The organism is Pseudomonas sp. FP1740 (assembly GCF_030687165.1).
Lineage (GTDB): Bacteria > Pseudomonadota > Gammaproteobacteria > Pseudomonadales > Pseudomonadaceae > Aquipseudomonas.
In genome coordinates this window covers 4,837,417-4,952,759 of the sequence record NZ_CP117461.1, presented here as the reverse complement: position 1 = coordinate 4,952,759, position 115,343 = coordinate 4,837,417, and the positions used below count along the sequence as shown (strand labels likewise).

Annotated in this window: 98 protein-coding genes and 3 pseudogenes (2 of these 101 only partly in view); 69 read left to right on the top strand and 32 right to left on the bottom strand. The window is 57.3% G+C overall.

Annotated features, from left to right (window positions below; genetic code table 11):
- From PSH69_RS22060 to PSH69_RS22015, 10 genes are all read left to right on the top strand, one after another.
- Positions 1 to 422, top strand: the 3' portion of a protein-coding gene (locus PSH69_RS22060; protein ID WP_007903904.1) for an electron transfer flavoprotein subunit beta/FixA family protein. The gene continues 328 nt to the left of window position 1, outside the view; 422 of the gene's 750 nt are visible here — the last part of the coding sequence; its start codon lies beyond the left edge, outside the window; the stop codon is at positions 420 to 422.
- Between the two features lie 2 nt (positions 423 to 424).
- Entirely contained in the window at positions 425 to 1,354 is a 930-nt protein-coding gene (locus tag PSH69_RS22055; protein ID WP_019582611.1) for an electron transfer flavoprotein subunit alpha/FixB family protein, read from the top strand.
- Between the two features lie 81 nt (positions 1,355 to 1,435).
- A complete protein-coding gene (locus PSH69_RS22050; protein ID WP_305409828.1) occupies positions 1,436 to 2,284 on the top strand; it encodes an ABC transporter substrate-binding protein in 849 nt (282 codons plus the stop codon).
- Positions 2,285 to 2,293: 9 nt separating this feature from the next.
- Positions 2,294 to 2,650 (top strand): DUF4398 domain-containing protein, encoded by a 357-nt coding sequence (locus PSH69_RS22045; protein WP_018929885.1) that lies wholly within the window; start codon positions 2,294 to 2,296, stop codon positions 2,648 to 2,650.
- Positions 2,647 to 3,459 carry an OmpA family protein gene (locus PSH69_RS22040; RefSeq protein WP_018929884.1) on the top strand — a complete coding sequence of 271 codons (813 nt, stop codon included), beginning with the start codon at positions 2,647 to 2,649 and terminating at the stop codon, positions 3,457 to 3,459. The genes PSH69_RS22045 and PSH69_RS22040 overlap by 4 nt, the downstream gene beginning before the upstream one ends.
- A gap of 203 nt (positions 3,460 to 3,662) precedes the next feature.
- Positions 3,663 to 5,102 carry a PLP-dependent aminotransferase family protein gene (locus tag PSH69_RS22035; protein ID WP_018929883.1) on the top strand — a complete coding sequence of 480 codons (1,440 nt, stop codon included), beginning with the start codon at positions 3,663 to 3,665 and terminating at the stop codon, positions 5,100 to 5,102.
- A gap of 86 nt (positions 5,103 to 5,188) precedes the next feature.
- Entirely contained in the window at positions 5,189 to 5,656 is a 468-nt protein-coding gene (locus PSH69_RS22030) for a translation initiation factor 2 (RefSeq protein WP_305409827.1), read from the top strand.
- 166 nt (positions 5,657 to 5,822) lie between these two features.
- The gene (locus PSH69_RS22025; RefSeq protein WP_305409826.1) at positions 5,823 to 6,077 is read left to right on the top strand and encodes a YkgJ family cysteine cluster protein; all 255 of its coding nucleotides are present in this window, start codon (positions 5,823 to 5,825) and stop codon (positions 6,075 to 6,077) included.
- 41 nt (positions 6,078 to 6,118) lie between these two features.
- Entirely contained in the window at positions 6,119 to 6,721 is a 603-nt protein-coding gene (locus PSH69_RS22020; RefSeq protein WP_305409825.1) for an START domain-containing protein, read from the top strand.
- A gap of 360 nt (positions 6,722 to 7,081) precedes the next feature.
- On the top strand, positions 7,082 to 9,175 hold the full coding sequence (locus tag PSH69_RS22015; protein WP_305409824.1) for an LTA synthase family protein: 2,094 nt from the start codon (positions 7,082 to 7,084) through the stop codon (positions 9,173 to 9,175).
- 60 nt (positions 9,176 to 9,235) lie between these two features.
- Here PSH69_RS22015 and PSH69_RS22010 read toward each other — a convergent pair whose 3' ends face one another.
- A complete protein-coding gene (locus PSH69_RS22010) occupies positions 9,236 to 9,394 on the bottom strand; it encodes a DUF3309 family protein (RefSeq protein WP_172901242.1) in 159 nt (52 codons plus the stop codon).
- 288 nt (positions 9,395 to 9,682) lie between these two features.
- On the opposite strand from PSH69_RS22010, the gene PSH69_RS22005 reads away from it, so the two are divergent.
- The 3 genes from PSH69_RS22005 (at position 9,683) to csrA (ending at position 11,235) form a co-directional block, all read left to right on the top strand.
- On the top strand, positions 9,683 to 10,498 hold the full coding sequence (locus PSH69_RS22005) for an SDR family oxidoreductase (protein ID WP_305409823.1): 816 nt from the start codon (positions 9,683 to 9,685) through the stop codon (positions 10,496 to 10,498).
- Between the two features lie 65 nt (positions 10,499 to 10,563).
- Positions 10,564 to 10,896 carry a YnfA family protein gene (locus PSH69_RS22000; RefSeq protein ID WP_019650473.1) on the top strand — a complete coding sequence of 111 codons (333 nt, stop codon included), beginning with the start codon at positions 10,564 to 10,566 and terminating at the stop codon, positions 10,894 to 10,896.
- Positions 10,897 to 11,049: 153 nt separating this feature from the next.
- Positions 11,050 to 11,235, top strand: a complete 186-nt coding sequence (csrA, locus tag PSH69_RS21995; protein ID WP_019650474.1) for a carbon storage regulator CsrA — start codon at positions 11,050 to 11,052, stop codon at positions 11,233 to 11,235.
- 1 nt (position 11,236) lies between these two features.
- Here the strand turns inward: csrA and PSH69_RS21990 are convergent, their stop codons facing one another.
- The 5 genes from PSH69_RS21990 to mnmC all read right to left on the bottom strand — a co-directional run bounded on the left by PSH69_RS21990 (position 11,237) and on the right by mnmC (position 18,502).
- Positions 11,237 to 11,464 (bottom strand): YheU family protein, encoded by a 228-nt coding sequence (locus tag PSH69_RS21990; RefSeq protein ID WP_003199186.1) that lies wholly within the window; start codon positions 11,462 to 11,464, stop codon positions 11,237 to 11,239.
- Between the two features lie 65 nt (positions 11,465 to 11,529).
- Entirely contained in the window at positions 11,530 to 12,720 is a 1,191-nt protein-coding gene (locus tag PSH69_RS21985; RefSeq protein ID WP_018929876.1) for an osmoprotectant NAGGN system M42 family peptidase, read from the bottom strand.
- A 152-nt stretch (positions 12,721 to 12,872) separates the two neighbouring features.
- Complete coding sequence (ngg, locus tag PSH69_RS21980) at positions 12,873 to 14,621, bottom strand: N-acetylglutaminylglutamine synthetase (protein ID WP_305409822.1); 1,749 nt, start codon at positions 14,619 to 14,621, stop codon at positions 12,873 to 12,875.
- Positions 14,622 to 14,624: 3 nt separating this feature from the next.
- Positions 14,625 to 16,397, bottom strand: a complete 1,773-nt coding sequence (locus PSH69_RS21975; protein WP_305409821.1) for an N-acetylglutaminylglutamine amidotransferase — start codon at positions 16,395 to 16,397, stop codon at positions 14,625 to 14,627.
- A 122-nt stretch (positions 16,398 to 16,519) separates the two neighbouring features.
- A complete protein-coding gene (gene mnmC / locus PSH69_RS21970; RefSeq protein WP_305409820.1) occupies positions 16,520 to 18,502 on the bottom strand; it encodes a bifunctional tRNA (5-methylaminomethyl-2-thiouridine)(34)-methyltransferase MnmD/FAD-dependent 5-carboxymethylaminomethyl-2-thiouridine(34) oxidoreductase MnmC in 1,983 nt (660 codons plus the stop codon).
- A 320-nt stretch (positions 18,503 to 18,822) separates the two neighbouring features.
- On the opposite strand from mnmC, the gene pap reads away from it, so the two are divergent.
- Together pap and PSH69_RS21960 are read left to right on the top strand one after the other, a co-directional pair.
- Positions 18,823 to 20,346: a polyphosphate:AMP phosphotransferase gene (pap, locus tag PSH69_RS21965; RefSeq protein ID WP_305409819.1), complete on the top strand. Its 1,524-nt coding sequence runs from the start codon at positions 18,823 to 18,825 to the stop codon at positions 20,344 to 20,346.
- Between the two features lie 105 nt (positions 20,347 to 20,451).
- Complete coding sequence (locus PSH69_RS21960; RefSeq protein ID WP_305409818.1) at positions 20,452 to 21,636, top strand: thiolase family protein; 1,185 nt, start codon at positions 20,452 to 20,454, stop codon at positions 21,634 to 21,636.
- 98 nt (positions 21,637 to 21,734) lie between these two features.
- On the opposite strand, the gene PSH69_RS21955 is transcribed toward PSH69_RS21960, so the two are convergent.
- Positions 21,735 to 21,938, bottom strand: coding sequence for a DUF6316 family protein (locus PSH69_RS21955; protein WP_018929870.1), 204 nt, complete (start codon positions 21,936 to 21,938; stop codon positions 21,735 to 21,737).
- Positions 21,939 to 22,139: 201 nt separating this feature from the next.
- Here PSH69_RS21955 and PSH69_RS21950 point away from each other — a divergent pair, with 201 nt between their 5' ends.
- Complete coding sequence (locus PSH69_RS21950) at positions 22,140 to 23,099, top strand: DMT family transporter (protein ID WP_305409817.1); 960 nt, start codon at positions 22,140 to 22,142, stop codon at positions 23,097 to 23,099.
- 37 nt (positions 23,100 to 23,136) lie between these two features.
- On the opposite strand, the gene PSH69_RS21945 is transcribed toward PSH69_RS21950, so the two are convergent.
- Positions 23,137 to 24,531, bottom strand: a complete 1,395-nt coding sequence (locus tag PSH69_RS21945) for a class II fumarate hydratase (RefSeq protein WP_018929868.1) — start codon at positions 24,529 to 24,531, stop codon at positions 23,137 to 23,139.
- Between the two features lie 192 nt (positions 24,532 to 24,723).
- On the opposite strand from PSH69_RS21945, the gene PSH69_RS21940 reads away from it, so the two are divergent.
- From PSH69_RS21940 to PSH69_RS21910, 7 genes are all read left to right on the top strand, one after another.
- On the top strand, positions 24,724 to 25,254 hold the full coding sequence (locus PSH69_RS21940; RefSeq protein WP_018929867.1) for a DUF2059 domain-containing protein: 531 nt from the start codon (positions 24,724 to 24,726) through the stop codon (positions 25,252 to 25,254).
- Between the two features lie 12 nt (positions 25,255 to 25,266).
- Positions 25,267 to 25,566 (top strand): BolA family transcriptional regulator, encoded by a 300-nt coding sequence (locus PSH69_RS21935; RefSeq protein ID WP_007939900.1) that lies wholly within the window; start codon positions 25,267 to 25,269, stop codon positions 25,564 to 25,566.
- Positions 25,567 to 25,668: 102 nt separating this feature from the next.
- Complete coding sequence (locus tag PSH69_RS21930) at positions 25,669 to 26,610, top strand: rhodanese-related sulfurtransferase (protein WP_018929865.1); 942 nt, start codon at positions 25,669 to 25,671, stop codon at positions 26,608 to 26,610.
- A gap of 36 nt (positions 26,611 to 26,646) precedes the next feature.
- Positions 26,647 to 27,249 carry a DsbA family protein gene (locus tag PSH69_RS21925; protein ID WP_177324964.1) on the top strand — a complete coding sequence of 201 codons (603 nt, stop codon included), beginning with the start codon at positions 26,647 to 26,649 and terminating at the stop codon, positions 27,247 to 27,249.
- Positions 27,242 to 29,068 carry an ABC transporter ATP-binding protein gene (locus tag PSH69_RS21920; protein WP_305409816.1) on the top strand — a complete coding sequence of 609 codons (1,827 nt, stop codon included), beginning with the start codon at positions 27,242 to 27,244 and terminating at the stop codon, positions 29,066 to 29,068. The genes PSH69_RS21925 and PSH69_RS21920 overlap by 8 nt, the downstream gene beginning before the upstream one ends.
- 179 nt (positions 29,069 to 29,247) lie before the next feature.
- Positions 29,248 to 31,707 (top strand): EAL domain-containing protein, encoded by a 2,460-nt coding sequence (locus tag PSH69_RS21915; protein WP_305409815.1) that lies wholly within the window; start codon positions 29,248 to 29,250, stop codon positions 31,705 to 31,707.
- Between the two features lie 77 nt (positions 31,708 to 31,784).
- A complete protein-coding gene (locus tag PSH69_RS21910) occupies positions 31,785 to 32,546 on the top strand; it encodes a TenA family transcriptional regulator (RefSeq protein WP_370695219.1) in 762 nt (253 codons plus the stop codon).
- 61 nt (positions 32,547 to 32,607) lie between these two features.
- Here the strand turns inward: PSH69_RS21910 and PSH69_RS21905 are convergent, their stop codons facing one another.
- From PSH69_RS21905 to PSH69_RS21885, 5 genes are all read right to left on the bottom strand, one after another.
- On the bottom strand, positions 32,608 to 33,534 hold the full coding sequence (locus tag PSH69_RS21905) for a GGDEF domain-containing protein (RefSeq protein WP_019582591.1): 927 nt from the start codon (positions 33,532 to 33,534) through the stop codon (positions 32,608 to 32,610).
- 374 nt (positions 33,535 to 33,908) lie between these two features.
- Positions 33,909 to 34,649: a YciK family oxidoreductase gene (locus PSH69_RS21900; protein WP_007939907.1), complete on the bottom strand. Its 741-nt coding sequence runs from the start codon at positions 34,647 to 34,649 to the stop codon at positions 33,909 to 33,911.
- A 207-nt stretch (positions 34,650 to 34,856) separates the two neighbouring features.
- Positions 34,857 to 35,528: an N-acetylmuramic acid 6-phosphate phosphatase MupP gene (mupP, locus tag PSH69_RS21895; protein WP_305409813.1), complete on the bottom strand. Its 672-nt coding sequence runs from the start codon at positions 35,526 to 35,528 to the stop codon at positions 34,857 to 34,859.
- A gap of 4 nt (positions 35,529 to 35,532) precedes the next feature.
- Positions 35,533 to 36,231 (bottom strand): bifunctional 2-polyprenyl-6-hydroxyphenol methylase/3-demethylubiquinol 3-O-methyltransferase UbiG, encoded by a 699-nt coding sequence (gene ubiG / locus PSH69_RS21890; RefSeq protein ID WP_018929858.1) that lies wholly within the window; start codon positions 36,229 to 36,231, stop codon positions 35,533 to 35,535.
- A gap of 71 nt (positions 36,232 to 36,302) precedes the next feature.
- Positions 36,303 to 37,637, bottom strand: a complete 1,335-nt coding sequence (locus tag PSH69_RS21885) for a TRZ/ATZ family hydrolase (protein ID WP_086944625.1) — start codon at positions 37,635 to 37,637, stop codon at positions 36,303 to 36,305.
- Positions 37,638 to 37,745: 108 nt separating this feature from the next.
- Between PSH69_RS21885 and mtnA the strand changes: the two genes are divergently transcribed.
- From mtnA to PSH69_RS21765, 24 genes are all read left to right on the top strand, one after another.
- The gene (mtnA, locus tag PSH69_RS21880) at positions 37,746 to 38,822 is read left to right on the top strand and encodes an S-methyl-5-thioribose-1-phosphate isomerase (protein ID WP_018929856.1); all 1,077 of its coding nucleotides are present in this window, start codon (positions 37,746 to 37,748) and stop codon (positions 38,820 to 38,822) included.
- Between the two features lie 427 nt (positions 38,823 to 39,249).
- Positions 39,250 to 41,919 carry a DNA gyrase subunit A gene (gyrA, locus tag PSH69_RS21875; RefSeq protein WP_305409812.1) on the top strand — a complete coding sequence of 890 codons (2,670 nt, stop codon included), beginning with the start codon at positions 39,250 to 39,252 and terminating at the stop codon, positions 41,917 to 41,919.
- A gap of 219 nt (positions 41,920 to 42,138) precedes the next feature.
- A complete protein-coding gene (serC, locus tag PSH69_RS21870) occupies positions 42,139 to 43,224 on the top strand; it encodes a 3-phosphoserine/phosphohydroxythreonine transaminase (protein WP_305409811.1) in 1,086 nt (361 codons plus the stop codon).
- Positions 43,224 to 44,318: a prephenate dehydratase gene (pheA, locus tag PSH69_RS21865; protein WP_007939916.1), complete on the top strand. Its 1,095-nt coding sequence runs from the start codon at positions 43,224 to 43,226 to the stop codon at positions 44,316 to 44,318. Before serC ends, pheA begins: the two co-directional genes overlap by 1 nt.
- A 12-nt stretch (positions 44,319 to 44,330) precedes the next feature.
- Positions 44,331 to 45,443, top strand: coding sequence for a histidinol-phosphate transaminase (gene hisC / locus PSH69_RS21860; RefSeq protein ID WP_230174513.1), 1,113 nt, complete (start codon positions 44,331 to 44,333; stop codon positions 45,441 to 45,443).
- Positions 45,444 to 45,471: 28 nt separating this feature from the next.
- On the top strand, positions 45,472 to 47,679 hold the full coding sequence (locus tag PSH69_RS21855) for a bifunctional prephenate dehydrogenase/3-phosphoshikimate 1-carboxyvinyltransferase (protein ID WP_305412859.1): 2,208 nt from the start codon (positions 45,472 to 45,474) through the stop codon (positions 47,677 to 47,679).
- Positions 47,676 to 48,365 (top strand): (d)CMP kinase, encoded by a 690-nt coding sequence (cmk, locus tag PSH69_RS21850; RefSeq protein WP_007939921.1) that lies wholly within the window; start codon positions 47,676 to 47,678, stop codon positions 48,363 to 48,365. Before PSH69_RS21855 ends, cmk begins: the two co-directional genes overlap by 4 nt.
- Before the next feature lie 119 nt (positions 48,366 to 48,484).
- Positions 48,485 to 50,176 (top strand): 30S ribosomal protein S1, encoded by a 1,692-nt coding sequence (gene rpsA, locus PSH69_RS21845; protein WP_018929851.1) that lies wholly within the window; start codon positions 48,485 to 48,487, stop codon positions 50,174 to 50,176.
- A 217-nt stretch (positions 50,177 to 50,393) separates the two neighbouring features.
- On the top strand, positions 50,394 to 50,672 hold the full coding sequence (locus PSH69_RS21840; protein ID WP_305409810.1) for a hypothetical protein: 279 nt from the start codon (positions 50,394 to 50,396) through the stop codon (positions 50,670 to 50,672).
- Between the two features lie 149 nt (positions 50,673 to 50,821).
- Positions 50,822 to 51,118 (top strand): integration host factor subunit beta, encoded by a 297-nt coding sequence (ihfB, locus tag PSH69_RS21835; RefSeq protein WP_003369729.1) that lies wholly within the window; start codon positions 50,822 to 50,824, stop codon positions 51,116 to 51,118.
- Between the two features lie 27 nt (positions 51,119 to 51,145).
- Positions 51,146 to 51,385: a LapA family protein gene (locus tag PSH69_RS21830; RefSeq protein WP_305409809.1), complete on the top strand. Its 240-nt coding sequence runs from the start codon at positions 51,146 to 51,148 to the stop codon at positions 51,383 to 51,385.
- Between the two features lie 227 nt (positions 51,386 to 51,612).
- Entirely contained in the window at positions 51,613 to 52,689 is a 1,077-nt protein-coding gene (rfbB, locus tag PSH69_RS21825) for a dTDP-glucose 4,6-dehydratase (RefSeq protein WP_305409808.1), read from the top strand.
- Positions 52,686 to 53,579, top strand: a complete 894-nt coding sequence (gene rfbD / locus PSH69_RS21820) for a dTDP-4-dehydrorhamnose reductase (protein ID WP_305409807.1) — start codon at positions 52,686 to 52,688, stop codon at positions 53,577 to 53,579. The genes rfbB and rfbD overlap by 4 nt, the downstream gene beginning before the upstream one ends.
- A complete protein-coding gene (gene rfbA, locus PSH69_RS21815) occupies positions 53,576 to 54,466 on the top strand; it encodes a glucose-1-phosphate thymidylyltransferase RfbA (protein WP_305409806.1) in 891 nt (296 codons plus the stop codon). Before rfbD ends, rfbA begins: the two co-directional genes overlap by 4 nt.
- Positions 54,467 to 54,519: 53 nt before the next feature.
- Complete coding sequence (locus PSH69_RS21810) at positions 54,520 to 55,443, top strand: glycosyltransferase (RefSeq protein ID WP_305409805.1); 924 nt, start codon at positions 54,520 to 54,522, stop codon at positions 55,441 to 55,443.
- On the top strand, positions 55,440 to 56,402 hold the full coding sequence (locus PSH69_RS21805) for an SDR family oxidoreductase (RefSeq protein WP_305409804.1): 963 nt from the start codon (positions 55,440 to 55,442) through the stop codon (positions 56,400 to 56,402). The genes PSH69_RS21810 and PSH69_RS21805 overlap by 4 nt, the downstream gene beginning before the upstream one ends.
- The gene (locus PSH69_RS21800; protein WP_305409803.1) at positions 56,399 to 57,412 is read left to right on the top strand and encodes a glycosyltransferase family 4 protein; all 1,014 of its coding nucleotides are present in this window, start codon (positions 56,399 to 56,401) and stop codon (positions 57,410 to 57,412) included. The genes PSH69_RS21805 and PSH69_RS21800 overlap by 4 nt, the downstream gene beginning before the upstream one ends.
- Before the next feature lie 318 nt (positions 57,413 to 57,730).
- Positions 57,731 to 58,558: an ABC transporter permease gene (locus tag PSH69_RS21795; protein WP_305409802.1), complete on the top strand. Its 828-nt coding sequence runs from the start codon at positions 57,731 to 57,733 to the stop codon at positions 58,556 to 58,558.
- Positions 58,548 to 59,990, top strand: a complete 1,443-nt coding sequence (locus PSH69_RS21790) for an ABC transporter ATP-binding protein (RefSeq protein WP_305409801.1) — start codon at positions 58,548 to 58,550, stop codon at positions 59,988 to 59,990. Before PSH69_RS21795 ends, PSH69_RS21790 begins: the two co-directional genes overlap by 11 nt.
- Before the next feature lie 2 nt (positions 59,991 to 59,992).
- Entirely contained in the window at positions 59,993 to 62,362 is a 2,370-nt protein-coding gene (locus PSH69_RS21785) for a methyltransferase domain-containing protein (RefSeq protein WP_305409800.1), read from the top strand.
- Positions 62,355 to 66,152, top strand: a complete 3,798-nt coding sequence (locus tag PSH69_RS21780) for a glycosyltransferase (protein ID WP_305409799.1) — start codon at positions 62,355 to 62,357, stop codon at positions 66,150 to 66,152. The genes PSH69_RS21785 and PSH69_RS21780 overlap by 8 nt, the downstream gene beginning before the upstream one ends.
- Positions 66,153 to 67,415, top strand: a complete 1,263-nt coding sequence (locus PSH69_RS21775; protein WP_305409798.1) for a glycosyltransferase — start codon at positions 66,153 to 66,155, stop codon at positions 67,413 to 67,415. It abuts the gene before it with no gap.
- A 74-nt stretch (positions 67,416 to 67,489) separates the two neighbouring features.
- Positions 67,490 to 68,539, top strand: coding sequence for a non-hydrolyzing UDP-N-acetylglucosamine 2-epimerase (wecB, locus tag PSH69_RS21770; protein ID WP_305409797.1), 1,050 nt, complete (start codon positions 67,490 to 67,492; stop codon positions 68,537 to 68,539).
- On the top strand, positions 68,539 to 69,645 hold the full coding sequence (locus PSH69_RS21765) for a glycosyl transferase (protein WP_305409796.1): 1,107 nt from the start codon (positions 68,539 to 68,541) through the stop codon (positions 69,643 to 69,645). The genes wecB and PSH69_RS21765 overlap by 1 nt, the downstream gene beginning before the upstream one ends.
- Before the next feature lie 230 nt (positions 69,646 to 69,875).
- On the opposite strand, the gene PSH69_RS21760 is transcribed toward PSH69_RS21765, so the two are convergent.
- From PSH69_RS21760 to PSH69_RS21730, 7 genes are read right to left on the bottom strand one after another with little or no spacing between them, the layout of a single operon-like run.
- A complete protein-coding gene (locus tag PSH69_RS21760) occupies positions 69,876 to 70,886 on the bottom strand; it encodes a class II aldolase/adducin family protein (RefSeq protein WP_305409795.1) in 1,011 nt (336 codons plus the stop codon).
- Positions 70,873 to 71,631 carry an HAD family hydrolase gene (locus tag PSH69_RS21755; protein ID WP_305409794.1) on the bottom strand — a complete coding sequence of 253 codons (759 nt, stop codon included), beginning with the start codon at positions 71,629 to 71,631 and terminating at the stop codon, positions 70,873 to 70,875. The genes PSH69_RS21760 and PSH69_RS21755 overlap by 14 nt, the downstream gene beginning before the upstream one ends.
- Entirely contained in the window at positions 71,631 to 73,682 is a 2,052-nt protein-coding gene (locus PSH69_RS21750; RefSeq protein WP_305409793.1) for a hypothetical protein, read from the bottom strand. The genes PSH69_RS21755 and PSH69_RS21750 overlap by 1 nt, the downstream gene beginning before the upstream one ends.
- Positions 73,673 to 74,284 (bottom strand): phosphatidylinositol-specific phospholipase C/glycerophosphodiester phosphodiesterase family protein, encoded by a 612-nt coding sequence (locus PSH69_RS21745; protein ID WP_305409792.1) that lies wholly within the window; start codon positions 74,282 to 74,284, stop codon positions 73,673 to 73,675. The genes PSH69_RS21750 and PSH69_RS21745 overlap by 10 nt, the downstream gene beginning before the upstream one ends.
- Positions 74,281 to 74,979: a glycosyltransferase family 2 protein gene (locus tag PSH69_RS21740; protein WP_305409791.1), complete on the bottom strand. Its 699-nt coding sequence runs from the start codon at positions 74,977 to 74,979 to the stop codon at positions 74,281 to 74,283. Before PSH69_RS21740 ends, PSH69_RS21745 begins: the two co-directional genes overlap by 4 nt.
- A complete protein-coding gene (locus PSH69_RS21735; protein ID WP_305409790.1) occupies positions 74,976 to 75,380 on the bottom strand; it encodes a GtrA family protein in 405 nt (134 codons plus the stop codon). Before PSH69_RS21735 ends, PSH69_RS21740 begins: the two co-directional genes overlap by 4 nt.
- Positions 75,377 to 77,050 carry a sugar phosphate nucleotidyltransferase gene (locus tag PSH69_RS21730; protein WP_305409789.1) on the bottom strand — a complete coding sequence of 558 codons (1,674 nt, stop codon included), beginning with the start codon at positions 77,048 to 77,050 and terminating at the stop codon, positions 75,377 to 75,379. The genes PSH69_RS21735 and PSH69_RS21730 overlap by 4 nt, the downstream gene beginning before the upstream one ends.
- Positions 77,051 to 77,896: 846 nt before the next feature.
- Here PSH69_RS21730 and PSH69_RS21725 point away from each other — a divergent pair.
- A complete protein-coding gene (locus tag PSH69_RS21725; protein ID WP_305409788.1) occupies positions 77,897 to 79,903 on the top strand; it encodes a tetratricopeptide repeat protein in 2,007 nt (668 codons plus the stop codon).
- A 340-nt stretch (positions 79,904 to 80,243) separates the two neighbouring features.
- Here PSH69_RS21725 and PSH69_RS21720 read toward each other — a convergent pair.
- Positions 80,244 to 80,961 (bottom strand): annotated as a pseudogene (locus PSH69_RS21720) (IS66 family transposase); the annotation flags it as partial.
- Between the two features lie 226 nt (positions 80,962 to 81,187).
- Here PSH69_RS21720 and PSH69_RS21715 point away from each other — a divergent pair.
- Complete coding sequence (locus PSH69_RS21715; RefSeq protein WP_305409787.1) at positions 81,188 to 82,309, top strand: acyltransferase; 1,122 nt, start codon at positions 81,188 to 81,190, stop codon at positions 82,307 to 82,309.
- Between the two features lie 348 nt (positions 82,310 to 82,657).
- Here the strand turns inward: PSH69_RS21715 and PSH69_RS30370 are convergent, their stop codons facing one another.
- A complete protein-coding gene (locus tag PSH69_RS30370; protein WP_370695270.1) occupies positions 82,658 to 83,674 on the bottom strand; it encodes an acyltransferase family protein in 1,017 nt (338 codons plus the stop codon).
- Positions 83,675 to 83,895: 221 nt separating this feature from the next.
- Here PSH69_RS30370 and PSH69_RS21710 point away from each other — a divergent pair.
- A pseudogene (locus PSH69_RS21710) lies at positions 83,896 to 84,318 on the top strand (cell wall hydrolase).
- Between the two features lie 146 nt (positions 84,319 to 84,464).
- Here PSH69_RS21710 and PSH69_RS21705 read toward each other — a convergent pair.
- A complete protein-coding gene (locus PSH69_RS21705; RefSeq protein WP_305412858.1) occupies positions 84,465 to 85,544 on the bottom strand; it encodes an acyltransferase family protein in 1,080 nt (359 codons plus the stop codon).
- Positions 85,545 to 86,127: 583 nt separating this feature from the next.
- Here PSH69_RS21705 and PSH69_RS21700 point away from each other — a divergent pair.
- The 6 genes from PSH69_RS21700 (at position 86,128) to PSH69_RS21675 (ending at position 92,465) form a co-directional block, all read left to right on the top strand.
- On the top strand, positions 86,128 to 88,122 hold the full coding sequence (locus tag PSH69_RS21700) for a nucleoside-diphosphate sugar epimerase/dehydratase (protein ID WP_305409786.1): 1,995 nt from the start codon (positions 86,128 to 86,130) through the stop codon (positions 88,120 to 88,122).
- 113 nt (positions 88,123 to 88,235) lie between these two features.
- Positions 88,236 to 88,571 carry a helix-hairpin-helix domain-containing protein gene (locus PSH69_RS21695; protein ID WP_305409785.1) on the top strand — a complete coding sequence of 112 codons (336 nt, stop codon included), beginning with the start codon at positions 88,236 to 88,238 and terminating at the stop codon, positions 88,569 to 88,571.
- 193 nt (positions 88,572 to 88,764) lie between these two features.
- Positions 88,765 to 89,559 carry an SDR family oxidoreductase gene (locus PSH69_RS21690; RefSeq protein WP_305409784.1) on the top strand — a complete coding sequence of 265 codons (795 nt, stop codon included), beginning with the start codon at positions 88,765 to 88,767 and terminating at the stop codon, positions 89,557 to 89,559.
- A 31-nt stretch (positions 89,560 to 89,590) separates the two neighbouring features.
- Entirely contained in the window at positions 89,591 to 90,865 is a 1,275-nt protein-coding gene (fabF, locus tag PSH69_RS21685) for a beta-ketoacyl-ACP synthase II (RefSeq protein ID WP_305409783.1), read from the top strand.
- Positions 90,866 to 90,943: 78 nt separating this feature from the next.
- Complete coding sequence (locus PSH69_RS21680) at positions 90,944 to 91,597, top strand: GntR family transcriptional regulator (protein WP_018929820.1); 654 nt, start codon at positions 90,944 to 90,946, stop codon at positions 91,595 to 91,597.
- A gap of 16 nt (positions 91,598 to 91,613) precedes the next feature.
- Positions 91,614 to 92,465 (top strand): DUF1989 domain-containing protein, encoded by an 852-nt coding sequence (locus tag PSH69_RS21675; RefSeq protein ID WP_064616696.1) that lies wholly within the window; start codon positions 91,614 to 91,616, stop codon positions 92,463 to 92,465.
- A gap of 45 nt (positions 92,466 to 92,510) precedes the next feature.
- Here the strand turns inward: PSH69_RS21675 and PSH69_RS21670 are convergent, their stop codons facing one another.
- Together PSH69_RS21670 and eat are read right to left on the bottom strand one after the other, a co-directional pair.
- Positions 92,511 to 92,678, bottom strand: coding sequence for a DUF2897 family protein (locus tag PSH69_RS21670; protein WP_008006000.1), 168 nt, complete (start codon positions 92,676 to 92,678; stop codon positions 92,511 to 92,513).
- A 128-nt stretch (positions 92,679 to 92,806) separates the two neighbouring features.
- Positions 92,807 to 93,972 (bottom strand): annotated as a pseudogene (gene eat / locus PSH69_RS21665) (ethanolamine permease); the annotation flags it as partial.
- A 302-nt stretch (positions 93,973 to 94,274) separates the two neighbouring features.
- Between eat and kdpF the strand changes: the two are divergent.
- The 6 genes from kdpF to PSH69_RS21635 all read left to right on the top strand — a co-directional run bounded on the left by kdpF (position 94,275) and on the right by PSH69_RS21635 (position 102,440).
- Positions 94,275 to 94,364: a K(+)-transporting ATPase subunit F gene (kdpF, locus tag PSH69_RS21660; protein WP_007899818.1), complete on the top strand. Its 90-nt coding sequence runs from the start codon at positions 94,275 to 94,277 to the stop codon at positions 94,362 to 94,364.
- A gap of 8 nt (positions 94,365 to 94,372) precedes the next feature.
- A complete protein-coding gene (gene kdpA / locus PSH69_RS21655) occupies positions 94,373 to 96,067 on the top strand; it encodes a potassium-transporting ATPase subunit KdpA (RefSeq protein ID WP_305409782.1) in 1,695 nt (564 codons plus the stop codon).
- A 23-nt stretch (positions 96,068 to 96,090) separates the two neighbouring features.
- Positions 96,091 to 98,148: a potassium-transporting ATPase subunit KdpB gene (gene kdpB / locus PSH69_RS21650; protein WP_305409781.1), complete on the top strand. Its 2,058-nt coding sequence runs from the start codon at positions 96,091 to 96,093 to the stop codon at positions 98,146 to 98,148.
- Positions 98,149 to 98,359: 211 nt separating this feature from the next.
- A complete protein-coding gene (gene kdpC, locus PSH69_RS21645; protein WP_305409780.1) occupies positions 98,360 to 98,905 on the top strand; it encodes a potassium-transporting ATPase subunit KdpC in 546 nt (181 codons plus the stop codon).
- Positions 98,906 to 99,044: 139 nt separating this feature from the next.
- A complete protein-coding gene (locus PSH69_RS21640) occupies positions 99,045 to 101,696 on the top strand; it encodes a sensor histidine kinase KdpD (RefSeq protein ID WP_305409779.1) in 2,652 nt (883 codons plus the stop codon).
- A 48-nt stretch (positions 101,697 to 101,744) separates the two neighbouring features.
- On the top strand, positions 101,745 to 102,440 hold the full coding sequence (locus tag PSH69_RS21635) for a response regulator (RefSeq protein WP_305409778.1): 696 nt from the start codon (positions 101,745 to 101,747) through the stop codon (positions 102,438 to 102,440).
- A gap of 138 nt (positions 102,441 to 102,578) precedes the next feature.
- Here the strand turns inward: PSH69_RS21635 and PSH69_RS21630 are convergent, their stop codons facing one another.
- The gene (locus tag PSH69_RS21630; protein ID WP_305409777.1) at positions 102,579 to 103,619 is read right to left on the bottom strand and encodes a patatin-like phospholipase family protein; all 1,041 of its coding nucleotides are present in this window, start codon (positions 103,617 to 103,619) and stop codon (positions 102,579 to 102,581) included.
- 219 nt (positions 103,620 to 103,838) lie between these two features.
- On the opposite strand from PSH69_RS21630, the gene PSH69_RS21625 reads away from it, so the two are divergent.
- The 3 genes from PSH69_RS21625 to PSH69_RS21615 all read left to right on the top strand — a co-directional run bounded on the left by PSH69_RS21625 (position 103,839) and on the right by PSH69_RS21615 (position 105,863).
- Complete coding sequence (locus tag PSH69_RS21625) at positions 103,839 to 104,117, top strand: hypothetical protein (RefSeq protein WP_305409776.1); 279 nt, start codon at positions 103,839 to 103,841, stop codon at positions 104,115 to 104,117.
- Between the two features lie 46 nt (positions 104,118 to 104,163).
- Positions 104,164 to 104,931, top strand: a complete 768-nt coding sequence (locus PSH69_RS21620) for a CHAD domain-containing protein (protein ID WP_305409775.1) — start codon at positions 104,164 to 104,166, stop codon at positions 104,929 to 104,931.
- 134 nt (positions 104,932 to 105,065) lie between these two features.
- On the top strand, positions 105,066 to 105,863 hold the full coding sequence (locus PSH69_RS21615; RefSeq protein ID WP_019582555.1) for an acyl-CoA thioesterase II: 798 nt from the start codon (positions 105,066 to 105,068) through the stop codon (positions 105,861 to 105,863).
- Here the strand turns inward: PSH69_RS21615 and PSH69_RS21610 are convergent, their stop codons facing one another.
- The 3 genes from PSH69_RS21610 to PSH69_RS21600 form a co-directional block, all read right to left on the bottom strand.
- Positions 105,864 to 106,232, bottom strand: a complete 369-nt coding sequence (locus tag PSH69_RS21610) for an Mpo1-like protein (protein WP_018929808.1) — start codon at positions 106,230 to 106,232, stop codon at positions 105,864 to 105,866.
- A gap of 132 nt (positions 106,233 to 106,364) precedes the next feature.
- Positions 106,365 to 107,846: a methyl-accepting chemotaxis protein gene (locus PSH69_RS21605; protein WP_305409773.1), complete on the bottom strand. Its 1,482-nt coding sequence runs from the start codon at positions 107,844 to 107,846 to the stop codon at positions 106,365 to 106,367.
- Between the two features lie 110 nt (positions 107,847 to 107,956).
- Complete coding sequence (locus tag PSH69_RS21600) at positions 107,957 to 108,766, bottom strand: TatD family hydrolase (RefSeq protein ID WP_018929806.1); 810 nt, start codon at positions 108,764 to 108,766, stop codon at positions 107,957 to 107,959.
- Between the two features lie 237 nt (positions 108,767 to 109,003).
- Here PSH69_RS21600 and PSH69_RS21595 point away from each other — a divergent pair, with 237 nt between their 5' ends.
- From PSH69_RS21595 to PSH69_RS21585, 3 genes are all read left to right on the top strand, one after another.
- On the top strand, positions 109,004 to 110,425 hold the full coding sequence (locus PSH69_RS21595) for a transglycosylase SLT domain-containing protein (protein WP_305409772.1): 1,422 nt from the start codon (positions 109,004 to 109,006) through the stop codon (positions 110,423 to 110,425).
- 103 nt (positions 110,426 to 110,528) lie between these two features.
- Complete coding sequence (locus PSH69_RS21590) at positions 110,529 to 110,963, top strand: DoxX family protein (RefSeq protein ID WP_019582550.1); 435 nt, start codon at positions 110,529 to 110,531, stop codon at positions 110,961 to 110,963.
- A 259-nt stretch (positions 110,964 to 111,222) separates the two neighbouring features.
- Positions 111,223 to 111,531 carry a hypothetical protein gene (locus PSH69_RS21585; RefSeq protein ID WP_007939981.1) on the top strand — a complete coding sequence of 103 codons (309 nt, stop codon included), beginning with the start codon at positions 111,223 to 111,225 and terminating at the stop codon, positions 111,529 to 111,531.
- A 33-nt stretch (positions 111,532 to 111,564) separates the two neighbouring features.
- Here PSH69_RS21585 and greB read toward each other — a convergent pair whose 3' ends face one another.
- The 3 genes from greB to PSH69_RS21570 are packed head-to-tail and all read right to left on the bottom strand — an operon-like array spanning position 111,565 to position 115,309.
- A complete protein-coding gene (greB, locus tag PSH69_RS21580; RefSeq protein WP_018929803.1) occupies positions 111,565 to 112,062 on the bottom strand; it encodes a transcription elongation factor GreB in 498 nt (165 codons plus the stop codon).
- A gap of 59 nt (positions 112,063 to 112,121) precedes the next feature.
- Positions 112,122 to 114,626 (bottom strand): ABC transporter permease, encoded by a 2,505-nt coding sequence (locus tag PSH69_RS21575; RefSeq protein ID WP_305409768.1) that lies wholly within the window; start codon positions 114,624 to 114,626, stop codon positions 112,122 to 112,124.
- Positions 114,626 to 115,309 (bottom strand): ABC transporter ATP-binding protein, encoded by a 684-nt coding sequence (locus tag PSH69_RS21570; protein ID WP_016770883.1) that lies wholly within the window; start codon positions 115,307 to 115,309, stop codon positions 114,626 to 114,628. Before PSH69_RS21570 ends, PSH69_RS21575 begins: the two co-directional genes overlap by 1 nt.
- 10 nt (positions 115,310 to 115,319) lie before the next feature.
- Between PSH69_RS21570 and PSH69_RS21565 the strand changes: the two genes are divergently transcribed.
- A protein-coding gene (locus PSH69_RS21565; protein ID WP_305409767.1) for an arylesterase crosses the window boundary here: on the top strand, positions 115,320 to 115,343 show its start. Its footprint extends 582 nt past the window's final position; only the first 24 of its 606 coding nucleotides appear in the window; it begins with the start codon at positions 115,320 to 115,322; the stop codon falls past the right edge of the window.

Below are 115,343 nucleotides of genomic sequence, written 5' to 3'. Positions count from 1 at the left end.
CACAACTGGTGATCCTCGGCAAACAAGCCATCGACAGCGACAACAACCAGACTGGCCAGATGCTCGCGGCATTGAGCGGCTACGGTCAGGGCACGTTCGCGTCGAAAGTCGAAGTGTCCGGCGATACAGTTGCCGTGACCCGCGAAATCGACGGCGGCGCGCAGACCGTTTCCCTGAAACTGCCGGCCATCGTCACCACCGACCTGCGTTTGAACGAGCCGCGCTACGCGTCCCTGCCAAACATCATGAAAGCCAAGAAGAAGCCTCTCGAAGTGCTGACTCCGGACGCTTTGGGCGTTTCCACCGCCTCCACCAACAAGACCCTGAAAGTCGAAGCGCCAGCTGCACGCAGCGCGGGTATCAAGGTCAAGTCGGTGGCTGAACTGGTCGAGAAACTGAAAAACGAAGCGAAGGTAATCTAATCATGACTATCTTGGTAATCGCCGAACACGACAACAAAGTGCTGGCCCCGGCCACGCTGAACACCGTTGCTGCTGCCGCCAAGATCGGTGGCGACATCCACGTTCTGGTTGCAGGCCAGGGCGCTGGCGCCGTGGTTGAAGCCGCTGCGAAAATCGCTGGCGTGAGCAAAGTCCTGAACGCTGACAATGCTGCTTACGCGCATCAGCTGCCGGAAAACGTTGCTCCACTGGTAGCCGAGTTGGGCAAGGGCTACAGCCACATCCTGGCTGCCGCCACTTCCAACGGCAAAAACATCCTGCCGCGCGTCGCCGCTCAGCTGGACGTTGACCAGATCTCCGAGATCATCTCGGTAGAAAGCGCCGACACCTTCAAGCGCCCGATCTACGCCGGTAACGCCATCGCTACTGTGCAATCGAATGCTGCAGTGAAAGTGATCACCGTGCGGGCTACCGGTTTCGACCCGGTGGCGGCCGAAGGTGGTTCGGCCGCCGTTGAAGCTGTTGCCGCTGTTCACAACGCCGGCACTTCCAGCTTCGTCAACGAAGAACTGGCCAAGTCCGACCGTCCGGAACTGACCGCTGCCAAGATCGTCGTTTCCGGCGGCCGTGGCATGCAGAACGGTGACAACTTCAAACACCTGTACGCCTTGGCCGACAAGCTGGGCGCTGCCGTCGGTGCTTCCCGCGCCGCGGTCGACGCAGGTTTCGTACCCAACGACATGCAGGTCGGTCAGACCGGCAAGATCGTTGCGCCACAGTTGTACATCGCCGTCGGTATCTCCGGCGCGATCCAGCACCTGGCCGGCATGAAAGACTCCAAAGTGATCGTGGCGATCAACAAGGACGAAGAAGCGCCGATCTTCCAGGTGGCCGATTATGGCCTGGTGGCGGACCTGTTCGAAGCCATCCCTGAGTTCGAGAAGCTGGTCTAATCCGGCGGCTTGACTTATAAAGAGCCCGGCCTTTTGGTCGGGCTTTTTTTTGTTCCGGATTTGAGTGGGGAGAGTGTTGCCATGGATCTGCGCCACTGGTTTGGCTGCTCTTTTTTGCCAGGATTGTGTTTAAGTCTGGCGCTGATACCGGGGCTGTCCATCGCTGCCGGAAAATGCGAGCGCTTGATCGTGACCGGCAGTCCCGACGCGCCGCCGTACCTGTGGCAAGACCCGCAAAACCCCAAGCATCTGATCGGCGCCAGTGCTGATTTGTTGCAGCAAGTGGCGGGGGAGTTGGGCATCAAGGTTGAGCTGCTTTATGCCGGCAAACGTTCCCAGGCCCTGGACGAAGTGCGCAGCGGGCGCATGGACATGCTGGCCGATGCGCCGTTGACGGTCACTGAGCTGGAAAATCTGGATTACATCCATCCACCGCTGCTGGAAAACGATTACCTGGTCTGGACCCGCAACGATTCACTACTGGTCTACAACGAGGCGCAGGACCTTCACGGTCATCCCGGCGCGTTGTCGGAAAAGGCTCGAGTGAGCCCTTCATTCGGAACTTTCGCCGAGCAGCAATTGACCCTCGTGCGCACACCCAATCTGACTCAGGCCTTTCAGAAATTGCTGCTGGGCGAGGTGGAGTTTGTCCTCGCCGGTCGCTACTCGGGCATGGCCATGGTGCAAACGCTGGGGATGGCCAATGACTTGATGGCCCACCCACAACCCATCGACAAACCCGGCCTGTACCTCGCGGTTTCCCATAACTCCGCCTGTAACGATCCTTGGTTACGCGGACAGCTGGCCAAAAAGATGACAGAATTGCCCGCGTCCGGACTGACGGAAGCTGCGTTGCTGCGCAATATCGAGCGTTGGAAAGCGCAAGGCTCACAATCGCAGCCACAACCTGTCAGTACCCCAAAACAGTAGGGATTTTTAGTGAGTATTCGACCTCTTTTCGCTGCCCTGGCCGTTCTGGCTCTGGCGGGTTGTGCAGCCGATCCGGCGCCGAATGAACAAATACGCCTGACCGAACAGGCCCTCGAACAAGCCAAGGCCGTGGGCGCTACCGCCGAGGAAGTGCCGGAGCTGAAACTGGCCCAGGACAAGTTCAACCGTGCCAAGGGCAACATGGCCGACCAGTCCTTCAAGAATGCGCGCATGCGGGCCGAGCAGGCCGAGCTGGACGCGCGCCTGGCCGAAGCCCGGGTCCTGACCCACAAAAGCGAGGAGCAGTTGAACGTGCTCAATACCCGCATCACCCGCCTGCGCAAGCAACTGGGAGATGCCCAATGAACCTGAAGACCAAAGCACTCGGCGGCTTGATCCTGGCCGGCTGCGCAAGCCTTTATGGCTGCGCCGGTCAACACAGCGAAGCTGCGTTGCAGCAGGCCGGTGCCGACTTCCAGAAGGTCAAGGAAGACTCCAACGTGTTGCGTATCGCGCCCAAGGACGTGATCCGTGCCGGCGAGTCCCTGGCCCGCGCCGATCGACTGTCCAGCTACTGGGGCAGCGGTTCGGACGTGGCGCATTACGCCTACCTGAGCCAGCGCTACAGCGAAATCGCCCGGGAGCACACCAATCAGGTGCTCAACGAAGAGCGCGCAGCGAAACTCGAACTCGAGCGTCAGCGCCTGCAATTGGCGCTGCGTGAGTCCAAATTGCTCAGCGTGCAGCAACAGGGCAAGTGGCTCGAAGAGCAGATCGTGGCGCTGGCGACCACCCAGACTGACCGTGGTCTGGTGATGACCCTGGGTGACGTGCTGTTCGATACCGGTGAGGCGGAGCTGAAGAGCTCGGCGAACCGGGTGGTGCTGAAGATCGTCCAGTTCCTGCAGCTCAACCCCAAGCGTGTGGTGCGGATCGAGGGCTACACCGACAGCACTGGCGGTAAACAGGAAAACCTCAAGCTGTCCCGCGACCGGGCGCAATCGGTAGCTGACGTATTGACGGACCTGGGCATCGACGACAAACGCATCCAGGTTGAAGGGTACGGCGATGAGTACCCGGTGGACGCCAACGCTTCCGAGCGCGGTCGTGCACAGAACCGTCGGGTGGAAATTGTGTTCTCCGACGAAAAAGGCCAGCTCGGCGCGGCTCGTTAAGGGCTGCGTCACTGGAAAAACCCGGCCTGCTCAGCAGCGCCGGGTTTTTTTGCGCCCCGTCAAATGCGTCGTAAAACAGTACAGTTTTTGCTGACACCGCACTGTATGGTCGACTATTGTATTAACTGTCCCAGTACACTTCTAAACTGTTCCGGTATTGTTTCACACAAGAATAAAATGCCCGTGAAATCGAGTGCTGCGTCATGACCAATCTCTTGCTCTATCAACGTATTGCTCAGCAACTGGCCGAAGACATCCGCCGCGGCGTCTATCAGCCGGGAGAGCGCGTGCCTTCAGTGCGCAAGATGAGCTCGCAGCTCAACGTCAGCCATGCGACGGTGTTGCAGGCCTACGCCAACCTTGAAGATCAAGGGCTGATCCGTGCCCGGCCGCAATCCGGTTACTACGTGCACCAGACACCCGCCCTGACGGCACCGACCCCGGACATCGCCCGGGTCGAGCGCCCAGGCCTGGTCACCCGCAGCAGCATCATTCAGCAAGTCCTGGTTGAATCCCGCCGTGAGGGGGTCTTCCCGTTGGGCGCGGCTGTACCGAGTGTCGATTATCTGCCGGTGCGGGCACTGCATCAGCAACTGGCCAAAGTCACCCGTTTCCATAGTCCGCGCGCGTTCAGCTATATGTTCAGCCCTGGTTTCGAGCCGTTGCGTCGGCAAGTGGCGATCCGCATGCGCGATGCCGGCGTGGTGGTTGATCCGTCGGAAGTGGTAATCACCCACGGCTGCGTCGATGCATTGCAGATGTCTTTGCGCGTACTGACCCGGCCGGGCGATCTGATCGCCGCCGAGTCGCCGACCTATTACGGTTTGCTGCAACTGGCCGACCTGCTGGGGCTGAAAGTCATCGAGATCCCCAGCGATCCGGCCACCGGCATGAGCCTCGAAGCGTTGCAATTGGCGGCCAACCAGTGGTCGATCAAGGCACTGGTGCTGACCACGCGCCTGAGCAATCCCTTGGGCGGCACCATGCCCGAAGAGCGGCAGAAACAACTGCTGCGCCTGGCCTCGGATTTCGATATTCAGATTGTCGAAGACGATATTTACGGCGAGCTGATGTTCGAGCAGGGCCGCACCAAATCGCTCAAGGCCTATGACCGGCTGGATCGGGTGATTTATTGCTCCAGCTTCTCCAAAACCCTGTCGCCCGGCGTGCGGATCGGCTGGATGATTGCCGGCAAGTACCAGCAGGAAATTCAGCGCTTGCAGACGTTCAGCACGCATTCGGCCTGCAGTGTCACGCAAATGGGCATTGCGGCCTATCTGGAGAACGGCGGGTACGACCGGCATTTGCGTTACATCCGTCAGGAGTACCGCAAGAACCTCAGCGCTTTCCAACTGGCAGTGCAGCAATACTTCCCGGAAGGCACACAGATGACCCGGCCTACCGGCGGTTTCATTCTGTGGGTCAGTCTGCCGGGGCGGGTCAATACGCAAGAGTTGCATGTGCGTGCGTTGCAGCAGGGCATCAGTATTGCGCCGGGGCTTATTTTCAGTAACACCGAGCAATTCAATCACTGCATTCGCCTGAACTGCGGCATCCCCTGGAATCGTGAGGCCGAGCGTGCATTGATGACACTGGGGCTGCTGGCGACGCAACTGTGTCAGGAGACAACGAGCGGTTTTTGACAAGCGGGCAGTGATGAACTGCCCGCTTGTCTTGTCGCCTCTAACAGGCGAGCATATAACCTTCTGCCGTTCGCGCCGTTGGGTCCATGAAGCCGATTTTTCCTTCTGCCTGGTTATTGATCTGCCTGTTGATGACTTGTCATGCGGAAGCTGTCATGGCGGCTTCCGTTCAGGAAAAACCGACAGCCAGCATAACCACTGATAAAACAGCGCCGGTCAAAAAAGCCACTCCGGTCAAAAAGAAGGCTGCACCGGTAAAAAAACGCTCCCCCATTGCTTCCAAGTCGAAACCGGCCAGTGAAGTGGTGAAAACCCAACTCCCTCCGGCCACTCTCGACTTGAGCTTGCCCAAGGACAAGGTCGAAGAATTGAAACCGGTCGGCACGGTTCCGTTGCCTCGACACGATGCGGTGTTGCCGCAAATGTTCGGTGGCAAAAGCAGTCCGTTTCAGCTGAACGGTCGCCTGATCAGCAACGAAATGCAGCTGCAACGGCGCAATGAAGAGCGCCGGGACGTTGAAGGCGCGGCGCTGGAATTCGAGTTCAAGCAGTAAATTTCCCCTGTTCGTGACCCGTGAAACAGACGCTTTGTCGGAGACTGGTCAGTCACGTTCGTTTGAGCGTAAAAACCCGGGCCCGGGTAATTTAAAACAACTGTTTTAGCCGTTACTCTGTGCCACGTCCCTTTAACACATTGCTCGTTGTGAGGAGCTTGTCGTCATGAGATGCCGTGAAGGCTGTGGCGCCTGTTGCATTGCCCCTTCCATCAGTTCGCCGATTCCCGGCATGCCCAATGGCAAAGCCGCCGGAGAACGATGCGTACAACTGTCTGCCGATAACCTGTGCAGCATTTTCGGCAAGCCGGAACGCCCCGCGGTGTGTTCGGCATTTGAGTCCGATGTCGAGGTTTGCGGAAGCAGCCGCGACGAAGCGATCAAATTGCTGGGCTGGTGGGAGCAAATGACGGCCGCGTGATGTGTTCAACGAACGGAACTTCAACAATAAGGAATAAGACTATGGGTTCGCTGCATCGTATCGCTGTGCTGTGTGGTTTGACGGTTTTGCTGGCCTCCACGGCCCAGGCCGAAGATTGGAAAACCGCCAAGGACGAAGACGGCATCAAGGTGTCCTTGAGTGAGGTAGCCGGATCCCAATACAAGGCTTACCGTGGTGTAACGATCATGAAGACCACCATGGCCAAACTGCGTGCCCTGCAGGAAGACGTTCCGGGAGCCTGCGCCTGGATTCACGAGTGCAAGGTCCAGAAGCTGCTCAAGCATGAAGGCAACCAGAGCTGGACCTACACTCAGTTCAATACACCGTGGCCGGTGACTTCTCGCGATTCGGTATTGCATGTCACCACCGTTGACGGCGCTGATGGCAGCCTGACCCGCGAGCTGGAAGGGCAGCCGAAGTACCTTCCGGAAGAAAAGGGTTTTGTACGGGTCGCCCAGATCAAGGGTTTCTGGAAGTTCGTGCCTAAAGGCGATCAAGTCGAAGTGACGTATCAGGTCCACACCGATCCAGGCGGCAGCGTGCCGTCGTGGTTGGCCAACAAGTTCGTGGTCGATGCGCCGTTCAATACTCTCAAAGCCCTGAAAGAGCGCGCCGAGAAGTAACCACGTGTCCAGTTGATACGGCCTGTTGAACAACGCCCCGATTTGATCGGGGCGTTTACGTTTTTTACCAAGGGCTGGCTTTATTTTGTTTCCGGATATGCGTTGAACAAAATTTTCACAAAGTCTCCAAGACAATTCGCTCTCGCCTCGACGAGTCAACCCCCGCAACTTTGCGCCACGCCCCTTGTCCCAGAGCGCTACAAGCGACAGTTGGGCTGCCGGACAGTAATCAATGGCAATGCCGCGGTTGATCGTGCAACATTTGCGCACCGCGCACGCCCCGGGGCCGAGGATGGCCAACAGAGGGCAAGGCGCCGCTGTATTTTTGTAACTTCAACTTCCAATGGGTCCTAAAACGACATGGCAAACCCGGACGCCCTGAATCAGCAGCGAGCTACTAGTCGCCTGCTGCAACCGACCGTCAAATCGCATCTGGCCTACACACTGTTGTGCGCCCTGATCATGATGGTCATGTTCAGCCTGCTGCGCGTCGCGCTGCTGGTCTACAACCGCTCGATGATCCTCGACACACCGGCTTCGACCTTCCTGGAAGCGTTCGCCAATGGCCTGCGCTTCGACTTGCGCCTGGTGGTTTACCTCAGCGTTCCGCTGCTGCTGGCCCTGTTCAGCGCCCGGGCCATGGCGGCCCGCGGGTTCTTCCGGCTCTGGTTGACCGTTGCCTCGAGTATCGCGCTGTTCCTCGGCCTGATGGAGATGGACTTTTACCGCGAGTTCCACCAGCGCCTCAACGGCCTGGTCTTCCAGTACGTGAAAGAAGACCCGAAAACCGTGATGAGCATGCTCTGGTACGGTTTTCCGGTAGTTCGCTACCTGTTGGCCTGGGGTGTGGGCACGTTGATTCTGACCCTCGCGTTCAAGGGCGCCGACCGCGCCACTCGTCCTCGCGGGCCGTTCAGCGGTGGCAGCATCGGCACGCGCCAGGTCGCTCCGTGGTATGCGCGCGGCGTGGTGTTCGTGGTCTGCCTGATGGTCTGTGTGGTCGCGGCGCGTGGCACCCTGCGCCAGGGCCCGCCGCTGCGTTGGGGTGACGTCTACACCACCGACTCGAACTTCGCCAACCAGTTGGGCCTCAACGGCACGCTGTCGCTGATCGCCGCGGCCAAGAGCCGGATGTCCGAAGATCGCGACAATATCTGGAAGGCAACGCTGCCACAGCCGCAAGCTCAGCAAATCGTACGTGACATGCTGGTGATGCCGGACGAAAAGCTGGTGGATGCCGATATCGCAGCGGTGCGTCGCGATTACATGCCGCCGGCCGACAAGACCCTGCCGATCAAGAACGTCGTCGTGATCCTGATGGAAAGCATGGCCGGTCACTCGGTGGGGGCCTTGGGCGCACCGGGCAACATCACGCCGTACCTCGATAAACTGTCGAAAGAAGGCCTGCTGTTCGATCGCTTCTTCTCCAACGGGACGCATACCCACCAGGGTATGTTCGCCACCATGGCCTGCTTCCCGAACCTGCCGGGTTTCGAATACCTGATGCAGACCCCGGAAGGCAGCCACAAGTTGTCCGGCCTGCCGCAGCTGCTCAGCGCACGTAATTACGGCGACGTGTATGTCTACAACGGCGATTTTGCCTGGGACAACCAGTCGGGTTTCTTCAGCAACCAGGGCATGACCAACTTCATTGGTCGTAACGACTTCGTGAACCCGGTGTTCTCCGACCCGACCTGGGGCGTGTCCGACCAGGACATGTTCGACCGTGGTCTGGTAGAGCTCAAGGCGCGGGAAAACGGCAAGCCGTTCTATGCGTTGCTGCAAACCCTGTCCAACCACACGCCATATGCTTTGCCAACACCATTGCCGGTTGAACGTGTAACCGATCGCGGCAGCCTGAACGAACATTTGACCGCCATGCGTTACGCGGACTGGGCACTGGGACAATTCTTTGAAAAGGCCCGCAAGGAGCCTTACTTCAAGGAAACCCTGTTTGTCATCGTTGGCGACCATGGTTTTGGCAACGAGCGTCAGATCACCGAAATGGACCTGGGCCGCTTCAACGTACCGATGTTGATGATTGCACCGGGCATCCAGGAAAAGTTCGGCCAGCGTGACCACACCGTGGGCACCCAGATCGACATCGTGCCGACCATCATGGGCCGTATTGGTGGCGAAGTACGTCATCAGTGCTGGGGGCGTGACCTGCTCAACCTGCCTGAAGGCGACACCGGTTTCGGTGTGATCAAGCCGTCGGGTAGCGAGCAGACTACCGCCATCGTTACGGCTGACCAGATCCTGGTGCTGCCGAAAGAAAAGGAAATGGCGCCGAAGATGTACCAGTACGAACTGGGTGCGACGCCTCACGCCGAGATCGTTCCTGATGCACCGCGTACAGCTGAGCTGAAGCTCAAGCTCGAAGCGTTCCTGCAAACGGCGACCAAAAGCCTGCTCGACAACACCGCCGGTGTGGTTAACGGCAAACCGGACTAAGTTTTTCCGGAATACAAAAGAGGCCCTTCGCAGGGCCTCTTTTTTTTGCCGGTAGAATCTCTATATCTTGCCAAGCAGCAATAGGATTAACAGCACCACCAACACCACGCCGATGATACCGGACGGGCCATAACCCCAACTTCTGGAGTGCGGGAAGACCGGCAGGCCGCCTATCAGCAACAGGATAAGAATAACGATAAGAATTGTGCCCATGTCTATTTCCTTGTTGGAAGCGTTGTGGGTTTGACCTGGCGTTTTAGCCATCAGCTGGACTTGTATTAATCTTAGCTGCTTAAAAAATCCGACTCATGGCTATGAAGAAAAATTCCAAGTTTTTTTAATGTTTTTGGAAAGTATGTTTATTTCTTTTGCTGTGTCTCGAAGTTGAAACAACCGGACCGCGCCGTGGTTCATCGCTGGCCATTCAGCACTCTGATGGAGCGTGGGTCGCGCATTATCCTTCGCTACACTCGGTGCATCTTCCCCGGAACAACAAGGCTGTTTGCTATGCAAAATCGCATGATGATCACTGGCGCGGGCTCCGGCCTGGGTCGCGAAATCGCGCTGCGCTGGGCGCGTGAAGGCTGGCAGCTGGCCTTGTCGGATGTCAGTGAGCCCGGCCTGCAGGAAACCCTCAAGTTGGTGCGCGAAGCCGGCGGTGACGGCTTCATTCAGCGCTGCGATGTGCGCGACTACAGTCAGTTGACCGCCTTCGCCCAAGCCTGCGAAGAGAAACTCGGCGGTATCGATGTCATCGTCAACAATGCCGGTGTGGCCTCGGGCGGGTTCTTCAGTGAACTGTCGCTGGAGGACTGGGATTGGCAAATCGCGATCAACCTGATGGGCGTGGTCAAGGGTTGCAAGGCCTTCCTGCCGCTGCTGGAGAAAAGCAAAGGCAAAATCATCAACATCGCCTCGATGGCGGCGCTGATGCAAGGCCCGGCCATGAGCAACTACAACGTGGCCAAGGCCGGTGTGGTGGCGTTGTCCGAAAGTTTGCTGATTGAACTGGCCCATGAGGAAGTCAGCGTGCATGTAGTTTGCCCGTCGTTCTTCCAGACCAATCTGCTGGACTCCTTCCGTGGCCCGACCCCGGCCATGAAAGCTCAGGTCGGCAAATTGCTGGAAAGCTCACCGATCACCGCTGCTGACATTGCCGACTACATCTATCAGCAGGTCGCCGCCGGCGAATTCTTGATCCTGCCTCACGAGCAGGGCCGTGTGGCCTGGGCGATCAAACAGAAAGACCCGCAATTGCTCTACAACGAAATGACTGTGATGGCCGACAAAATGCGCGCCAAGGCCAAACAAAACGCAGGCTGAACTTGCCTGTGCGCAACACCGTCGTTAGGGTGGCCGCCAACCGGCCATCCCAACGAGACGTCTGCATGCTCAATTACCTGTGGTTTTTCCTCGCCGCGCTGTTCGAAATCGCCGGCTGCTTCGCTTTCTGGATGTGGCTGCGCCAGGGTAAAAGCGTGTGGTGGGTCATCCCGGCCTTGCTCAGCCTGACCTTGTTCGCGCTACTGCTGACCCGGGTCGAAGCGAGCTACGCCGGTCGCGCCTATGCCGCCTACGGTGGTATCTACATCATTGCGTCGGTTGGTTGGCTGGCGGTGGTCGAGCGGATTCGACCACTGGGCTCGGACTGGATCGGCGTAGCGCTGTGTGTACTCGGGGCGAGTGTCATTTTGTTTGGTCCGCGCCTTACCGCTTCCTGACGGATCGGTCCTTCATTCAAGCGGTTTGTCAGACACGTCCGTCAGGGTGATGCAGCCTGCATTGTAGGGCGGGACTGTTTTGCGGTCGTTGCATTGAAGACCCGCTCTGCGCAGGGCATCTTCAGGGCCCGGTAACCCTGAAGGATGAATGCCATGCTTGTACTCAGTCGTGTTGTGGGCGAATTGATATCCATTGGTGACAACATTTCCGTGCGGGTGCTCGCCGTCAACGGAAGCAGTGTGCGCTTCGGTGTTGAAGCGCCACAGCAGGTCAACGTACACCGCGCCGAAGTCTACGAGCGCATCCAGATCAAACAGGCAAAAGCCAAAGGTCGTTGACTCAGTCGAACAGGTGCTTGGGCACGTCGTGCTTGAGCATCAACTGGCATTGCTCGCTTTCCGGATCGAAGACGATCAGCGCCTGGCCCTTGGTCAATGCCTGACGCACACGCAACACACGGGTTTCCAGCGGCGTGTCATCGCCATTGTCCGTGCCGTCACGGGTCACGAAATCCTCGATCAGGCGGGTCAGGGTGTCGACTTCAAGTTGGTCGTGGGGGATCAGCATAAGGCACCTCGGTTAAACATTGGCGCGATGCTACGGCGGATATGAACACATCACCAGTGTTCGCCTCAGCTTTCTGTGCGCTGTCCCAGCAGGCTATCCACCGACGGTACCCGGGTATCGCTTTCCATCTGCGTCTCGTGCTCGATCTGGTGACTGAACCGCTCCAGCGATCCCGTGGCTGGTTGTGCATCGCTGGCGAATACCGGCGGGCTGAGAATGTAGGCGCCGAGCAAACGGCTGAGAGCGGCAAGGCTGTCGATGTGGGTACGTTCGTAGCCGTGAGTGGCGTCGCAACCGAAGGCCAGCAGGGCGGTGCGAATGTCATGGCCGGCGGTGACGGCCGAGTGAGCATCGCTGAAGTAATAGCGGAACAGGTCCCGACGTGCCGGCAGTTCGTTGTCAGCGGCCAGGCGTAGCAGATGCCGCGACAGATGATAGTCATAAGGCCCGCCGGAATCCTGCATCGCCACGCTCACCGCGTGTTCGCTGGAGTGCTGGCCGGGCGCGACCGGCGCGATGTCGATGCCGACGAATTCGCTGACATCCCAGGGCAGGGCAGCCGCCGCGCCACTGCCGGTTTCCTCGGTGATGGTGAACAGCGGATGGCAGTCGATCATCAACTCTTCGCCGCTGTCGACAATCGCCTTCAGTGCCGCCAGCAGTGCGGCAACGCCGGCCTTGTCGTCGAGGTGACGGGCGCTGATGTGGCCGCTTTCGGTGAACTCCGGCAACGGGTCGAAGGCGACGAAATCGCCGACGCTGATCCCCAGCGAATCGCAATCGGCGCGGGTGGCGCAATAGGCGTCCAGGCGCAATTCGATGTGATCCCAGCTGATCGGCATTTCATCCACGGCGGTGTTGAACGCGTGCCCGGAAGCCATCAGCGGCAACACGCTGCCGCGGATCACGCCGTTGTCGGTGAACAGGCTGACGCGGCTGCCCTCGGCAAAACGGCTGGACCAGCAGCCGACGGGCGCCAGGGTCAGGCGCCCGTTGTCCTTGATCGCGCGAACCGCCGCGCCAATGGTATCCAGGTGAGCGGAGACTGCTCGGTCCGGACTGTTCTTCTTGCCCTTGAGAGTGGCGCGGATGGTGCCGCGCCGGGTCATTTCAAAGGGAATGCCCAGTTCTTCGAGGCGCTCGGCGACGTACCGCACGATGGTGTCGGTGAACCCGGTGGGGCTGGGAATGGCGAGCATTTCCAGCAGGACTTTTTGCAGGTAATCGAGATCCGGTTCGGGAATTTTGCTGGTCATGGAAACTCCTGATGGGGTGAGAGCTGATCGTTCCCACGCTCTGCGTGGAAATGACTCCTCGGACGCGCAGCAATCGCTTGGGACGCAGAGCGGTCCCTGGCTGCATTCCCACGCAGAGCGTGGGAACGATCATGGGGCCGGGCAGTACATCACTAAGAGACTGCCGGCTGACTATGCGCAAACAACAAATCCACAAACCGCTCGGCCGTCGGCTGCGGTTCATGGTTGGCCAGGCCGGCGCGTTCATTGGCTTCGATAAACACGTACTGCGGCTGGTCGGCGGCCGGCACCATCAGGTCGAGCCCGACCATCGGAATATCCAGCGCTCGCGCCGCGCGCACCGCCGCGTCCACCAAGGCTGGGTGCAGAATCGCCGTGACGTCTTCAAGGATGCCGCCGGTATGAAGATTCGCCGTGCGCCGTACGAACAAGTGCTCGCCGGCCGGCAGAATACTGGCGTAGTCATAACCCGCCGCCTGCAAGGTACGTTGGGTCTCCTGATCCAGCGGGATTTTGCTTTCGCCGCTGGTCGCTGCCTGACGGCGACGGCTCTGGGCCTCGATCAGCGCACCGATGGAATGCTGACCATCACCCACCACTTCCGCCGGCCGGCGAATGGCAGCCGCGACCACCTCGAAGCCGATCACCAGAATCCGCAAATCGAGGCCTTCGTGAAAACTTTCCAGCAGCACTCGACTGTCGAATGCACGGGCGTTTTCGATGGCTTGCTGGACCTCCTCAATACTGCGCAAATCCACCGCCACCCCTTGACCCTGTTCACCGTCCAGCGGTTTGACCACCACCCGTTCGTGCTCGTCGAGAAACGCCAGATTGTCGTCCGCGCTTCCCGCCAGTTGTTGGGCAGGCAGTTTGAGGCCGGCGTTTTTCAGTACCTTGTGAGTCAGGCTTTTGTCCTGGCACAAGGTCATGCTGATGGCGCTGGTCAGATCGCTCAGGGATTCGCGGCAACGCACCCGGCGGCTGCCGTGAATCAAGGTGAACAGGCCGGCCTGGGCGTCATCCACCTGCACCTCAATGCCGCGCCGATGAGCCTCCTCGACGATGATCCGCGCATACGGATTGAACTCGGCTTCGGGGCCGGGGCCGAGAAACAACGGCTGGTTGATGCCGTTCTTGCGCTTGATCGCAAAGGTCGACAAGTTGCGAAAACCGAGCTTGGCGTAAAGACTCTTCGCCTGACGGTTGTTGTGCAGCACCGACAGGTCCAGGTAACTCAGCCCACGGCTCATGAAGTGTTCGATCAAGTGCCGCACCAGCACTTCACCGACGCCTGGGCGGGAGCATTGCGGATCCACCGCCAGACACCACAGGCTGCTGCCGTTTTCCGGGTCGTTGAACGCCTTGTGATGATTCAGGCCCATGACGCTGCCGATAATCGCGCCGCTGTCCTCGTCTTCGGCCAGCCAGTACACCGGGCCGCCCTGGTGATGGGGCGTCAGCAGGTTCGCATCGATCGGTAGCATGCCGCGAGCCTGATACAGCTGATTGATTGCCTGCCAGTCCGCCTCGCTTTGCGCCCGACGAATGCGAAAGCCGCGAAACACTCGGGTGGCCTGACGGTAATCGCTGAACCACAGGCGCAAAGTATCGGACGGGTCGAGAAACAGTTGCGCCGGTTCCAGCCCCAGCACTTGCTGGGGGGCGGCGACGTACAAGGCGATGTCCCGCTCACCGGGCTGCTCATTGAGCAACTCTTGGGCGAGGCTCGCCGCATCGGGAAAGGTATGGCCGATCAGCAACCGGCCCCAACCGCAATGCACGGCGATGGGCGCGGCGCTCAATGCACTGCCGTCTTCGGCCAGGCGTGCCTGCAAGCGTTCGTAGGAGGGTGCCTGACCGCGCAACAGGCGTTGGCTGTAAACCGTGGCGTGGGGTTTCATCGATCAGATTCCTTGTTCACTGAGCCACAGGTTCAGGGCCGCCAATTGCCACAGCTTGGAGCCGCGCAACGGCGTCAACTGGCCTTGCGGATCGGTCAGCAGGCGGTCGAGCATGGCGGGATTGAACAAGCCGCGATCCTGACTCGGATCGAGCAGCAGTTCACGCACCCAATTCAGCGTATCGCCCTGCAAATGCTTGAGGCCAGGCACCGGGAAGTAGCCCTTTTTTCGGTCGATCACTTCGCTTGGAATGACCAGCCGCGCCGCTTCTTTCAGGACTTGCTTGCCGCCATCCGGCAGTTTGAATTTGCCCGGCACCCGCGCTGACAATTCCACCAGGCGATAGTCGAGAAACGGCGTGCGCGCTTCCAGGCCCCAGGCCATGGTCATGTTGTCGACCCGTTTGACCGGGTCGTCCACCAGCATCACGGTGCTGTCCAGGCGTAGGGCTTTGTCCACCGCCGCGTCGGCACCGGGCTGTGCGAAATGTTCTTTCACGAAGTCGCCGGCGGCATCGTTGGCTGTCAGCCATTTCGGCTGCACTGTGGCGGCATAGTCGGCATAGCTGCGGTCGAAAAACGCATCGCGATATGCCGCATACGGATCGCTCGCGCCGTCCACCTGCGGATACCAGTGATACCCGGCGAACAACTCGTCCGCACCCTGGCCGCTCTGCACCACTTTGCAATGCTTGGCCACTTCCCGGGACAGCAGGTAGAAGGCAATGCAGTCATGGCTGACCATCGGCTCGCTCATGGCGCGGAATGCTGCCGGCAGTTGCTCGATGATTTCTTGTTCGTCGATACGCAGTTGATGGTGCCGGGTGCCGTAGTGTTTGGCGATCAAGTCCGAATACTGAAATTCATCACCGCGCTCGCCACCGGCATCCTGGAAACCGATGGAAAAGGTCGACAAGTCTTCGACCCCGACTTCGCGTAACAGCCCCACCAACAGACTCGAATCGACACCACCGGACAGCAGCACACCGACATCCACCGCCGCCCGTTGACGGATCGCCACCGCTTCACGGGTGGTGTCGAGCACGCGATCGCGCCAGTCTTCGAGGGTCAGATTCAGTTCGTCGGCATGTGGGCCGTAGGGCAGGGTCCACCAGGTTTTCTGCTCGGTGGTGCCGTCGGCTTCGATACGCATCCAGCTCGCCGGGGGCAGTTTTTCGATGCCCGCCAGCAAGGTGCGCGGGGCCGGGACCACCGCGTGGAAGTTCAGGTAATGATTGAGCGCCACCGGATCGAGGATCGGGTTGATGTCGCCGCCCTTGAGCAATGCCGGCAATGCCGAGGCAAAGCGCAGGCGCTGGCCGGTGCGCGACAGGTACAGCGGCTTCACACCGAGACGGTCGCGGGCGATGAACAGACGCTGGGCGTCGCGTTCCCAAATGGCGAAGGCGAACATGCCGTTGAGCTTGGGCAACAGCGCTTCACCCCAGGCGTGATAGCCCTTGAGCAGCACTTCGGTGTCGCCACCGGAGTAGAAGGCATAGCCGAGGCTTTCCAGCTCGGTGCGCAGTTCCGGGAAGTTGTAGATGGCGCCATTGAAGGCCAGGGACAGGCCCAGTTGGTTATCGATCATCGGCTGCGCCGAGCCGTCCGACAGGTCCATGATTTTCAGGCGCCGATGGCCCAGGGCAATCGGGCCCTGGCTGTGGAAACCCCACGCATCAGGGCCGCGAGGGGCCAGGTGATGGGTGATTCGTTCAATGGCTGCGAGATCCGCAGGTTGATGGTCGAAACGTAATTCTCCAGCTAATCCGCACATAAGTCCTTACCGGTTTTTCCGTTGGGGAGGGTCAATCGATACCCGCCAAAAACGGCGGGTACCCGGAAACTGACCCGGCTGAATCCCTGGAGTTTTAGACCGATAAGTTATAAGTCTGTGTGTCAGACTTTTCCGCGGATCAACTGGCGCAAGGCAAAACGGTTGGGATGGCAGGCTTCGGCCACGGTTTTGGGCAAGGGCAAAGGCTCGTTCTCAAGCCATGCCGCCAACAGTTCGCCGGACAATGGCGCGGTGATCAAACCGCGAGAACCATGACCGCTGTTGACGTAAAACCCATCAAACCACGGGCAGGGCACATCGGGCACTTGCCGGGCATCTTTGCTCAGCGCGGCATAGGCATTGGCGAAGCTGGCCTGATCGGCCAACGGTCCGACGATCGGCAGGTAATCGGGACTGGTGCAGCGGAACGCCGCGCGCCCTTCAAGCTGCTGCGGGTCCAGGTCTTGAACATGCAGGCGGGTGACCAGGTCGGTGGAGATTTCTTCGAGCAACGCCAGGTTGCCGAGGTGTTCGGCGACGGTCGGGGCCAGATCGTCACTCTTGAAATCGAAGCTGGCGCCAAGCGTGTGTTCGCCGAGGCGCGCGGGTGCCACATAGCCTTCGGCGCAGACGACGGTCGCCAGGCTCTGGCTTTCCGGGGTTTGCGCCAGCCGGGTGATCTGGCCGCGAATGCGTTTGAGGGGCAGCTCGGCGCTCTGGGGAAAACGCTTGATCTCGGCGGCGCCGGCCAGAATCACCACGGGGGCACTGGCTAAAAGTGCTTCGCCATCCCAGGCCTGCCATTGATCATCGACCTTGCGCAGTTCCAGCACCTCGCGATGGGGCAGCCACTGAATGTTCGTTGAAGACGCCTGCCGCTGACACAACGCGGGCGGATGAACCCAGCCGCCTTCGGGGAAGAACAAGCCGCCGTGCTCCAGTTCGATACCGGCCCGGGCCTGTGCCTGCGGTTGATCGAGCAGGTGTACCAGGTCTGGCGAAAAAGCGGCGGCCAATTGCGTCTGACGCTCGGCTTCCTTGGCATTGAAGGCCAGTTGCAAGACCCCGCAATCGTCCCAGTCGACGCCGCGCTGCAATTGTTCCAGCAGGCGCCGGGTATAACCAAAACCGCTGACGATCAATTGCGACAGCGCGGTGCCGTGGGCCGAAAGCTTGAGGTACAGCACGCCCTGAGGATTGCCCGAGGCTTCCTGCGCCAGTGCTTCGTGGCGCTCCAACAGGCTCACTTGCCAACCCCGCGCGGCGAGACTGGCGGCGCTGGCGCAACCGGCCAGCCCGGCACCGATCACCAGGGCGCGGCGCTCGCCGGTCGGCGGGGTTGGGCGAGCGAACCAGGGTTTAGTCGCGGCAGGTGGTACGGTCTCTTCAGGCCAGCCAAGAAAGGTGCCCCGCAGGATCTCCCACTTGTGACCGATGCCTGGCGTGCGTTTCATCTTGAAGCCTGCGGCGTTCAACAGGCGGCGTACCCAGCCGGTGCTGGTAAACGTGCTGATGGTAGAGCCGGGTGCCGCCAGACGCGCCAGTTCAGCAAACAGCTCGGCAGTCCACATGTCGGGGTTTTTCGCCGGGGCGAAACCGTCGAGGAACCAGGCGTCGATCTGCGCGTCCAGTTGCGGCAACTGCTCCAGTGCATCGCCAATCAGCAGGGTCAGGGTGACGCGGCCATTGCCCAGCACCAGGCGCTGGAAACCTTGATGAATCGCCACGTATTGCGCCAGCAATTGATCGGCGAACGGCTTGAGGTCCGGCCATAACGCCAGGGCCCGTTGCAGATCGGCGGTGCTCAGCGGGTACTTTTCGACACTGACAAAATGCAGCCGCGCACCGGCCACTGCGTGCTGTTCGAACAACTGCCAAGCACAGAGAAAATTCAGTCCGGTGCCGAAACCTGTTTCGCCAATCACCAGTCGCCCACCCGCCGGCAATGCGGCGAAGCGGTCACGCAAATCGTTTTGCTCCAGAAACACGTAACGGGTTTCTTCAAGGCCCGACTGGTCGGAAAAGTACACATCATCGAACACCCGCGAACGCGGGCGACCTTGGTCGTCCCAGTCGAGCTGGGCGTGGGGCAATACAGGTTTCATGGCAGGCTCGGCAACGGCAAGACCGCCATTCTAGCCGATCGCCACGGTGGTGCCTGATCCGTGGCAAGTGGCACATTCGGGAGGCAGGGAGAATCGTCGCTTTGTGGCGAGGGAGCTTGCTCCCGCTCGGGTGCGAAGCAGCCGCAAGTTGGTTGTCTGTGTACCCCCGGAGTACAAGTTTTTTGGTATCGGGACGGCTTCGCCGTCCAGCGGGAGCAAGCTCCCTCGCCACAGGGTTCGTATCAGTCTCAAAGATGGATTTGTCCTGCGCATGAGACGTCAATCCGCTAGTCTTTCTCAATCTTGGAAGGAGCGTCTCCATGTTCGAATCCGCCGAAATCGGTCATGCCATTGACAAAGAAACCTATGAAGCCGAAGTGCCGGCCCTGCGTGAAGCCTTGCTCGAAGCGCAGTTCGAACTTCGGCAGCAACATCGTTTTCCAGTGATCATTTTGATCAACGGCATCGAAGGGGCCGGCAAGGGCGAGACGGTCAAGTTGCTCAACGAATGGATGGACCCGCGCCTGATCGAGGTCCGCACCTTCGACCAGCAGACCGACGAAGAGCTGGCTCGACCACCCGCCTGGCGCTACTGGCGGATGCTCCCGGCCAAGGGGCGCATGGGGATTTTCTTCGGTAACTGGTACAGCCAGATGCTGCAAGGGCGGGTTCATGGTTTGTTCAAGGATCCGCGACTCGACCAAGCCATCAACGGCGCCGAGCGGCTGGAGAAGATGTTGTGCGACGAAGGCGCGCTGATCTTCAAGTTCTGGTTTCACCTCTCCAAGAAACAAATGAAAGCGCGGCTCAAGGCGCTGAACGACGATCCGCTGCACAGCTGGCGCATCAGCCCGCTGGACTGGCAACAATCCGCGACCTACGACAAGTTCGTGAAGTACGGCGAACGGGTGCTGCGCCGTACCAGCCGCGACTATGCGCCGTGGCATGTGATTGCCGGCCTGGATGCGCGTTATCGCAGCCTGGCGGTCGGCAAGATTCTGCTCGAGGGCCTGCAGAGCGCACTCAAGAGGCCCAGGATTCACCCGCACAAAGTCAGTGCCGCGCCCTTGTCTCCCAGCGTCGATCACGTGAATCTGCTCGACAGTCTGGACCTGACCCTGAACCTGGACAAGGACGATTACGAAGAGCAACTGATTACCGAGCAGGCACGGTTTTCCGGGCTGATGCGCGACAAACGCATGCGTCGTCACGCGTTGATCGCGGTGTTCGAGGGCAACGACGCGGCAGGCAAGGGCGGGGCGATCCGTCGGGTGGCCGCGGCACTCGACCCACGTCAGTACAACATCGTGCCGATCGCCGCGCCTACCGAAGAAGAACGGGCGCAGCCGTATCTCTGGCGGTTCTGGCGGCATATTCCGGCGCGGGGAAAATTCACTGTGTTCGATCGTTCCTGGTATGGCCGGGTGCTGGTGGAGCGCATCGAGGGTTTTTGCAGCGAGGCGGACTGGTTGCGTGCCTACAGCGAGATCAACGACTTCGAAGAGCAGCTCGACGATGCCGGGGTGATCGTGGTCAAGTTCTGGCTGACCATCGACAAACAGACTCAGATGGAGCGCTTCCAGGAGCGCGAAGAGATCCCCTTCAAGCGTTTCAAGATCACTGAAGACGACTGGCGTAACCGCGACAAGTGGGACGATTACCGCGCTGCGGTCGGCGATATGGTGGACCGCACCAGCACCGAGGTATCGCCCTGGACCCTGGTGGAAGCCAACGACAAGCGCTGGGCGCGGGTCAAGGTATTGCGCACCCTCAATGAGGCGCTGGAAACAGCATTCGAAAAGTCCGACAAACGGGAGAAGAAACTGCAGAAGCGCAAGCGCTGAGCCGATGGTTACGCATACGCGGGGTGAATGATTGTCGCGGTCAGTCATGAGTGGGGCTTATGCTCGGTCCAACTCCCGACTGACAACAACAATGAGGTGTATGCCATGCGTGAAGTGGTGATCGTCGACAGCGTGCGGACCGGCCTGGCCAAATCCTTTCGCGGCAAGTTCAACATGACCCGTCCCGACGACTTGGCGGCCCACTGTGTCAACGCGCTGCTCACGCGCAATGATGTCGACCCGGCCAGCGTTGAGGATTGCATCGTCGGCGCCGGTTCCAACGAAGGCGCTCAGGGTTACAACATCGGTCGCAACGTCGCGGTGCTGTCGCACCTGGGCATCGGCACGGGTGGCATGACCCTTAACCGCTTCTGTTCGTCGGGTTTGCAGGCCATCGCGATTGCCGCCAATCAGATCGCTTCCGGTTGCAGCGACATCATCGTCGCCGGCGGTGTCGAGTCGATCAGCCTGACCATGAAAAGCGTCAACACCGATCACCTGATCAACCCGCTGCTGAAAGAGCAGGTGCCAGGTATCTATTTCCCCATGGGCCAGACGGCCGAGATCGTCGCGCGTCGTTACGGCGTCAGCCGTGAAGAGCAGGATCTGTACGCCCTGCAAAGCCAGCAACGTACCGCTCTGGCGCAGGCCGCCGGGTTGTTCAACGATGAAATCGTGCCGATGGCAGTGAAGTTTCGCGTTGAAGACAAGGCCACCGGCCAGGTGCAAATCCTCGACGGCATTGTCGATCACGACGACTGCAACCGCCCCGACACCACCCTGCAAAGCCTGGCCGGGTTAAAACCGGTGTTTGCCGAAGACGGCTCGGTGACCGCCGGCAACTCGTCGCAGCTGTCTGACGGTGCTTCGATGACGCTGGTGATGAGCCTGGAAAAAGCCCTGGCGCTGGGGCTCAAGCCCAAAGCCTTCTTTCGCGGTTTCGCCGTGGCCGGATGCCAGCCGGACGAGATGGGCATCGGCCCGGTGTTCTCGGTGCCGAAACTGCTCAAGGCCAAGGGGTTGCAGGTTGCCGACATTGATTTGTGGGAGCTCAACGAAGCGTTCGCCTCGCAATGCCTGTACAGCCGCGACCGGCTGGAGATCGACAACGACAAATACAACGTCAATGGCGGCTCGATTTCCATCGGCCACCCGTTCGGCATGACCGGTTCGCGTCAGGTCGGGCACATCGTGCGCGAGTTGCAGCGGCGTAACCTGCGTTACGGCATCGTCACCATGTGCGTGGGGGGCGGGATGGGGGCTACGGGGTTGTTTGAGGCGGTGCGGTAATTCCGTAAGGTCGCCTTCGCGGGCAAGCCTCGCTCCACAGGATGCACGCAATCCCTTAGGAGCGAGCGGTGCGGCGATCCGACTTGCCCGCGAAGCAGTCACCTCGATGACATGTTCATGCTCAAAACCTGCATCCGCTCGATATAAGCCTGGATCTCCTTCTCGGCCGTCGCCGCATTATCGAACGGCCCCTCCAGGGTCTGTTCCCGGGTGGTGAAATACAACTCCCCATTGACACGACACAACCGGTCACAGCGAAAGTGCGTGGTGGGGGCGGTGTCCTGGGCGCGCATGCCGTACATGGGCGATCTCCTGCAGAGGGCGGTTTCAATGAGCTTATGCATGAACCCTTTGCAACGCCTGGCGAGCTGATCGACGGCATCCCGTCAATGTCATGGTGCGACCTGCACAGTTTCATTTGCGGCCCGTGGGCAACTGTCCCTGTGTCGCGCCCCGGTCTGAGCCTAGAATGACCGTTCTCGTCAACGGGCTTCGGGGTCAGCATGCATATTTCATCGGGTCGCTGGGTGTACGGTTTATTCCTGGCCTTGCTGACCGCGTTGTTGTGGGGAATCCTGCCGATCAAACTCAAGCAAGTGCTGCTGGTGATGGACCCGGTGACGGTGACCTGGTTTCGTTTGCTGGTGTCCGGCGGTTGCCTGTTTATTTATCTGGCGGCGACCAGGCGCCTGCCGAGTCGCAAAGTGCTCGGCCCGCGTGGTGGCTGGCTGGTGGTAATGGCGGTACTCGGTCTGGTCGGCAACTACGTGCTGTACCTGATGGGCCTGAACCTGCTCAGCCCCGGCACCGCGCAGCTGGTGGTGCAAATGGGTCCGATCATGTTGCTGATCGCCAGTCTGTTCGTGTTCAAGGAGCGTTTCAGCGTGGGGCAGGGGATTGGCCTGCTGGTGCTGCTGATCGGCTTTGCACTGTTCTTCAATCAGCGCTTGGGCGAGTTGCTCACCTCCCTGACCGATTACACCGCGGGTGTGCTGATGGTGCTGTTGGCGTCGACGGTCTGGACCTTCTATGCCTTGGGTCAGAAGCAGTTGCTCACGGTGTGGAATTCGTTGCAGGTGATGATGGTGATTTACCTGTTCTGCGCGCTGTTGCTCACGCCGTGGGTGCATCCGCTGGAAGCACTGCAACTGAGCCCGCTGCAAGGCTGGCTGCTGCTGGCGTGCTGTTTGAACACCCTGATCGCTTATGGCGCCTTCGCCGAAGCGCTGGCCCATTGGGAAGCTTCGCGAGTCAGCGCGACGCTGGCGATCACACCGTTGGTGACCTTTGCCGCCGTGGCTGTGGCTGCGTGGTTATGGCCTGATTTTGTGCATGCCGAAACGATCAACGGTCTGGGTTATGGCGGGGCGGTGCTGGTGGTGCTCGGGTCGGCGCTGGTGGCGTTGGGGCCATCGTTGATCGCCGGGCTTCGTGCCAGAAAGATCAAAATGGCGGTTGAGTGATCGTTCCCACGCAGAGCGTGGGAACGATCAGGGATAATCAGCCCTTGGCGCCCGCCTCCAGCATATTCTCCGGCCTCACCCACGCATCGAACTCTTCATTGGTCAGATACCCCAACTTCAACGCCGCCTCACGCAGTGTCAGCCCCTCGCTGTAGGCCTTCTTGGCAATCTCGGCTGATTTGTCGTAGCCGATGTGCGGGTTCAGCGCCGTCACCAGCATCAAGCCTCGTTCCAGATGCTCGGCCATTTTCTCGGCATCCGGTTCCAGGCCGGCGATGCAATGCTGCTGGAAGTTGCTGCAGCCGTCGCCCAGCAAGCGGATCGATTGCAGCAGGTTGTGGATGATCACCGGTTTGAACACGTTCAATTGCAGATGCCCCTGACTGGCGGCAAAACCGATGGCGACGTCGTTGCCCAACACCTGACAGGCCAGCATCGACAACGCTTCGCACTGGGTCGGGTTGACCTTGCCGGGCATGATCGAGCTGCCTGGCTCGTTGGCCGGCAGTTTCACCTCGGCAAACCCGGCTCGCGGTCCGGAGCCCAGCACGCGCAGGTCGTTGGCGATTTTCATCAGGGTCACGGCGAGGGTTTTCAGGGCGCCGGACAGCGTGGTCAGTGGCTCATGACCGGCCAGTGCGGCGAATTTGTTCGGCGCGGTGACGAACGGCAGGCCGGAGAGGGCGGCCAGTTCGGCGGCGATCGCCTCGCCAAAACCGTGGGGTGAGTTCAACCCGGTGCCGACCGCGGTGCCGCCCTGGGCCAGTTCACAGACCGCCGGCAACGCGCTGCGGATCGCCCGCTCGGCGTAATCCAGTTGTGCGATGAACGCCGAGAGTTCCTGACCGAAGGTAATCGGCGTGGCGTCCATCATGTGGGTACGACCGGTCTTGACCAGTTTCATGTGCCGCGCGGACAGCTCCGCCAAGCCGCCGGACAACTCAGCGATCGCCGGCAGCAAATGCTGTTGCACCGCCTGAACCGTCGCGATGTGCATGGCCGTGGGGAAGCAATCGTTGGAACTCTGGGAGCGGTTGACGTGATCGTTGGGGTGCACCGGGCTCTTGCCACCGCGTGGGTTGCCGGCCAGTTCGTTGGCGCGCCCGGCGATCACTTCGTTGACGTTCATGTTGCTCTGGGTGCCGCTGCCGGTCTGCCAGACCACCAGCGGGAACTGGTCGTCATGTTGGCCGTCGAGCACTTCGTCGGCCGCTTGTTCGATCAGGCGGGCGATGTCGGCGGGCAGGTCGCCATTACGATCGTTGACGCGTGCCGCGGCTTTCTTGATCAGGGCCAGGGCATGCAACACAGCCAGCGGCATGCGTTCGTTGCCAATGGCGAAATTAATCAGCGAGCGTTGCGTCTGAGCGCCCCAGTAAGCGTCATCCGGGACTTCCACCTGGCCTAGGCTGTCGGTTTCGATACGGCTCATCATGCACACTCCTGTAGGTCTGATAGCGCAGTTTAGGCTGTGATCGCCGGTCGTGGTTCCATCAGTCTGGAATTTGACCGTTCAACCCCTCTAAATCAGTCGCGACAAGGCTTGGGGTTGAGCGACACACTTTTTTAGGCGCAGAATGGTCGCCCTTGGGGTTATACCTCGCCTGCTAGAAAAGGAAACTCGATGACTCGTCTTCGTGCCATCTGTACCGCGGTTGCACTGGTTTGCGCCAGCGGCCAGGTTTTTGCCGATACCGCCAGCCACAACGCCAGTGCCGAAGCTTTCCTGACCCTGGCGCACGCTGACAAACTGGGCACTCCGGTGTACATGCAAGTGCAGCAAATGTTCGCTCAGCGCTTTGAACAGACCAAAGCCCCTGAGTCGAAGAAAGCCGTTCTGGAAACTTATCAGGCCAAGGCCAACGCAGCGCTGGACGCAGCCATTGGCTGGAACAAGCTGAAGCCGGACATGGTCAAGCTCTACACCACCAACTTCAGCGAATCCGAGCTCAAGGATCTGGTGGCGTTCTACCAGTCGCCACTGGGCAAGAAAGTCCTGGAAAAAATGCCGCAGCTGACTCAGCAATCGGCCCAGATGACTCAAGCCAAGCTTGAAAGCGCGGTGCCTGTGGTCAACAAACTGCTGGCTGACATGACTAACGAGCTGGATCCTAAAGCCGGCGCCGCTGCTCCTGCAGCCAAGAAAAAGCCTTAAGCGGAGCCGGGTATGACCATGCAACAACGCATCGAATCGACGCTGGGGCTGCTGCAGCCCGAGCACTTGCAAGTGCTGGATGAAAGCCACATGCACAGCCGTGGGTTGCAGACCCACTTCAAGGCGGTGGTGGTCAGCCGGCAGTTCGAAGGGCTCAATCGCGTCAAGCGTCACCAGAAGGTGTACGGCACTTTGGGCGAACTGATGGGCGAGTTCCATGCGTTGGCGCTGCATACCTACACGCCGGAGGAATGGGCGCAGATCGACGCGGCTCCGGCCTCGCCGACCTGTGCTGGCGGCAGCAAGCATTAACCCTTGGTTTTTTGCTAGAATCCGCAACGCGCCGCTCACCCGGCGCGTTTTTTTTCGCATCCGGTTCACCCCTTACGAGGGTAGCCACCTGGAGAATTACCCATGACACAACAGATTGTCGTGGCGGCACTGTATAAGTTCGTCACCCTGGAAAATTACGTTGATCTGCGCGAGCCACTGCTGCAAGCGATGATCGACAACGGCATCAAAGGCACGCTGCTGATCGCCGAAGAAGGCATCAACGGCACCGTGTCCGGCAGCCGCGAAGGCATCGACGGGCTGATGGCCTGGCTCAAGAACGACCCGCGCATGGACGACATCGACCACAAGGAGTCGTACTGCGACGAGCAGCCGTTCTACCGCACCAAAGTCAAACTCAAGAAAGAAATCGTCACCCTGGGCGTTGAGGGCGTGGACCCGAACAAAAAGGTCGGCACCTATGTGGATCCGCAGAACTGGAACGCGCTCATCAGCGATCCGGAAGTGCTGTTGATCGACACCCGCAATGACTACGAAGTCTCGATCGGCACCTTCGAGGGCGCCATCGATCCGAAGACCACCAGTTTTCGCGAATTTCCCGACTACATCAAAGCCAACTTCGACCCGGCCGTGCACAAGAAAGTCGCGATGTTCTGCACCGGCGGCATTCGCTGCGAGAAGGCGTCGAGCTACATGCTCAGTCAGGGTTTCGACGAGGTCTATCACCTCAAGGGCGGCATCCTGAAGTACCTCGAAGAGGTGCCGCAGGAAGAAACCAAATGGCAGGGCGACTGCTTCGTGTTCGATAACCGCGTGACCGTTCGTCACGATCTCAGCGAAGGCGACTACGATCAATGTCATGCCTGTCGTACGCCCGTCAGCGTTGAAGACCGCGCATCCGAGCACTATGTGGCCGGCATCAGTTGCCCGCATTGCTGGGATAAGCTGAGCGAGAAAACCCGTCGCAGTGCCATCGACCGGCAGAAGCAGATCGAACTGGCCAAGGCGCGCAACATGCCGCACCCGATTGGTTACAACTACAAGCAATCCGCTTCCGAGGCTTGAACCATGTCTGCACGCCTGCTCTATGTGATGGATCCGATGTGTTCCTGGTGCTGGGGCTTCGCTCCGGTGGCCAAAGCGCTGGTTGAGCAGGCGCAGGCGGCAGGTGTGGAGTTGCATCTGGTGGTGGGTGGTTTGCGCACCGGCAGTGGCGCGGCGCTGGAGCCGACCACCCGGCGCTACATTCTTGAGCACTGGCAGGCGGTTCACGAGGCCACCGGCCAGCCGTTCAAGTTTGAAGGCGCATTGCCCGACGGGTTTGTCTACGACACCGAGCCTGCCTGTCGGGCGCTGGTGACCGCGCGCAGCCTGGCGCCGGATTGCGCCTGGACATTGCTCGGGCTGATCCAGCACGCGTTCTACGCCGAAGGTCGTGATGTCACCCGTGCCAGCGTGTTGGTGGAGCTGGCGGAGCAGGCCGGTTTGCCGCGCATCGAGTTTGCCGCAGCGTTCGATCGTGCCGATCAGCACGCAGCGACTGCCGCCGATTTTACTTGGGTCCAGGACTTGGGCATTGCCGGTTTCCCGACCTTGCTGGCAGAACGCGATGGTCAATTGGCGCTGCTGACCAACGGTTATCAGCCCCTGAGCGAGTTGTCACCGTTGCTCGGCCGCTGGCTGGAGCGCGCTGCCTGTGCATGATCTGCCCGATGATGCAGCAGCTCCCAAACGTGTCGATCGGCTGAGCTGGGCGGAAATCCGCCGCCTGGCCCTTCACCATAAAAAATCCCTGTGGATCGCCAACGGCGTAGCGGTATTGGCAACGCTGTGCAGCGTGCCGATCCCGTTGCTGTTGCCGTTGCTGGTGGACGAAGTGCTGCTGGGTCATGGCGATGCTGCGCTGAAAATCATGAACCACGCGCTGCCCGACGTCTGGCAGAAAGCCGCGGGTTATATCGGTCTGATGCTGCTGGTGACCCTGGCGCTGCGTTGCGCCGCGTTGTTGTTCAACGTGGTGCAGGCGAAATTGTTTGCGGCGCTGGCCAAGGACATCGTGTATCGGATTCGGGTGCGGTTGATCGACCGGCTCAAGCGCATCTCGCTGGGCGAATACGAAAGCCTGGGCAGCGGCACGGTGGCCACGCACCTAGTCACCGACCTGGACACGCTGGACAAATTCGTCGGCGAAACCCTCAGTCGTTTCCTCGTGGCGATGCTGACACTGGTGGGCACCGCATCGATCTTGATGTGGATGCACTGGAAACTCGCGCTGCTGATCCTGCTGTTCAACCCGCTGGTAATCTACGCCACGGTGCAGTTAGGCAAGCGGGTCAAACATCTGAAGAAGCTCGAGAACGACAGCACCTCGCGCTTCACCCAGGCGTTGACTGAAACCCTGGACGCCATTCAGGAAGTACGCGCCGGTAACCGGCAGGGCTTTTTCCTCGGGCGGCTGGGCCAGCGAGCGCGGGAAGTGCGCGATTACGCGGTGAGCTCGCAGTGGAAAACCGATGCATCGAACCGGGCCAGCGGTTTGCTGTTCCAGTTCGGCATTGATATTTTCCGCGCCGCGGCCATGCTCACCGTGCTGTTTTCCGACCTGTCCATCGGCCAGATGCTGGCGGTGTTCAGCTACCTGTGGTTCATGATCGGTCCGGTGGAGCAGCTGCTCAATCTGCAGTACGCCTTTTATGCCGCTGGTGGTGCGCTGTCGCGGATCAACGAGTTGCTGGCCCGTGCCGACGAGCCGCAATACACCGGCAGTGTCGACCCGTTTCAGGGGCGCGACACGGTGGGCATCGAAGTTCAGGGACTGAGTTTCGGCTACGGCGACGAGTTGGTGCTGAACCAAATGAACCTGTCGATTGCCCCCGGTGAAAAAGTCGCGATTGTCGGCGCCAGCGGTGGAGGCAAAAGTACTCTGGTGCAGTTGCTGCTGGGCTTGTACACGCCGCTGGCCGGGACTATCCGTTTCGGTGGTTCGACTCAGCAAGAAATCGGCCTGGAAACCGTGCGCGAAAATGTCGCCGTGGTCCTGCAACATCCCGCCCTGTTCAACGACACCGTGCGCGCCAACCTGACCATGGGCCGCGAACGCAGTGACGAGGCCTGCTGGCAGGCACTGGAAATTGCTCAGTTGCAACACACGGTGCGTGAACTGCCCAATGGCCTGGACAGTATCGTCGGGCGATCCGGCGTGCGTTTATCCGGCGGGCAGCGTCAACGCCTGGCGATTGCCCGAATGGTGTTGGCCGAGCCCAAAGTGGTGATCCTCGACGAAGCCACGTCCGCACTCGACGCGGCCACTGAGTACAACCTGCACCAGGCGCTGGCGCGGTTCTTGAGCCACCGCACCACGTTGATCATTGCGCACCGATTGTCGGCCGTGAAGCAGGCCGATCGGGTGCTGGTGTTCGATGGCGGGCAGGTTGCCGAGGATGGCGACCATCAGCAGTTGATTGCCGATGGTGGTTTGTACGCCAAGCTTTATGGGCATTTGCAGCAAATTCAACGACCTTGAACCTTGTACGGCTTTCTGTGCTTAGTATTTGAACTGTCCCGGAGGACCTGGTCTGGCCATGCAATTGGGTCGTAGCGGTGTGCCCGACCATTCGAAGTGTCGAAAATTAGCCTAGTCTGTGCTGTCAGGTGCGGGATTTATTCGGGTGTTCATCCGGAAGTGCTTATGCAAGGGACCTCATGAAGCAAAAACGGACTCTCGGAACGCCACGGCTGTTGGGCATCGTCTGGCCATTTATCGCCGTTGTGTTGTTTCAGGCACTGTTGGGCGGCGTCAGTCTTTACGTTCTTTCAGCGGTTCGTGGCTACGTCGGCGGTGAGAGCCTGTGGTCCAAGGGCCAGAAAGACGCCATCTATTACCTCAATCTCTACGCCGACAGTCGCGACGAGACGATTTTTCTCAAATACCAGAACGCGATTGCCGTGCCTCAGGGCGGCCATGAGTTGCGTATGGCGCTGGATCATCAGCCACCGAATATCGAGGCCGCGCGGCTGGCGATTCTCAAGGGCGGCAATCACCCGGACGACGTCCCCAGCCTGATTTGGCTGTACCTCAATTTCCGGCATTTCAGTTACCTGGAAAAAGCCATCGAACTCTGGACGATCGGTGACGCGTACCTGGTGCGGCTCGATGATGTCGCGCGGGAAATGCATCAGGGTATCGTCGATAACCAGGCCAGCGATGCCGACATCAAGCGCTGGAAGGCGCAGATTTTGGCCATCAACGATGGTGTGACGCCCCCTGCCAAAGCGTTCAGCGATGCCTTGGGCGAGGGCTCGCGCATGATTCTCCGGCTGCTGCTGGCGACGAACCTTGCCACCGCGCTGGGCCTGATCGTGCTGGCCTTGCTGCGTACCCACAAACTGCTCGAACAACGCCATGCCTTCGCCGATGCCTTGCAGTTGGAGAAAGACCGGGCGCAGATCACCCTGCAATCGATTGGCGACGGGGTGATCACCACCGACGTCGAGGGCGCGATTGCCTACATGAACCCGGCCGCCGAGGCCTTGACTCACTGGAAGGCCGAACAGGCGACGGGGTTGCCATTGGCGGCGCTGTTCAATCTGCTGGACGAGAACGCTCAGGCCGACGGTTTTACCTTGATCGAACACATTTTGAGCGGCCAGCTCAGCGGTGGCAGCGAACATTCCAAACTGATCCAGCGACTGGATGGCAGCACGGTTTCGGTCACCCTGGTCGGTGCGCCGATCCGCAACGCGGGCAAGGTCAGTGGCACCGTGCTGGTGCTGCATGACATGACCCAGGAGCGGCAGTACATCGCCAATCTGTCCTGGCAGGCGACCCATGACGCCTTGACCGGGCTGGCCAACCGCCGCGAATTCGAATATCGCCTGGAACAGGCCCTGCATGGCCTGATGCGGCAAGCGGGGCGTCACGCCTTGATGTTCCTCGATCTGGATCAATTCAAACTGGTCAATGACACCTGCGGTCATGCTGCCGGCGATGAGTTGTTGCGGCATATTTGTGCGTTGCTGCAATCAGGATTGCGCGAAGGCGACACCCTGGCCCGATTGGGTGGCGACGAGTTCGGCATTCTGTTGGAAAACTGTGCGCCGGAAGCGGCTGAGAAAATTGCCGAAGTCCTGCGCCAGACTGTGCAGAACCTGCATTTTGTCTGGAAAGGCCGGCCGTTCGTGACCACGGTGAGCATTGGTCTGGTGCACGTCACTCAGAGTCCGGCCACCCTCGAGGCCTCGCTGCGAGCCGCTGATATGGCCTGTTACATGGCCAAGGAAAAGGGCCGCAACCGGGTTCAGGTCTATCACGCCGACGATTCGGAACTGTCCCTGCGCTTTGGCGAGATGGCCTGGGTGCAGCGCTTGCACATGGCGTTGGAGGAGGACCGTTTCTGCCTGTACTCCCAGGAAATCGCGCCTCTGGGCCTTGGCGAGCGGGACGGCGGACATATCGAAATCCTGCTGCGCCTGCATGACGAAGCCGGGCGCATGATTCTGCCGGACAGTTTCATTCCGGCCGCCGAGCGTTACGGTTTGATGACGTCGCTTGACCGCTGGGTGGTGGAGAACGTTTTCAAGGTCATTGCCCAGGCCATCGCCCAAGAGGGCGAAGAGCCGCTGGCCATGTGTGCGATAAATCTGTCAGGTATTACTATCGGAGATGAGGCGTTTCTGGACTTCCTTCGTGAACAGTTTGTTGCATATTCAATTCCACCTGAAATGATTTGTTTTGAAATTACAGAAACCAGTGCGATTTCAAATTTGCCTAGCGCAATTAGATTTATTAATGAACTCAAAGGCTTAGGTTGCCACTTCTCATTAGATGACTTCTGCGCCGGTATGTCCTCATTCGCTTACTTGAAACATTTACCTGTAGACTTCCTGAAGATCGACGGGAGTTTCGTAAAGGATATGCTGGACGACCCGATTAACCGCGCCATGGTCGAAGTGATCAATCACATCGGGCATGTCATGGGTAAGCGTACGATTGCCGAGTTCGTTGAAACACCTCAGATCGAGCAGGCATTGCTGGAGATCGGGGTGGATTACGCTCAAGGGTATCTGATTGAACGCCCGCATCTGTTTACCTGCGACAGTTTACAAAGTCGTCCTGCCAGGCCCCGGCCTTTGTTATTCAAGGCGCCCGGCACGTTCCGTTGAAATCTCTTGTTGATCTGAAAATCACAATCAAAAGGAGCGCGACAGTGATCGACACATTCAACAGAACCGGACCCCTCATGGAAGCTGCAAGTTACCCCGCCTGGGCTCAGCAATTGATTCAGGATTGCAGTGAGAGCAAGCGCCGCGTCGTCGAACATGAACTGTACCAGCGGATGCGCGATAACAAGCTCAGCGCAAAAACCATGCGTCAGTACCTCATAGGTGGCTGGCCGGTGGTCGAACAGTTCGCCTTATACATGGCACAGAACCTGGCCAAGACCCGTTTTGCACGCCACCCTGGTGAAGACATGGCGCGTCGCTGGCTGATGCGCAATATTCGCGTCGAACTGAACCATGCCGATTACTGGGTGCACTGGAGCCGTGCTCACGGTATCAGCCTGGAAGATCTGCAGGCGCAACAGGTTGCCCCTGAACTTCACGCCTTGAGCCATTGGTGCTGGCACACCAGTTCGTCGGACTCGCTGATCGTGGCTATCGCCGCCACCAACTACGCGATCGAGGGTGCAACCGGGGAGTGGTCGGCGCTGGTCTGTTCCAGTGGTGTCTACGCGGCGTCGTTCCCCGAGGAAGATCGCAAGCGGGCCATGAAGTGGTTGAAGATGCACGCCCAGTACGACGATGCCCATCCTTGGGAAGCGCTGGAAATCATCTGCACCCTGGCGGGGCTGAACCCGAGCAAATCCCTGCAAATGGAATTGCGCCAGGCGGTCTGCAAAAGTTACGACTACATGTACCTGTTCCTGGAGCGATGCATGCAGTTGGAACTGGCAGCAAAAGCCCCGGTAGCCCGTGAGCGGATGGCGTTGGCCGAAAGCTAAAAGACTGCAGCCTACGGCAGCTCGTAGGAGCTACCGAAGGCTGCGATCTCTTCAAAAATATCTACCCCGCCATCGCCAACCGGTTACGCCCCTCGCGCTTGGCCACATACAACGCACTGTCGGCTCGTCGCAACAGGCTCTCGGCAGACTCGCCGGGCAGCAGGGTCGAGCAACCCAGGCTGACCGTCAGTTCGATGGCCTTGCCTTCGGCCACATAGTCCTGAGCCTGCGCAGCGAACCGCAGTCGTTCGCCGACCATGGCCGCGGCTTCCCGACTGGTGTTGGACAGCAGGATCATGAATTCTTCGCCTCCAAACCGGAACACCATGTCCACATTACGCAACTGGCTTTTGATCGAGGCTGCGACGGCTTTGAGCACTTCATCGCCGGCGCTGTGCCCGTAGGTGTCGTTGATCTGTTTGAAGTGATCGATGTCCAGCATCAGCAGCGACAGGGGCTGTGAGTGTCGGCGCGACATCTCGATTTCCCGTTGCAGCGTCTGATCCATCGCGATGCGATTGCCGGTGTCGGTCAGCGGGTCGCGCAAGGCGCTTTGGGTGGCGGCACGGTAGAGCAGGGCATTGCGCATCGGGTAGAGAAGCGCTGATAACAGCGATTCCAGATGGCCTTGCTCTTCATCGCTGAAACGCTGATTGCGACGGAACACCAGTTCACCCAATTGCTCGCCTTCATGACTGAGGCTGTAGCTGATCGAATGATGACCTCGCTGGCCGAACTGCAGGCGCAAGTCGCTGGGCTGATGCTCATAATTCAAGGCATCCAGCGGTACAAGGCGCTGAATTTCACGGAAGAAAAGTCCGAGAATGCGTTGCGGCTCAAGACTGGTTTGCAGTTGCAGGCCCAGCTCCTGACGCAACTGCGCAAGACTGACGGGCCGCTCCAGAAGGGGAGGCTGCTGACCAAAGCCCAGGCGTTGCAATTTGGCGCTGTCGAAGTCAATTGCGTTGGTCTGGGAAGGCGATTTCATATGGCGTGAGCCCCTAAACAGTAAGACTGTCTTACAGGCTGGGTGAGAGCGGCTTTGGGCTGCGCGTCATACTGGTCCATCAGTCCCGTAGGACATTTGGCACGAGTTTAGTCCGCTTTGCCGAAGATTAGTAACCTCTCGGCTCAAGCTCTGCCCCGTCTGCTTTCACACGGCGTGTCTGAGCAAAATTAGAGCGAAAGTCATGCCATTCGGTTCAGTCGGCTAAAAAGCGTTCTAAATCAACAAGGTTGGGAAGGTCGCGAAGGATGGTGTCGGGGATGTTGGCATTTATTTGACTTGAAACAGCAGCAGTTAACGTTGGCTTTGCGTGCCGCGACGGGAAGTCGTCGCGGCACAAAAGCGACGCACGGGCATTACTGAGCGTCGAACGCCTGACCGTTGATGCCGGTACTGTCCGGCCCCATCAAGTAAAGGTAGACCGGCATGATCTCCTCGGGTGTCGGGTTGTTCAGCGGATTTTCCCCAGGGTAGGCCTGAGCGCGCATGCTGGTGCGGGTGGCGCCGGGGTTGATGCTGTTGGAGCGCACGGGGGCGACGGTGTCTACTTCGTCGGCCAGGGTTTGCATCAGGCCTTCGGTGGCGAACTTGGACACGCCGTAAGCGCCCCAATACGCACGACCCTTGCGACCGACGCTGCTGGAGGTGAACACCACCGAGGCGTCCTGCGACAGCTTGAGCAGCGGCAACAGGGTGCTGGTGAGCATGAACATGGCGTTGACGTTGACCTGCATGACGCGCATGAAGTTCTCGCCGGACAACTGCTCGATCGGTGTGCGTGGACCGATGATCGACGCGTTATGAAGCAAGCCGTCGAGGTGGCCGAATTCGGTTTCGATCATGGCCGCCAGTTCATCGTATTGGTGGGGCAGGGCGGTTTCCAGGTTGAACGGGATCACCACCGGTTGTGGATGCCCGGCCGCTTCGATTTCGTCGTAGACCTGAGTCAGATTGGCTTCGGTCTTGCCCAGCAGCAACACGGTGGCGCCATGAGCGGCGTAGGTTTTCGCGGCGGCAGCACCGATGCCTCGGCCAGCGCCGGTGACCAGAATGACCCGGTCCTTGAGCAATTCAGGACGGGCGGAATAATCAAACATAAAAAACCTCACAACAATTCAACGTAGGCATGCATCGCATCTGTGGCAAGAGCGCTTATTGTGGCGAGGGGGCTTGCCCCCGTTGGGTCGTGAAGCGGCCCTCCATTCGCTACCTTCAGCCAGACCGTGTTCTCTGGATTTACGACTGCTTCGCAGCAGAACGGGGGCAAGCCCCCTCGCCACAAATGCTTCCTGTTGCCAGTCAGATCAGCAACTGCACAAAGCGCTATCCAGCACCAGGCGCAACTCCATTGGATGATCGACCACCACATCCGCGCCCCAATGCCGCGGGTTATCCTCCGGATGAATGTAGCCGTAGGTCACGGCGGCTGTTCTGGTGCCGGCATCGCGGCCGGATTCGATATCGCGCAGGTCATCGCCGACAAACAGCACGCTGGCCGGATCGAGGTCGAGCATCTTGCACGCCAGGATCAACGGCTCCGGGTCCGGTTTGCTGTTCTTCACATGATCCGGGCAGATCAGCAGCGCCGAACGCTCGGCCAGCCCCAGTTGCTGCATGATCGGCTCGGCGAAGCGCAGCGGCTTGTTGGTGACCACGCCCCAGACCAGGTTGGCCTTCTCGATGTCGGCCAGCAATTCGCCCATGCCGTCGAAGAGCTTGCTGTGCACCGCGCAACCTTTGACATAGCGCTCCAGAAACTCCAGGCGCAGCTCCTCGAAGCCCGGCGATTCCGGGTCCATCGAGAAAGTCACCGCGACCATCGCCCTGGCGCCGCCGGAGATCTCGTCACGGATGTGCTTGTCGTTCATCGGCGGCAAGCCGCGCTCAGCACGCATCGCCTGGCAGATGGCGATGAAGTCCGGCGCAGTGTCGAGCAGGGTGCCGTCCATGTCGAAGAGAACTGCTCTGATACGCATCGGCTTACTCCTCGCGCAGGGTCTGGATCATGTAGTTGACGTCGACATCGGATGCCAGTTTGTAATGCTTGGTCAGCGGGTTGTAGGTCAGGCCGATGATGTCCTTGACGGTCAGGCCGGCCATGCGACTCCAGGCACCGAGCTCGGAAGGGCGGATGAATTTCTTGAAGTCGTGAGTGCCACGCGGCAGCAGCTTCATGATGTATTCGGCGCCGACGATGGCGAACAGATAGGCCTTCGGGTTGCGGTTGATGGTGGAGAAGAACACCTGGCCGCCAGGCTTGACCATGCGGAAGCAGGCGCGGATCACCGAGGACGGATCCGGTACGTGTTCGAGCATTTCCAGGCAGGTGACTACGTCGAACTGCTCAGGCATTTCTTCGGCCAGCGCTTCGGCGGTGATTTGCCGGTACTCGACGTTTACGCCGGATTCCAGTTGATGCAATTGCGCGACCGCCAGCGGCGCTTCGCCCATGTCGATGCCCATCACGGTGGCGCCGCGCTGGGCCATGGCTTCGCTGAGGATGCCGCCGCCGCAACCGACGTCGAGGACTTTTTTGCCGGCCAGATTGACGCGCTCGTCGATCCAGTTGACCCGCAGCGGGTTGATGTCGTGCAGCGGTTTGAACTCGCTTTCGCGGTCCCACCAGCGATGGGCCAGGGCTTCGAATTTGGCGATTTCGGCGTGATCGACGTTGCTCATGGTGTCAGTCCTCTAAAACTTGAAAAATTCTGTTGCCCCGGTTTTGGTCCAGGGTGCTTACAATTCGGTGCTTACGATTCGGTGTGGCCGCTGATGCGCCTGCCCCAGGCCTTGGCGGTGGCGCACAGTTGCGCTTCATCCAGGCGGGTCAGGCGGCGGTCGTCGAGCAGTTGCTTGCCAGCGACCCAAAGGTGTTTCACGCAGTCGCGGCCAGTGGCATATATAAGTTGCGAAACCGGGTCGTAGACCGGTTGCTGCGCCAGGCCCGACAGGTCGAATGCGACGATGTCTGCCGCTTTGCCGACTTCCAGCGAACCGGTTTGCGCTTCGATTCCCAGCGCGCGGGCGCCATTGAGCGTGGCCATGCGCAGGGCGCGATGGGCGTCCAGCGCGGTGGCCGAGCCGGCGACAGCCTTGGCCAGCAATGCGGCGGTGCGGGTCTCGCCGAGCAGGTCCAGGTCATTATTGCTGGCCGCGCCATCGGTGCCGACTGCCACATTCACCCCAGCCTGCCACAAACGCTCGACCGGGCAGAAGCCACTGGCCAGCTTCAGGTTCGACTCCGGGCAATGAATCACATTGGTGTTACTTTCTACCAGCAGCGCCAGGTCTTCATCGCTGATCTGGGTCATGTGAACGGCCTGGAAGCGCGGCCCGAGCAGGCCCAGGCGGCCGAGGCGGGCCAGCGGGCGTTCGCCGCGCTGCTCCACCGACTGCTGCACTTCGAAGGCGGTTTCGTGGACATGCATGTGGATCGAGGCGTCCAGTTCTTCGGCGATCACCCGGATTTTTTCAAGGTTTTCGTCGCCCACGGTGTACGGGGCATGGGGGCCGAAGGTGACTTTGATCCGTTCGTGATGCTTGAGATCGCCGAATAATTCGACGCCCTGACGAATGGCTTCATCCGCCGTGCTGGCGCCTGGAATCGGGAAATCGAGGATCGGAATGGCGATCTGGGCGCGAATGCCGCTGTTATGAACGCGTTCGCTGGCGACCTTCGGGAAGAAATACATGTCAGAGAAGCAGGTGATGCCACCTTTGATCTGCTCGGCGATGGCCAGGTCCGTGCCGTCGCGTACGAACGCCTCGTCGACCCATTTGGCTTCGGCCGGCCAGATGTGGTTTTCCAGCCAGGTCATCAGCGGCAGATCGTCGGCCAGGCCGCGGAACAGCGTCATTGCTGCATGCCCGTGGGCATTGATCAGGCCCGGGCTGAGCAGCATGCCGGGCAATTCGCGCACTTCGGCTGCGTTAAGCTTCAAGGCTGCTGCGCGTGGGCCGATAAACACGATACGACCGTCGCGGATACCCAGGGCATGCTCTTTAAGGACCACGCCAGCCGGTTCGACGGGTACCAGCCAGGTTGGCAGCAATAATAGGTCGAGCGCAGCGGTGGGGGTCGGCATCGAGAGTCGGTTCCAGTGCTTTTGTAAAGGATGGCGAAGTATACCCGAGCGTCTTCGCGGGGGGATCGCTATAATCGGCGGCTTTTGTTCATGAGTGCGGGGTGTGGGATGCGCGATCGACTGTTGGCTGCGGAGAAGGTGAAGGCCATCGATTGGCGTGATGGCGCACTGTACCTGTTGGATCAGCGTATTTTGCCGTTCGAGGAAACCTGGATCGCCTACACCAGCGCTGCGGGTGTGGCCGAAGCCATTCGCTCGATGGTGGTGCGCGGTGCGCCGGCTATTGGCATCAGTGCGGCCTATGGCGTGGTGCTGGCGGCCCGTACCCGTTTTGCCGAAGGGGGCGACTGGCAAGCGGCGCTGGAAGAGGATTTCGCGCTGCTGGCCGACTCCCGTCCGACCGCGGTCAATCTGTTCTGGGCCTTGGGTCGCATGCGTGAGCGGCTTGAGCGCCTGAGGGAGCACGCCGATCCGCTGTCGGTGCTGGAAGCCGAAGCCATCGCCATCCACGAAAGTGATCGCGAAGCCAACCTGACCATGGCCCAGTTGGGCGTCGACCTGATCCGCAAACATCAAGGCAACGCCCAGGCGATCCTCACGCATTGCAACACCGGTGCACTGGCCACCGGTGGTTTCGGCACGGCGCTGGGGGTGATTCGCGGGGCGTTCATCGAAGGTATGGTCGAGCGCGTCTACGCCGACGAAACCCGGCCATGGTTGCAAGGTTCGCGATTGACTGCGTGGGAATTGGCCAATGAGGGTATTCCGGTGACCCTCAATGTCGATTCCGCTGCCGCACACATCATGAAAACCAAGGGTGTGACCTGGGTGATCGTCGGCGCCGACCGGATTACCGCCAATGGCGATGTGGCGAACAAGATCGGTACCTACCAGTTGGCGGTCAACGCCATGCACCACGGCGTGCGCTTCATGGTGGTGGCGCCGAGTTCGACCATCGACATGAACCTGGCCAGTGGCGACGAGATTCCCATCGAAGAGCGTGATGGCCGCGAGTTGCTGGAAGTTGGCGGCAAGCGGGTGGGGGCAGATGTGGAAGCGTTCAATCCGGTGTTCGACGTGACTCCGGCCGACCTGATCGATGCGATCGTCACCGAAAAAGGCATCGTCGAGCGCCCGGACACCGCGAAAATGGCCCAATTGATGTGCCGCAAGCGTCTGCATTGATGATCTGTGTTGTCTGAACGGACGCCATCGCGGGCAAGCCCACTCCCACCGATATAGTGAGCACCGCTGAACCCTGTGGGAGCGGGCTTGCCCGCGAAGAGGCCCGGAAACACAATGAATCAGGCTCGAATCAGGCCTGAATTCTTCATTCAATGCTGCTCTAAGCCCCTCTCGTCTCCTTCAAGCCTGTCACCGGTCAACTAACTATGCTCCATGCGCATCTGGGGGATAGGTGCGTGGCGGCTCTTGTGATAACATCCGGCGGTTTCCAGGGTAGCCTGATGTGGCTGCCTTTACTGCGCAGATCCATGGCATAACTCGTTGATTTGTCGTAAGTCGGTGCATGGCACTCAGTCTGCATCGGCGAGCTTCGTTCGTCCCATATGGATGTGACGAAGTTTCACCAGAAAAAGGAATCAGGCTTCTCATGGGCGAACTGGCCAAAGAAATCCTCCCGGTCAATATCGAAGACGAGCTGAAGCAGTCCTACCTCGACTACGCGATGAGCGTTATTGTCGGGCGGGCACTGCCGGATGCGCGCGATGGCTTGAAGCCCGTGCACCGGCGTGTGCTGTTCGCGATGAGCGAGCTGGGCAACGACTTCAACAAGCCGTACAAGAAATCTGCCCGTGTTGTCGGTGACGTGATCGGTAAGTATCACCCGCACGGTGATACCGCGGTGTACGACACCATCGTTCGGATGGCGCAGCCATTCTCGCTGCGTTACCTGCTGGTGGACGGTCAGGGCAACTTCGGTTCGGTGGACGGCGACAACGCCGCGGCCATGCGATACACCGAAGTGCGCATGACCAAGCTGGCGCACGAGCTGCTGGCCGACCTGCATAAAGAAACCGTGGATTGGGTGCCGAACTACGACGGCACCGAAATGATCCCCGCGGTCATGCCGACCAAGATCCCCAACCTGCTGGTCAACGGCTCCAGCGGTATTGCCGTGGGCATGGCGACCAACATTCCGCCGCACAACCTCGGTGAAGTCATCGACGGTTGCCTGGCACTCATCGACAATCCGGAGCTGACTGTCGATGAGCTGATGCAATACATCCCCGGTCCGGACTTCCCGACCGCCGCGATCATCAACGGTCGCGCCGGCATCATCGAAGCCTACCGCACCGGTCGCGGGCGCATTTACATGCGTGCCCGCTCGATCATCGAAGACATCGACAAGGTCGGTGGCCGTCAGCAGATCGTCATTACCGAACTCCCTTACCAGCTGAACAAGGCCCGTCTGATCGAGAAGATCGCCGAGCTGGTCAAAGAGAAGAAGCTTGAAGGCATCACCGAGCTGCGCGACGAGTCCGACAAGGACGGTATGCGCGTCGTGATCGAGCTGCGTCGCGGCGAAGTGCCTGAGGTAATCCTCAATAACCTCTACGCCCAGACTCAGTTGCAAAGCGTGTTCGGCATCAACATCGTTGCGCTGATCGACGGCCGTCCGCGGATCCTCAACCTCAAGGATCTGCTGGAAGCCTTCGTTCGTCACCGTCGCGAAGTCGTGACCCGTCGTACCGTGTTCGAGCTGCGTAAAGCGCGTGAACGTGGCCACATCCTGGAAGGTCAAGCGGTTGCCCTGTCGAACATCGACCCGGTCATCGCCCTGATCAAGGCTTCGCCGACCCCGTCGGAAGCCAAGGAAGCGCTGATCAGCACGCCGTGGGAGTCCTCCGCGGTGGTTGCAATGGTTGAACGTGCCGGTGCCGATTCGTGCCGTCCGGAAAACCTCGATCCACAATACGGTCTACGCGACGGCAAGTACTTCCTGTCGCCAGAGCAGGCACAAGCCATTCTGGAGCTGCGTCTGCACCGCCTGACCGGTCTGGAACACGAAAAGCTGCTGGCCGAGTATCAAGAGATCCTCAACCAGATCGGCGAGCTGATCCGCATCCTCAACAGCGCCACGCGCCTGATGGAAGTGATCCGCGAAGAGCTGGAAGTGATCCGCGCCGAGTACGGCGACGTGCGTCGCACCGAGATTCTCGATGCCCGTCTCGACCTGACCCTGGGCGACATGATCCCGGAAGAAGAGCGCGTCGTGACCATTTCCCACGGTGGCTACGCCAAGACCCAGCCCTTGGCTGCGTACCAGGCTCAGCGTCGTGGCGGTAAAGGTAAATCGGCTACCGGCGTGAAGGATGAGGACTACATCGCTCACCTGCTGGTCGCCAACAGCCACACCACGCTGCTGCTGTTCTCCAGCAAAGGCAAAGTGTACTGGCTGAAAACCTACGAAATTCCGGAAGCCTCCCGCGCGGCCCGTGGTCGTCCGCTAGTCAACCTGCTGCCGCTAGACAGTGATGAATACATCACCACCATGCTGCCGGTCGAGGAATACACCGAAGGTCACTTCATCTTCATGGCCACTGCCAAGGGCACCGTGAAGAAGACCCCGCTGGAATCCTTCAGCCGTCAACGCAGCGTCGGTCTGATCGCGCTGGAGCTGGATGAAGGCGACGTACTGATCTCTGCGGCCATTACCGATGGCGATCGCGAAGTCATGCTGTTCTCCGACGGCGGCAAGGTGACTCGCTTCAAGGAAACCGACGTTCGCGCCATGGGCCGTACCGCTCGAGGCGTCCGCGGCATGCGTCTGCCGGAAGGCCAGAAGCTGATTTCCATGTTGATCCCGGAAGAAGGCAGCCAGATCCTCACCGCTTCGGCGCGTGGTTTCGGCAAGCGCACCGCGATCACCGAGTTCCCTGAGTACAAGCGTGGCGGTCAGGGTGTTATCGCCATGGTCAGCAACGAGCGTAACGGCCGTCTGGTCGGCGCGGTCCAGGTGCTCGACGGCGAGGAAATCATGCTGATTTCCGACCAGGGTACGTTGGTTCGTACCCGCGTCGACGAAGTGTCCAGCCTGGGCCGTAACACCCAGGGCGTGACCCTGATCAAGCTGGCCAACGATGAAACGCTGGTGGGCCTGGAGCGGGTTCAGGAACCGTCGGAAGTCGAAGGCGAAGAGCTGGACGGCGAAGGGCTTGCAGGTGAAGAGGATGCTGTGTTCGAGGGTGAAGTCGTGATCGACGATGTTGCCGACGACCAGCAACTCGACGCCGCCGCCGACGAAGAGCCGCAGGAGTAAGCGGGCAAGCAGGGGGCGGATGAAGATTCGCCCCCTTGTTGTTTGTCCTCAGGGAACTGTGGAATTGTTTTTTATGTAGGAGTTGTCGAGCGAAGCGATGCTGCGATCTCTTGATCTGGCTCTTGCTTTCGCTCAGCACTAAAAGATCGCAGCCTCGCTCTGCTCGACAGCTCCTACAGATTTATTGCGTGATACCACCAAATCAGAGCGAGATTGGATGTGAGCAAGAGAGCCTATAACTTCTGTGCCGGTCCTGCGGCGCTTCCCGAAGCTGTCCTGAAGCGCGCCCAGGCTGAACTCCTTGATTGGCACGGCAAGGGCCTGTCGGTCATGGAAATGAGCCATCGCAGCGATGAGTTCGTGTCCATTGCCACCAAGGCCGAGCAGGATCTGCGTGATCTGCTGAATATCCCCTCGAACTATAAAGTGCTGTTTCTGCAAGGTGGCGCGAGCCAGCAATTTGCCCAGATTCCGCTGAACCTGTTGCCGGAAGGTCGCACCGCCGACTATATCGACACCGGTATCTGGTCGCAGAAAGCAATCGAGGAGGCCTCGCGCTATGGCCACGTCAATGTTGCCGCGACCGCCAAGCCTTACGACTATTTCGCTATTCCCGGTCAGAACGAATGGAACCTGTCCAAGGACGCGGCCTACGTTCACTACGCGCCGAACGAAACCATTGGCGGTATGGAATTCCAGTGGATCCCGGAAACCGGTGATGTGCCGCTGGTCGCCGACATGTCCTCGGACATTCTTTCGCGCCCTGTGGATGTCTCGCGTTTCGGCATGATCTACGCCGGCGCCCAGAAAAACATCGGCCCGAGCGGCATCGTCGTCAACATCGTTCGCGAAGACCTGCTGGGTAACGCCCGTTCCATCTGCCCGACCATGCTCAACTACAAGGTTGCGGCCGACAACGGCTCGATGTACAACACGCCGCCAACCCTGGCCTGGTACTTGTCCGGTCTGGTGTTCGAGTGGCTGAAAGAGCAGGGCGGCGTCGAAGCCATCGGCAAGCTCAATGAAGTGAAGCAGCGCACGCTGTACGACTTCATCGACGCCAGCGGCTTGTACAGCAACCCGATCAACAAGTCGGACCGCTCGTGGATGAACGTGCCGTTCCGTCTGGCCGACGATCGTCTCGACAAGCCGTTCCTGGCCGGTGCCGACGAACGTGGCCTGTTGAACCTCAAAGGTCACCGTTCAGTGGGCGGCATGCGTGCCTCCATCTATAACGCCGTCGATATCGTTGCGGTCAACGCACTGGTCTCGTACATGGCAGAGTTCGAGAAGGAACACGGCTAATGTCTGAGCAAGAACTCAAGGCACTGCGCCTGCGCATTGACGCTCTGGACGAAAAGGTCCTGGAGCTGATCAGTGAGCGCGCACGCTGCGCCCAGGAAGTTGCGCGAGTAAAGATGGCCTCGCTGGCCGAAGGCGAAGTGCCGGTGTTCTATCGTCCTGAGCGCGAAGCTCAGGTGCTCAAGCGCGTGATGGAGCGTAACCAGGGGCCGCTGGGTAACGAAGAGATGGCGCGGCTGTTCCGCGAAATCATGTCCTCGTGCCTTGCCCTCGAGCAGCCGCTGAAAGTGGCTTACCTCGGCCCTGAAGGTACCTTCACTCAGGCTGCGGCCATGAAGCACTTCGGTCACGCGGTGATCAGCAAACCAATGGCGGCGATCGACGAAGTGTTCCGTGAAGTGGCGGCCGGTGCGGTGAACTTTGGCGTGGTCCCGGTGGAAAACTCCACCGAAGGCGCGGTCAATCACACCCTCGACAGCTTCCTCGAACACGACATGGTGATCTGTGGCGAAGTCGAGCTGCGTATTCACCATCACCTGTTGGTTGGCGAAAACACCAAGACCGACAGCATCAGCCGCATCTATTCCCACGCCCAGTCCCTGGCCCAGTGCCGCAAGTGGCTGGACGCCCATTACCCGAATGTCGAGCGCGTGGCGGTGTCCAGCAACGCCGAAGCGGCCAAGCGGGTCAAGGGTGAGTGGAACTCGGCGGCGATTGCCGGCGACATGGCTGCCGGCCTCTACGGGTTGACCCGTCTGGCCGAGAAAATCGAGGATCGCCCGGACAACTCCACGCGATTCCTGATGATCGGTAACCAGGAAGTGCCGCCGACCGGTGACGACAAGACCTCGATCATCGTTTCCATGAGCAACAAGCCCGGCGCTCTCCACGAGTTGCTGGTTCCGTTCCACGACAATGGCATCGATCTGACACGGATCGAGACCCGTCCGTCGCGCAGCGGTAAATGGACCTACGTGTTCTTTATCGACTTCGTCGGCCATCACCGCGACCCGCTGGTCAAAGGTGTGCTGGAAAAGATCAGTCAGGAAGCGGTGGCACTCAAGGTGCTGGGTTCCTACCCGAAAGCAGTTCTCTAAGGGCGGTAGCAAATGAGTGGCAACTTCCTCGCTCTGGCACAGCCGGGCGTGCAACAACTTTCGCCTTACGTTCCGGGCAAGCCTGTGGACGAACTGGCTCGTGAGCTGAACCTCGATCCGGCCAGCATCGTCAAGCTGGCGAGCAACGAAAACCCGTTGGGCGCCAGCCCCAAGGCGCTGGCGGCGATTCGCGAAGCGCTGGCCGAGCTGACCCGTTATCCGGACGGCAATGGTTTTGCGCTCAAAACCCTGTTGGCCGATCAGTGTCGCGTCGAGCTGAACCAAGTGACGCTGGGCAACGGCTCCAACGATATTCTGGAGCTGGTGGCGCGTGCCTATCTGGCACCGGGCCTGAATGCGGTGTTCAGTGAGCATGCGTTTGCGGTCTATCCGATCGTGACCCAGGCCGTTGGCGCCCAGGCAAAAGTGATCCCGGCCAAAGACTGGGGTCATGATCTGCCGGCGATGCTGGCCGCGATCGATGCCGATACCCGCGTGGTGTTCATCGCCAACCCGAACAACCCGACCGGGACCTGGTTCGACGCCGAGGCGCTGGATGAATTCCTGCAGGACGTTCCGGCCCATGTGCTGGTGGTGCTGGACGAGGCCTACATCGAGTACGCCGAAGGCAGCGACTTGCCGGATGGCCTGGACTATCTGGCGGCCTATCCGAACCTGCTGGTCTCGCGCACCTTCTCCAAGGCCTATGGTCTGGCGTCGCTGCGGGTCGGCTACGGTTTGTCCTCGGCCATCGTCGCCGATGTGCTCAACCGCGTGCGTCAGCCGTTCAACGTCAACAGCCTCGCGCTGGCCGCCGCTTGTGCCGCGCTGCAAGACGTCGAGTACCTGGCTGAAAGCCGTCGCCTGAACCAATCCGGCATGCAGCAGCTTGAGGCGGGTTTCCGTGAGTTGGGGTTGAGCTGGATTCCCTCCAAAGGCAACTTCATCTGTGTCGATCTGGGTCGCGTTGCTGCACCGGTGTTCCAGGGGTTGCTGCGCGAAGGCGTGATCGTGCGTCCGGTGGCCAACTACGGCATGCCGAATCACCTGCGCATCACCATCGGTTTGCCAGCGGAAAACAGCCGCTTCCTCGAGGCGCTGACCAAGGTTATGGCTCGTGGTTGATGTCACTGCGCTGCAATCTGCTGAACCTATGATCGGTCGCCTGGTGGTGATCGGTCTGGGGTTGATCGGCGGTTCGTTTGCCAAAGGCCTGCGTGAAAGCGGTCTGTGCCGCGAAGTGGTCGGGGTCGATCTCGATCCGCAATCGCGCAAGCTGGCGGTCGAGTTGGGGGTGGTGGATCGCTGTGAAGAAGACCTGGTGGCGGCTTGCCAGGGCGCGGACGTGATTCAGTTGGCGGTGCCGATCCTGGCCATGGAGAAACTGCTCGCGCTGTTGGCGGGCATGGATCTGGGGCGGGCGATTCTGACTGACGTCGGCAGTGCCAAGGGCAATGTGGTGCGCGCGGCGACCGAAGCGTTTGGCGGCATGCCGGCGCGTTTCGTGCCGGGGCATCCGATTGCCGGTTCCGAGCAGAGCGGGGTGGAAGCCTCCAATGCCGACCTGTTCCGTCGCCATAAAGTGATTCTGACGCCGCTGGATCAGACCGATCCAGCCGCGCTGGCGGTGGTCGACCGGTTGTGGCGCGAATTGGGTGCCGACGTCGAGCACATGCAGGTCGAGCGTCACGACGAAGTGTTGGCGGCGACCAGCCATTTGCCGCACTTGCTGGCGTTCGGTTTGGTCGATTCGTTGGCCAAACGCAATGAAAATCTTGAGATCTTCCGTTACGCTGCGGGCGGTTTCCGCGATTTCACAAGAATCGCCGGTAGCGACCCGGTCATGTGGCACGACATCTTCCTCGCCAACCGCGAAGCTGTCCTGCGCACACTCGATACATTTCGCAGCGACCTCGACGCCTTGCGCGACGCGGTCGATGCAGGGGATGGGCACCAATTGTTGGGCGTGTTCACTCGCGCCCGGGTTGCCCGCGAGCATTTCAGTAAAATCCTGGCCCGCCGGGCCTATGTGGACGCTATGAATTCCAACGATCTGATTTTCCTGGCACAACCTGGTGGCCGCCTGACTGGGCGGATTCGTGTACCGGGCGACAAATCGATTTCCCACCGCTCGATCATGCTCGGTTCCCTGGCCGAAGGCGTCACTGAAGTGGAAGGTTTCCTCGAGGGCGAAGACGCCCTGGCGACCTTGCAAGCTTTTCGCGACATGGGCGTCGTCATCGAAGGTCCGCACCACGGTCGTGTGACTATTCACGGCGTCGGCCTGCATGGCCTGAAGCCTGCGCCGGGCCCGATCTATCTGGGCAACTCCGGCACTTCGATGCGCCTGCTGTCTGGCCTGCTGGCTGCGCAGAACTTCGACAGCACCCTGACCGGCGACGCTTCGTTGTCCAAGCGTCCGATGAATCGCGTGGCCAATCCGCTGCGTGAAATGGGCGCTGTGATCGAGACCGCCGCTGACGGTCGTCCACCGATGACCATTCGGGGCGGCAACAAGCTCAAGGGCCTGACTTACACCATGCCGATGGCCAGTGCCCAGGTTAAATCCTGCCTGCTGCTGGCGGGTCTGTATGCCGAAGGCAAGACCACGGTCACCGAGCCGGCACCGACTCGCGACCACACCGAGCGCATGTTGCGCGGCTTCGGCTACCCGGTGACCGTTAACGGGGCGACCGCCTCGGTCGAGTCCGGCCACAAGTTGACCGCGACCCACATTGAAGTGCCGGGCGATATCTCGTCGTCGGCGTTCTTCCTGGTGGCGGCGTCGATCGCCGAAGGTTCGGAGCTGGTGCTCGAGCACGTCGGCATCAACCCGACCCGTACCGGCGTAATCGACATCCTGCGCCTGATGGGCGCTGACATCACTCTGGAAAACCAGCGTGAAGTCGGTGGCGAGCCGGTAGCCGACCTGCGCGTACGGGCAGCTAAACTCAAAGGTATCGAGATTCCCGAAGCGCTGGTTCCACTGGCTATCGACGAGTTTCCGGTGCTGTTCGTGGCGGCTGCATGTGCCGAAGGTCGCACTGTGCTGCGTGGTGCCGAAGAGTTGCGCGTGAAGGAATCGGATCGGATCCAGGTCATGGCGGACGGTCTGCTGGCGCTGGGCGTCAAGTGCGAGCCCACTCCGGACGGTCTCATCATCGACGGCGGCCAGATCGGCGGCGGTGAAGTGCACGGTCACGGCGATCACCGGATTGCCATGGCCTTCAGCGTGGCTTCACTGCGCGCCACTGCGCCGATCCGCATCCATGATTGTGCCAACGTCGCGACCTCGTTCCCGAACTTCCTCGCGCTGTGCGCGCAGGTCGGTATCCGTGTTGCACAAGAGGCTCAGTCGTGATCAGCATTGCACCGGTCATCACTATCGATGGGCCAAGCGGCTCTGGCAAAGGTACTGTCGCCGGGATTCTGGCCAAGCGCCTGGGCTGGAACCTGCTGGACTCCGGTGCACTTTATCGATTGCTGGCTTTCGCCGCGCATAACCATGGCGTCGACCTGACCAATGAGGAATTGCTCAAGAAGCTCGCCGCGCATCTGGATGTGCAGTTCATCGCGGCGACCGACGGTCAGTTGCAGCGCATTATTCTGGAAGGTGACGAAGTCAGCGATGTGATCCGTACCGAGAGTGTCGGCTCGGGTGCCTCGCAGGTCGCCGCGTTGCCTGCGGTTCGCGAGGCGTTGCTGCAGCGGCAGCGGGCTTTTCAGGAGGCGCCGGGTCTGGTGGCCGATGGTCGCGACATGGGTACGGTGGTATTTCCCGACGCGCCCTTGAAGATTTTCCTCACTGCCAGTGCCGAAGAGCGTGCGCGCCGACGTTACTTGCAGTTGAAGGGCAAAGTCGATGGTGTTAGTCTGTCGAGTCTGCTAGATGAGATCCGTGCGCGCGATGAGCGTGACACCCAGCGAGCGGTAGCCCCGCTCAAACCGGCGGCTGACGCCATACAGCTGGATTCCACGGAATTATCCATCGACCAGGTGCTGGAACGCATCATGAGCGAGATCGCCATTCGCGATATCGCCGGGTGACCAAGAGGGCCGCAGGGGACCAGTCATAGTCCTGCGGAGCTTCTTTTAAATGAAACTAACCCACATCGTCTGGGATGTGGAGATGGGCGTATTCTTCGCCCTTATCAACAGGAATTAAAATGAGCGAAAGCTTTGCGGAACTCTTTGAAGAAAGCCTAAAAACCCTGAACCTTCAGGCAGGCTCCATCATCACCGGTGTTATCGTTGATATCGATTACCAAGCTCGCTGGGTAACCGTTCACGCTGGCCTGAAGTCTGAAGCACTCATCCCGCTTGAGCAGTTCTACAACGACGCTGGCGAACTGAACATCAACGTCGGTGACGAAGTTCACGTTGCTCTGGACTCGGTTGAAGACGGCTTTGGTGAAACCAAGCTGTCCCGTGAAAAAGCCAAGCGCGCTGAATGCTGGATTGTTCTGGAAGCAGCCTTCGCAGCCGAAGAAGTGGTCAAGGGCGTTATCAACGGTAAGGTTAAAGGCGGCTTCACTGTCGACGTTAACGGCATCCGTGCGTTCCTGCCAGGTTCTCTGGTTGACGTCCGTCCAGTGCGCGACACCACGCACCTGGAAGGCAAAGAGCTGGAATTCAAGGTCATCAAGCTCGACCAGAAACGCAACAACGTTGTCGTTTCCCGTCGCAGCGTCCTCGAAGCCGAGAACTCCGCCGAGCGTGAAGCTCTGCTGGAATCCCTGCAGGAAGGCCAACAAGTCAAAGGTATCGTCAAGAACCTCACCGATTACGGCGCATTCGTCGATCTGGGTGGCGTCGATGGCCTGCTGCACATTACCGACATGGCTTGGAAGCGTATCAAGCATCCTTCCGAAATCGTCAACGTTGGCGACGAGATCGATGTCAAGGTTCTGAAGTACGATCGCGAGCGCAATCGTGTTTCCCTGGGCCTCAAGCAACTGGGCGAAGATCCATGGGTTGCTATCAAAGCCCGTTACCCAGAAAGCACTCGCGTTACCGCTCGTGTAACCAACCTGACCGACTACGGCTGCTTCGCTGAGCTGGAAGAAGGCGTTGAAGGTCTGGTACACGTTTCCGAAATGGACTGGACCAACAAGAACATCCACCCTTCGAAAGTCGTACAAGTCGGCGACGAAGTGGAAGTTATGGTTCTGGACATCGACGAAGAGCGTCGTCGTATCTCCCTCGGCATCAAGCAGTGCAAATCTAACCCATGGGAAGATTTCTCTGGCCAGTTCAACAAGGGCGATAAAATCTCCGGCACCATCAAGTCGATCACCGATTTCGGTATCTTCATTGGTCTGGACGGCGGCATCGACGGTCTGGTTCACCTGTCCGACATCTCCTGGAACGAAGTGGGCGAAGAAGCCGTACGCCGCTTCAAGAAAGGCGACGAGCTGGACACCGTTATCCTGTCGGTTGACCCAGAGCGCGAGCGCATCTCCCTGGGTATCAAGCAACTGGAAAGCGATCCGTTCTCCGAGTACGTTCAAGAGAACGACAAAGGCGCCATCGTTAAAGGCATCGTGAAAGAAGTTGACGCTAAAGGCGCCATCATCACTCTGGCCGACGATATCGAAGCGACTCTGAAAGCCTCCGAAATCAGCCGTGACCGCGTTGAAGACGCGCGCAACGTTCTGAAAGAAGGCCAGGAAGTAGAAGCCAAGATCATCAGCGTTGATCGCAAGAGCCGCGTAATCCAGCTCTCCATCAAGTCGAAAGATGATGCTGAAGAGAAAGAAGCAATCCAGAGCTTGAAAGACAAGCCTGCTGCTGACATCGCTGCTGGTCCTACCACTCTGGGCGACCTGTTGCGTGCACAAATGGAAAAACAGAACTGAGTTCTGTCAGACCATAGAAAAAGGGCGACTTCGGTCGCCCTTTTTTGTGTCTGCGATTTGGTAAATCCCAAGCGTGCTGACGCTGCAATATTTCTTTCGTGAAACCAATGATCTACATAAGTTGTCTGTAACTTCATACAGGTCAATCGTCTATTCAAGGCTAGGCTTAGTCTGAAGTGAACGACCGCCGGGTTGTGCATCCGGCATAAGGAAGTGAATGAACAAGCTCATTGTCGTGATAGCAGTACTGACATTGGCAGGTTGTACCACCAGCGCCAAGACTCATGCGATACGCGGCGTCAGTGGTATAGAGGTCGATTGTTCTGGGTTGGGCTCGGGGTGGGAGAGGTGTCACAAGCGAGCGGCCAAGGAGTGTAAGGGGGCAGGCTATAAAGTCATCGTAAGGTCCGATGAGGCCAAAGAGGAAGATGTATTCCCTTTCGGCTTCAATCCCGCAGGTTATCTGACGCGCACCATGCTCGTTATATGCAGGTGAGCGGATGAGCTCGTCAGCGTTCCGGTGCCCTGAAATCAGGCATCTCGCGGCTGGGGAGAATATGTCAGGGCTCAGGCTGTTCAAATTCATCAGAGCATGCTAAAACCTTTGAAGCGCTGATCTAGCTGCTTGAAAAAGAAGGGAAAAATATGACGAAGTCGGAGTTGATCGAACGAATTGTCACCCATCAAGGGCTACTCTCATCCAAAGATGTAGAGCTGGCCATCAAGACCATGCTTGAGCAAATGTCCCAATGTCTGGCCACTGGCGATCGAATCGAGATCCGTGGTTTTGGCAGCTTCTCCCTGCACTATCGCGCGCCGCGCGTAGGGCGCAACCCGAAAACCGGTCAGTCCGTCAGCCTCGACGGCAAGTTCGTTCCGCACTTCAAGCCAGGCAAAGAACTGCGCGATCGTGTGAATGAGGACGAGGAGGAGGGGCTTTGACAGCTGCTGCATTTCAAGGAGCCGCAGATGCGTAACCTCAAGCGCGTACTTATCGTTGTATTTGTCCTGTTGCTCGTTCTGGCGATCCTGGCGTTCGTTCTTGAGAATCAGCAAGGCGTGTCCCTACTGTTCCTTGGTTGGGCGGGGCCGCAATTGCCGGTATCGCTGATCATGGTGATTGCGCTGTTGATCGGCATGGTGATCGGGCCGGTTCTTGGCTGGTTTCTGGGGCGTACATCCAGAGCCTCGCGCAAACGCCTTGTCTGATTCCGGGAAACCCGCTGTAGGCATGGAATTTGCGTCGCAGCTTGTCCATATCCATTAGTAAAACCTTCATTAAGCTGTAAAATGCTGCGCTTGGCCGATAGGGATGTTCCCATTTCGGTTCAGACTGACTCTGTCAGAAGCCTCGGCTGACTTGATGGCTTTTGCATTCATGGATTAGACAGTGCGCGGTTGGCTGCCCTGTCAGTAACTTAAGGGTATGGTTTCGCGTGAAAATTCTAGTAACCGGCGGCGCCGGATTTATCGGCTCGGCAGTCATTCGTCATATCATCTCCAATACTGCTGACTCTGTCGTTAACGTCGATAAACTGACTTATGCCGGTAACCTTGAGTCGTTGGCCGAAGTCAGCCAGAGCTCGCGTTACGTCTTCGAACGCGTCGACATCTGCGACCGTGATCAAGTGGACCGTGTTCTGCGTGAACACCAACCGGATGCAATCATGCACCTGGCCGCAGAATCCCACGTTGACCGCTCGATCTCCGGTCCGTCTGAATTCATCCAGACCAACATCATCGGCACTTACACCTTGCTGGAAGCTGCACGCCACTATTGGGCGGCACTGGACGATGCGCGTAAAGCCAACTTCCGCTTCCACCATATTTCCACCGACGAAGTCTACGGAGACCTTGAAGGTCCGGAAGACCTCTTCACCGAAACCACGCCGTATCAGCCAAGTTCGCCGTACTCGGCCAGCAAGGCCAGTTCCGATCATCTGGTTCGCGCCTGGAGCCGTACCTACGGCCTGCCGACCCTGGTCACCAACTGCTCGAACAACTACGGTCCGTGCCACTTCCCTGAGAAGCTGATCCCGCTGATCATCCTCAATGCACTGGAAGGCAAGCCGCTGCCGGTCTACGGAAAAGGCAACCAGGTTCGTGACTGGCTCTACGTCGAAGACCACGCCCGTGCACTCTACAAAGTCGTAACCGAAGGCGTTATCGGCGAGACCTACAACATCGGCGGCCATAACGAGAAGCAAAACATCGAAGTGGTGCATACCCTTTGTGCGTTGCTCGACGAACTGCGTCCGGACTCCGCTCATCGTCCACACGCCAGCTTGATCACCTACGTTCAGGATCGCCCGGGCCACGACCAGCGCTACGCGATTGACGCCAGCAAAATCCAGCGCGAGCTGGGTTGGACGCCGGAAGAAACCTTTGAAACCGGTATCCGCAAGACTGTCGAGTGGTACCTGAACAACACTGAGTGGGTAGCTCACGTGAAGAGCGGCAGCTACCAGCAATGGATCGACCAGAACTACACGGACCGTTCGGACAAAGCATGAAAATTCTCCTGTTAGGAAAAAACGGCCAGGTCGGCTGGGAGCTGCAACGCTCCCTTGCGCCTCTTGGCGAACTGATCGCCCTGGACCGTCACCCGGTCGATGGTTTGAGTGGCGACCTGTCTGACCTCAATGCACTGCGCGCGACGATCCGTCAGGTTAAACCCGACGTCATCGTCAACGCGGCGGCCTACACTGCGGTCGATAAAGCTGAATCCGAAACCGAGCTGGCGGACCGCGTGAACGGTCAGGCGAGTCAGGTCATGGCTGAAGAGGCTGCCTCTCTGGGTGCCTGGCTCATTCACTATTCGACCGACTACGTGTTCAGCGGTGAAGGCCTGACACCATGGCAAGAGAACGATGCTGTCGCCCCGGTGAATCACTACGGCGCCAGCAAACTGGCCGGCGAGCAGGCAATTATTGCCTCAGGTTGCAAGCACCTGATCTTCCGCACCAGTTGGGTCTATGGCGCTCGCGGCAACAACTTCGCCAAGACTATGTTGCGCTTGGCCAAGGATCGCGAAACCTTGAGTGTCATCGCCGACCAAATCGGCGCCCCTACGGGTGCAGACCTGATCGCCGACGTGACGGCGTTAGCCATTCAGCAAGTGCTGCAGCGTCCCGAATTGGCGGGCCTGTATCACCTTGCGGCGGCTGGCGAAGTGTCCTGGCATGGCTATGCCAGTCATGTGATCGGTTTTGCCAAGGCCAATGGCGAAGAGCTTGCTGTTACAGCGATCAATCCGATAGACACAACCGCCTATCCAACACCGGCGCGCCGCCCCCTGAATTCCCGGTTGAGCACTCAGAAGCTGCGCGACAACTTTTCTCTGCACTTGCCGGATTGGCAAAGTGGCGTCACCCGAATGCTGATGGAAGTCCTGAATAAATGACCACGACAAATCGTAAAGGCATCATCCTCGCTGGCGGCTCGGGCACGCGTCTGCACCCGTTGACCCTTGGCGTGTCCAAGCAGATGCTGCCGATCTACGACAAGCCGATGATCTTCTATCCGCTGTCGGTGCTGATGCTCGCCGGTATGCGTGAAATCCTGATTATCTCCACCCCTGAAGACCTGCCATGTTTTCAAAAATTGCTGGGCGACGGCAGCCTGTACGGCATCAAGCTGACCTACGCCGAGCAACCTAGCCCGGACGGTCTGGCACAAGCCTTCATCATTGGCGAAGAATTCATCGGCAAGGACCCTTGCTGTCTGATCCTGGGCGACAACATCTTCTATGGTCAGCACTTTTCGGAAAACCTGCGTTCCGCCACCACTCAAGAGGTTGGCGCGACCGTATTCGGCTATCACGTATCGGATCCGGAGCGTTTTGGTGTCGTCGAGTTCGACGCTGCCGGCCGTGCCTTGAGCATCGAAGAGAAGCCGCTGAAGCCAAAATCCAGCTACGCGGTGACTGGCCTGTACTTTTACGACAACCAGGTTGTCGAAATCGCCAAGAGCATCAAGCCATCCGCGCGTGGCGAACTGGAAATCACCGACGTTAACCGTGCGTACCTCGAGCAGAAAACTCTCAATGTCGAAATGCTCGGTCGTGGTTTTGCCTGGTTGGATACCGGTACCCATGATTCGCTACTGGAAGCCAGTCACTTCGTGCACACCATTGAGCAGCGTCAGGGGCTGAAAGTGGCTTGCCTGGAAGAGATCGCGTACCACAATGGCTGGATTAGTGCGGAGCAGCTGGGTACCCAAGCTGATGCCCTGAAGAAGACTGGCTATGGTCAGTACCTGCAGAAGCTGCTGGATTCCCCTTCTCGCTGAGACGAGAGCTTTATTTTTCTCTCCCGTGTTCAAACCATGCAAGCAGGAATGGCATGCCAGTAAAATCTCCCAAGGTTGCAGTTTTACTGGCTGCCTACAATGGTATGCATTGGATTGAGGAGCAACTGGCCTCGATCCTTGGTCAGTCTGCCGTGGACGTTACTGTTCACATCAGTATCGACCCCTCCACTGACGGCACCGAAGCCTGGTGCGCGGCTTATGCGGCAGAGCATCACCAGGTGATCGTTCTGCCGGACGCCGGTAGATTCGGGGGGGCCTCGCGTAACTTCTTTCGTTTGATTCGTGATGTCGATTTCGGCTCTTTCGATTTCATTTCCTTTGCCGATCAAGATGATATTTGGCACAAGGACAAGCTGAAGCGTGCAGTCGACGCTATTCAAGCTCGAGAGGTCGATGCTTACTCCAGCAACGTCACGGCCTTTTGGCCAGATGGCAGAACTCACTTGCTGGACAAGGCTCAGCCCCAAGTCGAATGGGACTACCTGTTCGAGGCGGCAGGCCCGGGCTGTACCTATGTGCTGAGCAAAAAGATGGCGGAGTCCTTGAAAACCGCGATGCTTGAAAATTGGCAGAATCTACAGAAAGTCAGCTTGCATGACTGGTATTGCTACGCTTTTGCCCGCAGCCATGGCTACCGTTGGTACATCGACCCGTTGCCATCAATGGACTATCGCCAGCATGAGCGTAATCAGGTGGGTGCTAACAAGGGTTTGAGTCCGTTGATTTCTCGTTATAAAACGATCCACGACGGTTGGTGGTTTAATCAGGTTCGGATGATTGCTTGTCTGGTTGGGCGGGATACGGATCCGTTCGTCAAAACGTGGCTGCATTTACGCCATCGGCAATTGATAAAACTGTCTTTCAGTGCCTGGCAATGTCGGCGTCGGGCGCGTGACAAAGTGTTCTTCTTTCTTATCTGTTGGGCTACCGCGTTGATAGGGTACAAAACTAAATGAATGCCCCGAAGATACTGGTAACAGGGGCAAGTGGATTTGTCGGCGAAGCGGTGGTTTTCAGGCTGTTGCTGGACAGGAAATTCATTCCTATTGCAGCGGCACGCGGCGCAACGCGGCTGAATGGGCTGTGCGCGGTTGTTCCTTTCGAATTGACGGATTCAAAAGCATTACCTGATCTCAGTGATGTGCAAATCGTTATCCACGCCGCTGCTCGCGTGCATGTGATGAATGAAACTGCCATAGATGCGTTGACCGAGTTTCGCAAAGTCAATGTGGAGGGGACTCTTCGACTGGCACAGCGCGCAGCTGAGTCTGGAGTAAAACGCTTCATTTTCATCAGTTCGGTCAAGGTTAATGGCGAAAGCACTGTATTGGGTAAACCATTCAAGGCTAATGATTTTCCGACTCCGGCCGATCCCTATGGTGTATCCAAGTACGAAGCTGAAGAGGCATTGAGGCAGCTCGGTTTCGATACCGGCATGGAAGTTGTCATCATTCGCCCGCCACTGGTCTACGGTCCAGGGGTGAGGGCTAATTTTCTGAGTATGTTGGACTGGCTCAATAAAGGTGTGCCGCTACCATTGGGTGCGATTGGCAATCGGCGAAGCCTGGTTGCGATTGGGAACTTGGTGGATTTGATCGTCACCTGCATTGATCATCCGGCTGCGGCCAATCAGATCTTCCTGGTCAGCGATGGTGATGATTTATCCACGCCTCAATTGCTGCGGTGTTTGGCGCGCGCCTTAGGTAAAAGGGTCTGGTTGTTGCCCCTGCCTGAGTGGTTGCTGAAACTGGTAGCGTCAGCGGTGGGGCGGAGCACCGTAGCTCAAAGAATTTGCGGGTCGCTGCACGTCGACATCGACAAGAATCGCGAACTGTTGGGCTGGATTCCACCTGTTAAATTAGAAACGGCTATGCGTCAAACTGCTAGACAATATCTGGATAACCTAACTAAATGATTTTTTGGTGGCTGTTGCTGGCTGTGTTTTTAGTGTCGTGGGGGTTGACTCTCGTTTTGCGGCGTTATGCATTGGCCAAGAGCTTGATGGATATACCCAACGAGCGAAGCTCGCACTCGATCCCTACTCCGCGTGGAGGTGGAGTAGCCATCGTTGTTTCTTTCGTCTTGGCACTTCCGTTTCTTAATGGTTTTGGCTTGCTCGGGACGGATATGCTGTACGGCTTGCTTGGCTCAGGTTTGCTGGTGGCAGTTATAGGCTTTGCTGACGATCATGGGCATATTGCAGCCAGGTGGCGATTGCTTGGGCATTTTGTTGCTGCGATCTGGGCTTTGTTTTGGTTGGGTGGCCTTGCACCGATATCGTTATTTGGTGTGACGATTGATCTTGGATGGTTGGGTTGCATACTGGCTTCAATTTATCTTGTGTGGATGCTTAATCTGTATAACTTCATGGATGGCATCGATGGGTTGGCCAGTGCTCAAGCCATTTTTGTATGTTTGGCAAGTTGTTTGATTTCGTGGTTGGGCGGGCATGACTTACTTATTTGGGGTGGGTTGTTGTTGTCGGCGTCAGTTGCTGGGTTTCTGCTATGGAACTTTCCGCCAGCACGTATATTTATGGGGGATGCGGGTAGCGGTTTTCTGGGTCTTATCCTTGGAGTAATGTCGCTCAATGCTGCATGGAGTGCTCCCGAGTTGATGTGGAGCTGGTTGATTTTGCTTGGTGTTTTTACGGTAGATGCAACGGTGACGTTGTTCAGGAGGTTAATTAGAAAAGAAAAGGTATATCAAGCGCACCGAAGTCACGCCTATCAATATGCTGCTCGATTCTATTCGAGTCATAGAGTTGTTACGTTGGGAGTGATGTGCGTAAATCTTTTCTGGGTGTTACCTTTGGCGGTTCTGGTGGGGACGGATTGTATTGGTGGGCTTACGGGATTAATCGTAGCGTATGTTCCATTAATCTTGCTCGCAGTAAAGTTTAATGCGGGTGGGCGTGAAGTGTGAGTTCGCGCGGTCTTGCTTGGCGTTTACAGCGGGTGGTGGTGCGTCTTGCGGTGGAGCTCTCAAGCATTGTCTGGGGGTGGCATAATCTGTTAAGATTAACGATTAAGCTTATGCTGTCGAATGTTTTCGAAATGTGGTTAAGAGAGCTAAATCTAGATCAGGTTTTCTGGCGAATGTCCAGCCTGAGCGAGGCTCCTCGGGTCTCAACATCTCTGATCCTGCCATAGCGCGGTAGCCGCTGGTCTGGAAGGCCGTTGCCGATTGCCCAGAAAGGTCTAGTGAAAAAATGAAATTGGCAGAAAATCCAAAGGGCTACGCATGAACCCGCACGCTGTTCGTTCAACATCCCCCGTCACGCTGCTTCGTTCTATCACCACAAATCGCAGCTTACTTTATAGCTTGATCAGGAGAGATATAGCTGGGCGCTATAGCGGATCTGTGTTGGGCCTTCTGTGGTCTTTTTTCAATCCCGTTCTGATGCTGATCGTTTATACCTTTGTGTTTAGTGTAGTGTTCAAGGCTCGCTGGGTGGGGGGGAGTGACTCGAAAACAGAATTCGCACTTGTTCTCTTTGCAGGGTTGATGGTCTTTAACTTGTTTTCGGAATGTATAAATCGGGCTCCGGGACTAATTCTCTCTAATGTTAACTATGTTAAAAAAGTTATCTTCCCTTTGGAGATTCTTCCTATCGTAAACTTGGGGTCGGCGTTTTTTCATCTTTTGGTTAACTTTATAGTTTGGTTGATGTTTTATGTGGTTTTCTATGGTGTGCCTCATGCTGGCGTCCTGTTGTTTCCTCTCGTGATATTGCCGCTGGCTCTGTTGACTCTCGGAGTTAGTTGGTTCATTGCATCCCTTGGGGTCTATCTTCGTGATGTCGCCCAAGTTGTTGGTACATTTGTCCCTGTTCTAATGTTTTTGTCGCCCGTTTTCTATCCGCTCAAAAGCCTGCCCGAACGATTCCAAGCAGTAGTGCAAATTAGTCCAATTACTGTCGCGGTGGAGCAAGCTCGAGGTCTTATGTACTGGGGAGAGGCATTCGATTGGCAGATGTGGGGGCTCTATCTCGCTATTTCGTGCTGTATAGCCTGGTTTGGTTTTGTTTGGTTCCAGAAGACACGAAAGGGGTTTGCAGATGTCCTCTGATGATTACTCTATCCGCGTAAACGGTCTCGGGAAGTGCTATGAAATCTACGAGACGCCGCGTGACCGCCTGAAGCAGTTCATAATCCCGCCACTTCAACGCCTGACGGGTTGCCAGCCTTCATCCTATTGTCGTGAGTACTGGGCGCTCCAGGATATTTCATTTGAAATCCGCAAGGGTGAGTCCTTTGGCATTGTCGGCCGTAACGGTAGCGGAAAAAGTACGCTGCTGCAGTTGATCACGGGGACTATCGCTCCTACCGTCGGCACGGTGGAAACTCGGGGGCGGGTAGCTGCACTTCTGGAATTGGGTTCCGGTTTCAACCCGGAATTCACGGGGCGAGATAACGTTTACCTCAATGCCATGCTGCTTGGCATGACGCATGATGAAGTGGACGAACGCTTCGACAAGATTGCAGCCTTCGCCGATATCGGCGACCACCTCGATCAGCCAGTCAAGACTTATTCCAGCGGTATGCTGGTGCGCTTGGCGTTCGCCGTGCAAGTGCAAATTGAGCCCGATATTTTGATCGTCGATGAGGCTCTGGCTGTTGGCGACGCTCTCTTTCAGAAGCGTTGTTTTGGACGGATTGAAAAGTTGTTGTCTGACGGCGTCACGTTATTGTTCGTGTCACATGATCAGGAGTCAGTTCGGACGCTGACTAATCGCGCAATCCTGCTCAAGGGGGGGCGTGAGGTGTCTATGGGGTCCGCATCACAAGTTCTTCTAGACTACCGTAAGTTGTTGCATCAGGAAGAGTCTGCGTACTTCGCGACACTTATGCAGCCTACCGCGGAAAAAAATCAGACGAGTGTAGCGCCAGCACCAGCACCAGCACCAGCATCGGGCGTATCGGCCTCTGCTGCAGAAAGTCTGACTTCCTCGCTTTCGAAAGAGCAGCCAAGTGGCGATGAAGCACATTCTGCTATCGCTGGTCGGGCCGATCAGATGTCATTCGGGGATGGTGGTGTCGAGGTCGTATCTGTCGGTACGTTTGATCGCGAGGGTGAGCCTTGCGCTGTGTTTTATCCCGGTGATGTCATTCGAATTCGAATCGATTGTGTTTCGCGCATTGATACGGATTGCATCAACGTTGGGGTACGTATCCGCAGTCGTGAAGGAATAAAAATATATTCGTGGGGTACATTAAACCAGGATATGCAGGTACTGGCAGGCTTGCGCGAGGGTGATCTGTTCTGGAAGCGCCAAATCAAAGCTGGCGAGCAGTTCCATGTCTGGCTGGAATGTGATTGTACTTTAGGCTCGAATTTATATGAGATTCAGGCTTCTATTTCCTATGAAGCCAAGCCTGATTATTCCGCCCAGAGAATTTTGCACTGGAAAGATGAAGCAGCATTTTTCCAGACACTTATGCGGCAGGATGAATATTTTTTCGGTGGAATATCCGACTTACACATGGCCGCGAGGTGGTGATAATGAATCCAGAAAATCAGATTGATTACGGCTCGCTCTACAATGATTATTGGAAAGAAGCGGGTCATGCTGATAAGTGCAGCAAGGACTTCAACGAGATAGCCTCGCGGGCAGCTAAAACTTGCGGTATGGGCACGTTCCTAGACATTGGTTGCGGTACCGGAGGGGTGGTTTCTGAACTCCTTGCGCTGGGCCTTGATGCTGTTGGCATGGATGTATCGACTGTTGTTGTGGAACTTGCCAATAAACGCCATCCGAACCGTTTCTTTCATGGATCAGCATTATCGTTACCGTTCGCTGATAGCCAGTTTGACACTGTGCTCTCCACGAACTGTCTGGAACACCTTTCATCGGTTGATGTACCAGCGGCCTTGCGTGAGATGTATCGCGTCTCTGCCCGGTACGTTTTCCTGCAGATCGCAACAACAGCTGAAGATGAAGGGCGCTCACTGTTGACGACAGAGGGCCGAGATTGGTGGGAGGCTCGCTGTTTTGAAGCGGGATTTCGTAAGCATGAGCTGTATTATCAGGTTAATCCCTATGAAGCGCTGAATCAGGACGGGCAGCAGATCTTTGTCCTGATGGAGAAAGTGCCTGTCGAGGCGTTGCAGCACTACGATCTATCCGTTCTCGTAGAAGAGCGTCTTTTACATACAGACATGCTGCGTGAGGTTGGCCGGCGCAGCGATGCACATTGCATTCGTTATCAGAAGGCCGCCGAGTTCATTCGTCCTGGAGATCGTGTTCTGGATGTCGCGTGCGGGCTTGGTTATGGCAGCCATATTCTATATGGCGCCTCGCAGGCCAAGTCGGTGTTGGGTGTTGATCTGAGTGATTTCGGTATCGCTTATGCGAACGCTCACTATGGTCGCCCGGGCACAGTTGAGTTCCAGGTCGGAGATGCACAGGCGCTTAGTTCGATCCCTGACAACAGTATTGACTTCATTGCGGCGTTTGAAACGATTGAACACGTTCCTGAGCCGATGGAGTATTTGCTCCAGCTAAAACGTGTGCTGAAGCCCGCCGGTCGTGTGATGGTATGTGCTCCAAATGACTGGGCGGATGAAACCGGGAAGGACCCGAATCCTCACCATTTGCACGTGTACACGTGGGACCGTCTAGTCGCTGAGTGTGGTGCACACTTCTTGCTTGAGCAAGGCATGCTGCAGACAGCAGGTGGTGCAATGAAGTGCCATCATTCCAGCCGCAAGTGGGTAACAGTGCCTGTTGACCGTGCCCCGGAAGAGGAAGCGGAATGGATACTTCTGTTAGGAATGGCAGACCCTGTTGCGGGCTCGGAAGTACCGTACGAGGAAACACAATGGGCGCTGCCGGACTCTCCGGAGTTTGCGGTTAGTGCATTCGCACGGGATTACCAGAATCCTTGGTTAGTGAAGGGCATGATCGCACAGGGTCAGCGCGCGCGATCTGCTCCTCTGCTGGAGTCCATGCAAGAGCGAGTAATCGCATCGACTGCGCCAGACTCGGTTGATTACGGAGCGGCTCTTTGTGGTCAAGTGTATGTCTATTCGCAGGCCATTGAAGTAGCCGCAGAGAAGTATCAAGAGCTCCTGGCAGAAATACGACGATACGCCGCTATTTCAAATCCTGCTCCACATCAGTTGCGTTGGCAGGTTTCGTTACTCTTCGCCGGTGGAGAGCTCTCTCGACGTCACGGCAAGTTTGAAGATGCCATCGACTGCTTCACAGCGTGTGCCAGCCGTGATGTTATGGCCTATAGCCCATTGCTTGGGAACAAGGTAGTCGATTCTTTATATTGGTTGGCAGTGCTCGCGTTGTCTCGTCACGACGAGCCATCAGCCAGAGCACACCTGTTGCGTGCCGTTAACGAGGCTCAGCGTCTTCTTAGTGGATCCTGGTTGAACATTAGCGGTCACTCTGAAACGCCGTTGCCTTTTGGTCTCGCCGAAGCTGCTCAGTTGCTTGAAAAGGCCTCTCGAGCAGCTTATATGCTGTCGGTGCTCGACGGAGCTGCGCTAAGGCCTGGGACCGTGTACCAAGAGTCAGCCGGTTTTTTCGAACGGCAACTGGTTGATCGGGACCAGCGGCTGAATGACATGAGCAAGGCAATTGACGGTTTAATCGCTGTTTTGGCTGAGAAGGACACTGCGTGCCAGAACTTGGTTTCGCAAGTGACTGCGCTGGACAATCGTACTCATGAGTTGGCAGCAGAAGTGATGAGACAAGATGCGCATGCTCAGGGCCTCGCGCGCGAAGTAATTAAAAGGGACACTGAAATCGCTCGCTTGCTGGGTATCTTACGCATTAAGAGCTCGACCTTTAAGTGCTTGCGGCCTGATTTGTGGAAGAAGGTCCTGCGTAGGATTTTGCGGAGAGCTGGTAATGAGTAATAAAGCGACAAAAACCGGGGTTGTCATTGTTTCCTACAACGCCTCGGAGGCAGTTAGGATCACGCTGGCAAGTGTCAGACGTGCCTATAACGATGCCGGCTTTAAATTGATATTGGTTGACAACGCTTCGGAGCCTGGCGAAAGAAGTAAAATTCGCGATGCCATGTCGCACCATATAGCGGAAACCGGCTCTTCGTGGCGTTATATCGAACAGGATACTAATCTCGGATTTTCGGGTGGAAACAACGTTGGTATCTCCGAATTTCTCGTTGATGATGAAATTTCACATATATGCTTGCTTAATAGCGATGTCATCGTAACCGACCACTGGCTGGATAATCTGTTGGCAAGCGGTTCGGATGTTATCAGTGCCGTCACCAATAAAGCTGATGGGGAACAATGTGTTCCAGTTGACTACCAAGTGGAGCTCGCAGAGTGCCTGGATGAGCGCTCAGAAGGTGTTCACGATAAGGTATACCAACGTATTTCCAATTTTGCGGAACGTTGGCATAAGGCTTGGCAGGGTAATCTAGTCGAAACGGATGTAACTTTTTTCTGCGTCTTGGTGACTAAGCAAGCCTTTGAAAAGATTGGTCTACTCGATGAAACATTCTTTCCTGGCGGTTTTGAAGACGATGATTATTGTCTGCGTGCGAGAAAGGCTGGCTATGAAATCCATCTAGCGCGTGATGTTTTTATTCATCACTGGGGGTCGGCTTCATTCGGGCAGTTGCAGTACCAATACTTCAGCGATCGTGCGCAGCGTAACAAGCTTTACTTGGAAAACAAGCATGGGATTACCTGGCAGCGTCGGCCAGAAAAACCTATTGTCTCATTTGCTATGGACGTCGAGTTTGCCTTGCGTCAGCAAGATCGTCTTTCATTGCAGGCACCGTTTTTTAAATTGTATGTGGAGAATCTTGCTAAGCAGATTCACTATTTTGAGTCGGAGTTTTGCAAACTAAGCGATGCGCTGACCTCCCAAAATCGCGCTGTGCAGGATGCGCTATTGAAGCAGGTTGCAGCTGCGCACTCTTACGGTGATCTGATATCTCTTTGGGAGAAAGTGGTCGCGCGTATACAGCGCGCCCTCACTTCGGGTGCCGTGGAAGGTGATGAGGCGAAAGCTGTCAGGCTTGATCTTGATCGTATTGCGGCCGGCGTACACGAGCGGGTCGAGTGCAATTTCAGTATCCACGCCTTCATCACTTCTCCGGGTGAAGATGGTAGTGGCGCGGTCAATATCCCACCACCTGCCACTTCTGCGGCATTTTCCAAGCGTCCGGAAACCAGGCTGGCCAGGTTTTTTTGGTTCCTGTGCCGAGGGCTGGACTTCATACTGAAGTTCGACGGCATCGTTTTTTTTGGCGGCTATTTTTACCCAGAACGCCAAAGTGACGGTTACTTTCAGCGCATACAAATCGTGGACCGCATGTTTACAGAGCGGTGGCGCGTTTACGTTGAGAGCGACGAACTGAAGGGGCGTAATATTTGGTTTGATCGCCCTGAACCAAAAGTGCTCGTACTACGGATAAACGGAACCAAAAAGCGCAGAATGATTGTCCGGGCTTTGGCTCTGCTGGCAGTTTTGCGCTGCCGTAAAGTTTACTTCCATAGCGTGCTACGGATGTATGACAATCGCTTTGGCAAACTTCTACACCTGCCATTTATTCGTAAAGCGGTGGATATTCATGGCGTTGTCCCTGAAGAGTTCCGCATGCACAATGATTTCTTCAGTGCAGTGCTTTACGAAAAAGAAGAAAGGCTTGCTGTGCAAAAGGCAGGTATTGTTATTGTTGTTACTGAGGCAATGAAGCAATACCTTCAGCAGAAGTTTCGTGGTGCGCTGAAAGCGAGAACAGTTTCTTTTCCGATTTTCCCCCGATTTACACCGACACTCGCGACACGGCCATTGATTAATGGCGCTCCGGTGGTGGTTTACGCGGGAGGCTTGCATAAGTGGCAACAGGTTCCGAAGATGATTGACGCAATCGTCAGAACTGCGGACCGTTGTAATCATCGGTTTTACTGTCCAGAACCACAGATTGTAAAGGACATGCTGCCACCAGAGTTGGTGGGGGCTGTGACGGTAGAGTCCAAAACCCATGCGGAATTGATGACTCATTACCCGGAGTGTCATTACGGTTTCATCCTTCGGGAAGACATCATAGTGAATCGCGCTGCATGCCCGACAAAACTCGTGGAATACCTTGCCATGGGTATTGTTCCAATCGTGGATTGTGAGGACATAGGCGATTTCAAATCTCTTGGTATGCGCTACATCAGCCTGGATGATTTCCTGGCGGGGCGAGTACCTGACGAGGCGCAGCGTTTGGAGTTGGCTGCAGCGAATATTCTCGTTTACGAGCGATTGAAGGAAGTGCGTCAGACCGGTGCCGATGAGATTTATGCGTACTTTACCTCCGAGCCCCTTCGGGTGCGCCGGGTGAATGTGCGTCATTTTTTGGTTGAGACGGCACGCCGCCTACTTCCAGGGAACTCCTTTGCAGGTCGAGCGGCGCGTAAGGTATGGCGCTCTGTTCGCCCAGCTTCGGCATCGCGACCGCTTACTGAGCCCGTTCAGTCGATCATGCGTGCCGACGTAACGGAAGAGTTGTTACCCTGCGATATTTTAGTTCAAGTAGGCAATTTCGAAGCCGGTGGCCTTGAAAACGTAGTTCTTGATCTGAACGAAACGCTCATAAAAGCTGGTTTCCGAGTCGTATTGCTGGTCTTGGGGACTCAGGGTGCAGCAGTACAACGTGCACGTGAGCTTGGTCAGGATGTAGTCTGCCGTACGTATGCTGCTGATACGCATAATGCCTTACTTAATAAGCTGCAACCTAAAGTCGTGCTGGCACACTATTCCTTTAACGGTGCGGAGCTTTGCCGTGAAAAGGGAATTGGTTTTGTGCAGGTCATACACAATATTTATATGTGGTTTAATGATCTGCAGCAGCAGGAGTTCGCAGAAATAGCAAAAGTGACAATGGCATTTGTGGCAGTGTCAGAGCAAGTGAGGGACTACAGTGTTTCTCGTCTTGGCGTCTCTCCGCGAGACTGTGTTGTAATTCCAAATGGTATTGACTTCAGACCATTTGAGGAGTTGGACTCGGCTGCAAGTCGTATCCGTCTCCGCGCTCTGCACGGTATCAGTGATAGCGAGTTTGTATTTATTGATGTTGGGGCGATTAACCATCAGAAAAACCACTTGGGCACCATTAAGGCTTTTGAGGTTGCTACACAGTCTAGCGACAAGCTTCGTCTTGTTATTCTGGGGCCTGTCTACGAAGCCGAGCTGCTGAATGAGATGCTCGCTTATATCCAAAAGCATCGTTTGCAAGACCGGGTTACTTATTGTGGATCAGCCGAAAGTGTCCATGAATACCTTGCTATGGCTGATGCTTTTACGACAGCAACCTTTTTCGAAGGCGGGCCTTTGACATTGCTTGAGGCGATTCGAGCTAATCTGCCTGTTGCCATGGCCAAGGTTGGTTGCGCTTCTCACTTTGCCGATCGTGCTGGTATCGAACTTGTTGAGCCCGTTTATGACATGACGAAATACAAAGGTAGTGTTTCCGAAATGAAGTCGAGTCGAGAGTTCGAGCAACGATTGGGGGAGGCGATGGTGCGTATTTGGAAGAATCGTGTTCGCCCTGAATTTTCAAGTTCTGAGTTGGCTACTCTTGAGAAAAACCATGCGTATCAACATTACGTGACGTTGGTTCAAGATCTGATCGCAGGTAAGCCCTTTACCGGGCAAGCCCCCTTTGTCTCGAAGCTTGATTAAATGAATAACCGTTCGCAGATATCACTGCATTCTCTGGCTCGACGATGCTTCTGGTTGTTGCCTGCCCCCCTGCGTAATCGCTTGCACGGTGCACGGCACGCAATTGTTCGTTGGCTGCGTAGTCGTAACGTTCGTGCTGCGCTGAAGCCAGGGGATCTAACCGGTCCTGAATTCCGTGATGTTGTGCTAAACGCGGCTGAGAGACGGTTGGTCATCATATTTGAGGCGAATGTCGACTGGGGAATTACGCTGTTTCAACGCCCTCATCACATGGCGCTGGCATTAGGCCGTCTCAATTGCCTGGTTATCTTTCAGACGACAGGTGATGACGTTCTCGGTTTTAGGCAGGTAGCAGAGAACGTCTGGATTGCTAATGATTCGACCGTGAGTAGCATTCCCAATGCTGTGCGTTGTTTCTACAGTACCTCGCTGTTGGCTACCAGTGACGCAATGCGTGCTGCAAGCAAGCAAGGGCGAGTGGTGTACGAGTACATCGATCACATTGATGCGTCTATTTCCGGTGGTAAAGGTGCTATACGACGTCTGCAGGATCTGAAAACGGCAGCGTTTGAAGGTGTTGCCGATGTCGTCGTTTCCTCAGCTGCGGCGCTTCATAAGGAGGCAGTGGCAGAGCGTGGGGATGTGAGTTGTATTTGTGTCCCAAACGGCGTCGATGTTGCGCATTATCGTGATTCTCAACAACCATCGGTTGCGCTTCCTGCGTCGTTTACTGACTTCAGAGCGCGACACAAGCATATTGTGGGCTACTTTGGTGCCATCGCCCCATGGTTGTGGTACGAGGCGATTGAGCAAGTCTCCGCAAAGATGGTCGATGTTGGCTTCGTGTTCATCGGTCCAGACTACAGCGGTTGTGTACCGCTCTTGCCGCGACGTGGGAATGTGCTTTATCTCGGTGCGGTTAATTATGTTGATTTGCCCGCCTATGCTCGTTTGTTTGACGCATGCTTCATACCTTTCAAGCCAGGTGATGTGGCGCGATCTACATCGCCGCTGAAGTTATACGAGTATTTTGCGCTCGAGAAGCCGGTCGTCGTGACAACAGATATGAATGAGTGCACTGCGTACCCCGAGGTTTTTGCAGGCAGTAATGCCGCTGAACTCATAGCGGTCATTGATCAAGCTCTCGCAACCTGTGATGACCAAGGGTATCGTGCAAGGTTACGTGCGTTGGCCGATCAGAACAGTTGGAATGTCAGAGCTTCCAGCTACGTAGCGATGCTAGAAAATCTCGATAGCAAATAATTGATTTTGTAGGGAATATTTTTGTGAAACGAAAAATACTTTGTGTTGTGGGTACACGTCCGGAAGCTATAAAAATGGCCCCCGTCATCTTGGCGCTCAAAAATGAGCCATGGGCGGATGTACGTGTACTGGCAACAGCCCAGCATCGTCACATGCTTGACCAGGTCCTGAGCTTTTTCGACATTGAGCCGGACATCGATTTGGACATCATGCGTCCAAACCAGGCCCTGACTACGCTGACCGCACGACTGTTGCTGGATCTCGATGACGTACTGCAATCGGAAAAGCCCGACATCGTATTGGTTCAAGGTGACACCACCACTGTAATGACAGTGGCCCTCGCTTGCTTCTACCACCGGATACCGATTGGGCACGTAGAGGCAGGGCTTCGTACCTGGGATATGCAGAACCCGTTTCCTGAAGAGGCAAATAGGGTGATCGCCGGTAAACTGGCGCGCTGGCATTTCGCGCCAACCGAAAGCTCCAGGCAGAACCTGCTACGTGAAGGCGTGCCCGATTCCGAGATCATCGTCACAGGCAATACCGTAATTGATGCGTTGCTGATGACGGCCGCCAAGGATTTGGAACTCGGTATTGAATTGGACACGAGCAAACGTCTGGTTTTGGTCACTTCGCACCGACGAGAAAATTTCGGCGAACCGTTCCGCAATATTTGCCGCGCATTGCGTACGCTCGCTGAGAATAACCCTGAAGTACAGTTTTTGTATCCCGTTCATCCGAACCCAAATGTTAAAGATGTTGCGCACGAGTTGCTCGGCCCTATCTCTAATTTTGTGCTTTGTGAACCACTTGAATATGCACCGTTTGTAGCGGCGATGAAGCGCGCTTATCTGATTCTGACAGACTCCGGTGGTGTGCAAGAAGAAGCTCCAGCTTTAGGAAAGCCGGTTTTGGTTTTGCGTGAAGAAACAGAGCGACCAGAGGCTTTGGAGCACGGAGTAGTCAAGTTGGTAGGCTCAAATTACGACGCGATCGTACTTGAAGTTCAACGCTTGTTGGATGACGAAGTAGCGTACCGTGAAATGGCCCGCGGTGTTTCACCTTACGGTGATGGACATGGGGCAGAGCGGATTGTTAATACGCTACGTGAGCATTTTGCGTAATGTGTTTAATTTATTTGTCGCCCGTATCGTGGGCCAGTTTTGCCCAGCGCCCGCACAAATTTGTCGAGTGGTTTCATAAACGCACCGGGCGACAAGTATTATGGGTAGAACCCTATCCAACCCGTTTTCCTCGCCTAAGTGATTTCAAGCGGACGGCCTCGGTCAAGCAGGAGGCAGATAAGGCGCCTCCTCAATGGCTAAAAATATTGACGCCAAAGGCGCTGCCGATTGAGCCGTTACCAGGCTCTGGATGGTTGAACAATGGCTTGTGGTCGTCGCTGATCAGCGAATTGAAAGCACTCGTAGGCGAGCGTGAACCGCTGGTCGTTGTGGGTAAGCCTTCAGTGTTGGCGCTACAGGTTTTGGACGCATTTAATCCGAAACACTCTATCTATGATGCCATGGATGATTTTCCTGCGTTTTACTCTGGACTGTCCCGTCTGGCAATGGCGCGACGTGAGACCCAATTGGTTCGCCGAGTGAACAAGGTATGGGTATCGAGCACGGCGTTGAAGACTCGCTGGGCTTCAACGGGGGCTACTGTATGCTTCGTGCCTAACGCACTTGATGAAGTCTTAATACCTTCTGTAAATCTGCCCCGAGAGAAAAGTGACAGAAAGGTCTTTGGCTATGTGGGAACTATTGGTGCTTGGTTTGATTGGGATTGGGTGCTGACTCTTGCCAAATTGCGCCCCGGAGACGTTATTCGTCTGATTGGTCCTGTCTTTTCTCCTGCTCCATTTGAGTTGCCATCAAACGTCGAATTGCTACCACCATGCGCCCATGCGGCGGCATTAACAGCTATGTGTGAGTTTGATGTAGGGCTTATTCCTTTTAAAAGGAGTGAGTTGACTGTTTCTGTTGACCCAATTAAGTACTACGAGTATCGAGCACTTGGTCTGCCGGTAATATCGACGGATTTTGGTGAAATGCAATTTCGAGAGAGTGCTGCTGGGACATTTATTTGCAAAACGCTTGGCGATATATATGCTTCAACTGTTGCGGCTACTGAGTTTTGCGACTCACCGGAAAAAAGTAAGTACTTTATGATGGAGAATACATGGTCGGCTCGATTTGAGGCGGCTGATGTCGCGGGGGCTTTGTAGTAATTAGTAACTTCTAAGAGGGTTGCCCAAGGTGCACGGCTGAAGTGCACCTTTATCAAGGGCAGGTTTGAAGTGGCTACCGCGAGTAGCTGCAATATGGCAAAACGAAAGGATAATAGAATAATTATAGTCAACCGCTTCTGAAAAAACGGTTGGCTCTATATTGGCTGGGTGTCATAAGTATATGTGCGCAGAACAATGTACTTCAGTGTGAAGGCGCTTTCTAAGCGTTACTTGGCAAGTTTCATTCTATGTTTTTCAGCGTCCCAATCCACTAGTTCGGCAATCTCAGCATCTGTTAATGTGGATAACAGTACATCATTGTTCTGTCTTTTTATGACATCATAATAACAGATGAGTTGAGCGGTTTTTGCTCGGCTTATTGATTCGCTGGTAAATGTGCCTACTCCCTGGATGAAAATTACATCAGGAGGGTTGTCGCTCTCTTCTAGCTCTTTCTTTGCATTTTCCATGTTTTGAAATAAGCGTGGTTGAGAGCCTAAAAATATAACGTGATCAGGATAAAGTACCCAATTGTTTTCAAGGCGACTCACAAGTGCTGGATCCAGCGAAAGCTCATGAAGCTTGCTATCGGAGGCAGAGTTGAAGTTGACTCCATTGGTCAGGCATAGGGGGGGTGGTGCTTTTAGAACTTTGGGCAGCGCACAGGGTGAGGCAAAAAAAGTGGTTAAGTAATCCAGGATTTTGTTTATCTCTTGAATGCTTTCCCCTCCAATAATAACTCCATGATTTTTAAGAAATATGACGCGAGTATCAAGTGCCTCATCCAGTTGCTCGGCGATCGCTTTCGCCAAGTCCGCACCGGGTTTGAAATACTCGACCGCTCGGGCATTTAGCGATGTGTCAAACGTCGGATAATTCGAAAGTTTAAAGTCCTCTCGAACAAGATGTGCAAGTACCTCGACAGCGTGTAGGTGTACCACTATGGAATGCGGCATCAGCGCATGCAGTAGTGTTTCGATTGAAGGCTTTAATGGAGTATTCTCGACCGTTTGCGGTATGACAGAGTAGTCTTGGCTTTTTAGTGCGTGGGTCAGATGCTGAAGCTTAACGGGTACGAAAATATCTTTGTCTACAGCATCAGCTAGCCAAGTCCCTGAAGCTTTGATCCATAAGACATCCTTTTCTTTCCAAGAGACGTTTCCCCCTGCTCCTTGGACAAGAAGAGGGGCTTTACCGATTTGTGCACAAAACTGACGTATAGATTCATGCAAGCTCATTTTTCTCTCCAAGTCGGGAAATCAGGCGGCGCAACTCTTTGAAATCTGTAAACGCGGCATCTGGGGCATTTTCCTCTGTGCCCAATGGTGTACCGGTATGGATCTTTTGCAAAGTCACTGCGTTGATTTGTTCGCGGCCACCACGGATGTCGTTGATTGGATTATCTCCGATCATCCAGATGCAATCACCTTTGGGGCGCATTTTCTCCAAGGCGATCTCGAAGGGGGCTGCGTGGGGCTTGTCGAAGCCGGCCTCTTCACTAGTCACGATGTAATCGAAATAGTGGTCAAGCCCGAAGTAGACCACCTTGCGAAATTGGATCTGGGCGGTCAGGTCGGTAACGATGGCAGTAGGAATGCCTAACAGTCGCAAGTCGTCTAACAAATCTTTGACTTCATCGAACAGTACGGCATTGCTGAGGAAAGTGCGCCAGTAGGTCTGTTCGAAATCCAGGGCCAGTAGCACCTGAGAGCCCAGGCCCATGATTTCGAGCATGCGCTGCAGGTAGAGCAGGCGACTATGAGAAGACGCGGTGTGTTTAAGGCGGGTCTTTACCTGTTGACGTGCTTCCTTGAAGGCGGCGTCAAACACTTCTGGTTTGATGGAAAAAGTATTGACGACTTTATCCCTGACAGCCTGTTGTGCAGCTGCGTGCGCAGGGTCGTAGGGGTATAGCGTGTTATCGGTGTCGAACAGTATGGCGTCGGGGAGGTGATTGAACCGCTCTGGTGCAAAAATTTTCACTATATGAACCGTTTTGTCAGTGCTTGGTTGATATGGGAGAGGGTAATCAGTTGCATTAACCCCATGACGCCGTCTTGCCATTTTGGCTTGAGGTCGAGGAATTCGAAGATTCGTGGGCAGATCATTCGCGCCGCCATTTCGATGTCTTGGGCCGTCGTTTCACCCTCTATGGTCAGCTCGACTTCAGTTGCGTCGTTGCGTGATGACATGTCGACATGCAGGCCGCAAACACCAACCAGGACTCGGGTGAGAGAGTGTTCGTTCAGGCCGTTGCGCGAGCGCGCCACGATCTTGAAGTGCAGAGGGTGGTTTTCCCCCGCCCCTTCCAGAATACGTGGATGAATGGGCTGTAAGGACAACACCAGATCTGCATAAGCTGCTTGTGGACGAATAAAGCGTGCCGAATCCGGCTCTCTGCGTTCGAAGGAGGCTAGCACCTTCTCTTTGGTGTGCCCACGCTGATGTACGTCACGCTGAAGCTTGAAATGACGCCTTAGGCTTTCGTCGATATCGAGGTAAACACTCAGGTTGTAGCACTCACGAAGAATCGGCATATAGAGCGCGTGCAAGCCGCTGGCAATGACGAAGTCATTACTCTTGATCATGAAGGGGCGGCTCATGCGACCGGTTTGATGATCGTAATGCCGCGAATGGATATTCTTCGAATCGGTCAATGCCACCAAGTCGTTGGCGAAGCCTTCAAGATCGTTGGCCATGGGGTTCAAGTGAGTCATGACCTGCCACATCGGCTTCTGACGGTCCCACAAGTGATAGTCATCACCGGAGAGGGTTGTGACCGAGTGGCCACCAAACAGCCCTTTTATCGCATCCGAATAGGTATCCTTACCCGCACCAGAGTCGCCGGCCACGCCGATCACGAATGGCTTGCGGCTGAGACGAAAGTAATCGTTGCGGCTGACGGATTCTCGCCAGATTCGAATGGCCAGGACTACACCGGTCGCGACCATGGCTGTGTGGACCAACGACGACAGCTTGTCGCCGAACAGCCATTGGCTGGCCGCCTGCGGCAGCCATGATGCTTGCTCGATGATCAGTTTGGTGTCCGGGGCAATCAACAGAGCGCTGACCACATAGAGCAGCGAGAAGATCCCGGTGATGGCGACCGCAACCCGGTTACTGGCGGCTTGATAGGCCACCAGGGATGGAATGGCCCAGATAAACCATCCAGGGGGCGCCGGCGTCATCAGAACGACGAGTAGAAACACCAGGCCGAGCATGGAGTGAAAGAGCTCGAAGTTCGGACGTTTGATTCGCCAGGCCGCATAGAGCATCAGCAGGTAGGCGAGGGGCACCACATATAAGGTGGTATCGCCGATGCTGAATGCCAGCTTGTAGACTTTCCCTATTTCCGGGTTGTTGAAGAGCATGATGACGCCTGCGCTGGACAACAGAAATGGCAGAACTGTCACGATGGCGCCTACACCCAGACTGATCAGCAGGCATGGTAGATGCTGACGCAGAGGGCGGTTGTGTTGCAGGTAGATCAGGAAGAAAGGGAGTGCCAGCACCATGCTCAGCTTGGCTGAGATCGCGGTAACAAATACCAGGCCCGCCAGAATCAACCTTGCACGCTTGAGGAAGTAAAGCGACCCGACAAGTAAAAGCACCGGTATAAGGTCGTTGAACCCGAGTACATAACTGCCGACGATTACGATAGGCGATAGCCAATACACCGCGATGAGCAATCGATCGCGGTTGGGGATTATTTTTCTGAGCACTGCCAGGAGCAGGAAGTCTGCCCCTATGAGTGTCAAGCCGTATCCGAGTATCAGGGGGAGCGAAAACGTTTTACACAGCAATATCGCTGGCAGGAACGCCGCCCACATGACATAGCCATAGGGAAACGCGTTAATTACGCCACCTTGATCCAGCCACGTCCCCCACGGGTTCAGTGTCAGTGTGTTAGTACTGATATCCAGAAATGGCAGATACCACTCGGTCACTGGCGCAGGGGCTACCCATAGTACAAGTACAAGGCGAAGCACCAACCCGATCAGAAAGGTCGGATGGCAGCAAAACTTTATATCCATGCGTTCGCAGCCAACATTTCCCAGAGATCCGGTCGTTTGGTGCAAACCGCTTCGGCAACGATATTCCGTTCGGTCAACAGTTTTACCAACGCTGGAATTTCGGTTTCGGCGTTACGGCCCTGGAGTTCCGGGGAAACCAGGCACAGTTTGAACCCCGCATTCTGCAGTCGTTTGGCGTCGTCATGGTTGAGAGGGAATTGAGTGAAGCAGTCGACCCACACCCAATCAACTTTTCCTGCCAGTGTCAGTGCCGTTTCGATCGATTCGAACTCGGACACACGGACGGCGCAACGGCGTTCGCCGGCTTTGGACCACTTGATCAGGAACGGAAAAGATTGATCAAGGAAGAAGTAATCTTCGATTCCTTTCTCTTTCATCAGCGCGATCAAGCGTGCTTCCAGTCCTTCTTCCTTGACGTTCAGAATCAATGTGCCGTGCCGATAGTCGGCAATCCACTCATCAAACGATTCACCTGGTACGCAGGGGTCGTGGTGAATGATCAGGTCGTTACCGTAGCTGCGGATATCGACTTCAATTCCATATTTTCCTTCAGTAGCATTGAGTTCCTGACGGGTGTTGCGCCGATGCGAGATGAGCTTCATGTCCTTAGACTCTTCTTAAGTTGCAAACTGAAATCGACAGTCCTGCGGATGAACTTTCGTTTCGCGGCCCAGTTCACGTTCCAATGCGAAACGCCATGGGCGCGTTCACCAAAATGCACAGCAAATCGATAAACTTTCAGACTCTGGATGTGGGCTTGGTAGTACGCATATAGATCAAGTGCAAAATCCGATGGTGCAGAGTGCCAGCGCTCAAAAAAAGCCTTGGAGAACATGGTGGGCTGAGCATTTATATCCCACATCGGTTTGCCGAGTAGAACCGTTTCGAAGACACTCATGCCGAAGGTGAACACGACGTCCGCAAATGGTCGGCCGAAGCGACGTCCTTTTACGAAAATGTCTGGTCCATGCTGGTCAAAAAACGCGAGGCCACGCAATGTGTCCATTGGATCGGTTTGAAGGTCTGCGTGAGTCCAGCCGAGAATCTCGCCCTCGGCTGCACGCAGGCCGGAAAGAATTCCGAAACCGTAACCTTGATTGACATCGACTCGAACGCTCCTACATCCGGGGTAGGCTGGCAATAGGCGCTCCAGAACTTGCGGGCTGTCGTCGGTGGAGCCATTGTCGACCAGAATCACCTCTACGCCAGGTTGTTCGACCAAGCCTTTGCAGCGTTCCAGCAGCAGCGGTAAATTGGCCGACTCGTTGTAGCAGGGGATGATGAGCGAAAACTTCATGACTTCTCCGTAAGATCGCTGGACTTGAACACGAACAGCTTCATTCCAAGGAAGTTGAGAATGGCCGATACGCCAGTGGCAATCAGAAATGCAATCTGGACTGCGATGGACATTGTGCTGAGCAGCGCCAAACAAGCGGCGTTGACCAGAACATTGGTGCTCAATGTGATCGCATACAGCAGGGCGAAACGCCATACGCTGCCAGGCGCATGCTCCTGGTGGCCGAATGTCCACACCTTGTTTGCAAAGTAGGCAAATAGAGTGCCGGTCAGAAAACCGATCGCTTTGGCCAAGTCGACATTCATCCACCCTGTCCAGACTAGGCCGCGATAGGTCAGAAAATCTATCAGGACGGTCAGCGAGCCTACGACAAGGAAGACTGCAAGCTCACGCTTGATCATGCTGCTGTGCCTGGTAATTCGGGCACTGTCGCTTGGTAACGAGCCTCAAGTTTTGCTATGGCGTCGCGCGGGATTCGGCCATCGTTCTGCAGCCGATAAGGGTGACCTGCCCACTTGTGGAAACAAGACTGCCAGTATTCGAAAGTGCGCAGGTCGTTCGGGGTACCCCATGACAGGAAGGTGTCGACTTCGAACAGTTCGCAGTGCAGACCTGATTCGATGGCATCATTAATAGTCGAGTCAATGAAGAACTCGCCATTGATACGACCATCACGCTGAACCAGCCGCGAAACCACTTGGCGGAAGTCTTCCGCGCGCCGGAATGTAAAGGTTCCCAAGACGATCGGATCTGTCGCCGGGGATTGCAATGGCGTCTTCACGGAGATTCGACGAATCCGACCGTTCTCAGCATCAATCCAGCCAAACATTTGTGGATGGCGGATGGCATTTGCATGCCCTCTCACGCCCCACACAATGACATCTATATCGGGATTGTCGACAAGGGCCTGAAATACCTGCTTATTATAAAGGGCTCCATTGTCGCAGGCACCAAAGGTGATGGGGCCTTGAACATTCGTGACCGCACGTTCCAGAGCATCGAGTCCGAGCAACGCTGTACAGGCCTGCCCTTCAGTTACTTGCGGGATGGTTTCAATCACGGTGCCGGGGAATACAAGCTCAAGTTCTTTGGCAATCTCGGTATAACCGGGCATGTCCTGGCGAAGAACGAATACATGGTGCTGGGCCTTGGGTAAATCTTCTGTGGCTTGGTTAACCATTGGCTTGCCTGACACAGGAATCAGCGGTTTGGTCAGTGTGTAGCCTTCTTTGGCAAAGCGTTGCCCCATACCTGCCATCGGGATGACAAGCGCGCCGTTCGGTGGGGGCGCCACCTGTTCCAGTTGGCGGTTCATCGTCTTGAAAGCCTCTGACCAGCCGTTGTACTCCCTGACGTCGTCCGGTGTGCCCCATTGCATGAAGTGCTGGAGTGGGTACACCGCGACAGGCTGTTTTTCCGCCAGCAGAGGCTTGTAGGCCAGGCTGACGTAGTATTCGCCACCGACGTTGAGTTGCTGATCCATGGTCTTCCGAAACGCCTCGGTCATGGTTTTGCCCGAGTCGAAGTAATAGGTACCACTGGAGGCGAACTCCTCCATCCGATTGTCGGTGTAGGGTTGCTTCTCTTGAATATCTTGTACCCAGCCCTGCGTTTCGCGGATATAGGCATAGTTCGTACTGCCCAGGGTGTGCGGGTGGAAGCCTTTATAGGCCGGTATTGCACCAACGCATGCTGTAGTTTGTACAAATTTCTTGAAGTTCTGCCAATCCCAATAACAAGTGAAATCACAGTAGTTTACAACTACGGGGGTGTTTGGCTTGATGAGGTGTTCAATCTGCCGAACTGCATGGATGGGCCCTAACTTATGAGCGGGAATTCCAATGATTTTACCGCTTGGGCAATGATCTCGTAGGATCGACTCCATGCGGTAGTCAGGATTGTCGAGGTGGTCTTGGTTGCAAATAAAAATGAAATCTTGCTCGCCAGGAAACATGTCAATAACATGCGCAATAATTGGCTTGCCATCTATTTCAATAAGGGGCTTGGGAACAGTGTAACCCGCTCGGCGGAAGCGCTCGCCAAAACCTGACATTGGAATAATTATTTGCAAAAGTCACTCGCCATATACTTAATTAAGACTAAGGTTGTGCAGGGCGCAACCAGCGCTAGATTTTAGCGATTATACATGTTGAGGTTATGCTTTAAAAGGTTCTTCAGGAGTCATTGTTGGCGTTTATGGCAATGCTCACGGGTTGCGGCAGCGGAGCGATTTTGCATTGGCTCAAGCGCTTCGGGTCGAGGGGGCAAAGAGTCTAAAGTCTTCCTTGTGCCCCATTTTGTTCGGGTGGCTGATCGGCTGAGCGTTATCGGCGAGCTCCATGGCGTCGATCCTGGTCTTGAGGATAGGGGGTGATGAGTAGCGCCAATGAGTCGCCAAGAGGCTGTGTCTGCTGGTGCTGACGCATAATGAAGATATGCCTGGAAAAGACGCAACCTCGAGTAGTGGTGCGCAGCGCATTGGAAAAAGTCATCGTCTGTCTATTGGGTATCTGGGCGAGACTTGAGCGCGAGTCGAGGTGAGCTACGTGTTGTTCGATAGTAATCGGCGATGCGCCCTTCAAAACTGGTTGCTCGGCGTGCGCTCGAGGGAGTGGGCGGCCAGCGCTCGGCTTCGCAGCTTGGTACATGCAATAAAGGTTGGCGGCTGGGAATTGTGATTATGCGTGTAATATCCATGAGGTATAGGCTAGAGGGTCAGATATTTTTGTGAGCTGTTTTTTTTAGAGGGGCGCTAATGTATAGTTGTTTGTTAATAAGAATGTTCGCTGGGGGTGGTTGTGTATCTTGTGTTTGACTTTTTTTGGGGGGCTTACCTTGGATTTCGATGTGTCGGGAGGCATAACATAGCTGTCCGCAATTAATTGAAAGTTCAGAAATTTAGAATAAGGAGTTGTATATGCGTTCCGTAGAATCCCCCCTTGGCTATAAGGTTTTAGGGGGTTCATCTATGCTTGTGTGGTTGGCGGTTTTATTCCATGTTATATATTTGCTTGCGCTACAGCCGAATTGGTTGCTGGGTGGCGCGATGTGGGCCGAAATGGGGCAAAATTACTTCAATAATGCGAACGCCACCTCGCTCCTCCAGAATTTTTTTGCTGTAGATGCGGGCTATGTTCCTCTGCCTCAGCGCATTGTGGCATATGTCGGGGCATTATTTTCTCTTCCAGCAGTATCAATACCTTATTATTACAACTGGATGTCTGTCGTACTAGTGTCGTTTTTGATTTGCTCGTTTGCGGCTGATAGATTTCGTGCTGTTATTGAAAGTGATTATTTAAGGTTTTTTGTTGTACTTGCAGTTCTGATGGTTGCGGACTTTGAAACGCGCACTTTTATTAATTTCACATATTTTTCTGTTTTTTTTATAGGGGTGATTATTGCACTTTCATTGCTTGATCGAGACAGCGAACTGCCAGCGTGGACTTGGTTAATACCAATTATATTTGTTTCGAAACCGTCCGTTATGACAATATTGCCAGCGTTGTTGATCGCAGCAATGTTTAGATCGGGGCGAGTGCGGGCGATAGCGATAGTTTCTGTTATGGTTTGCTTGTTGCAGATGGTTCAGTTGTTTTTAAGTGCAAGTTCAGGGTGGACACCTCTTCAGGCCAGTGACAGCTCATTGTTTTATAAATGCTATCTGGCTGTCATATATACGCTGACTCTATTTTCTCGTTTTCTGGTGGGTCCTTCATTTCAGTCGAGTATGGGCGTGTTTGTTGGTGTAGGGGCTATTGCTACATTTGTTTTTGGGTGGTTTGCTGTCAAGTCAAGGAGTAGTCGACCTCTGATGCTTGTTGGATGTTCGTTGGTTTTTTTTACGGCGCTTCTCAATTGTTTGGCATTTGGTCGTGTTTGGGATTCTTCATTCCTGCCAACGCTTTCGGATTTTAGAATCTCCAGGTATGTAATTGCAGCGTACATTGGTTTTGTATTTATTGTCTCCGCATTGTCTGTCAGTTTTATGAGTTCGACTTGGGGGGCTTCGAATCGTATCAGTCGCTTTGCAGGATTGGCGATTTTCTCTGTATGGTTTATTGGGGCGGGTTGGGCTTCGTATGGGGCGAAAATCAGTCGCGACTGGACCGCCCCTGGTGTTGGAAATTCTTATTGGAAAGAATTTTCTAGCTCTATTGATCAAGGCATCTCCCCCTTGTGTGTCCCAATTGACCCTTTCCCATGGTTGTATGGGCGAAACTGTGAATGGCTAACACCGCTGCCGGAGCAGGCTTACATACTAAAGCGTGTTTTGAAGAGTGAGGCGGGGTTTGTAATTGAAGTTCCAGTTCCTGAGTCAGTCCAAGGTAAGAAATTAATTTCTATTGGGTTGTTTGTTAAGCCAGTATCTGATTTGGATGTTCGTGTTCATGGGCGAGCACTAGTTGAAAATGCGGAGGGGGGGAGATTTGAACTTAAAGGCGATCGAATGCTTTCCAATACCGGTGGTTTGCTTTTGCTAACGCAGGCGCCAGGTGCGTATATTGAGTCTGTAAGTCGTATCCAGATCTTTTTTGATCGAGGCGTTGATGTGGCATACCAGCAGCGCTCGGAGCTTCAGCCATCTATTATTCTGATGGGTACAAAGTACATTCCCGAGGATGTGTCTAGTATCTTGAAAAGGGCCGGTTCTGGGGACGCCCTAGCGCAACTACTCATTGGTAAGATGTATGGTGAAGGTTTGGGGGTAACTAAGAATTTGGGTGAGGCTGTAAACTGGTATATGAAGGCGGCACTCAGCAATAACCCGGAAGCCCAATATATTTTGGCGCGGGCCTATTATTTTGGTACTGGAGTTCCTGAGAATAGGAATGAGGCTCTTGTATGGTATAAGCGGGCTGCTTCACTTGGAAGTCAAGATGCCGTCATGGCTCTTGAGAAGTTAGAGTCAAAAATCAAAAAATAAGACCAGGGCATAGAGACTGTGAGAACGGAATATCAAATAACAGCGGTGGACCTGGTACTTTTTTGTCCTCCTTAACGAACCCGGCAACCGGAGGTATTTGTAAGTGATCCATGAACCTTCCTTTAGCGGTGGGTCCATGGGGCGCTTACAACTCATTGATCGCTATGTGCTTTTTCTCCTTCGGCAACGTGCGCAGCGCATCGGCTCAGCAGCCTAAAACGTTCAACGCCAGGCTTCGTGCTCAAGGCGCTACAATCGAATGTTGAGTGATCGTGATAATTTCCAGCAGGCAGGATGGTACCTCCTGCCTCGGCAGGTTGAAAGGTTCACCGCGCCAGCTTCTGGCTCTGGCCCAACAGCCTAAACGTTCGACACCAGACTGCGCGCCCAAGGCATTATAACCCGTGTAATCGTAGGTCATCAGATTGCCGCAATGACCGTCGAGTAGGCGCGACGGAACCTCCTGCGCCCGGTTGGTCGAGTAGTCAAAAAGGATCACTGGCTGATCCGGCGGCCCGCTGGTTTGCACCCACATCCAGGATTGGCTGGTGGGCTCTCGACCGGCTCTTTCGTCACCTGTACATGCGTTTCGTCGTAATGGATGACGCGACTTTCCAGCAGTCGATCCCGCATCAAGTAGAGCAAGGGTTGCAGGTATCCGCCGCACTGGATAACCCAGCACGCCAAGGTTTGGCGTGGAACATCGATACCGTGACAACCGAGTACTTTTTCGAAGCGATGCGGTGGCAGGCCATCGACGTATCTGGTTGTCAGCAACATAGCCAAAACACTGGGACTGGCCATGCTCTTTTCGATCAGTTGCGCCGGTTTGTCAGCAGTGATCAGCACGGTTTCACAGCCACGGCAGACGTAGACCTTGCGCACATGCTTGATCACGCGGATTTGCATCAGCACGATCTCCAGCTGCTCGCTGGACAACCGCAGGCGAAGGTCAGCTCGTGCTCGGGCAGTTCGTGAATGACTTCGATACGCGGAAGATCGGCGGGTAGAGGCTTGCGTTTGCCCCGTCGCTTGGTTGGAGCGACGACCTCCTCTTCAACCGTTTCGTCGACAGGAGATTAGCGATGAGGACCGCCTGTTCTGGAAGGGATGGAAGCGCCACCTGGTTGCTGAACTCTGTAAAAAACGAGCGTGTCGGCTAGTTTGGGGGGGGGCTGACTGGCCGACTCTGCCAGAATTCTAAGTGTTATCAGAGGATCACGGCCATTCACTCGCGTGTGTAATGTAAACTCTGTCCGTAAATAACCCAGTGGAGCGAATGGTTTGTCCTCATTTTTAAAGCACAGAGAAGAGCCTTTAGATGCGCTACGCGGTATAGCTGCGTTGATTGTCGTCATTGCTCACACCACTATCGCCGGTCTTTACAAAGTGGAGCCATTATGGGGGTATCTCAAATGGTCGCCATTAAAGATATTCTGGTCCGGGCATCAAGCGGTTATTCTGTTCTTTGTGTTGAGTGGATTTGCTCTGGTAAGAATGTGGCAAGGAATTGGAGGGGGTAGATACGATGCGTATTTTGTAGCGAGAGTGGTCAGACTATTTCCACCATATATAGCCTCCGTGCTTTTAGCGCTTGCCGCGTACTATTTCGCTTCCAGCGTCGTTGAGTGGGATAAGGGTTGGATGGGGGTGCCGAAACCGGATTTCAGTTTTCAGCTGCTGGCAAATCATGCGCTAATGGTAGGTCAGTTTAATACCTCGGAAGTAAATCCTCCAATTTGGTCAATCGTACATGAAATGCGCATATCTATCGCATTTCCGCTTATTTTTCTTCTGGTTTCTAGATTTGGGGGGTGGGCTGTAGCGTGTTTCTACGCAATGTCGACCTGGATAGGATGGGCAATGCTTGGCAATGTTCAGCTTTCTGGTGTACAGGGAGACCTTATACAGACGCTTCATTACTCAACTTTTTTTGCTGTTGGCGCATTTATAGCATTACAGCAAGAGAGGCTGTGTAGGTTTTTCAAGGAAATTGAGGGCTCGAAAAGAACGGCTCTGTGGCTTGCTTCCTTGATACTCTATGCTTATCCATTCGATAATCCTTGGGATCTCGGTTATCGAGCTTTTGGTGATTTGATTACGGGTGTGGGGTCGGGATTAATTGTATGTCTTGCGCTAACCATGAAGTCTAATATATTTGTTAAGCTTGGCGGGTATCTTGGGAGGATTTCTTTCAGTCTTTATTTAAATCATATTTTGGCTCTTAATCTTTCATTGTTGTTTTTGTTTCGGTCATATGGTGCTCCGGCTGTTTGGATGGCGACCATTGTGGGGGCCGTACTCTTGTCTTCTGTGATGCACAAGATTGTGGAGGTGCCATCTATCTCGGCTTCGAGATATTTGCGGAGGAAGGTTCTATTTGGAAAGCCAGATTCAGTGTTGTAATAGCTTGATTGTTTGAGTGAGCCCGCTTTTGAGCGGGCTTTTTATTGCTTCGCGAAATCATGCCCGTCACTGCGCGACAGTAGCCTTAGATACTCCCGAGCGTCGGCAAACGAGCCGGCGTTTTGCGCCTGTGTTAAACACTGGCATGCGGCATTTCTTTGGGGCGGTATCTGATTGAATTGAGCATAACACCTGAGCGTGTTGGCGGGCCGGAAATACCGACCGGCCTAAAGCACCAGAGATACAAAGCCCCCGCCCTTGTTGGGCGAGTACCCTTGTTATAATAAATGCTAATCAATCCAGAGCTTTTTCGGGTGGCTGATAGAGCTGAGTCTTGCACATCACAGGTCAGACTGTCGAGTGGCTTTTAAGTGTTAATTTTCTCTTTGAGAGCTTTCTCTGAAATGGAACTTCTATTAGCTTGTAAGATATCTCGGCGGAGATAACTATTAGTGAGAGCGCTATTGCAAGTCCTAGTATAAAGTTTGCGTAGGATGGAGTGAACAAGTCGAGCCTGATTAAAAGCTCCCGACTAATTAGAATCATTGGTAGGTGGCATAGATAGATTGAGTAGGATCGTTCCCCGACCCATTCTAAAATTTTGCTTGGAATTGCAGATATTGATTGGCTGCTGAGAGTTGAGATAAGGCACAGTCCAGCGCCTAACGATATAAAAGGTATCATGTAAGGGTGGGTGACGTTCAGTGGGGATAATATGCAAATAGATATCCCAGCTATCAATATAAGTAAGCTGGTTGGGGTTTTTAGTTGTATGGAGATGTTTCTAGTTGCAAAATATATTGCGGCTCCAATTACAAAGGCCTGAGGTCTAAAAATCCAGGGAAAAGAAAAGCTAGGAGCTGGGAATATGGAAAAAAGTACTGAAATTGCAGCCAGAATTAAAATCCCGCGTTTGAATCCGGCTACGGAAAATATCAGTGTGGAAATTGCGTAAAGCTGCCACTCGAGGGACAGTGACCAGGTTACTGCGTTGTAGTCTGCGCTGCCGCATTGCAAGGAAAATTGGACGCATGACGCCCAATAAATATTTGAAACGCCCAGTATTCCAGATGCAGCGCTTTTCGCTACCAGTAGCGGGTCTGTGTTTGGGTAACTTTCTGTGAATGTTGATATTGCAACTGAGGCTGTCGCCCAAAAAATAACTGCGGGCAACAGTCTTGCGGCTCTCCGTCGCCAGAATGAACGTATTGCATCGGATTTGGATGGCGATGTGCTGATGTCTCTGTAAAAGGTTTTGCAAATGAGAAAGCCGGATATTGCAAAAAAAATATCAACTCCTGGCCAAAACATTACGTGATTAAATATCTCGTGATACGCTTGAGGTGTTGGTAGTCTGGATCTTATATGCTGAGCAATAACTAGTAATATTGCGATCGCTCTCAGTATTTGTATATCGGTGTTTTTTCGTTGGCTGTCTTCAATTTCTTGACTCTTTTGGTGCGTAAGAGCGAAAGCTAATTAGTTCAGTAAGGTAATGCAGGCCGCAAGAGAGCACCCAAATTTATGAAATGCATTCTACCCAACGCCCGCCGCTCAGCGGGTTTTTTTTCGTCTGGAGAAAAGTGATGCCAGTAACCGATAAAGACCACGACATCCTTGCCCGAACCCTGTGGGGGGAGGCGCGAGGCGAAAGCCTGGCCGGACACATTGCCGTAGCGTGGACCATCCGCAACCGTGTCAACGATGGCAGAGCCAAGTCGTGGTGGGGCGAGGGCTATGCCGGCGTGTGCCAGAAGCCCTACCAGTTCAGCTGCTGGAACAAAAATGTCACGAACTTTGCCTACCTCAGCGGCGCGAAGTCAATCCCGGCCGGGCAGTTCGCTCAAGCGTAGAAGGCGGCCGACCTGGTGATGTCCGGTGCCGAGCCTGATCCCGCCGGCGCCACCTACTACTACGCGACCACTATGCCAAAGGCTTCGGCCTGGACACCGGGAGCGAAACAGACGCTGGAGCTCGATCACCACGTCTTCTTTAAGAATATGCCATGAGTTTCGCGGCGTGGAAATTGGTCGTCAGTGCTCCATGAACCCCACATTCAAACTGGCGATCAGATTCGAACTTGAGCCGACAGAGGCATTCGAGTGGTTCAAGGTAGAACGAGCCCTGGGCAACTTTAGGAGTCAGGGCTCGAATTTTATTGTGGCCGTTTGAGTGCGCTCAGCAAGTCCATATTCTTGAAGGTGTTCATCACAGGTTGGACTGCATACCTGTCAAAAATCAGCGAAAACAGAACGGCACCAATAATATAAAGTGGCCAAGTGTGAACAGTGTCAAATTGATAGAACAGATTGATTACATCGGATGGTTTTATAACGCCGAAAGCGCAGAGCAACGCATTGATTAGGAAAAATCCGAATATGTGGTGCAATACTATAGGTAATGAATTTTTCCCAATATACCCGAGTACTACGCAAAATGATTTATTTTTGGCCGCAATATCAGATAATCCGTAAAAAAACGCAATCGCCAGAACGCTGCTGATAACCGGAAGATACGTAGCTTGGTATTTTGAGATCTGCATCCAGAAATCTAGATTCCCGGCAGATACCCATAGTTGCTGCTGGACTATGTACAGCACAGCCAAGACAAAGACATTACTTAAAAAACGCTGAACATTATATTTCGCAACAATAGAGCCCAGGTAAAAAAAGAATAAGGCGAATGCGAAACGAAAGTAGATAATCTTGTCCAGTTGGACGCCAGTTTTCTCATACATCTCTACGCTGTAAACCACAGCCGCAAATGCAATTACCATATACGCTGCAAGAAACGAGATCGATATTAATCCTTCCCTTCTGCTATTGATTAGAGAAACCAGCCGCGCATGAATCAAAGAAAAATAGAGCTTTACAAAAAACAAACAAGGTATAAACCAGTATGTCGCGGTGAAGCTATATGCCCCGCTAGTTGTAAATTGATTAAGAAATATCAGCTCTAAGCTGAAGGGCTGGGCAAAAGCGGTAAATCCAAGGCGAGTTATAACCCAGCAAACGCAGGCATAGAACATATAAAACGCCGTAGAGTACAAGAGGAGTGACTTGGTATTTTTAATTACCGTAGGGAGAACACCGTCAACCTTACTGTCCGAGAAAAAAAGCCCGGAAATAAAAAAGAACAGAGGCATATGAAATGAATACGGTGCAAACACATTCATCGAAGATCCACTACTTGCATGTCCAGAAACGACTAGAAGTATCCCTATGCCGCGTAACACGTCAACGCTAAAATTCCTTTCTTTCACTCTATTCTCACTTTGCTTTTGATGGCTTTATCGCCACTACCGACCCTAATACGCCGCTAGGTCCCAGTCCATAGCAGCCTATCTCACAAGTGCACTTGAGCACATCGGCAAGCACTATTTAGGAGCGGGAATCTGCCAGGCTTGCAGAATCAGGGGTGGACCTAATCAGGCCGATCAACGATTCACTTCTCTGACGTAAGCCTGGCATGCCGCCAACCTCCCTATCTCTTTCAGATGCCCACAGCTGTGGTGCATCCGACTTTGGCGTTAAGAGGCATCCCGAGCCGCTGGCTTCAGGGATAAAGGAGCACAGCACCGGGCATTAAGGGGGGGGGCGCCATAGAATGAGTGGTGGAGAGCGCTGACAGTGCAGTTGTGGCGTTGATAGCTTATATTTACGCCCTGCTAACGCCTGTAGGTTTAGAGAAGGTACGTTGGAGACCAGGTATGTCCAGCGTTAATTTAATATTTTGAAAGTTTTTGGGAACGATTCCCGTTTGTTTCTCATTACAGCTGCAGGTCTTTGAGCGGGATCAAACCTCATCGGTTGAGACTTATGGATAAATTACGCACCATTTTGCTGAATCTGCCTCGTCGGCAGAAGCGATTGATACAAATCGCCACGGATATCTTTTTGGTATGGGTCTCGCTATGGCTTGCCTTCATCGTTCGCCTTGGCGTGGACGATATGTACAACCCTTTGCGGGTTCATTTCTGGCTCTTCGCCTGCGCACCCGCTGTCGCCATCCCGCTCTTCATCCGCTTCGGCATGTACCGCGCAGTCATGCGCTATTTCGGCAATGACGCCCTCATTGCCATCATCAAGGCTGTCAGCCTTTCGTCGCTCATTCTCGCGGTGGTCGTCTACTGGTACAGCAACCACCAAACCGTCGTCCCACGCTCCATCATCTTCAACTACTGGTGGTTAAGCCTCGTCATCATCGGCGGCCTGCGCCTGTGCATGCGCCAATACTTCATGGGCGACTGGTTCACCGCGGCCCAGCACGTACCGTTCACCAGCCGCGACGACGGCCTCACCAAGGTCGCCATCTACGGTGCAGGCGTGGCTGGCAATCAGTTGGTTGCTGCGTTGCGTATGGGCCGGGTGATGCGCCCGGTGGCATTCATCGACGACGACTCCAGCATCGCCGATCGCTCTATTTCCGGCCTCCAGGTCTACAAACCCAAACACATCCAGCAGATGATCGACGTCACCGGCGCACAGGAAATTCTCCTGGCGCTGCCGTCATCCACCCGTGCACGACGCAGGGAAATTCTCAATCTGCTGGAGGCCTATCCCCTCCATGTGCGTAGCGTCCCGAACTTCACTGATCTGGCCAGTGGTCGGGTCAAGGTTGAAGACATCCAGGAAGTGGATATCGCTGACTTGCTGGGCCGTGATGCCGTGCCTGCCCAGGCTGATTTGCTGGAACGCTGTATCAAAGGCAAGACCGTGATGGTCACCGGTGCGGGCGGATCGATCGGCTCGGAGCTGTGCCGACAGATTTTCTCCCTTGGCCCGACCACGCTTCTGCTTTTTGAACACAGTGAATTCAATCTTTACAGCATTTTATCGGAGTTGGAGCAGCGCGCCTGCCGTGAGTCGGTATCGGTCAAATTGCTGCCCATCCTTGGTTCCATCCGTCACCCGCACAAACTGCTCGATGTGATGAAGACCTGGGGGGTGGACACCGTCTATCATGCCGCTGCCTACAAGCATGTGCCAATGGTCGAGCACAACATTGCCGAGGGCGTACTGAATAACGTTATCGGAACCCTGAATACGGCTCAGGCTGCGTTGCAGTCGGGCGTCGCCAACTTCGTGCTGATCTCCACCGACAAGGCCGTACGCCCGACCAACATCATGGGCAGTACCAAGCGCCTGGCGGAGCTGACGCTTCAAGCCCTGAGTCGTGAAATTGCCCCGGTGCTGTTCGGCGATAAAGCCAATGTATCGCGCGTCAACAAGACCCGTTTCACCATGGTGCGTTTCGGTAATGTATTGGGGTCTTCCGGTTCGGTGATCCCTTTGTTCCACAGCCAGATCAAATCCGGCGGCCCGCTGACCGTCACGCACCCGAAAATCACCCGCTACTTCATGACGATCCCCGAAGCGGCGCAATTGGTGATTCAGGCCGGCTCCATGGGGCAGGGCGGCGATGTGTTCGTGCTGGACATGGGCGAACCGGTAAAAATCGTCGAGTTGGCGGAGAAGATGATTCACTTGTCCGGCTTGAGCATCCGTTCCGAACGAAATCCCCAGGGCGATATTTCGATCGAGTTTACGGGCCTGCGTCCGGGAGAGAAGCTCTACGAAGAGTTGCTGATCGGCGATAACGTTGCCGCGACGCCACATCCGATGATCATGACCGCCAACGAAGACCATTTGCCCTGGGACGTGCTCAAGGGGCGTTTGACCGAGTTGTTGCTTGCTGTCGAACAGGATGATTACGCCCGCGTCCGTCAACTTCTACGCGAAACGGTCAGCGGCTACACCCCCGACGGCGAGATCGTCGACTGGATTCACCAGCAACGCCGCCTCGAGCCCTGATTGTTTCACATCCTGTAACGGACACACTTTTGACAGCTCCATCACATCGCCTAAGTTTGGGAGGCAGCTTCGGAAAAGCTGCTTCTTCCAATCGATGTCATGGAGCTTCATTTATGCGTACTGGCTATTTCTACTCTCTGGTTTTTGCCCTGCTCACCAGCGCCTCTATTGCGGCAATCGCTGCGCCGACGGCTGCGCCAGAGGCTGCCAAGGCACCCTTGGTGCTGGACGCTGCCGCCAAGTCTCAAACCGCCAAGGTCGATCTGAATGGGGCCGATGCGCCAACCCTGCAACGGGAGTTGTCCGGGATCGGTGAGGCGAAGGCCAAGGCGATTGTTGCTTATCGTGAGAGTAATGGGCCATTTTCGTCGGTAGACGAACTGCTGGAAGTGAAGGGTATCGGCAAAGCCATTCTGGACAAGAATCGCGACAAGCTGGAAGTGAACTAAGCTTATAAATCCACACCAGGAGGCCGGTCATTGACCGGCCTTTTTTGCTTATTGCTGCAGAGGGCTATCTGGCACCTTTTATCGGGATGCAAAAAATTACGGCTATCATATGGTGATAAAATTATGCCTATAATAAATTAGTCGTTCGCTGAAGCATTCGTCTTCCCTTAAGCATCCTCCCAGGAGCACTGTCATGAATTCTGTCCAGGCCCAAGGTACGGCCCTTGTCACCGGCGCTTCTTCCGGCATCGGTGCGGTTTACGCGCAACGGTTGGCGGCGCGTGGTTTTGATTTATTGCTGGTCGCCCGTGATCAGGAACGGCTGGAGGCTGCCGCGAGCAAATTGCGCGCGGAGCATGGTGTGCAGGTGGAGGTGCTCAAGGCGGATCTGACGCAAAAGGATGAGGTGCTGAAGGTCGAGCAGCGTTTGCGCAGCGATTCAAGCATCAGCCTATTGTTGAACAACGCCGGTATCGCGGCGGATGGTTTGTTGGCCAACGCCGACATGGATCAGATGGAGCGCTTGATTCAGTTGAACGTCACCACGGTGACGCGGTTGGCTTCGGCGGCAGCAGCCAGTTTTGCCAAGGCGGGTCGCGGGACGATCATCAATATTGCGTCGGTGGTGGCGTTGTTTCCTGAGCGGTTCAACGCGACGTACAGCGCGAGCAAGGCTTATGTATTGAGCCTGACTCAGTCGTTGAATACTGAGCTGCAAGGCACCGGGGTCCAAGTGCAAGCGGTGTTGCCGGGCGTGACACGCACTGAGATTTTGGAGCGTTCCGGTATTGATGCGTCCCAGATTCCGGAGGACATGATCATGGAAGCGGGAGAGATGGTCGACGCGGCGTTGTCGGGTCTGGATCAGGGTGAGCTCATCACCATTCCTTCCTTGCCGAATCTCTCGGAGTGGGAATCCTTTGTGGCGGCGCGTCATGCGATGGCGCCGAATCTGTCCAGAAGCATGGCAGCGGCGCGTTACAAGTGAGGCGCCATGAATCGACTGAGGTATTTGCGCTATGAGTAATCGTCGGGTGGTGGTCACGGGCATGGGCCTGGTGTGTCCGTTGGGGAGCGGCGTCGAAGCGGTTTGGGCGCGTATGTTGGCTGGACGCTCCGGGGTGCGGGCGTTGCCGGACGAGGTGGTTGCCGATCTGCCGGCCAAGGTCGGTGGCGTGGTGCCGACTCTGGCGGAAGATGCCGAGGCGGGTTTTGACCCGGATCGGGCGACACCGCCCAAAGAGCAGAAGAAGATGGACCGCTTCATTGTGTTCGCCATGGAGGCGGCGCGTCAGGCTGTGGAGCAGGCCGGTTGGCAAGCGCTCGACGCCAATGCCCAAGAGCGCACGGCTACTATTATCGGCTCGGGCGTGGGTGGTTTCGGCGCGATTGCCGATGCGGTACGCACCACTGACAGCCGTGGTCCGCGACGGTTATCGCCGTTCACCATTCCTTCGTTTCTGGTCAATCTCGCCGCGGGCCATGTGTCGATCCAGCACGGTTTCAAGGGGCCTTTGGGAGCTCCGGTAACAGCGTGCGCGGCCGGGGTTCAGGCGATTGGTGACGCGGCGCGGCTGATTCGTTGCGGTGAGGCGGACATTGCGGTGTGTGGCGGCGCGGAAGCGGCGATCGATCGGGTCAGTCTCGCCGGATTTGCTGCGGCTCGGGCCCTGTCCAGCGGCTACAACGATACCCCGGAGCGCGCCTCGCGGCCGTTCGACAGTGGGCGCGATGGCTTCGTGATGGGCGAGGGTTCGGGCCTGCTGGTGATCGAATCCCTGGAGCATGCCCTGGCACGCGGCGCTCAACCATTGGCCGAGCTGGTCGGTTACGGCACCAGCGCCGATGCCTATCATCTGACTGCGGGGCCGGAGGATGGCAGCGGTGCGCGTCGGGCGATGTCGCTGGCGTTGGCTCAGGCAGGCATTTCACCGGCACAGGTGCAGCATCTCAACGCGCACGCCACCTCGACACCGGTTGGCGATTTGGGAGAGCTGGCGGCCATCAAGTCGCTGTTCGGCTCGGACAACAAGATCGCGGTGACGTCGACCAAGTCCGCCACCGGGCATCTGCTCGGCGCCGCAGGCGGGGTCGAGGCGATCTTTACCCTGTTGGCGCTGCGCGATCAGGTGGTGCCGGCCACGCTCAACTTCGATAACCCGGATCCGGCCACCGAAGGCGTGGACATCGTTCACGGTCAGGCGCGACCAATGAACATCGACTACGCGATGTCCAACGGGTTCGGATTCGGCGGTGTGAACGCCAGCGTATTGTTCAAATACTGGGAGGACTAGTTCACGACAGGCAGGTGATGGCACGAATAGTGATTACTCATTCGCAGACGATTGTTGAACAATCACGAGGCGTTGAGTATGAGCAGCGGACTGTCCCTGGCCGACCACATCACATTGGAATTGCGCGCTGATATCATCGGCGGTCGTTTGCTGCCCGGCATGGCGCTGGTGGAAAACGATCTGGTGTCGGCCTACAACGCCTCGCGCAACACCATTCGCGAGGCGTTGCACCGTCTGGGGCAGGAAGGGCTGACCCGCTATGTCCGTAACAAGGGCGTGATGGTGCGCAGGCTGGGTGTCGATGATGTGCGCGATCTGTTCAAGGTTCGGCGCACCCTGGAACTGCAAGCCATCAGCGCCAGCCAGCCATTGCGTGAGTATCAGTCCGACCGGATGCTCGAAGCCCTGGAGGCCACCGAACTGGCCCGGGAGCGTGAGGACTGGCGCGCCGTCGGCACCCACAGCCTGGCCTTTCATCAACACATCGTCGGATTGCTGCGCAGTCCGTTGTTCGATGAGTTCTTCACCAACGTTGTCGCGCAATTGCGTCTGGTGTTTTGCACCGCTCCCGATGAATCACGTTTTCAGGCGCCCTGGCTGGCGCGTGACCGGCAGATACATGAGTTGCTGGCCGACGGCGACAAGCGCGCGGCTGCGGACGCCATGAGCCGTTATCTCGACGATTCCGAACACCTCCTGTTGCAGATGCTTGCCCCTTCTTCCCATCACTGATCGAGGATTTTGTGCCATGTACAAAGACTATCCGGCGGCCTATCAAGTCAGCAAAGGCTCGGCCTTGCAGGTGGACACAGCCTTCTATGAACGGATCCGCGACCAGAAAGAGGGGCGCACGCTGATCGAGCAGTTCGAAGTACCGATCCGCACCGGTCGCGCGTGGAATGTACCGGCCGGGCACGTGTTCAGGGTCACGACCCCGGTCGGCCCGCAAGTCGGGGATTTCAACGTCTGGAATGCCCACGATCCACGCGAGCGCTTGTGGGCGGCGCGGACCCGGCAGTTGCAGGGCGCCCATGTCAGCACCCATGACCGGCTCTGGTCGAACCTGCCATTTTTACGGCCGCTGGTGACCATTACCGACGACAGCCTGGCCGGTTATGGCATCGACGAACACGGCGGGCGTTTGCACGATTTACTGGGAACGCGCTGCGATCCTTACGTGAACAAAATGCTTACCGGCGAAGACTTCCATCATCACTGCCACTCCAACCTGACTCGCGCCGTATTGCCCCATGGCCTGACCGAGTTCGATGTGCATGACGTGTTGAACATTTTCCAGTGCACCGGCCTGAACCACGACGACCTGTATTTCATGAAAGCCTGCCCGGCGCAGAAGGGCGACTATCTGGAGTTCTTTGCCGAGATTGATCTTTTGTGTGCGCTATCGACCTGCCCGGGTGGCGATCTGTCGCTGGCCATGTGGGGGCCGGATGCGCAGGATCCGTTGAGCGTCTGTCGCCCGCTGGGAGTAGAAATTTACCGGTTGGAGGATTCATTGCTTGAGGGCTGGAGCCAGCCGGAGCGTGCGGCTTACAAGGGGTTGCATGGCTTGCACATTGCCAAGGCGGCTTGGGAAAAGTGAAGGGGGTTTTGTGGCGAGGGGGCAATCCCCTCACCACAATTTCGGTCAGCGGTCCTGCGCATCCTTGGCATCCGCTTCCGCATTACGTTCAGCGACGCGTTTGCGTTGCTCTTCAGTCAATTCGACCTTGTTGGCGGTGTCACGCAGCATCATCAAACCGCCAACGATCGAGCCGATGGCAACGATCAGAATCAACCAGGCATACCAGGGCATAGGAGTTCTCCTTAAGGGCAGACCGGTGGACAAGGGTTTCGCCAACCGATCCTGCATACCACTTTTGAGCGATGGAATTTCGCAGTGGTTCCATTCTATGCCTGATCCGACAGCAGCACTGCGGCTGTTTAGAGCCCGGTCAACATCGCATCCGCCGGCGCATCGGCACGCAGTTGCGCGGTCAGCATGAAGTACACGAAACCCACTGCCATGAAGCCGAGGAAGATCAACCCGATCAAGGTGTTGAACCAGGCCATCGCCACCAGGCAAACCACCGCCAATACCAGCGCAATGAATGGCAGCAACGGGTAGCAAGGCGCGCGGAAAGTGCGTTCCAGGTTCGGTTCGGTTTTGCGCAGTTTGAACAGGCTGAGCATGCTCATGATGTACATCACGATCGCACCGAATACCGCCATGGTGATCATTGCCGCCGTCAGCGTCATGCCGCCGAGGTTGATCAAGCCGTCACTGTAGATCGCCGCGATGCCGATCACGCCACCGGCGATGATTGCCCGGTGCGAGGTCTGGAAGCGCGACAGTTTGGCCAGCGATGCCGGCAAGTAACCGGCCCGGGCGAGGGCGAAGAACTGCCGCGAGTAGCCGAGGATGATCCCGTGGAAACTCGCCACCAGGCCGAACAGGCCGATCCACACCAGCATGTGCAACCAGCTGGAGCTTTCGCCAACCACGGCTTTCATCGCTTGCGGCAGCGGATCGTTGATGTTCGACAGGGTGCGCCAGTCGCCAGCAGCACCAGGGTCAGGATGCCGCTGATGTAGGCCTTGGGAATCGTGCGTTTCGGATCCTTGGCTTCTTCGGCGGCCATGGCCGCGCCTTCGATGGCCAGGAAGAACCAGATGGCGAACGGGATCGCCGCGAACATCCCGGCAATCGCCGGAGCACCGAACACATCCGAGCCGGCCCAGCCGTTGAGGGCGAAGTTGCTGAAACTGAACGCCGGGGCGACCACGCCCATGAACACCAGCAGTTCGGCGACTGCCAATACGCAGACCAGCAGTTCGAAGGTGGCGGCCAGTTTCACGCCGAGAATGTTCAGGCCCATGAACACGATGTACGCCCCGACCGCTGCGTGTTTCGGGTCTCGGGCGGGAAACTGCACGTTCAGATAGGCGCCGATCGCCAGGGCAATCGCCGGTGGCGCGAAGACGAATTCGATCAGCGTCGCCAACCCGGCAATCAACCCACCTTTCTCGCCAAAGGCACGGCGGCTGTAGGCAAAGGGACCGTCGGCATGGGGAACCGCGGTGGTCAGCTCGGTGAAACTGAAGATGAATGCTATTCACCTATGAGTCTTGAGTCAGTGAGTAACCCGTGGCGAGGGAGCTTGCTCCTGCTTGAATGCGTAGCGCTCACAAAAATCGGCGATTGTTATCAGGTTTTTGGGGCCGCTGCGCAGCCCAACGCGAGCAAGCTCGCCACAAAGGTAGGCATGACTGAAGAATCGCGCTTAAGTGAACAGCGTTACTCTTTACACATTCTTTATGCCCCGCCACCCCCCTCGATCTCGCGCCTTTACAGCCTCCCTGCCGACAATCACTCCACACGCGGCAATACGCCGTAACACGGAGAACTTCCATGAGCGTTCTGGACGGAGTGTCACTGCTATTGGCAGTGGGGCTGTTCATTTATCTGTTGGTTGCGCTGTTGCGCGCGGACCGGAACTAGGAGCGGCTATGCACAGTTATGACTATTGGCTGATCCTCGCCTTCTTCGCCGTGGTGCTGATTCCGGCACCGTTTCTGGGGCGCTTCTACTACAAGGTGATGGAAGGACAGCGTACCTGGCTTTCGCCGATTCTCGGCCCGGTGGAGCGTGGCTGCTATCGGGTGGCCGGCGTCGATCCGCAGGCCGAACAGAGCTGGCAGAAATACACCCTGGCCTTGCTCGCCTTCAACCTCGCGGGTTTTTTACTGTTGTTCGCGATCCTGCTGTTTCAGGATCACTTGCCGCTGAATCCGCAAAACCTGCCGGGTCAGGAATGGACGCAAGCGTTCAACACCGCCGTCAGCTTCATGACCAATACCAACTGGCAGTCCTACAGTGGCGAAGCGACCCTGAGCTACCTGAGCCAGATGGTCGGCCTCACCGTGCAGAACTTCGTCAGCGCCGCCACCGGTCTGGCGGTTCTGGTTGCGCTGTGTCGCGGCATCGGTCGTAAGTCGACCAAAACCCTGGGCAACTTCTGGGTCGACATGACCCGCGCCACCCTCTACGGCCTGCTGCCTCTGTGCTTGCTGCTGGCGCTGTACCTGGTGTGGCAGGGTGTGCCGCAAACCTTCGCGCAATATGTGAATGCCGTGACCCTGCAGGGCGTCGATCAGGTGATCCCGCTCGGCCCGGCCGCCAGCCAGATTGCGATCAAACAACTGGGGACCAACGGCGGTGGCTTCTTCGGCGTCAACTCGGCGCATCCGTTCGAGAACCCGACGGCCTGGAGCAACCTGTTCGAAGTCGCCTCGATCATTCTGATCCCGGTGGCGCTGGTGTTCACCTTCGGCCATTACGTCAAAGACCTGCGTCAGAGCCGCGCGATCATCGCCTGCATGCTGGCGCTGTTTTTGATCGGCGGCGCGACTTCGCTGTGGGCTGAATACCAACCCAATCCGACCCTGGCCAACGTCGCCGTCGAACAGACCGCGCCGCTGGAAGGCAAGGAAGCGCGTTTCGGCACCACCGCCACCGTGCTGTGGTCGGTGACCACCACTGCGGCGTCCAACGGTTCGGTCAACGGCATGCACGACAGCCTCAACCCGCTGAGTGGCATGGTCGCGATGGTCAACATGATGGTTGGCGAAGTGATCTTCGGCGGTGTCGGTGCCGGGCTCTACGGCATGTTGCTTAACGTGTTGATCGCGGTGTTCCTTGCCGGGCTGATGATCGGTCGCACGCCGGAATACCTCGGCAAGAAACTGCAAGCCCGGGAAGTTCAGCTGCTGGTGGTGACCTTGCTGGTGATGCCGGTGGGCGTGCTGGTGCTCGGCGCGATTGCCGCCAGCCTGCCAGGCCCGGTGGCGGCGGTGAGCAACCCTGGTGCTCACGGTTTCAGTCAGTTGCTTTACGCCTACACCTCGGCCAGTGCCAACAACGGTTCTGCCTTCGGCGGTTTCGGTGCCAACACTGCGTTCCACAACCTGATGCTGGGGCTGGGCATGTTGATCGGGCGCTTCGGTTACATCCTTCCGGTGCTGGCCCTGGCCGGCAGCCTGGCGATGAAGAAAACCGCGCCGATCGGCCAGAACAGCTTCCCCACCCATGGCCCGCTGTTCGTGACCTTGCTGACCGTGACCATTTTGCTGGTGGGCGGTTTGACCTTCTTGCCGACGCTGGCACTGGGTCCGATAGCTGAACACTTGAGCATGGGCTTCTGAGCCGCTTTTTTAGGAGCACGATGATGAATATGCCCGCAACTAAAGCCGCCGTCGTCAAGGCGCCGGAACAACCGAAAACCGCGATCTCGGCCCTGTGGCGTCCGGCGCTGGTGCAAGCCTTCGTCAAGCTCGATCCACGGCAATTGCAGCGTGCGCCGGTGATGCTGGTGGTGGAACTGACCGCCATCCTCACCACGGTGCTGTGCTTCATTCCCGACAGCGCCGTGCCGACCTTCGTCGCCGCGCAAATCGCGTTGTGGCTGTGGTTCACCGTACTGTTCGCCAACTTCGCCGAAGCGTTGGCCGAAGGTCGCGGCAAGGCCCGCGCCGACAGCCTCAAGGCCGGCAGTGTTGGCTTGAGCGCCCGGCGCAAAAGTGCCAATGGCAGCTTTCAGGTAGTGCCCGCCAGTAGCCTGCGCAAGGGCGACGTGGTGCGCGTCGAAGCGGGGGAGATGATTCCCGGCGACGGCGAGGTGATCGAAGGCATCGCGGCGGTCAACGAAGCGGCGATTACCGGTGAATCGGCGCCCGTGATTCGCGAGTCCGGCGGCGACCGTTCGGCGGTCACCGGCAACACTCGACTGGTGTCGGACTGGCTGCTGGTGCGCATCACCGCCAACCCCGGCGAGTCGACCCTCGACCGCATGATCGCCCTGGTTGAAGGCGCCAAACGCCAGAAAACCCCGAACGAAGTGGCGCTGGATATCCTGCTGATCGGCCTGACCCTGATCTTCCTGCTGGTGGTGGTGACCCTGCAACCGTTCGCCCACTTCGCCAACGGCAACCTGCCGCTGGTGTTCCTGGTCGCGTTGTTGGTCACGCTGATTCCAACCACCATTGGTGGCTTGCTGTCGGCCATCGGTATCGCCGGGATGGACCGTCTGGTGCGCCTGAACGTGATCGCCAAATCCGGTCGCGCCGTGGAAGCGGCGGGGGACGTGCACGTCCTGTTGCTGGACAAGACCGGCACCATCACCTTCGGCAATCGTCGCTGCAGCGCGGTTTATGCCGCACCAGGCGTCAGCGCCAAGGAACTGGCCGAAGGCGCGTTGTTTGCCTCGCTGGCCGATGACACCGCTGAAGGCAAATCCATCGTCGAGTACCTGCGCGGTCTTCACCCACAACCGGAGCCGTCCTCCGATGTGCTGACCGCCGTGCCGTTCAGCGCTGAAACCCGCTTGTCCGGTGTCGACTATCAGGGTCGGGTCTATCGCAAGGGCGCGGTGGATTCGCTGCTGAACTTCGTCGGCCTGAAACGCGCTGATCTGGCTCCCGCCCTGTCCCGGGAAATCGACAAGATCGCCCAGAGCGGTGGCACGCCGTTGCTGGTGTGCGCCGACGGCAAATTGCTCGGTGTGATTCATCTGAAGGACGTGGTCAAACCCGGCATCCGCGAGCGTTTTGCCGAGCTGCGCAAACTGGGGATTCGCACGGTCATGGTCACCGGCGACAACCCGCTGACCGCCGCCGCGATTGCTGCCGAAGCGGGCGTGGATGACGTGCTGGCCGAAGCCACGCCGGAGAAGAAACTGGCGCGCATTCGTCACGAGCAGAACGACGGTCGCCTGGTCGCCATGTGCGGCGACGGCGCCAACGACGCCCCGGCCCTGGCCCAGGCGGACGTGGGCATGGCAATGAACGACGGCACGCAGGCGGCGCGGGAAGCGGCGAACATGGTCGACCTCGACAGCGACCCGACCAAACTGTTGGACGTGGTGCAGATCGGCAAGGAATTGCTGGTGACCCGTGGTGCGCTGACTACCTTTTCCATCGCCAACGACGTGGCCAAATACTTCGCGATCCTGCCGGCGCTGTTCGCCTCGATCTACCCGCAATTGGGTGTGCTCAACGTCATGCACCTGAGCAGTCCGCAGAGCGCGATTCTGTCGGCGATCGTGTTCAACGCCCTGATCATTGTGGTGCTGATTCCACTGGCGCTGCGCGGTGTGCGGGTGCAGGCGGCGAGTGCGGCGGCGTTGTTGCGACGCAATCTGCTGATCTATGGACTGGGCGGGATTCTGGTGCCGTTCGTGGGCATCAAGGCGATCGACATGCTGTTGACGGCGTTGCACCTGGTTTAGCGGTTGTTGTTTGAGGCAGGGGCTTTTGTGGCGAGGGAGCTTGCTCCCGCTGGGCTGCGAAGCGGCCCCACCTCAGGCCCAATGTTGATTCAGGGCACCGCATTCACCGGGTTTACGACTGCTGCGCAGCCGAGCGGGAGCAAGCTCCCTCGCCACAGGTGATGTGTGTGCCTTCTAAGTGATGAGTATTCTTCGAATCGAGGATTTTGAAATGTCCACACTGATACGTCCGGCCCTGAGCCTGCTGGTGCTGATGACCCTGATCACCGGCGTCGCCTATCCCTTGGTGGTGACCGGCGTCGCCCAGGTCGCCTTCCCGGACCAGGCCAATGGCAGCCTGGTGCGCGACGCCGACGGCAAGGTCCGCGGCTCGTCGCTGATTGCCCAGGATTTCGTCGGCGACGCCTGGTTCCACCCACGGCCATCGGCCGGTGCGTTTGCCACCGTGTCGAGTAGCGCCAGCAACCTTGCGCCCAGCAATCCGGCGCTGGCCACTCGGGTGATCGAGGAGGCCAACAAGTTGCAGGTGGCCGGGCAGGGTCCGGTGCCGTTGGCCATGCTGACCACCTCCGGCAGCGGCCTCGATCCGCACTTGCCACCAGAGGCGATTGCCTATCAACTGGCGCGTGTCGCCGCAGCGCGCAATCTGCCGGTGTCTACGCTTGAACAACTGCTGGATGCGCACATCGAGCGACCGCTTGTTGGGCCGCCGGTGGTGAATGTATTGGCGTTGAACCTGGCGCTGGAAAACTTGTAGTAGGTGATCGTTCCCACGCTCTGCGTGGGAATGCATCAATGGACGCTCTGCGTCCGCTTTTTTGGGACGCGGAGCGTCCCTGGCTGCATTCCCACGCAGAGCGTGGGAACGATCAACAAAGTGAACAAGGCAATGACAGATGAGTGACTCCGGCCGCGCCGATGCGCTGTTAGCAGACCTGCCCCGCGATGGCCGCGGCCGGCTCAAGGTGTTCCTTGGCGCCGCTCCGGGGGTCGGCAAGACCTACGCCATGCTCCAGGCCGCCCACACTCAACTGCGCCAGGGCGTGAAAGTCCTGGCCGGGGTGGTCGAAACCCATGGCCGCGCCGAAACCGAAGCACTCCTCGCCGGTTTACCGCAGCAGCCGTTGGTGCGCTCGGAATATCGCGGCGTGATGCTCGAAGAAATGGACCTCGATGGCTTGCTCGCCGCCAAGCCGAAACTGGTGCTGGTCGACGAACTGGCCCACACCAATGCCCCCGGCAGCCGTCACACCAAACGCTGGCAAGACATCCAGGAATTGCTGGCTGCCGGCATCGACGTGTTCACCACGGTCAACGTCCAGCATCTGGAAAGCCTCAACGATCAAGTGCGCGGCATCACCGGCGTACAGGTGCGTGAAACCCTGCCGGACTGGGTGTTGCAAGAAGCCTACGAACTGTTGCTGATCGACCTGCCGCCGCGTGAGTTGCTGGAGCGTCTGCGCGACGGCAAAGTCTACGTGCCGGAGCAGGCGCGGGCGGCCATCGATGCGTTCTTCACCCAGACCAACCTCACCGCCCTGCGCGAACTGGCGATGCAAACCGCTGCCGCTCAAGTGGATAACGATCTGGCCCAGGGGTATCGCCAGTTGGGACAAGCGGCGCCAGCGGTGCGCGGTCGGTTGCTGGTGGGCGTTGATGGCGATGCGCAGGCCGAGCGCCTGGTGCGTCACGCCAGTCGCGTCGCCCAGCGGCGGCATCTGCCGTGGAGCCTGGTGCATGTGGACAACGGCCGGGTGCGTGACGAACAGTCGCGCCTGCGCCTGCAAAGCGCCCAGCAACTGGCCGAACGCCTCGGTGGCGAAGTGGTGTTGCTGCGTGCTGGTGAGGTGGCGAAAACGTTGATCCAGCACGCGACCGAACGTCGTGCCAGCCTGGTGCTGGTGGGCCAGTCACGCCAGCGTTTGCGTCGACGCTTGTTCGGCGGTGGCCTGGCGTCGCGCTTGCTGCGCGATGCTCGCGGGCTGGAAATCAACGTGCTCGACAGCGATCACGAACAGCATCAGCCACGTCAGCGTTCGGCGCAGTCGCTGGTGTGGTTCGACTACGCCTTGGCGCTGGTGGCGACGGTGCTCGCCAGTGCCCTGGCCTGGGCGGTGTCGAGCGTCTTGCCGCTGCCCAACATTTCGTTGGTGTTCCTTGCGGCAGTGTTGCTGGTGGCGGTGCGCAGCAGTCTTGGCCCGGCGCTGGCCTGTGCGGCGTTGTCGTTTCTGACCTATGACTTTCTGTTCATTCCGCCGAATTTCTCGTTTGCCATTCAGCGCGAAGAAGACGTGCTGACCTTGCTGTTCTTCCTGTTGATGGCGGCCCTGACCGGTAACCTTGCAGCGCGGCAACGGCGGCAATTGGAAGCCTTGCGCGACACTCAGGAAGAGACCAGCGAACTGCTCGACCTGTCGCGCAAACTCACCGCCGCCACCGACCGTCAGGCCGTGGTCAGCGCTGCGGCCCAGCATCTCAACGGCTGGAGCGACCTGAAGCTGTGCCTGCTCAATCGCGATGGCCAGAGCGGCTGGAAAGTTGAAACCGGTGGGCCGCTGGAGTTTTCCGAGGCCGAGCGCGCCGCCGCCGATTGGGCCTGGCAACACGATCAACCGGCAGGCGCGGGCACCGGCACTTTGCCGTTCGGGCGCTGGTGGTGGTGGCCGTTGTCGGTGGACGACGGTCCGCTGGCATTGCTCGGCGTGTGTGCCAAAGAAGGCCAGACCCTGAGCGGCCAGCGTCGGCGCTTGCTGACCGCGCTGAGCCAACCGTTGGCCCAGGCGTTGGCCCGGGCGCAACTGGCCGATGACCTTGAGGCCGCGCGTTTGCATGGCGAAACCGAACAGTTGCGCAGCGCGCTGCTGGCGTCGGTGTCCCACGATTTGCGCACGCCGTTGACCTCCATGCGCGGCAGCATCGACAGCCTGTTGGCGCTGGGCGAGGCGATTCCGCTTGCGGACCGTCGCGAACTGCTCGAAGGCACCCGCGATGAAGCCGAACGGCTGGATCGCTACATCCAAAACCTGCTGGACATGACCCGCCTCGGTCACGGCGCCCTGAAGCTGGCGCGGGACTGGGTATCGCCGGCAGACATCGTCGGCAGTGCACTTAATCGTCTGCGCGCGGTGCTGGCGTCGTTGCACGTCGTGACCGAAGTGCCGGCCGAACTGCCGCTGCTCTATGTGCATGCCGCGTTGATCGAGCAAGCACTGGTCAATGTGCTGGAAAACGCCGCGCGTTTCTCACCGCCCCACGGGCGTCTTGAATTGCGTGCCGGGGCCACTGACAGTGAGCTGTTTTTTTCGGTGAGCGATGAGGGGCCGGGGATTCCGGAGGAGGACCGGGCGAAGATTTTCGACATGTTCTACACCGCCGCTCGTGGCGATCGCGGTGGGCAGGGCACGGGGCTGGGGTTGGCGATCTGTCAGGGCATGGTCGGTGCCCATGGCGGGCGGATCAGCGTCGCCGACGGCATCGAAGGGCGCGGCACCTGCATCACGCTGCACTTGCCGTTGCAGACTCAGCCGGGATTGGACAGTGAAGCCTGATCCCGCCTGCGCTACTCTCTTGCCACCTCTTTGTGTTGATGTGAATTCATGAGCCAGACCGCGACCATTTTGGTCATCGACGACGAACCGCAGATCCGTAAATTCCTGCGCATCAGCCTCGCCTCCCAAGGCTACAGAGTGCTGGAGGCCGGCACCGGCTCGGAAGGCCTGGCCCAGGCCGCATTGAACAAACCCGACTTGTTGGTGCTCGACCTCGGCCTGCCGGACATGGACGGCCAGCAGGTGCTACGCGAGTTTCGCGAGTGGTCGACGGTGCCGGTGCTGGTGCTCTCGGTGCGCGCTAGCGAAGGGCAGAAAGTCCAGGCCCTGGATGGTGGTGCCAACGACTACGTGACCAAGCCGTTCGGCATTCAGGAGTTTCTCGCCAGGGTGCGTGCCTTGCTGCGTCAGGCGCCAACGGGTGAGGCCCAGGAAGCAGCGCTCAGTTTCGGCCCGCTCACCGTCGATCTGGCGTATCGCCGGGTGCTGCTGGACGGTGCCGAAGTGGCGCTGACGCGCAAGGAGTATGCGGTGCTGGCGCAACTGGCGCGGCATCCGGGGCGGGTGATCACCCAGCAGCAATTGCTCAAGGACATCTGGGGCCCGACCCACACCGAGGACAGTCACTATCTGCGGATTGTAGTCGGGCATTTGCGACAGAAACTGGCGGATGATCCGACTCAGCCGCGGTTCATCGTCACCGAGGCGGGGGTGGGGTATCGGTTGATTGAATCGTTGAGTTAGGTGGTGTTGATCGTTCCCACGCTCTGCGTGGGAATGCCGCTATGGACGCTCTGCGTCCGCCGTTAAAAAATGACGCGGAGCGTCACCGGATGCATTCCCACGCGGAGCGTGGGAACGATCGTCATTCACTTAAAAATCTCAATAGTCTCGCTCATTCTCATACCGATCCAGCGTATCCCGAGCAATCTCCCGCCCCAGCGCGATCAACTCCGGCGCCTTGTAGAACTCGAAAAAACGGCACACCCGCTTGGGCACGTTGATCAGGATATCCGGTGGATACCCGGCAATCTTGTACTGCGCCAATGAGGTCTGCATCACCTCGAAACTCTGGTTGATCAGGTCCAGCAAAGACGCCGGCCCGACGTTGTCGATGATGAACGACCCGGTGGCGGATTTCGGTGCGCCGTCGCTTTCCGGGGCTGCGGCCGGTTGCTGGGCTTCGGGCTGGGCGGATTCGATCCATGGGTTGATCTCGGCCGCTTCTGCCATCAGCGCTTCCTTTTCGAGAAGCAGCAATTGCTCTGCCTGTTTGCGGCGGAAAGGCAATTTCGAGCCCAGCGAGCTGATCAGGCTGTCGAAGCGGGTCTTGAATGCCGCCGGGCGCTGGATCACCGGCAGTTGATAGTGACGCTGGTTGGTGGAGTTGAGGTTGACCGCGATGATCAGGTCGCAATGGCTCGACACCACCGGCACGATCGGCAACGGGTTGAGGATGCCGCCGTCCACCAGCATGCGGTTGCCCTGCATCACGGGGGTGAACAGGCTGGGGATCGCCGCCGACGCACGCATGGCCTGGTGCAGGCAACCTTCCTGGAACCAGATTTCCTGCTGGTTTGTGAGGTCCGTGGCCACGGCTGTATAGGGGATGCGCAGGTCTTCGATATTGATCTCGCCGACGATCTTGCGGATCTGCCCGAAGACCTTCTCCCCGCGAATCGCGCCCAGGCGGAAGCTGACATCCACCAGACGCAACACGTCGAGGTAATCCAGGCTCTCGATCCAGTCGCGATAATCATCGAGTTTGCCGGCGGCATAGATCCCGCCGACCACCGCGCCCATGGAGCAACCGGCGATGCAGGCGATGTCGTAGCCACGCCGTTCGATCTCTTCAATGACGCCGATATGGGCGTAGCCCCGGGCACCGCCCGAGCCCAACACCAGTGCGACACGCTTTTTCATGAATCGACCTCTCTGACAAGGTTCAACAATGCACCCAACGAGGGGCACGCTTCAATCGCTATGGTCGTTCGACGGGAGCGGGCGTCGTTTTTTGACACTCAACTAAGGCGAGTAGGTATCCTCGCGAGCGCTATAGTTTCCACTGCGGGTCCAAGGCACTTTTCGCGCGCCAGAGCGGTCTTACCTGCACGACTGTCTATTATCTTTGAGGTGTGAGTGATGAAAGCCTGGATTTGTATGCCTTTGATTGCGTTGGCGCTTGCCGGTTGTGCCGGTAAAACCGCTTACCGTGACAGCTGCGGTAGCCAGCTCGACGCCGCCTGGCACGAACTGGATCTGGCCAAGGCCGAGGGTTTAGCCGGGACTGTCAGCTACTCCAAGGCGCTGTCGTTGCTGACCGGTGCCAAGACCCAGCAACAATTCGAAGCGTACGAGGGTTGTACCAGAAAGGCCGAGAAGGCACGTTTCTACATTCGTGAGTCCCGCGCCGGCCGTTGAGGCATGATGGAGCGTACTCAGGGTAATTCGATTCAGGGAGTACGCGATGTCTGCCGTGGTTGATCGGTTGGTGGCTCAAGTACTGGGCCTGGAAGTCCGTTTGCTGGCCTGTCAGGCTCGCTTGAGTGCCCGCACCGATCCGGAAGCGCTGCACGATCTGCGCACCACCGTGCGCAGATTGCGCAGCCTGCTTCGTCCCTTGCGCGGTTTGCCTGGGGTCGAACAACTGGAAGCAGCGTCGTCCCGGGTCGGCCAACTGACCACACCGTTGCGTGATCGTGAAGTGCTGGCAGCGTACTTGCTCCAGCATAATCAACCCGAGGCCGCACACCGGCGCATGGCGCGGATGGCTGAGGCTTATCCCACCGTGGCGATGAGCCCGGAGCTGACGCAGTTGTTGATGATCCTCGACGCCTTTCCGCGTTTCCTGCGGGCCTCCCAGCGCCAGGGTTTGCTCAAGGGCTTGCGCCAGCGCATCGAAAAACGCCTGGCCAAACAATGGAAGAAACTCGACCAGGCCCTGCACGATCCCGCCCATGACCGCCATCGTCTGCGCCTGCTGATCAAGCGTGCGCGTTATGGCATCGAAGCTTATCCCGAACTGGATCGTTTGCCGGAAGCGGCCATGCCCAGGCTGAAGTCGGCTCAGGCTGCCTTGGGGGAGTGGCACGACAGCTGGCAATGGCTGGCCCGCGCCAAGGAGGAGCCTGATTTGCAGCCATGTGTCGAAATCTGGAAAACCACCATGGCCCAGGCCGAAGAGCGCGCCGACCGTGTTCTCGACAAACTCAGCAGAGCCTGCTTCAAATCCTGAAACCACCACTAATCCAATATGGGTTCCAGTCGAGCACGGCTCATCTGTCAGTAATTTTGGCCGGAATAAGCGCTGTGCCGGCCTTGCGGGCTGGTTAAGATCGCTCCATCCATTTCCCAGTCTCTGAGGTTTCCATGCGCTTTTCCGATCTGCTCGACGCTGTTCGCAGCCAGCCGCAGGAAGTGTCTATTCCACCTGAATGGGGCCAGGGGCGGGCGAGTTTTGGTGGTCTGATCGCCGCCTTGCAATACGAAGCCATGCGCGCAAAAGTCCCGGCGGATCGTCCGGTGCGCTCGCTGGCAATCACCTTTGTCGGCCCGGTCGAGCCCGATGTACCGGTCAGTTTTGAAGTCGACGTATTGCGCGAAGGCAAAGCCGTCAGCCAGGTGCTGGGCCGGGCGATGCAGAAGGGGCAAGTGGTGACGTTGGTCCAGGGCAGCTTCGGCGCTTCGCGAACTTCCGAAGTGGTGGTCGCGGCCAACCCGGCTCCTGAGATGAAGCATTGGGACGACTGTCAGGAACTGCCGTACATCAAAGGCGTGACCCCGGAATTCATGCGCTACCTGGCCATGCGCTGGAGTGTCGGTGGCATGCCGTTTACCGGTAACAAATCGCGGGACATGGGTGGTTGGGTGCGCTTGCGCGGGGATGGGGAGGGCGAGTCGGTCAGCGAAGCCCATATCCTGGCGCTGGTCGACGCCTGGCCGCCGTCCTTGTTGTCGCATCTGAAGAAACCGGCGGCAGGCAGCACGCTCACCTGGACCATCGAATTCGTCCAGCCGTTGCTGGCGTTGAGTACGCTGGACTGGTGCAAGTACCTGGTGGACATCGAACATGCCGCTGACGGCTATGGGCACGCCGCCGCCAATCTCTGGAGCGAAGACGGTCAGTTGATCGCCATGAGTCGGCAGACCGTCACGATTTTCGCCTGATCAGCGATGGCGACGGTGGCGTTCGCGCCAGGCGCGCCACCAGCCGCCACTGAAGAAAAACCGGGGGAAGGTCAGGAACTGCTCGACCAGCAAGCGTGATACCGCGTCTTTGCGATCACTGAACGGCTCGGAGGCTTGCGCCTCCAGGCTATGACCGTGACGCTGCAGGCCCAGGGCGGCAATCAGGCCGATAATGCCAATCGCGAAGCTCGCCAGATCCAGGCTGAACACCCCCGAGACCATCAGCAAAAACGCCACGATGAACAGCGGCACGGCAATCAGGTGCAACACCAGATTGGTCGGGTGCTGGTGATTGTGCGGGTACAGGCGCCATTGCCAGGCGGGAAGGTTGGGGTGACGTTTGCCCATGATGCTTATCCTTGGTTCGTTGAGGCTCATGAACAAAGAATAGGTCGGGCGAAAGCCGTCGGCGAATCAAGGCTGGCTATCGGCGCGATAGGGGTCATGGTCGATATTCATGTTGACCGCCTTCGCGGGCCCTTAAAGCTTGAGCTGCCCGATGGCCTTGCTTAATTCCCCGGCCAACATCGCCAATTCATTGCTGGTAATCGCCGAGTTCACGGTCTGCTTCACGGTGTTCTCGGTCACGTCGCGAATGCTCACCACGGCCCGATTCATCTCCTCCGCCACATGACTCTGCTGCTCGGCCGCCACCGCGATCTGCGTATTGCTTTCACGCATTTGCGCCACCGCACCGGTGATTTCAGCCAGGGCCACACTGGCTTCCTGGGCCTGTTGCATGCAGTCGTCCGCCTTGTACGAACTTTCCTGCATGAAGTCCACCGCGTCCCGGGTCCCGGCCTGCAGCGCTGAAACCATGGTGGTGATCTCGTCGGTGGACGTCTGGACCCGTTTGGCCAGGTTGCGCACTTCATCGGCGACTACCGCAAACCCTCGGCCCATTTCACCGGCCCGGGCCGCTTCGATGGCCGCGTTCAGGGCCAGCAGGTTGGTTTGTTCAGCGATGCTGTGAATCACGTTGACCACGCCGTTGATCTTCTGGCTGTCCTCGGCCAGGCGCTGAATCATCTCGGCGGTTTGCTGCACGCCGGTGGACAATCCGCCAATCGATTTTTGTACCCGAGTCACCACTTCCTGACCGCTGCCGGCCAGGGTGTCGGCGGTTTGCGAGAGGTCGCGGGTGGCGCCGGCGTGTTGGGCAATGTGATGGACCGTGGTGGTCATTTCGTTGATCGCCGTGGCGGCCTGATCGGTTTCGCTTTGCTGGCCGAGCATGCCGTGACGCACTTCATTCATGCTCGCGGCCAGTCGCGCGGCGCCGACGTCCAGTTGCCGGGCGGTGCTGGCGACAGTGTTGACCACCCGCTGGTAGCCGGCCTGCATGGCATTGAAGGCATTGGCCATCTGCCCGACTTCGTCCTTGCAGGCCAGTGGCACACGGGCCGACAGGTCGCCGCTTTTCTCGACGTGGAGCATCACGTCTTTCAAGGTGTTGAGCTGGCTGAGCAGGAAGCGGATCAACAGTTGCGACGCGCCGAGCATCGCCAGCATCAGGATGAACACCGCTACCGCGTAGTGGGTGAAGCGCTCGCCGAATACCTGGCTCAGGCTCGGGCCGTAGGCAACGACCGCGACCTGTTGACCGTCGGGACGAGCGAACACCTCGGCACCCATCAACGGATTTTCCCCGAACAGCGGCATGGCATTGATCTGGATCCAGCCGAGGGTATCGGTCAGTTCCAGAAGCGGTTGCCCGTTCAGTAAAGGCGCCTGCCCACGATTGAAGGTCAGCAGGTTGTCGGCCTTGGGCAGCGGCTGCCCGACAGGCCAGGCACTGAGCAATCGTGCCTGGGCCTGGGCCGATACTTGCGCGGCGTGACTGCGGGCCTGTTGTTCAAGCTGCACGGCGTACAGCACCAGCAACAGGGTGGTGACAAAGGCGACCGCGTTGACCGCCCAGAATTTGTATTTCAGCGAGATATTGCTAAGCCAGGCACCCATGGAGGTCTTCTCTGATAGCGGTAACAGTTTTGGCAAGGTGCCATTATTGTGCCGCTACTCAGTGCGTCGAATCTTGATATGGGTCAATGACCGCTACGGTTCTCAAGTGGTTACTGGGGGATTGAGGGCAACCCGAAAAATGCCCGCGCGCTGGCGGTGCTGTGGGCGGCGAGATCTTCCATGCTTTCCCCGCGATGCAACGCCACTTCACGCAACACTTCAGTCAGATACGCCGGCTCGTTGCGACCGTTCTTCGGCTTGGGGCGCAAGCTGCGGGGCAGCAGATACGGCGCGTCGCTCTCCAGCATCAAGCGCCCGCGTTTAATTTCCTTGACCAACGGATGCAGGTGCGTGCCCCGGCGTTCGTCGCAGATCCAGCCAGTGATGCCGATGTGCAAATCCAGATCGAGATAGCTGAACAGCGCCTTCTTTTCTCCGGTGAAGCAGTGCACCACGGCGGCCGGCAATTGATCGCGGTAATCGTGCAGGATCTCCAGCAATCGTTGGCTGGCGTCACGTTCATGCAGGAACACCGGTAGTTGCAGTTCGACCGCCATTGCCAGATGTTCTTCGAGGACTTTTTCCTGCTGCGGGCGGGGTGAGAAATCACGATTGAAATCGAGGCCGCATTCACCCACGGCCACTACGTTCGGCTCCTTGAGCAAACTGCGCAGACGTTGGGCGCTGTCGGCGTTCCAGTCGCTGGCTGAATGCGGGTGAATGCCGGCGGTAGCGAACAGTCGTTGAGCGCTTTCGTCCAGTTGCCGGCACAGTTCCAGCGCCTGTTCGCTGCCCTCGACGCTGGTCCCGGTAAGCACCAGTTGGCAGACCCCGGCAGCGTAGGCACGGTCGAGTACAGCCTGGTGTTTGTCGGCAAAACTGGGGTTGGTCAGGTTGACGCCGATATCGATGAGTTGCATGGTGCTACCTCGGACCAAAGGCCGGAAAGCATATCAGAGCTGTAGATTTATAAGAAAAACCAAGAACTACAACGAGTTAAAGCTGTCTGTTGAGGCCGCGAGGCAGGTCGGGGTTGGTAGATTTGCCATCACTGTGCCACTCTCTCGCACTTTATCAGCGCTTCAAGCGCTCTGTTTCTGTTGCCCGATGTCATGAAATCACTCATGAGGTTGGCCAGTATTCTTTCCGGAGAGTGGATGACACGTCCCTCGGTTTTGTTACTGCTGTGTTGTTCGTTGCTGCTGCCGATGCCGGCGGTTGCGCGTCTGGCCGGGCCGTTGCAAGCTGTACCGGCAGCCAAGGTCCGTGACCTGGCGGAGATTCGCAGTAGCCGTGTGCTGCGGGTGCTGGTCAACCAGAGCCGCAACAGCTCCGGCGAAGTCCAGGGCCAGGCCATCGGCGTCGAATACCACCGCCTGCGGGCTTTCGAGCAATACCTTAATGGCCACGCCCGTGATGGCCAGGAAATCACCCTCAAGATCATTCCCAAAGCCAAGGATCAACTGCTCGGCGCGTTGCAGCGCGGGGAGGGTGATCTGGTCGCACCGGGGGAATTGCTCGATCCGCAATCGGGGCACGCAGTCAGCACCAGTGAGCCGATTACCAGCAACGTGCCGTTGCTGCTGGTGGGGATCAAAGGCGAAAGGCGTTACACCCACCTCGAACAACTCTCGGGTAAAACCCTCGCGCTGCCCACCGGCAGTGCTGCCGGGGATGCGGTCAGCCAGATCAATCAGAAGCTCGCGCTGCACAAACTGCCGCCGGTGAAGATCGAGTGGGTCGACCCAAGCCTGGCCGTCGAGGACGTACTGGAAATGGTCCAGGGCGGGATCTTCCATCTGACCATCGTCGAGCAACCGATCGCCGAGCGCTGGGGCAAGATCCTGCCCAAGTTGCGCTTCGATCGACAGGTGCTCATCAATGAGCCGGGCGAGGAATATTGGTTCGTGCGTCGCGACGCCTCGATGCTGCGGGCGAGCATCGACCGTTTCCTGACCACCTACAAGCAACCGTCGGACCAGGATGCGGCGTTCCTGCGGATCTACCGGCGCCTGTATCAAGTGCACTATCCCTTGGCCAAGGCCGATCGTCAGCGCCTGGAAAAACTTCGACCGGTGCTGCAAAAACACGCTCAAGCCCAGGACATGGACTGGCTGAACCTGGCAGCGCTGGCGTTCAAGGAATCGGCGCTGCAACCCACCGCCAGAAGTGGAGGCGGCCCCACCGGCCTGATGCAAATAACACCATCGGCCGCCCAACGGGTTGGCGTGAGTGACATTCAGAATCTCGATGCCAATGTGCAGGCCGGCGCCAAGTACCTGGCGATGATCCGCCGCAAATTCTTTGCCAGCCCCAAACTCAACGAGCGCGAGCGCATGGCGTTCGTGCTGGCGGCCTACAACATGGGGCCGGAGCGGGTCCAGGGCATGCGGGCCGAGGCTCGGCGCCGCGGCCTGAATCCTAATCAGTGGTTTTTCCAGGTTGAGCGCATCGCCATGGAGCAGGTGGGAATGGGGGCTGTCAGCTATGTTAATAGCGTGAACAAGTATTACCTGGCGTTCGATCGGGAGCGGGAATCGTTGGAGCCTCAGGGGCAGAAAGTTGCCTTACGTAAATGATCGACTAATCTGATTGTTATGGTGCGTTTTTTGCGCTTTTAACATGAGATAAACCGATTAATATGGCGGCCAACCAACACACTCTCACAATGGATGACACAGCATGAGCACACTGATCAACAAGGTACTGTCTACCCGCGCTGGCTACGGCCTGACGATTCTGCGGATTTTCGTCGGCATCATCTTCGCGGCCCACGGCTCACAGAAACTCTTCGGGGCATTCGGCGGCTACGGCATCGCCGGCACCGCGCAGTACATGGAAAGCATTGGATTGGCGCCCGGTCACCTGATGGCAATCCTGGCCGGTGGTACTGAATTCTTCGGCGGTCTGGCGCTGATCATCGGCCTGCTGGTACGCCCGGCGGCGTTGGGGCTGACCTTCCTCTCGCTGGTTGCGATTTTCTCGGTGCACATCAGCAACGGTCTGTTCATGGCCAACAACGGTTATGAATTCGCCCTGGCCTTGCTCGGTGGCAGCCTCGCAGTGCTGATCGAAGGCGCAGGCAAGCTCTCGGTCGACCGCGCCATCGCCGACTGACCGCTCTGACTCAACGAAAAGGCCCGCGCAGTGTGATGCACTGTGCGGGCCTTTTTTGTTGCTGGCGATTCTTGACACTGTCCGGTCAGCTTCTCTAGGATGCTGCCATGCGCCGATTTAAACAGCTACTTGCGGGGCGCCAGGTGACTCATTCAGTTGCCGATAGAAGCTTGAAACAGGCTTCGAAATACCGCTAAAGCGCTGGTTCGGTGTTGCCTCTCACCTGCCATGCAGACTTTTGAGGCAGAGACACGACACAATGAATGCATTGAACCCCGTTGTACGCCCCGCGCCGATCACGGCACATCTCACCCAGCGCAATCCAAAAATCCTGCTTGGCGGTAAACATCAGCCGACGCTGTTGCGTTACCTCGATGGCTGGCCACGTCGCACCGGCGGTCCGGCAGCATTCCTGATCCAGTTTGTCGAAGATGGCGAGTCGCTGGAGCGCTTCGCGACCGACAGTTTCGATTTGGCGGTGATTCAGGCGCCCAGCGCCGAGGACGCGCCTGAAGTGATCAGGCAACTGACCCGCGTTGCGCGCCAAGGGCTGATTGCCCGCTGCTGAGGCTCAGGGCGCTGCGGCCTAGAGCGCCGCGGCTCAAAAATAGTCGATTGCCACGATATACACGCACTGCTCACCGGTTGGTGTCTGCACGCGCACTTCGGCGTCCAGTGCCTTGCCGATCAAGGCGCGGGCCAGCGGTGAGTCGATGCTGATCAGGCCTAGCTTCAGGTCCAGCTCATCCGGGCCGACGATGCGATAGCGCGACTCTTTGCCGTCCTCGTCTTCGATCGTGACCCAGGCGCCAAAGTAGACCTTGTTCGGATCGCTGGGCTTTTCACTGACCACCTTGAGCGCTTCCAGCCGTTTGGTGAGAAAGCGCACACGGCTATCGATCTCGCGCAGCATCTTTTTGCCGTAGGTGTATTCGGCGTTTTCCGAGCGATCGCCCTGGGCCGCCGCCTCGCTGACCGATTGCGTCACTTGCGGTCGGCGCACATGCCAGAGCTCATGAAACTCGGCGCGCATCCGCGCTTCACCTTCGGGGGTGATCAACGCGGTGCCGGCGGTGCGGGGAGGGCGATAACGGCTCATGGCGACTTCTTGTGGTTGAGTTCTTGAATCGGGTTTTTAAACAAGCGTACTTGAGTTTATCAACCCTCGCGCAAGACTGTCAGCGGGCTGGCGTTCAAGGCGCGGCGCGTGCCGAACACACCGGCACCGCCGATCAGCACCGCGCCGATCAGCGGCATTACCAGCAGCCATGGATGCGGATGCCAGGGCAGATCGAAGGCGTAGCGGTAGAGCACCAGGCTCACCAGTTCCGAGCCCAATGCCGCCAACAGCCCGCTGACCGCGCCGAGCAAGCCGAACTCGATCCGCCGCGCCCTGACCAGCAACTGCCGTTCGGCGCCCAGCGCTCGCAGCAACGCGCCTTGGCGAATACGTTCATCGAGGGTGGCCTGCAAGCCAGAGAACAACACCGCCATCCCCGCCGCCAACACGAACAACAGCACGTACTCCACTGCCAGAGTCACTTGCGCGAGGATGCTGCGCAATTGTTCCAGCAACGCTTCGACCTGCAGAATGGTCACCGCCGGAAAGCTGCGGGACAAGTCGACGATCTGCTGATCGTGACCGGGCGCCAGATAGAAACTGGTGAGGTAGGTCGCCGGCAAGTCTTTCAAGGTGCCGGGCTGGAAGATCATGAAAAAGTTTGGCTGGAAGTTGTCCCAGTTAATCTCCCGCAGGCTGGTGACTTTCGCCTCCCGATTGACCCCGCCAACGCTAAACACCATGTGATCGCCGAGCTTGAGCTTGAGGCTTTCGGCGACTTTACCTTCCACCGAAACACCAGGTAGTTCATCCGCCGGTTGCTGATCCCACCAGTTGCCGGCGGTGAGCTTGTTGCCCGCCGGCAGGTCCGCTGCCCAGGTCAGGCTCAGGTCGCGTTGAATGGCCCGGTCACCGGCCGAGTCCTTGCTGACGATCTCCTGCACCGGCTCGCCATTGATGCTGATCAGCCGTCCCGGCACCACCGGGTACAGCGGCGCCGATTGCGCTGACAGCTCCATCAACCGATCGCTAAAGGCTTGTTTGTCCGCCGGCAGAATGTTCAGGGCGAAATAGTTCGGAGCGTTTTTCGGCAACTGGTTTTGCCAGGTGTCGAGCAACTCGCCGCGCAGCAAAGCGATCAGCGCCATCGACAGTAGAATCAAGCCGAAGGCCAGGGATTGACCCGCCGCCGCCAGTGGATGGCGCAGCAGCTGGCCCAACCCGAGACGCCATGGCAATGAGGCACGCGCCAACATCCGGCGCAGGCTGTTGAGCAGTAGCAACAGTAAGCCACCCAGCACCAACGCCGCGATCACGCCGCCGCCGAGCAGGGCGAAGGTCAGCAACAGGTCCAGGCTCAGGCGCCACATGATCAGGCCGAGGGCACCCAGCGCCGCGCCATAGATCATCCAGGTGCTGGAGGGGATCGGTAGCAAGTCCCGGCGCAATACCCGCAGCGGCGGTACCCGACCCAAAGCGGCCAACGGCGGCAGGGCGAAACCGGCCAGCGCGACCAGCCCGGTGCCGATCCCCGCAATGGCCGGCAACAGGCCTCCCGGTGGGACGTCAGTTGGCAGTAAATCATGCAGCAGCGCAAACAGCCCGAGCTGCGCCAGCCACCCAAGCAGGGCGCCGCTGATGCTGGCGAGCAGTCCGAGAACCGTCAGTTGCAGACTGAACAGCACCATGGTTTCCCGGCGGGACAGGCCCAGACAGCGCAGCAATGCACTGGCATCGAATCGGCGGGTGGCGAAGCGTGTCGCCGACAACGCCACCGCCACGCCGGACAGCAGCACCGCCACCAGGCTGGCCATGTTCAAGTAACGTTCGGCCTTGCCCAAGGCACCGCCGATCTGCCGATTGCCATCGCGGGCATCCTGGATGCGCTGGTTGGCGGCCAGGCCTGGCTTGATCAATTGACGATAGGTTTCCAGCGCCTGGGCGTTGCCGCGCCAGAGTTCGCGGTAACTGACCCGGCTGCCGGGTTGCACCACGCCGGTCGCCTCGAGGTCGCTGAGATTGATCAGCACCCGTGGCGTCAGGCTGTAGAAGTTGCCGGCGCGATCCGGTTCGTAGGTCAGCACCCGCGCCAGTTTCAGGGTTTTCATGCCGACATCGATGCTGTCGCCGATCTTCAAGTCCAGCGCAGTCAGCAGTCGCGCTTCAACCCAGGCTTCGCCGGGTTTCGGACCGCCCCCGGGCGCTTCCTGCGCGAACGGCGCGGGGGCGCTTTTCAGTTCGCCGCGCAACGGGTAGACGTCATCGGCGGCTTTGATGCTGGACAGCTGAATGCCGTTGTCGGTGGCAATGACACTGGAAAATTCCACCACCTGAGCATGTTCAAGGCCCAACTCGATGCCACTGTTGATCTGTTCCGGCCGCGCCGGCGAACTGCCTTCCAGCAACAAGTCAGCGCCGAGAAACTCGGTGGCGCGCAGCATCATGGCACCGTTCAGGCGGGCACCGAAGTAACCGATGGCGGTACTCGCCGCCACGGCCACCAGCAAGGCGAAGAACAACACGCGCAACTCACCGGCGCGGGCATCGCGCAGCAGTTGGCGAATGGCGAGACTGAACAGGCGCAACAGCGGCAGGCGTGCCATCAAGGCTCCAGAGGGGCGACCAGCAGGCCGGCTTCAAGGCGGATCAGGCGCCGGCAGCGATGTGCCAGGCGTTCGTCGTGGGTCACCAGCACCAGGGTCGTGCCGCGCTCCTTGTTGAGTTCGAACAGCAGATCGCTGATGCGCTCGCCGGTGTGGCTGTCGAGGTTGCCGGTGGGCTCATCGGCGAACAACACATCGGGCTCGGCGGCGAAGGCACGGGCAATCGCCACGCGCTGCTGTTCGCCACCGGAGAGCTGGCGCGGCGAATGGGTCAGGCGTTGACCCAGGCCGACTCGTTGCAACAGCTGGGTGGCACGCTCACGGGCGTCTTTGCGGCCATCGAGCTCCAGTGGCAGCATGACGTTTTCCAGGGCGTTGAGGCTGTCGAGCAGTTGAAAGGACTGGAAGACAAACCCCACGTGCTCGGCGCGAATGCGCGCGCGCTGGTCTTCGTCGAGGTTGCTCAGGCCTTGGCCGGCGAGAGTGACTTCGCCGCTGCTCGGCAGGTCGAGGCCGGCAAGCAGGCCGAGGAGGGTGGATTTGCCGGAACCGGAGGCGCCGACAATGGCCAGGCTATCGCCCTTGTTCAGTTCCAGGCTGAGTTCGTGCAGGATAGTCAGTTCACCTTCCGCGCTGGGAACCACTTTGCTGAGGTTCTTCGCGGTGAGAATGCTTGCGCCCATGGAGAATCCGATGCGTGTGTGGTTTTTGAGTGCT

Coding starts and splice junctions, on each gene's coding strand:
- PSH69_RS22055 (WP_019582611.1), top strand. CDS start 425: ATGACTATCTTGGTAATCGCCGAACACGACAACAAAGTGCTGGCCCCG.
- PSH69_RS22050 (WP_305409828.1), top strand. CDS start 1,436: ATGGATCTGCGCCACTGGTTTGGCTGCTCTTTTTTGCCAGGATTGTGT.
- PSH69_RS22040 (WP_018929884.1), top strand. CDS start 2,647: ATGAACCTGAAGACCAAAGCACTCGGCGGCTTGATCCTGGCCGGCTGC.
- PSH69_RS22035 (WP_018929883.1), top strand. CDS start 3,663: ATGACCAATCTCTTGCTCTATCAACGTATTGCTCAGCAACTGGCCGAA.
- PSH69_RS22030 (WP_305409827.1), top strand. CDS start 5,189: ATGAAGCCGATTTTTCCTTCTGCCTGGTTATTGATCTGCCTGTTGATG.
- PSH69_RS22025 (WP_305409826.1), top strand. CDS start 5,823: ATGAGATGCCGTGAAGGCTGTGGCGCCTGTTGCATTGCCCCTTCCATC.
- PSH69_RS22020 (WP_305409825.1), top strand. CDS start 6,119: ATGGGTTCGCTGCATCGTATCGCTGTGCTGTGTGGTTTGACGGTTTTG.
- PSH69_RS22015 (WP_305409824.1), top strand. CDS start 7,082: ATGGCAAACCCGGACGCCCTGAATCAGCAGCGAGCTACTAGTCGCCTG.
- PSH69_RS22005 (WP_305409823.1), top strand. CDS start 9,683: ATGCAAAATCGCATGATGATCACTGGCGCGGGCTCCGGCCTGGGTCGC.
- PSH69_RS22000 (WP_019650473.1), top strand. CDS start 10,564: ATGCTCAATTACCTGTGGTTTTTCCTCGCCGCGCTGTTCGAAATCGCC.
- csrA (WP_019650474.1), top strand. CDS start 11,050: ATGCTTGTACTCAGTCGTGTTGTGGGCGAATTGATATCCATTGGTGAC.
- PSH69_RS21990 (WP_003199186.1), bottom strand. CDS start 11,464: ATGCTGATCCCCCACGACCAACTTGAAGTCGACACCCTGACCCGCCTG.
- PSH69_RS21985 (WP_018929876.1), bottom strand. CDS start 12,720: ATGACCAGCAAAATTCCCGAACCGGATCTCGATTACCTGCAAAAAGTC.
- ngg (WP_305409822.1), bottom strand. CDS start 14,621: ATGAAACCCCACGCCACGGTTTACAGCCAACGCCTGTTGCGCGGTCAG.
- PSH69_RS21975 (WP_305409821.1), bottom strand. CDS start 16,397: ATGTGCGGATTAGCTGGAGAATTACGTTTCGACCATCAACCTGCGGAT.
- mnmC (WP_305409820.1), bottom strand. CDS start 18,502: ATGAAACCTGTATTGCCCCACGCCCAGCTCGACTGGGACGACCAAGGT.
- pap (WP_305409819.1), top strand. CDS start 18,823: ATGTTCGAATCCGCCGAAATCGGTCATGCCATTGACAAAGAAACCTAT.
- PSH69_RS21960 (WP_305409818.1), top strand. CDS start 20,452: ATGCGTGAAGTGGTGATCGTCGACAGCGTGCGGACCGGCCTGGCCAAA.
- PSH69_RS21955 (WP_018929870.1), bottom strand. CDS start 21,938: ATGTACGGCATGCGCGCCCAGGACACCGCCCCCACCACGCACTTTCGC.
- PSH69_RS21950 (WP_305409817.1), top strand. CDS start 22,140: ATGCATATTTCATCGGGTCGCTGGGTGTACGGTTTATTCCTGGCCTTG.
- PSH69_RS21945 (WP_018929868.1), bottom strand. CDS start 24,531: ATGAGCCGTATCGAAACCGACAGCCTAGGCCAGGTGGAAGTCCCGGAT.
- PSH69_RS21940 (WP_018929867.1), top strand. CDS start 24,724: ATGACTCGTCTTCGTGCCATCTGTACCGCGGTTGCACTGGTTTGCGCC.
- PSH69_RS21935 (WP_007939900.1), top strand. CDS start 25,267: ATGACCATGCAACAACGCATCGAATCGACGCTGGGGCTGCTGCAGCCC.
- PSH69_RS21930 (WP_018929865.1), top strand. CDS start 25,669: ATGACACAACAGATTGTCGTGGCGGCACTGTATAAGTTCGTCACCCTG.
- PSH69_RS21925 (WP_177324964.1), top strand. CDS start 26,647: ATGTGTTCCTGGTGCTGGGGCTTCGCTCCGGTGGCCAAAGCGCTGGTT.
- PSH69_RS21915 (WP_305409815.1), top strand. CDS start 29,248: ATGAAGCAAAAACGGACTCTCGGAACGCCACGGCTGTTGGGCATCGTC.
- PSH69_RS21910 (WP_370695219.1), top strand. CDS start 31,785: ATGGAAGCTGCAAGTTACCCCGCCTGGGCTCAGCAATTGATTCAGGAT.
- PSH69_RS21905 (WP_019582591.1), bottom strand. CDS start 33,534: ATGAAATCGCCTTCCCAGACCAACGCAATTGACTTCGACAGCGCCAAA.
- PSH69_RS21900 (WP_007939907.1), bottom strand. CDS start 34,649: ATGTTTGATTATTCCGCCCGTCCTGAATTGCTCAAGGACCGGGTCATT.
- mupP (WP_305409813.1), bottom strand. CDS start 35,528: ATGCGTATCAGAGCAGTTCTCTTCGACATGGACGGCACCCTGCTCGAC.
- ubiG (WP_018929858.1), bottom strand. CDS start 36,231: ATGAGCAACGTCGATCACGCCGAAATCGCCAAATTCGAAGCCCTGGCC.
- PSH69_RS21885 (WP_086944625.1), bottom strand. CDS start 37,637: ATGCCGACCCCCACCGCTGCGCTCGACCTATTATTGCTGCCAACCTGG.
- mtnA (WP_018929856.1), top strand. CDS start 37,746: ATGCGCGATCGACTGTTGGCTGCGGAGAAGGTGAAGGCCATCGATTGG.
- gyrA (WP_305409812.1), top strand. CDS start 39,250: ATGGGCGAACTGGCCAAAGAAATCCTCCCGGTCAATATCGAAGACGAG.
- pheA (WP_007939916.1), top strand. CDS start 43,224: ATGTCTGAGCAAGAACTCAAGGCACTGCGCCTGCGCATTGACGCTCTG.
- hisC (WP_230174513.1), top strand. CDS start 44,331: ATGAGTGGCAACTTCCTCGCTCTGGCACAGCCGGGCGTGCAACAACTT.
- PSH69_RS21855 (WP_305412859.1), top strand. CDS start 45,472: ATGATCGGTCGCCTGGTGGTGATCGGTCTGGGGTTGATCGGCGGTTCG.
- rpsA (WP_018929851.1), top strand. CDS start 48,485: ATGAGCGAAAGCTTTGCGGAACTCTTTGAAGAAAGCCTAAAAACCCTG.
- PSH69_RS21840 (WP_305409810.1), top strand. CDS start 50,394: ATGAACAAGCTCATTGTCGTGATAGCAGTACTGACATTGGCAGGTTGT.
- ihfB (WP_003369729.1), top strand. CDS start 50,822: ATGACGAAGTCGGAGTTGATCGAACGAATTGTCACCCATCAAGGGCTA.
- PSH69_RS21830 (WP_305409809.1), top strand. CDS start 51,146: ATGCGTAACCTCAAGCGCGTACTTATCGTTGTATTTGTCCTGTTGCTC.
- rfbD (WP_305409807.1), top strand. CDS start 52,686: ATGAAAATTCTCCTGTTAGGAAAAAACGGCCAGGTCGGCTGGGAGCTG.
- rfbA (WP_305409806.1), top strand. CDS start 53,576: ATGACCACGACAAATCGTAAAGGCATCATCCTCGCTGGCGGCTCGGGC.
- PSH69_RS21810 (WP_305409805.1), top strand. CDS start 54,520: ATGCCAGTAAAATCTCCCAAGGTTGCAGTTTTACTGGCTGCCTACAAT.
- PSH69_RS21805 (WP_305409804.1), top strand. CDS start 55,440: ATGAATGCCCCGAAGATACTGGTAACAGGGGCAAGTGGATTTGTCGGC.
- PSH69_RS21800 (WP_305409803.1), top strand. CDS start 56,399: ATGATTTTTTGGTGGCTGTTGCTGGCTGTGTTTTTAGTGTCGTGGGGG.
- PSH69_RS21795 (WP_305409802.1), top strand. CDS start 57,731: ATGAACCCGCACGCTGTTCGTTCAACATCCCCCGTCACGCTGCTTCGT.
- PSH69_RS21790 (WP_305409801.1), top strand. CDS start 58,548: ATGTCCTCTGATGATTACTCTATCCGCGTAAACGGTCTCGGGAAGTGC.
- PSH69_RS21785 (WP_305409800.1), top strand. CDS start 59,993: ATGAATCCAGAAAATCAGATTGATTACGGCTCGCTCTACAATGATTAT.
- PSH69_RS21780 (WP_305409799.1), top strand. CDS start 62,355: ATGAGTAATAAAGCGACAAAAACCGGGGTTGTCATTGTTTCCTACAAC.
- PSH69_RS21775 (WP_305409798.1), top strand. CDS start 66,153: ATGAATAACCGTTCGCAGATATCACTGCATTCTCTGGCTCGACGATGC.
- wecB (WP_305409797.1), top strand. CDS start 67,490: ATGGCCCCCGTCATCTTGGCGCTCAAAAATGAGCCATGGGCGGATGTA.
- PSH69_RS21765 (WP_305409796.1), top strand. CDS start 68,539: ATGTGTTTAATTTATTTGTCGCCCGTATCGTGGGCCAGTTTTGCCCAG.
- PSH69_RS21760 (WP_305409795.1), bottom strand. CDS start 70,886: ATGAGCTTGCATGAATCTATACGTCAGTTTTGTGCACAAATCGGTAAA.
- PSH69_RS21750 (WP_305409793.1), bottom strand. CDS start 73,682: ATGGATATAAAGTTTTGCTGCCATCCGACCTTTCTGATCGGGTTGGTG.
- PSH69_RS21745 (WP_305409792.1), bottom strand. CDS start 74,284: ATGAAGCTCATCTCGCATCGGCGCAACACCCGTCAGGAACTCAATGCT.
- PSH69_RS21740 (WP_305409791.1), bottom strand. CDS start 74,979: ATGAAGTTTTCGCTCATCATCCCCTGCTACAACGAGTCGGCCAATTTA.
- PSH69_RS21735 (WP_305409790.1), bottom strand. CDS start 75,380: ATGATCAAGCGTGAGCTTGCAGTCTTCCTTGTCGTAGGCTCGCTGACC.
- PSH69_RS21725 (WP_305409788.1), top strand. CDS start 77,897: ATGCGTTCCGTAGAATCCCCCCTTGGCTATAAGGTTTTAGGGGGTTCA.
- PSH69_RS21700 (WP_305409786.1), top strand. CDS start 86,128: ATGGATAAATTACGCACCATTTTGCTGAATCTGCCTCGTCGGCAGAAG.
- PSH69_RS21695 (WP_305409785.1), top strand. CDS start 88,236: ATGCGTACTGGCTATTTCTACTCTCTGGTTTTTGCCCTGCTCACCAGC.
- PSH69_RS21690 (WP_305409784.1), top strand. CDS start 88,765: ATGAATTCTGTCCAGGCCCAAGGTACGGCCCTTGTCACCGGCGCTTCT.
- fabF (WP_305409783.1), top strand. CDS start 89,591: ATGAGTAATCGTCGGGTGGTGGTCACGGGCATGGGCCTGGTGTGTCCG.
- PSH69_RS21680 (WP_018929820.1), top strand. CDS start 90,944: ATGAGCAGCGGACTGTCCCTGGCCGACCACATCACATTGGAATTGCGC.
- PSH69_RS21675 (WP_064616696.1), top strand. CDS start 91,614: ATGTACAAAGACTATCCGGCGGCCTATCAAGTCAGCAAAGGCTCGGCC.
- PSH69_RS21670 (WP_008006000.1), bottom strand. CDS start 92,678: ATGCCCTGGTATGCCTGGTTGATTCTGATCGTTGCCATCGGCTCGATC.
- kdpF (WP_007899818.1), top strand. CDS start 94,275: ATGAGCGTTCTGGACGGAGTGTCACTGCTATTGGCAGTGGGGCTGTTC.
- kdpA (WP_305409782.1), top strand. CDS start 94,373: ATGCACAGTTATGACTATTGGCTGATCCTCGCCTTCTTCGCCGTGGTG.
- kdpB (WP_305409781.1), top strand. CDS start 96,091: ATGAATATGCCCGCAACTAAAGCCGCCGTCGTCAAGGCGCCGGAACAA.
- kdpC (WP_305409780.1), top strand. CDS start 98,360: ATGTCCACACTGATACGTCCGGCCCTGAGCCTGCTGGTGCTGATGACC.
- PSH69_RS21640 (WP_305409779.1), top strand. CDS start 99,045: ATGAGTGACTCCGGCCGCGCCGATGCGCTGTTAGCAGACCTGCCCCGC.
- PSH69_RS21635 (WP_305409778.1), top strand. CDS start 101,745: ATGAGCCAGACCGCGACCATTTTGGTCATCGACGACGAACCGCAGATC.
- PSH69_RS21630 (WP_305409777.1), bottom strand. CDS start 103,619: ATGAAAAAGCGTGTCGCACTGGTGTTGGGCTCGGGCGGTGCCCGGGGC.
- PSH69_RS21625 (WP_305409776.1), top strand. CDS start 103,839: ATGAAAGCCTGGATTTGTATGCCTTTGATTGCGTTGGCGCTTGCCGGT.
- PSH69_RS21620 (WP_305409775.1), top strand. CDS start 104,164: ATGTCTGCCGTGGTTGATCGGTTGGTGGCTCAAGTACTGGGCCTGGAA.
- PSH69_RS21615 (WP_019582555.1), top strand. CDS start 105,066: ATGCGCTTTTCCGATCTGCTCGACGCTGTTCGCAGCCAGCCGCAGGAA.
- PSH69_RS21610 (WP_018929808.1), bottom strand. CDS start 106,232: ATGGGCAAACGTCACCCCAACCTTCCCGCCTGGCAATGGCGCCTGTAC.
- PSH69_RS21605 (WP_305409773.1), bottom strand. CDS start 107,846: ATGGGTGCCTGGCTTAGCAATATCTCGCTGAAATACAAATTCTGGGCG.
- PSH69_RS21600 (WP_018929806.1), bottom strand. CDS start 108,766: ATGCAACTCATCGATATCGGCGTCAACCTGACCAACCCCAGTTTTGCC.
- PSH69_RS21595 (WP_305409772.1), top strand. CDS start 109,004: ATGACACGTCCCTCGGTTTTGTTACTGCTGTGTTGTTCGTTGCTGCTG.
- PSH69_RS21590 (WP_019582550.1), top strand. CDS start 110,529: ATGAGCACACTGATCAACAAGGTACTGTCTACCCGCGCTGGCTACGGC.
- PSH69_RS21585 (WP_007939981.1), top strand. CDS start 111,223: ATGAATGCATTGAACCCCGTTGTACGCCCCGCGCCGATCACGGCACAT.
- greB (WP_018929803.1), bottom strand. CDS start 112,062: ATGAGCCGTTATCGCCCTCCCCGCACCGCCGGCACCGCGTTGATCACC.
- PSH69_RS21575 (WP_305409768.1), bottom strand. CDS start 114,626: ATGGCACGCCTGCCGCTGTTGCGCCTGTTCAGTCTCGCCATTCGCCAA.
- PSH69_RS21570 (WP_016770883.1), bottom strand. CDS start 115,309: ATGGGCGCAAGCATTCTCACCGCGAAGAACCTCAGCAAAGTGGTTCCC.